General features: G+C 39.7%; 102 protein-coding genes, 1 tRNA gene and 1 other RNA gene. 33 read left to right on the forward strand and 71 right to left on the reverse strand.

The features are described 5' to 3' along the window. Positions 1-3,542 (reverse strand): family 16 glycosylhydrolase (locus QQK02_RS10405; protein WP_284207953.1); only part of this gene is annotated, 3,542 nt, incomplete at its 3' end. Positions 3,543-4,129: 587 nt separating this feature from the next. Between QQK02_RS10405 and QQK02_RS10410 the strand changes: the two genes are divergently transcribed. After that, positions 4,130-5,317, forward strand: a complete 1,188-nt coding sequence (locus tag QQK02_RS10410; protein WP_284207954.1) for a sensor histidine kinase — start codon at positions 4,130-4,132, stop codon at positions 5,315-5,317. Between the two features lie 2 nt (positions 5,318-5,319). Further along, positions 5,320-6,138: a LytR/AlgR family response regulator transcription factor gene (locus QQK02_RS10415; protein ID WP_284207955.1), complete on the forward strand. Its 819-nt coding sequence runs from the start codon at positions 5,320-5,322 to the stop codon at positions 6,136-6,138. Here QQK02_RS10415 and QQK02_RS10420 read toward each other — a convergent pair. From QQK02_RS10420 to rlmE, 9 genes are all read right to left on the reverse strand, one after another. Further along, positions 6,124-7,041, reverse strand: a complete 918-nt coding sequence (locus tag QQK02_RS10420; protein ID WP_284207956.1) for a carboxylesterase family protein — start codon at positions 7,039-7,041, stop codon at positions 6,124-6,126. The genes QQK02_RS10415 and QQK02_RS10420 overlap by 15 nt on opposite strands. Positions 7,042-7,315: 274 nt before the next feature. After that, complete coding sequence (locus tag QQK02_RS10425; RefSeq protein ID WP_284207957.1) at positions 7,316-7,489, reverse strand: hypothetical protein; 174 nt, start codon at positions 7,487-7,489, stop codon at positions 7,316-7,318. A gap of 225 nt (positions 7,490-7,714) precedes the next feature. Next, positions 7,715-7,799 (reverse strand) — tRNA-Leu (locus QQK02_RS10430). A 13-nt stretch (positions 7,800-7,812) separates the two neighbouring features. Next, positions 7,813-8,181: a preprotein translocase subunit SecG gene (secG, locus tag QQK02_RS10435; RefSeq protein ID WP_284208153.1), complete on the reverse strand. Its 369-nt coding sequence runs from the start codon at positions 8,179-8,181 to the stop codon at positions 7,813-7,815. Positions 8,182-8,192: 11 nt separating this feature from the next. Further along, entirely contained in the window at positions 8,193-8,945 is a 753-nt protein-coding gene (tpiA, locus tag QQK02_RS10440; protein WP_284207958.1) for a triose-phosphate isomerase, read from the reverse strand. A 113-nt stretch (positions 8,946-9,058) separates the two neighbouring features. Further along, positions 9,059-10,399, reverse strand: a complete 1,341-nt coding sequence (glmM, locus tag QQK02_RS10445; protein ID WP_284207959.1) for a phosphoglucosamine mutase — start codon at positions 10,397-10,399, stop codon at positions 9,059-9,061. Positions 10,400-10,412: 13 nt separating this feature from the next. Beyond that, positions 10,413-11,255, reverse strand: a complete 843-nt coding sequence (folP, locus tag QQK02_RS10450; RefSeq protein ID WP_284207960.1) for a dihydropteroate synthase — start codon at positions 11,253-11,255, stop codon at positions 10,413-10,415. A gap of 89 nt (positions 11,256-11,344) precedes the next feature. Continuing rightward, complete coding sequence (gene ftsH, locus QQK02_RS10455; protein ID WP_284207961.1) at positions 11,345-13,288, reverse strand: ATP-dependent zinc metalloprotease FtsH; 1,944 nt, start codon at positions 13,286-13,288, stop codon at positions 11,345-11,347. A gap of 62 nt (positions 13,289-13,350) precedes the next feature. After that, complete coding sequence (rlmE, locus tag QQK02_RS10460) at positions 13,351-13,980, reverse strand: 23S rRNA (uridine(2552)-2'-O)-methyltransferase RlmE (protein ID WP_284207962.1); 630 nt, start codon at positions 13,978-13,980, stop codon at positions 13,351-13,353. Positions 13,981-14,107: 127 nt separating this feature from the next. Between rlmE and yhbY the strand changes: the two genes are divergently transcribed. Continuing rightward, positions 14,108-14,407, forward strand: a complete 300-nt coding sequence (yhbY, locus tag QQK02_RS10465; RefSeq protein WP_284207963.1) for a ribosome assembly RNA-binding protein YhbY — start codon at positions 14,108-14,110, stop codon at positions 14,405-14,407. A 219-nt stretch (positions 14,408-14,626) separates the two neighbouring features. Here yhbY and QQK02_RS10470 read toward each other — a convergent pair whose 3' ends face one another. The 8 genes from QQK02_RS10470 to QQK02_RS10505 form a co-directional block, all read right to left on the reverse strand. Beyond that, positions 14,627-15,505 carry a hypothetical protein gene (locus tag QQK02_RS10470; RefSeq protein ID WP_284207965.1) on the reverse strand — a complete coding sequence of 293 codons (879 nt, stop codon included), beginning with the start codon at positions 15,503-15,505 and terminating at the stop codon, positions 14,627-14,629. 25 nt (positions 15,506-15,530) lie between these two features. After that, a complete protein-coding gene (locus QQK02_RS10475) occupies positions 15,531-16,187 on the reverse strand; it encodes a type II CAAX endopeptidase family protein (protein WP_284207966.1) in 657 nt (218 codons plus the stop codon). Positions 16,188-16,337: 150 nt separating this feature from the next. Next, positions 16,338-16,814, reverse strand: a complete 477-nt coding sequence (greA, locus tag QQK02_RS10480) for a transcription elongation factor GreA (RefSeq protein WP_284207967.1) — start codon at positions 16,812-16,814, stop codon at positions 16,338-16,340. 653 nt (positions 16,815-17,467) lie between these two features. Beyond that, positions 17,468-20,683, reverse strand: a complete 3,216-nt coding sequence (gene carB / locus QQK02_RS10485; RefSeq protein WP_284207968.1) for a carbamoyl-phosphate synthase large subunit — start codon at positions 20,681-20,683, stop codon at positions 17,468-17,470. A gap of 22 nt (positions 20,684-20,705) precedes the next feature. Beyond that, entirely contained in the window at positions 20,706-21,836 is a 1,131-nt protein-coding gene (gene carA, locus QQK02_RS10490) for a glutamine-hydrolyzing carbamoyl-phosphate synthase small subunit (RefSeq protein ID WP_284207969.1), read from the reverse strand. 258 nt (positions 21,837-22,094) lie between these two features. Beyond that, a complete protein-coding gene (dapB, locus tag QQK02_RS10495) occupies positions 22,095-22,901 on the reverse strand; it encodes a 4-hydroxy-tetrahydrodipicolinate reductase (protein WP_284207970.1) in 807 nt (268 codons plus the stop codon). 5 nt (positions 22,902-22,906) lie between these two features. Next, a complete protein-coding gene (locus QQK02_RS10500) occupies positions 22,907-23,341 on the reverse strand; it encodes a hypothetical protein (RefSeq protein WP_284207971.1) in 435 nt (144 codons plus the stop codon). Positions 23,342-23,404: 63 nt separating this feature from the next. Next, on the reverse strand, positions 23,405-24,025 hold the full coding sequence (locus QQK02_RS10505; protein WP_284207972.1) for an FKBP-type peptidyl-prolyl cis-trans isomerase: 621 nt from the start codon (positions 24,023-24,025) through the stop codon (positions 23,405-23,407). A gap of 254 nt (positions 24,026-24,279) precedes the next feature. Between QQK02_RS10505 and QQK02_RS10510 the strand changes: the two genes are divergently transcribed. Continuing rightward, entirely contained in the window at positions 24,280-25,590 is a 1,311-nt protein-coding gene (locus QQK02_RS10510; RefSeq protein ID WP_284207973.1) for a Na+/H+ antiporter NhaC family protein, read from the forward strand. An 82-nt stretch (positions 25,591-25,672) separates the two neighbouring features. On the opposite strand, the gene QQK02_RS10515 is transcribed toward QQK02_RS10510, so the two are convergent. The 6 genes from QQK02_RS10515 to QQK02_RS10540 all read right to left on the reverse strand — a co-directional run bounded on the left by QQK02_RS10515 (position 25,673) and on the right by QQK02_RS10540 (position 31,036). Beyond that, on the reverse strand, positions 25,673-26,479 hold the full coding sequence (locus tag QQK02_RS10515) for a M48 family metallopeptidase (protein WP_284207974.1): 807 nt from the start codon (positions 26,477-26,479) through the stop codon (positions 25,673-25,675). A 73-nt stretch (positions 26,480-26,552) separates the two neighbouring features. Then, positions 26,553-28,031 (reverse strand): sensor histidine kinase, encoded by a 1,479-nt coding sequence (locus QQK02_RS10520; RefSeq protein WP_284207975.1) that lies wholly within the window; start codon positions 28,029-28,031, stop codon positions 26,553-26,555. Beyond that, positions 28,028-28,744, reverse strand: coding sequence for a response regulator transcription factor (locus QQK02_RS10525; protein ID WP_284207976.1), 717 nt, complete (start codon positions 28,742-28,744; stop codon positions 28,028-28,030). Before QQK02_RS10525 ends, QQK02_RS10520 begins: the two co-directional genes overlap by 4 nt. Before the next feature lie 57 nt (positions 28,745-28,801). Then, positions 28,802-29,524 carry a spondin domain-containing protein gene (locus QQK02_RS10530; RefSeq protein WP_284207977.1) on the reverse strand — a complete coding sequence of 241 codons (723 nt, stop codon included), beginning with the start codon at positions 29,522-29,524 and terminating at the stop codon, positions 28,802-28,804. Positions 29,525-29,532: 8 nt separating this feature from the next. Beyond that, a complete protein-coding gene (locus tag QQK02_RS10535) occupies positions 29,533-30,228 on the reverse strand; it encodes a spondin domain-containing protein (RefSeq protein ID WP_284207978.1) in 696 nt (231 codons plus the stop codon). A 121-nt stretch (positions 30,229-30,349) separates the two neighbouring features. Continuing rightward, the gene (locus QQK02_RS10540) at positions 30,350-31,036 is read right to left on the reverse strand and encodes a hypothetical protein (protein ID WP_284207979.1); all 687 of its coding nucleotides are present in this window, start codon (positions 31,034-31,036) and stop codon (positions 30,350-30,352) included. An 87-nt stretch (positions 31,037-31,123) separates the two neighbouring features. On the opposite strand from QQK02_RS10540, the gene QQK02_RS10545 reads away from it, so the two are divergent. Both QQK02_RS10545 and QQK02_RS10550 read left to right on the forward strand, forming a co-directional pair. Beyond that, on the forward strand, positions 31,124-31,510 hold the full coding sequence (locus tag QQK02_RS10545; protein WP_284207980.1) for a hypothetical protein: 387 nt from the start codon (positions 31,124-31,126) through the stop codon (positions 31,508-31,510). Between the two features lie 8 nt (positions 31,511-31,518). Beyond that, positions 31,519-32,244, forward strand: a complete 726-nt coding sequence (locus tag QQK02_RS10550; RefSeq protein WP_284207981.1) for a Rossmann-fold NAD(P)-binding domain-containing protein — start codon at positions 31,519-31,521, stop codon at positions 32,242-32,244. On the opposite strand, the gene QQK02_RS10555 is transcribed toward QQK02_RS10550, so the two are convergent. The 4 genes from QQK02_RS10555 to smc are packed head-to-tail and all read right to left on the reverse strand — an operon-like array spanning position 32,241 to position 39,388. Next, the gene (locus tag QQK02_RS10555; RefSeq protein ID WP_284207982.1) at positions 32,241-32,576 is read right to left on the reverse strand and encodes a DUF3392 domain-containing protein; all 336 of its coding nucleotides are present in this window, start codon (positions 32,574-32,576) and stop codon (positions 32,241-32,243) included. The genes QQK02_RS10550 and QQK02_RS10555 overlap by 4 nt on opposite strands. Beyond that, positions 32,576-34,627 carry an NAD-dependent DNA ligase LigA gene (gene ligA, locus QQK02_RS10560; RefSeq protein ID WP_284207983.1) on the reverse strand — a complete coding sequence of 684 codons (2,052 nt, stop codon included), beginning with the start codon at positions 34,625-34,627 and terminating at the stop codon, positions 32,576-32,578. Before ligA ends, QQK02_RS10555 begins: the two co-directional genes overlap by 1 nt. A 53-nt stretch (positions 34,628-34,680) precedes the next feature. Beyond that, positions 34,681-35,865: a cell division protein ZipA gene (gene zipA, locus QQK02_RS10565; protein ID WP_284207984.1), complete on the reverse strand. Its 1,185-nt coding sequence runs from the start codon at positions 35,863-35,865 to the stop codon at positions 34,681-34,683. 13 nt (positions 35,866-35,878) lie between these two features. Further along, complete coding sequence (smc, locus tag QQK02_RS10570) at positions 35,879-39,388, reverse strand: chromosome segregation protein SMC (protein WP_284207985.1); 3,510 nt, start codon at positions 39,386-39,388, stop codon at positions 35,879-35,881. Positions 39,389-39,549: 161 nt separating this feature from the next. On the opposite strand from smc, the gene cysZ reads away from it, so the two are divergent. Both cysZ and QQK02_RS10580 read left to right on the forward strand, forming a co-directional pair. Beyond that, positions 39,550-40,311: a sulfate transporter CysZ gene (gene cysZ, locus QQK02_RS10575; RefSeq protein ID WP_284207986.1), complete on the forward strand. Its 762-nt coding sequence runs from the start codon at positions 39,550-39,552 to the stop codon at positions 40,309-40,311. A gap of 67 nt (positions 40,312-40,378) precedes the next feature. Next, entirely contained in the window at positions 40,379-40,708 is a 330-nt protein-coding gene (locus QQK02_RS10580; RefSeq protein WP_284207987.1) for a hypothetical protein, read from the forward strand. A 68-nt stretch (positions 40,709-40,776) separates the two neighbouring features. Here the strand turns inward: QQK02_RS10580 and efpL are convergent, their stop codons facing one another. Both efpL and miaE read right to left on the reverse strand, forming a co-directional pair. Further along, positions 40,777-41,349 (reverse strand): elongation factor P-like protein EfpL, encoded by a 573-nt coding sequence (gene efpL, locus QQK02_RS10585; RefSeq protein ID WP_284207988.1) that lies wholly within the window; start codon positions 41,347-41,349, stop codon positions 40,777-40,779. Between the two features lie 24 nt (positions 41,350-41,373). After that, complete coding sequence (gene miaE / locus QQK02_RS10590; protein ID WP_284207989.1) at positions 41,374-42,138, reverse strand: tRNA isopentenyl-2-thiomethyl-A-37 hydroxylase MiaE; 765 nt, start codon at positions 42,136-42,138, stop codon at positions 41,374-41,376. Between the two features lie 100 nt (positions 42,139-42,238). Between miaE and QQK02_RS10595 the strand changes: the two genes are divergently transcribed. Together QQK02_RS10595 and QQK02_RS10600 are read left to right on the forward strand one after the other, a co-directional pair. Next, positions 42,239-42,514 (forward strand): hypothetical protein, encoded by a 276-nt coding sequence (locus tag QQK02_RS10595; RefSeq protein ID WP_284207990.1) that lies wholly within the window; start codon positions 42,239-42,241, stop codon positions 42,512-42,514. Positions 42,515-42,697: 183 nt separating this feature from the next. Then, on the forward strand, positions 42,698-43,294 hold the full coding sequence (locus QQK02_RS10600; protein ID WP_284207991.1) for a Yip1 family protein: 597 nt from the start codon (positions 42,698-42,700) through the stop codon (positions 43,292-43,294). A 75-nt stretch (positions 43,295-43,369) separates the two neighbouring features. Here the strand turns inward: QQK02_RS10600 and purF are convergent, their stop codons facing one another. The 10 genes from purF to fabB all read right to left on the reverse strand — a co-directional run bounded on the left by purF (position 43,370) and on the right by fabB (position 56,483). Beyond that, on the reverse strand, positions 43,370-44,881 hold the full coding sequence (purF, locus tag QQK02_RS10605; RefSeq protein ID WP_284207992.1) for an amidophosphoribosyltransferase: 1,512 nt from the start codon (positions 44,879-44,881) through the stop codon (positions 43,370-43,372). A 24-nt stretch (positions 44,882-44,905) separates the two neighbouring features. Beyond that, positions 44,906-45,388, reverse strand: coding sequence for a CvpA family protein (locus tag QQK02_RS10610; RefSeq protein WP_284207993.1), 483 nt, complete (start codon positions 45,386-45,388; stop codon positions 44,906-44,908). A gap of 73 nt (positions 45,389-45,461) precedes the next feature. Beyond that, positions 45,462-46,100, reverse strand: a complete 639-nt coding sequence (locus QQK02_RS10615) for an SPOR domain-containing protein (protein ID WP_284207994.1) — start codon at positions 46,098-46,100, stop codon at positions 45,462-45,464. A 9-nt stretch (positions 46,101-46,109) separates the two neighbouring features. Beyond that, positions 46,110-47,369 (reverse strand): bifunctional tetrahydrofolate synthase/dihydrofolate synthase, encoded by a 1,260-nt coding sequence (gene folC, locus QQK02_RS10620; protein WP_284207995.1) that lies wholly within the window; start codon positions 47,367-47,369, stop codon positions 46,110-46,112. Beyond that, the gene (gene accD, locus QQK02_RS10625; RefSeq protein WP_284207996.1) at positions 47,370-48,230 is read right to left on the reverse strand and encodes an acetyl-CoA carboxylase, carboxyltransferase subunit beta; all 861 of its coding nucleotides are present in this window, start codon (positions 48,228-48,230) and stop codon (positions 47,370-47,372) included. Between the two features lie 205 nt (positions 48,231-48,435). Further along, positions 48,436-49,230 carry a tRNA pseudouridine(38-40) synthase TruA gene (truA, locus tag QQK02_RS10630; RefSeq protein WP_284207997.1) on the reverse strand — a complete coding sequence of 265 codons (795 nt, stop codon included), beginning with the start codon at positions 49,228-49,230 and terminating at the stop codon, positions 48,436-48,438. A gap of 70 nt (positions 49,231-49,300) precedes the next feature. Then, positions 49,301-52,834: a FimV/HubP family polar landmark protein gene (locus tag QQK02_RS10635; protein ID WP_284207998.1), complete on the reverse strand. Its 3,534-nt coding sequence runs from the start codon at positions 52,832-52,834 to the stop codon at positions 49,301-49,303. Positions 52,835-53,042: 208 nt separating this feature from the next. Beyond that, positions 53,043-54,062, reverse strand: coding sequence for an aspartate-semialdehyde dehydrogenase (locus QQK02_RS10640; RefSeq protein ID WP_284207999.1), 1,020 nt, complete (start codon positions 54,060-54,062; stop codon positions 53,043-53,045). Further along, the gene (locus QQK02_RS10645) at positions 54,062-55,198 is read right to left on the reverse strand and encodes a 4-phosphoerythronate dehydrogenase (protein ID WP_284208000.1); all 1,137 of its coding nucleotides are present in this window, start codon (positions 55,196-55,198) and stop codon (positions 54,062-54,064) included. Before QQK02_RS10645 ends, QQK02_RS10640 begins: the two co-directional genes overlap by 1 nt. Before the next feature lie 73 nt (positions 55,199-55,271). Further along, a complete protein-coding gene (fabB, locus tag QQK02_RS10650) occupies positions 55,272-56,483 on the reverse strand; it encodes a beta-ketoacyl-ACP synthase I (protein WP_284208001.1) in 1,212 nt (403 codons plus the stop codon). Positions 56,484-56,779: 296 nt separating this feature from the next. Between fabB and mnmC the strand changes: the two genes are divergently transcribed. Beyond that, on the forward strand, positions 56,780-58,834 hold the full coding sequence (gene mnmC / locus QQK02_RS10655) for a bifunctional tRNA (5-methylaminomethyl-2-thiouridine)(34)-methyltransferase MnmD/FAD-dependent 5-carboxymethylaminomethyl-2-thiouridine(34) oxidoreductase MnmC (RefSeq protein ID WP_284208002.1): 2,055 nt from the start codon (positions 56,780-56,782) through the stop codon (positions 58,832-58,834). Between the two features lie 5 nt (positions 58,835-58,839). On the opposite strand, the gene QQK02_RS10660 is transcribed toward mnmC, so the two are convergent. From QQK02_RS10660 to nhaA, 4 genes are all read right to left on the reverse strand, one after another. After that, positions 58,840-59,124 (reverse strand): YfcL family protein, encoded by a 285-nt coding sequence (locus tag QQK02_RS10660; RefSeq protein ID WP_284208003.1) that lies wholly within the window; start codon positions 59,122-59,124, stop codon positions 58,840-58,842. Positions 59,125-59,147: 23 nt separating this feature from the next. Then, positions 59,148-60,290, reverse strand: coding sequence for an ATP-NAD kinase family protein (locus QQK02_RS10665; protein ID WP_284208004.1), 1,143 nt, complete (start codon positions 60,288-60,290; stop codon positions 59,148-59,150). Next, complete coding sequence (locus QQK02_RS10670) at positions 60,277-60,873, reverse strand: elongation factor P hydroxylase (RefSeq protein WP_407705038.1); 597 nt, start codon at positions 60,871-60,873, stop codon at positions 60,277-60,279. Before QQK02_RS10670 ends, QQK02_RS10665 begins: the two co-directional genes overlap by 14 nt. Positions 60,874-60,965: 92 nt before the next feature. Continuing rightward, on the reverse strand, positions 60,966-62,153 hold the full coding sequence (nhaA, locus tag QQK02_RS10675; RefSeq protein WP_284208006.1) for a Na+/H+ antiporter NhaA: 1,188 nt from the start codon (positions 62,151-62,153) through the stop codon (positions 60,966-60,968). Between the two features lie 201 nt (positions 62,154-62,354). Here nhaA and QQK02_RS10680 point away from each other — a divergent pair, with 201 nt between their 5' ends. Then, complete coding sequence (locus tag QQK02_RS10680; RefSeq protein WP_284208007.1) at positions 62,355-62,825, forward strand: Lrp/AsnC family transcriptional regulator; 471 nt, start codon at positions 62,355-62,357, stop codon at positions 62,823-62,825. A gap of 173 nt (positions 62,826-62,998) precedes the next feature. Here the strand turns inward: QQK02_RS10680 and dnaJ are convergent, their stop codons facing one another. From dnaJ to grpE, 3 genes are all read right to left on the reverse strand, one after another. After that, the gene (gene dnaJ, locus QQK02_RS10685) at positions 62,999-64,141 is read right to left on the reverse strand and encodes a molecular chaperone DnaJ (RefSeq protein ID WP_284208008.1); all 1,143 of its coding nucleotides are present in this window, start codon (positions 64,139-64,141) and stop codon (positions 62,999-63,001) included. Positions 64,142-64,699: 558 nt separating this feature from the next. Beyond that, positions 64,700-66,628, reverse strand: coding sequence for a molecular chaperone DnaK (dnaK, locus tag QQK02_RS10690; RefSeq protein WP_284208009.1), 1,929 nt, complete (start codon positions 66,626-66,628; stop codon positions 64,700-64,702). A gap of 233 nt (positions 66,629-66,861) precedes the next feature. Continuing rightward, positions 66,862-67,491, reverse strand: coding sequence for a nucleotide exchange factor GrpE (gene grpE, locus QQK02_RS10695; protein WP_284208010.1), 630 nt, complete (start codon positions 67,489-67,491; stop codon positions 66,862-66,864). Between the two features lie 161 nt (positions 67,492-67,652). Between grpE and nadK the strand changes: the two genes are divergently transcribed. From nadK to QQK02_RS10710, 3 genes are all read left to right on the forward strand, one after another. Continuing rightward, on the forward strand, positions 67,653-68,534 hold the full coding sequence (gene nadK, locus QQK02_RS10700; RefSeq protein ID WP_284208013.1) for an NAD(+) kinase: 882 nt from the start codon (positions 67,653-67,655) through the stop codon (positions 68,532-68,534). Between the two features lie 120 nt (positions 68,535-68,654). Then, positions 68,655-70,319 (forward strand): DNA repair protein RecN, encoded by a 1,665-nt coding sequence (gene recN / locus QQK02_RS10705; RefSeq protein WP_284208014.1) that lies wholly within the window; start codon positions 68,655-68,657, stop codon positions 70,317-70,319. Positions 70,320-70,477: 158 nt separating this feature from the next. Continuing rightward, positions 70,478-70,831, forward strand: a complete 354-nt coding sequence (locus QQK02_RS10710) for an outer membrane protein assembly factor BamE (protein ID WP_284208015.1) — start codon at positions 70,478-70,480, stop codon at positions 70,829-70,831. Positions 70,832-70,913: 82 nt separating this feature from the next. Here the strand turns inward: QQK02_RS10710 and QQK02_RS10715 are convergent, their stop codons facing one another. Both QQK02_RS10715 and QQK02_RS10720 read right to left on the reverse strand, forming a co-directional pair. Beyond that, positions 70,914-71,267: an RnfH family protein gene (locus QQK02_RS10715; RefSeq protein ID WP_284208016.1), complete on the reverse strand. Its 354-nt coding sequence runs from the start codon at positions 71,265-71,267 to the stop codon at positions 70,914-70,916. A gap of 1 nt (position 71,268) precedes the next feature. Continuing rightward, on the reverse strand, positions 71,269-71,700 hold the full coding sequence (locus tag QQK02_RS10720) for a type II toxin-antitoxin system RatA family toxin (protein ID WP_284208017.1): 432 nt from the start codon (positions 71,698-71,700) through the stop codon (positions 71,269-71,271). A gap of 127 nt (positions 71,701-71,827) precedes the next feature. Here QQK02_RS10720 and smpB point away from each other — a divergent pair, with 127 nt between their 5' ends. Then, entirely contained in the window at positions 71,828-72,316 is a 489-nt protein-coding gene (gene smpB / locus QQK02_RS10725) for an SsrA-binding protein SmpB (RefSeq protein WP_284208018.1), read from the forward strand. A gap of 107 nt (positions 72,317-72,423) precedes the next feature. On the opposite strand, the gene QQK02_RS10730 is transcribed toward smpB, so the two are convergent. The 4 genes from QQK02_RS10730 to QQK02_RS10745 all read right to left on the reverse strand — a co-directional run bounded on the left by QQK02_RS10730 (position 72,424) and on the right by QQK02_RS10745 (position 76,594). Then, positions 72,424-73,077: a GntR family transcriptional regulator gene (locus tag QQK02_RS10730; protein ID WP_284208019.1), complete on the reverse strand. Its 654-nt coding sequence runs from the start codon at positions 73,075-73,077 to the stop codon at positions 72,424-72,426. 95 nt (positions 73,078-73,172) lie between these two features. After that, complete coding sequence (locus QQK02_RS10735; RefSeq protein ID WP_284208020.1) at positions 73,173-74,657, reverse strand: aldehyde dehydrogenase (NADP(+)); 1,485 nt, start codon at positions 74,655-74,657, stop codon at positions 73,173-73,175. A gap of 15 nt (positions 74,658-74,672) precedes the next feature. Beyond that, positions 74,673-75,674: a 4-hydroxyproline epimerase gene (locus QQK02_RS10740; protein WP_284208021.1), complete on the reverse strand. Its 1,002-nt coding sequence runs from the start codon at positions 75,672-75,674 to the stop codon at positions 74,673-74,675. 2 nt (positions 75,675-75,676) lie between these two features. Further along, positions 75,677-76,594: a dihydrodipicolinate synthase family protein gene (locus tag QQK02_RS10745; protein WP_284208022.1), complete on the reverse strand. Its 918-nt coding sequence runs from the start codon at positions 76,592-76,594 to the stop codon at positions 75,677-75,679. 169 nt (positions 76,595-76,763) lie between these two features. Here QQK02_RS10745 and QQK02_RS10750 point away from each other — a divergent pair, with 169 nt between their 5' ends. Beyond that, positions 76,764-78,005: an NAD(P)/FAD-dependent oxidoreductase gene (locus QQK02_RS10750; RefSeq protein ID WP_284208023.1), complete on the forward strand. Its 1,242-nt coding sequence runs from the start codon at positions 76,764-76,766 to the stop codon at positions 78,003-78,005. A gap of 11 nt (positions 78,006-78,016) precedes the next feature. Then, on the forward strand, positions 78,017-79,330 hold the full coding sequence (gene pepQ, locus QQK02_RS10755) for a Xaa-Pro dipeptidase (protein ID WP_284208024.1): 1,314 nt from the start codon (positions 78,017-78,019) through the stop codon (positions 79,328-79,330). Positions 79,331-79,499: 169 nt separating this feature from the next. Here pepQ and QQK02_RS10760 read toward each other — a convergent pair whose 3' ends face one another. After that, complete coding sequence (locus QQK02_RS10760; RefSeq protein ID WP_284208025.1) at positions 79,500-80,801, reverse strand: aminopeptidase P family protein; 1,302 nt, start codon at positions 80,799-80,801, stop codon at positions 79,500-79,502. Further along, positions 80,798-81,748 (reverse strand): bifunctional Delta(1)-pyrroline-2-carboxylate/Delta(1)-piperideine-2-carboxylate reductase, encoded by a 951-nt coding sequence (gene lhpI / locus QQK02_RS10765; RefSeq protein WP_284208026.1) that lies wholly within the window; start codon positions 81,746-81,748, stop codon positions 80,798-80,800. Before lhpI ends, QQK02_RS10760 begins: the two co-directional genes overlap by 4 nt. Positions 81,749-82,177: 429 nt before the next feature. Here lhpI and ssrA point away from each other — a divergent pair. Further along, positions 82,178-82,528: a transfer-messenger RNA gene (gene ssrA / locus QQK02_RS10770) on the forward strand. 229 nt (positions 82,529-82,757) lie between these two features. On the opposite strand, the gene QQK02_RS10775 is transcribed toward ssrA, so the two are convergent. The 4 genes from QQK02_RS10775 to QQK02_RS10790 all read right to left on the reverse strand — a co-directional run bounded on the left by QQK02_RS10775 (position 82,758) and on the right by QQK02_RS10790 (position 87,197). After that, positions 82,758-83,807 carry an amidohydrolase family protein gene (locus QQK02_RS10775; protein ID WP_284208027.1) on the reverse strand — a complete coding sequence of 350 codons (1,050 nt, stop codon included), beginning with the start codon at positions 83,805-83,807 and terminating at the stop codon, positions 82,758-82,760. Between the two features lie 63 nt (positions 83,808-83,870). Beyond that, positions 83,871-84,671, reverse strand: coding sequence for an enoyl-CoA hydratase-related protein (locus QQK02_RS10780; protein WP_284208028.1), 801 nt, complete (start codon positions 84,669-84,671; stop codon positions 83,871-83,873). 44 nt (positions 84,672-84,715) lie between these two features. Further along, positions 84,716-85,237, reverse strand: a complete 522-nt coding sequence (locus tag QQK02_RS10785) for a PepSY-associated TM helix domain-containing protein (RefSeq protein ID WP_284208029.1) — start codon at positions 85,235-85,237, stop codon at positions 84,716-84,718. 31 nt (positions 85,238-85,268) lie between these two features. Continuing rightward, positions 85,269-87,197 (reverse strand): TonB-dependent receptor plug domain-containing protein, encoded by a 1,929-nt coding sequence (locus QQK02_RS10790; RefSeq protein WP_284208030.1) that lies wholly within the window; start codon positions 87,195-87,197, stop codon positions 85,269-85,271. A gap of 185 nt (positions 87,198-87,382) precedes the next feature. Here QQK02_RS10790 and prsT point away from each other — a divergent pair, with 185 nt between their 5' ends. Further along, positions 87,383-90,241, forward strand: coding sequence for an XrtA/PEP-CTERM system TPR-repeat protein PrsT (gene prsT / locus QQK02_RS10795; RefSeq protein WP_284208031.1), 2,859 nt, complete (start codon positions 87,383-87,385; stop codon positions 90,239-90,241). An 84-nt stretch (positions 90,242-90,325) separates the two neighbouring features. Continuing rightward, positions 90,326-90,763, forward strand: a complete 438-nt coding sequence (locus QQK02_RS10800; protein ID WP_284208032.1) for a hypothetical protein — start codon at positions 90,326-90,328, stop codon at positions 90,761-90,763. A gap of 63 nt (positions 90,764-90,826) precedes the next feature. On the opposite strand, the gene QQK02_RS10805 is transcribed toward QQK02_RS10800, so the two are convergent. Then, positions 90,827-91,651 carry a PEP-CTERM sorting domain-containing protein gene (locus tag QQK02_RS10805; RefSeq protein WP_284208033.1) on the reverse strand — a complete coding sequence of 275 codons (825 nt, stop codon included), beginning with the start codon at positions 91,649-91,651 and terminating at the stop codon, positions 90,827-90,829. A gap of 242 nt (positions 91,652-91,893) precedes the next feature. Beyond that, on the reverse strand, positions 91,894-93,396 hold the full coding sequence (locus QQK02_RS10810) for a CoA-acylating methylmalonate-semialdehyde dehydrogenase (RefSeq protein WP_284208034.1): 1,503 nt from the start codon (positions 93,394-93,396) through the stop codon (positions 91,894-91,896). Positions 93,397-93,526: 130 nt separating this feature from the next. On the opposite strand from QQK02_RS10810, the gene QQK02_RS10815 reads away from it, so the two are divergent. Next, entirely contained in the window at positions 93,527-94,429 is a 903-nt protein-coding gene (locus QQK02_RS10815; protein WP_284208035.1) for a LysR family transcriptional regulator, read from the forward strand. On the opposite strand, the gene QQK02_RS10820 is transcribed toward QQK02_RS10815, so the two are convergent. From QQK02_RS10820 to QQK02_RS10830, 3 genes are all read right to left on the reverse strand, one after another. After that, positions 94,426-94,920, reverse strand: coding sequence for a GNAT family N-acetyltransferase (locus QQK02_RS10820; protein WP_284208036.1), 495 nt, complete (start codon positions 94,918-94,920; stop codon positions 94,426-94,428). The two genes, QQK02_RS10815 and QQK02_RS10820, sit on opposite strands and share 4 nt — an antisense overlap. 1 nt (position 94,921) lies before the next feature. Then, positions 94,922-95,677 (reverse strand): tRNA-uridine aminocarboxypropyltransferase, encoded by a 756-nt coding sequence (locus QQK02_RS10825; protein ID WP_284208037.1) that lies wholly within the window; start codon positions 95,675-95,677, stop codon positions 94,922-94,924. A gap of 118 nt (positions 95,678-95,795) precedes the next feature. After that, on the reverse strand, positions 95,796-96,590 hold the full coding sequence (locus tag QQK02_RS10830; protein WP_284208038.1) for a DUF2884 family protein: 795 nt from the start codon (positions 96,588-96,590) through the stop codon (positions 95,796-95,798). Between the two features lie 229 nt (positions 96,591-96,819). On the opposite strand from QQK02_RS10830, the gene QQK02_RS10835 reads away from it, so the two are divergent. Then, positions 96,820-97,413 (forward strand): hypothetical protein, encoded by a 594-nt coding sequence (locus QQK02_RS10835; RefSeq protein ID WP_284208039.1) that lies wholly within the window; start codon positions 96,820-96,822, stop codon positions 97,411-97,413. Here the strand turns inward: QQK02_RS10835 and QQK02_RS10840 are convergent. Next, a complete protein-coding gene (locus tag QQK02_RS10840) occupies positions 97,410-97,718 on the reverse strand; it encodes a hypothetical protein (protein WP_284208040.1) in 309 nt (102 codons plus the stop codon). The genes QQK02_RS10835 and QQK02_RS10840 overlap by 4 nt on opposite strands. A gap of 290 nt (positions 97,719-98,008) precedes the next feature. Here QQK02_RS10840 and QQK02_RS10845 point away from each other — a divergent pair, with 290 nt between their 5' ends. From QQK02_RS10845 to QQK02_RS10860, 4 genes are read left to right on the forward strand one after another with little or no spacing between them, the layout of a single operon-like run. Then, positions 98,009-99,217 (forward strand): EAL and HDOD domain-containing protein, encoded by a 1,209-nt coding sequence (locus QQK02_RS10845; RefSeq protein ID WP_284208041.1) that lies wholly within the window; start codon positions 98,009-98,011, stop codon positions 99,215-99,217. 21 nt (positions 99,218-99,238) lie between these two features. Then, complete coding sequence (locus QQK02_RS10850; protein ID WP_284208043.1) at positions 99,239-99,442, forward strand: hypothetical protein; 204 nt, start codon at positions 99,239-99,241, stop codon at positions 99,440-99,442. Positions 99,443-99,455: 13 nt separating this feature from the next. Then, a complete protein-coding gene (locus tag QQK02_RS10855; RefSeq protein WP_284208044.1) occupies positions 99,456-99,905 on the forward strand; it encodes a hypothetical protein in 450 nt (149 codons plus the stop codon). A gap of 38 nt (positions 99,906-99,943) precedes the next feature. Further along, positions 99,944-100,561 carry a sulfotransferase gene (locus QQK02_RS10860; protein ID WP_284208046.1) on the forward strand — a complete coding sequence of 206 codons (618 nt, stop codon included), beginning with the start codon at positions 99,944-99,946 and terminating at the stop codon, positions 100,559-100,561. A gap of 329 nt (positions 100,562-100,890) precedes the next feature. Here the strand turns inward: QQK02_RS10860 and QQK02_RS10865 are convergent, their stop codons facing one another. Continuing rightward, positions 100,891-101,301: an acyl-CoA thioesterase gene (locus QQK02_RS10865; RefSeq protein ID WP_284208047.1), complete on the reverse strand. Its 411-nt coding sequence runs from the start codon at positions 101,299-101,301 to the stop codon at positions 100,891-100,893. 149 nt (positions 101,302-101,450) lie between these two features. Between QQK02_RS10865 and QQK02_RS10870 the strand changes: the two genes are divergently transcribed. After that, positions 101,451-102,506: a GGDEF domain-containing protein gene (locus QQK02_RS10870; protein WP_284208048.1), complete on the forward strand. Its 1,056-nt coding sequence runs from the start codon at positions 101,451-101,453 to the stop codon at positions 102,504-102,506. A gap of 33 nt (positions 102,507-102,539) precedes the next feature. Here QQK02_RS10870 and QQK02_RS10875 read toward each other — a convergent pair whose 3' ends face one another. Together QQK02_RS10875 and QQK02_RS10880 are read right to left on the reverse strand one after the other, a co-directional pair. Beyond that, complete coding sequence (locus QQK02_RS10875; RefSeq protein WP_284208049.1) at positions 102,540-105,575, reverse strand: efflux RND transporter permease subunit; 3,036 nt, start codon at positions 105,573-105,575, stop codon at positions 102,540-102,542. Then, positions 105,575-106,627, reverse strand: a complete 1,053-nt coding sequence (locus QQK02_RS10880) for an efflux RND transporter periplasmic adaptor subunit (RefSeq protein WP_284208050.1) — start codon at positions 106,625-106,627, stop codon at positions 105,575-105,577. The genes QQK02_RS10875 and QQK02_RS10880 overlap by 1 nt, the downstream gene beginning before the upstream one ends. A 137-nt stretch (positions 106,628-106,764) precedes the next feature. Between QQK02_RS10880 and QQK02_RS10885 the strand changes: the two genes are divergently transcribed. Further along, on the forward strand, positions 106,765-107,334 hold the full coding sequence (locus QQK02_RS10885) for a TetR/AcrR family transcriptional regulator (RefSeq protein WP_284208051.1): 570 nt from the start codon (positions 106,765-106,767) through the stop codon (positions 107,332-107,334). On the opposite strand, the gene QQK02_RS10890 is transcribed toward QQK02_RS10885, so the two are convergent. Further along, entirely contained in the window at positions 107,335-107,574 is a 240-nt protein-coding gene (locus tag QQK02_RS10890; protein ID WP_284208052.1) for a hypothetical protein, read from the reverse strand. Positions 107,575-107,695: 121 nt separating this feature from the next. Between QQK02_RS10890 and QQK02_RS10895 the strand changes: the two genes are divergently transcribed. After that, positions 107,696-108,862 (forward strand): iron-containing alcohol dehydrogenase, encoded by a 1,167-nt coding sequence (locus QQK02_RS10895; protein WP_284208053.1) that lies wholly within the window; start codon positions 107,696-107,698, stop codon positions 108,860-108,862. A 262-nt stretch (positions 108,863-109,124) separates the two neighbouring features. Here the strand turns inward: QQK02_RS10895 and QQK02_RS10900 are convergent, their stop codons facing one another. Continuing rightward, entirely contained in the window at positions 109,125-109,739 is a 615-nt protein-coding gene (locus tag QQK02_RS10900; RefSeq protein ID WP_284208054.1) for a LysE/ArgO family amino acid transporter, read from the reverse strand. Positions 109,740-109,847: 108 nt separating this feature from the next. On the opposite strand from QQK02_RS10900, the gene QQK02_RS10905 reads away from it, so the two are divergent. Then, a complete protein-coding gene (locus QQK02_RS10905; protein WP_284208055.1) occupies positions 109,848-110,756 on the forward strand; it encodes a LysR family transcriptional regulator ArgP in 909 nt (302 codons plus the stop codon). Positions 110,757-110,910: 154 nt separating this feature from the next. Continuing rightward, the gene (locus QQK02_RS10910; RefSeq protein ID WP_284208056.1) at positions 110,911-112,086 is read left to right on the forward strand and encodes a hypothetical protein; all 1,176 of its coding nucleotides are present in this window, start codon (positions 110,911-110,913) and stop codon (positions 112,084-112,086) included. 43 nt (positions 112,087-112,129) lie between these two features. Here QQK02_RS10910 and QQK02_RS10915 read toward each other — a convergent pair whose 3' ends face one another. Further along, on the reverse strand, positions 112,130-113,680 hold the full coding sequence (locus tag QQK02_RS10915; protein ID WP_284208057.1) for a sigma 54-interacting transcriptional regulator: 1,551 nt from the start codon (positions 113,678-113,680) through the stop codon (positions 112,130-112,132). A gap of 383 nt (positions 113,681-114,063) precedes the next feature. Between QQK02_RS10915 and megL the strand changes: the two genes are divergently transcribed. Next, positions 114,064-115,287, forward strand: a complete 1,224-nt coding sequence (megL, locus tag QQK02_RS10920) for a methionine gamma-lyase (RefSeq protein ID WP_284208058.1) — start codon at positions 114,064-114,066, stop codon at positions 115,285-115,287. Positions 115,288-115,343: the final 56 nt, after the last annotated feature.

Raw genomic sequence — 115,343 nt, forward strand, 5'->3', positions numbered from 1 at the left:
TTTAAGCTCACATCCCATGGATTACCCGCTACAGCTACGTCTGCAGTGAATAAACCGTCAACGATGCTTTCAACCATGCCATCTGTGCCGCCCCAGCCTTCGCTGCTAGCAAAGTCAGAGTTAGTAAGTAATTCAACACCGGCTTCGCCGCCATCTGAACCATCGTCTCCGCCAGAACCGTCATCACCACCTGAACCATCAGTCACTAACACAACGCTTACGTTATCTAATTGAACGTGACCAGCTTCTGCCCCCATATCAAAGAATACACGGCTGTTACTGCTACCAAAGCCAGAGGTTGTCATAGTAAACGTATAGACAGTCCACTCAGTTGTTAGATTTACGGTTTCCGCTACATTAGTCCATGGTGCTTCATCTAAACCTAAACCAACGATAATTGAGCGACTATCGTCTGAACGTGCTTCAAAGCTTACTGTGTATGTAGAGTCTGTTAGTAACAGCATATTTTGCTTAAGACTAACGTCCCAAGGGTTACCCGCTACTGCAACATCAGCAGTAAATACGCCATTAACAATGCTGTCGGCCATACCGTCTGTACCGCCCCAACCTGCATTATTACTAAAGTCTGAATTTTGAAGAAGTTCTACGCCAGGTTCTTGCGTTTCATCACCTGAACCATCATCACCGCCTGAGCCGTCATCACCACCAGAACCATCATCGCCGCCTGAGCCACCGCCAGAACCGCCGCCAGTTTCACCGTCTTCATATGGAATATCATCACCTTCAGGAATACCGATAAACACATTATCAACACGATAAACAGCGCCTAAGCCTTTCGCCCATTCAGGGAACATCATAAACAGGTCAACTTCGGTTAGGTTAAGACCTGCTCCTGCTAACTCAGCAAGAGGGAAAGAGTAAGACTGCCATTCACCGAGTCTTGGCACTTCACCTTGTAAACTATCTGTTAAGCTAAGTTCAGCAAAGGTATTGCCCGTTGCATTTGAACTTTCAACTTTTAATAGCCAGTTTGTAGTTTCATCTTCCGGCATTGTCATGACTTTAAGATCAAAACGTAAAACACCATTGTTAGTAATAGGTGCTAGGTTTAATGTTTCACCAGAACTTCTTCCCCAGAAACCAACAACTGAACCACCATCTGAGCCTTCACCAATAGTGAACTCAACAGCCATGTCGTGCTCTTCGTCATCCATAACTTCTACTTGAGGTAAGAATGCACAACAGTCCCAAAGTGTCCAACCTGTGCGAACAGCATCATCGTATAACGTGAATAATTCTTGATAAACCGTATTATCTGGGCCTTTTTCTACACCACCGTCATCATCTTCAATCGTTGTAGAATGAATGATCATGTTGTCTACGCGAAATTTAGCACCGTCGCCTTGTCCCCACTGTGGGAAAATCAGTGCGATATCAATTGCTGATATGTCAAGCCCTGATTGCAACAGTGAATTCATCGATATTGAATAACGAGTCCATTCACCTTGCACTGGTGGAACCGTCAAACGATGGTCAACGGCAGTGCCGCCTAGGTTTGTACCACCGTTTGATTCTATTTTTAAATACCAAGGCGCATTAGGGTTTTCTGGTAAGTCGATTACCTTTAGGTCGAACTCAATAGCACCGGTGATAGCAAGCGAACTTGCGTCAAACGGATAGCCTGAGCCACCTTGGTCTTGACGGACGGTAAAACCAACAACTGAATTACCGTATATAAAGAATTCTGCTGCGTTGCCGTATTCAGGATCTTCGTCTAATACGACAACAGGTGCTATAGGGCTAATACCTTGAGATACTTGATCGTCCCACATCGGCCAGTTTGGGTTTTCTTCATCTGCGAAAAGTAACAATTCTGCACCTTCGAATGCTGCACCAATTGTTACGTTATCTACTTGATAAACTGCGCCTTCACCTTGGCCAACAGTAGGGAATATTTTAATAGAAACAATATTTTCGCTATCAAGGCCTAATTCGCGCAAGTCACCAAAACTAAACGTGTAGTGTTGCCATGCACCAACAGTTGGCAATACACCTTCTACGCTTGAATCAAGCAGTAGTTCAACAAAACCATATTCAACGTCACTATCTTCAGTGTTTTTCTGAATACCTGATTTGCTGCTACTGCCTTGAGAGGCTTCTTCTGTTACTTCATATTCAACTTTAAAGAACCACGATGCTTCAGAGGAGGTAGGCGTTGACAAAACTTTAATATCAAACTCGACATTTGCTTCATCAGGTAATAGGGTACCGTCGTATGCTGTACCAGAAAAACCAAGCTCACCGGAATCATTAGTTACAGTAAACTGAACCACTTCACCGTATTCTTCATCGCCAGAGTCCACTTCTTCAGCTTCATCTTCGCCAACCACATCCCATGAAGATTGATCTTCAGTAAAAATATCAACACCCACTGGAACAGGAACAATAGGAGGAATTGGCACGGGAGCGCCACCCGTAACATACGTGTCGTTGTAGTAATCTGAGCTAATGGTTGCACAACCTTTACCCGTTACGACATCTTTTGCACATTGATAAACGCGAACATAATCAACTTGAAAAGCGTTGCCATCAACGTAGGCACTGTTATCAACACCTTTTGCAATAGAGCCGTTATCATCGCCAACGTAATAATTAGCTGCTTGGTGTGTACGGCCTGCCCAGTTACCACCAACGGCGTTGTTTAAAATAATAAAGAAGTCTTGATCATACGGTGCTTTTTCGTAAACCGTTTCTTCTTCACCATCTTCGTTAATAATTTGCGTATACCAACCGGTTTCACTTAAACCTGAGGCGGCGCCATCTGATACGCGATAAGTGATCTCTGAGTCGCGTTGGTAAGCATAAAGTACATCGTCAACGTACCAACGAATTTCACCTTCTTCCCACTCAATCGCGTAAATATGAAAATCTTCTTCAGGAGCAGTATCAGGTAATGCATATTCTGTTCCCGTGAAACTATGGTTGCTCCCCTGCATTGGACCATAATGAAGTGTACCGTGTGCATGACGATCAATTTCACCGTCTGCTCTGACTTCACCTAGGTTAACCCACTCTACTAAATCTATTTCACCAGAAAGAGGCCATGTGCCATAAACTGAATCTGTTGGCATCATCCAAGCCGCAGCCCAAGACCCTTGACCACGAGGCGCTTTAGCTTTTACTTCTACACGACCATAAGTGAAATCACCTTGATTCTGGGTAACAATTCGTGAAGATGTATATGGTTTAGAAAGGCTTGAATCTGAAGGGGTTGGGCGAGCTACGATATTAAGAATACCGTCTTCAATAAAAAGGTTTTCAGGAGAATCAGTGTAACATTGCTCTTCTGCGTTACCGCCGCCATCACAATTGATTTCAAAAGTCCATTTACCTAAATCTAACGTGCTTGAATCAAATTCATCACTCCATACCAGTTGCCAATCTTGTGTTGGTGTTTTGGTATCTATTTCCGTTATGGTTGTTTCTGTCGCAACGTCGCCGCCACCACACCCAGCTATTATAGCTGTAGTTAACATCAATGTTGTAAATCGCATAGGCATTAATGCCCGCCCTTTAAACATAAGATTCTCCCGATGGTTTCATCTCTAACTATTAACTCAATACGCTTACTGCATACGTATGTATTACTAATGCAAAAAAAAGAAGTTTTATTATTTATGTAGTTTTTCTCACTTACTCTTTTAACACGTGATAAGCAATAAGGTATGTGTAATTCGCCAAGGCGGATTGACGAAAAGCCAAAACGGACTTTCTTAGGGACAACAGCATTTTAACTCGTCAGTTTTCCCTCCCCCTGATAAAAATCACCGCCTTAAATATAGATTAAACATTCAAAAAGACAGACACAAAAAAGGCTATCTTAAAATGATTCCGATATAAAATCAGTTATTTAAGCGGTATTCCCCTATCAAAACTTATGGTAGTGTGGTTACTGTCTAATAACTCATGATTAGTGCTTTCATTTTCTTCACCTAGACTGTATTTAGTTGCCGATAAAAAAGCACTAATATCGGCAACTACGTGCCAAATAGCATGGTCAAAATGAAGGATAAAGCGGTAAACGGGTCGGATAAAAAGCTAAAGCGGATTTGAAACAATAGGTATTTTGGGATTTTTATTTACAATGAATTAATACGCAGGTGAAAAGTTGAGACGTAATCAAGCAATGTTGAAAGTTGAGCAGAACGTAGCACTGTTAATAAGACAAACACTAGGCCAAGCACCGGAGAAAATGTTTTGGTATTGTCAGTTTGGTTTTTGGGTGTTCATCTGTTTAGTTTCATTCGGTACGCTTAACTTATGGTTTGAGCAATATCAGTTTTCCTATTTTCTGCACGTTATTCTTCAATCAGGTTTAGGCCTTTTATTATCGATATTTTTACAAAAGTCTTTCATTGCAATTTGGTACCAAAGTAACCGGTTTCGTTTATGGGTAGGTCTTGCCTTAATTTTCTTAGTCGCTCTTGTATGGACTATTGGTCGAATGATGTTATTCAATATACTGACGCAAGAAGAAGACATTTGGTGGAACTTTGGTGGCTGGTATTTCAGCGGTATTTTTATTTACCTGTGTTGGACGGCAATGTTTCATGGCTTAATGTACTATCAGCTTTTGCAGCGAGAGCATCAAATCTTGCTCGACTCGCAAGATAAAATACAAGAGGAATACGTTAAGCGAGTGGAAGCACAAGCGATGGCACGAGATGCCGAACTTAAAATGTTGCGCTATCAGCTTAGTCCGCACTTTCTCTCAAATGCATTAAACTCGGTGAACGCGTTAATTGAGATGGAACAAGGTGAAATGGCACAAAAAGCGGTTGTCAATTTAAGTAAGTTTCTGCGTTACTTACTCGACCATGACCCTGAGTCAAGAGTGACTGTTCAACAAGAAATCGCGGCGTTGATGTTATATCTCGACATTGAAAAAGTCAGATTTGGCGAACGATTAAAGATCGATTTAAAAGTGGATGAAGCAACTGAATTAGGTTTGATGCCAAGTTTGTTATTACAACCAATTATTGAAAACTCGATTAAACACGCTATTTCTAAAAGTGAAGATGGTGGCACACTTCACGTAATAGTAAACTTATCTGATAACCATTTAAAAATTGAACTATCAGATTCTGGTACTGATATATACGCTGACAACGACTCAAATAAAATTAAAAAAAATCGCAGTATAGGTATGGCTAATACGACCTCTCGATTAGAAGCGATCTATCCTAATTGTTATCGGTTAACTTATGATTTAACCGAAGGTCGCTTTAAAACCCATATTAAAATTCCATTTGAGCTTGCTCCTAACCCTGCATTTGATATGCCGAACGAGGGATAGTGATGACACAATTAAAAACAATCATTGTAGACGACGAACCATTAGCGTTAGGTTTAATGAAATCAAAGCTTAAAAAGTTTGATTCGATAAATATAATTGCCGAATGCAAGAATGGGCGTGAAGCTATAGCTGCGATATTAGAGTTAGAACCCGATCTTGTTTTTCTCGATATTGATATGCCTAAAATTAATGGCTTTGATGTTATCCATAAAACACAACCTGAATTAACACCCATGGTTGTGTTTGCTACGGCATATGAACAATATGCCCTCGATGCATTTAAAGTTAACGCTGTCGATTACATTCTAAAACCATTAGATGATGAGCTGGTCGCTAGAGCAATTCATCGCGCTGAGCAACGCCACCAACAGCACGATAAAGCACAAGAAAAGTCTAATTTGATCAGTGCTATCGAAGCGATTAGAAGCCATCGCGAGCATCCAAAATCACTAACGGCAAAAGATGATAAAAAAATCGTTGTTAAAGATGGCGATCAAATAACCGTTTTAAAGCAAGATGACTTAAAGTGGGTAGACGCAGCTGGTGATTATTGCTGTCTGCACGCTAACGGTGAAACACATATAAAACGCACGTCGTTAACTGAATTACTCGAAAAACTAGACCCAAACAATTTTAAGCGAGTACATCGCTCCACCATTATTAACCTTAATTTTATTAGTAAAGTTAAGTCGTTGCCTAAGGGGGAGTTTTTTGTGGAGCTGGGTGGGCAAGAACGCGTAAAAGTCAGCCGCACCTATAAAACAGCGATCAGAGAATTTCTTGAGCTTAACCCAGGCAAGAAAGACTTAACTAGCACCTAGTACCGACTTTTCGTATGTCAGTAGCCATTGATATAAATCTTGGCCACTGTAAACTCGCGTCCAAGTATCGTGCTCCATATCAGCATGAATGGTAAAGCGAATCTTGTGACCTAGCCTTTCTAGCTCGTTTACGCCTTGATAAAAATACTGTAACTGAACCGCACTATCACGACCACCAGCAAATTGCCAAATTGGTAGTTGATGTTTTGCGATGGGTGCCATCAAAGAAGGGTGTCCCCAGCCTACTACCGGTGCAATAGCGGCAAACTCTTTCGGGTATTTACTGGCCAAGTACCAAGTGCCGACACCACCGTAACTCAAACCAGTTAAATAAACTTTTTTCTGATCAACATTAAAAGTACTTTTAACACCCGCCAAAATTGTCATCACATCGTGCTCAACTTGTTCCCAACCTAATGGAAAAAGCGGTGGCACGTTTGTCATATCCGCTTGGCTTACACCGTTCATTTTCTCCTTACTAATAAAGTGCTCAGGCCTTGGTGGCGTGCCGTTGGCTAACCGCTTAGGTATTGAATCGTTAGTTCGATTATCAATGTAACCAATACCTCGTTTGTCAAAATCAAACATAGGTAATTGAGGTGCAACAATAATAAACGGTAAGTTACGCTTTTGAATCCAAGCTTCGTATAGCGGGCCATGTTTGAGCACATGACCAAGTTCACTTAAACCGTTTCCTCGCTCGCCATTACCATGAAGAAATAGCATAAGCGGCCACTTTTTTTCATCGCCCTCTTTATAACCATCAGGAAGGTAAACAAAATACTGCCTTTTGAGCTCAGTTGTTGTACTTATATAATCTTGCCTGAGCAGTTGTGGCTTGGACTCAGAGGCAACTGCTAAATTGGCTACCATTAATAAAGTTCCTACAATTATATTACGCATTTAAGCCTCTTGATTTGCAAGTAAAATAACATGTCGCTTCTTCACTGCGCTAAACTTGGTTTCGAATCACTGTTTTTGGGTATGATTTTCGCCATTTCAATGGCGTAGTATCTGCCCACTCTTTAAACGCTAGAACAAATGTACGAGAGCTTTGATAGTCTATTTCTCATCCGATATTAGATAGTAGCAGTTGTGTTTTAACAAGAGTTCAAACGCTTTATTTTGTCTTACGTTGCTAATATAGTCTTAAAGCTTATAAAAAATAATCGACTAACTAAAGTTTTGTTAAATTTGACGCAGGTGGATTAGGATAATCTTTTACCGTTACCTGATATTGAGCAACAATTTGGCTATACATTACTATCACCCAAGCATTACCACTGAACGCCGCATCTTGAATTTCACGAGGATCAGCTCCTATGTTATAGGTTCTTTCTGAATCGAGCATTTATTCAAACACACCTAAATAATATCCAAGCACAGGGGCAGTATTGGTTGTAGGATTTATCATTGTTAGGTAAAGAGGCCATTGTCGCCAACAAAAGGCTGCAACGCTATCGCCAAAAAAAGTAATTAATTGCTCCCTCACTGACTTACCCTAACAAGCCAATTTATTAAACACTAATTAATACCAAAAAAAGGCCCGTTTCATTACGAAACGAGCCTTTGTATTTGGTGCGGATGGAGGGACTTGAACCCTCACGCCCGAAAGCATATCCCCCTCAAGAATACGTGTCTACCAATTCCACCACATCCGCAAATTCTTGAATATTAGTCTGGTACGTCGTTGTCAGACTTGTCATCAGCTGCAGGAACGTCTGCATTGTTTACTGGTTCTGCTGATGGGTCAGCTGGAATCGATGACTCCACTGGTGCATCTAGGTTATTCCACTCGTCAGTCGCATTTACGCGTTTAACGGTTAAGTTACCCAACACTAAGCTAATCGCAAAAAACGCGATCGCTAAATATGTGGTTGTGCGAGTCATGAAGTTACCAGAACCGCTTGAACCAAAAATGGTTGCTGAAGAGCCTGCACCGAATGACGCGCCCATATCAGCCCCTTTACCTTGCTGGATTAAAATTAATCCGATTAAGCAAAGCGCTACAATCAAATAAACTATGATTAAAATTTCATACAACATTATATGCTTTATCCTTTTGCCTTAGAGCAAATGATTTTAAATTCATCAACTTTTAAACTTGCCCCGCCGATAAGACCACCGTCAATATCTGCTTGAGCAAACAATTCTTCACTATTAGCAGCGTTTACACTGCCACCATATAATAACGCAGTTTCATGCGCTACGTCAGCATTTAGATCACTTAAAAATGAACGAATAAATGCGTGAGTTTCTTGTGCCATTTCAGGCGACGCAGTTTTTCCTGTACCAATAGCCCATACTGGCTCATACGCTACTACAATATTCTTAAAAGCATCGATACCCACTTCATCTATCACCGGCTGTAATTGGCTAGCCAATACTGTTTCCGTTTGATTAGAAGCGCGCTCGTGCTCACTTTCACCTATACACAAAATAGGCGTTAAGCCTGCAGATAACGCTGTTGCTACTTTTTTAGCAACAAGGTGACTTGACTCGTGATAGATACTCCGTCTTTCCGAGTGCCCAAGAATAACGAACTCTACGCCAAACTCTTTTAGCATCTCTACCGATGTTTCACCAGTGAAGGCACCTTTAACTTGCTCACTCGCATTTTGCGCACCAACAGAAAAATTATCATTTTTCACTGTCGTTAATACACTTATATGCATCATTGAAGGACAAATAATAACTTGAACGTTATGCGCTAACTCTACTTCAGATAACGCTTTGCTCATATTTGAGACTAAAGCTAAATCACCATTAAGCTTCCAGTTAGCAGCAATAATTGTTGGTCTAGTCATAATTCTTTCCTAATTTGGAGCGGCGAGATATTAACTAACCTGAGCACAAGTTACAAGTTTTTGTGCTCAAGTAAAGTTTGTTTGATTATATTTCATTCACTTTAAAAAACGAACTATTGGCAAGCTAACTTAACGGCGTCTGCAATTTCATTAGCGTATTGAGTTACTTCGTCTTTTTCAGGCCCTTCAACCATTACACGAATTAATGGCTCAGTACCTGATTTTCTTAATAGTACGCGGCCACGCCCTGTTAATTTTTCATTGACTTGATGAACTGCCGTCGCAACGTTATCAGACGTTAGTGGGTCGCTATCACCTGAGAATCTTACGTTAACGAGCACTTGCGGTAACATCGTCATACCTTGACGTAATTCGTAAAGCGACTTGCCTGAATCACATACCGCCGTTAACACATTAAGTGCAGCAATAATGCCATCACCTGTTGATGTATGCTTCAAGTTAATGATGTGACCAGAATTCTCTGCACCTAATTGCCAGTCATTTTGTTGCAACAACTCCATAACATAGCGATCACCTACTTTAGAGCGCGCGAATGGAATGCCTAAATCAGCTAAGGCCAATTCTAAACCCATGTTACTCATCAGTGTGCCAACAACGCCACCTCGCATGGCACCTATAGCTAAATCGTGAGTAGCGATAACAAATACCGCTTCATCACCGTCAATTACATAGCCAGTATGGTCAACCATCATTAAACGGTCGCCGTCACCATCAAGCGCAATGCCTAGATCAGCACCATGCTCAACAACAGCTTTTGAAATCATGTCTGTAGATGTTGCACCGCAACCGTCATTAATATTAGTACCGTTAGGTTTTGATGCTAATTCAATAACCTCTGCGCCTAATTCGCGAAATACGTTAGGAGCAATGTGGTAGGTAGCGCCATTAGCACAGTCTACAACAATTTTAAGGTCTTTAAGAGATAACGCACTTGGGAAATTAGATTTACAAAACTCAATATAACGACCAGCGGCATCTTCAATACGATAAGCTTTGCCTAAGCTTGCAGATTCAACACAAGACATCTCTCTATCTAATTCAGCTTCTATAGCCAACTCAACATCATCTGGCAGTTTTTCACCATTGGCAGAGAAAAACTTAATACCATTATCGTAAAATGGATTATGTGAAGCACTAATCACTATTCCAGCTTCTGCGCGAAATGTTTTTGTTAAATACGCAATACCAGGTGTTGGCATTGGCCCTAGCAAACCAATATCGATACCTGCAGCCGAAAAGCCTGCTTCTAATGCAGATTCAAGCATGTAGCCTGAAATACGGGTATCTTTACCAATTAATACTTTTTTAGTCCCTTTGCCAGCTAATACTTTGCCGGCTGCATAGCCTAACTTCATAACAAATTCAGGCGTAATTGGATATTGGCCAACTAAGCCTCGAACACCATCAGTACCAAAATATCTTCTTTGTGACATTGATATACCCTTCTTATACTTTTTGCTGCGTTGCAGCTAATACTTTTAATGCATCCACTGTTTCTTGAACATCGTGAACACGAATAATTTTAGCGCCTTGCTGTGCAGCTAATACTGCTGTAGTAATGCTTCCAGCAAGACGTTCGTTAACTTCTCTTTTAAGTAAATTACCAATCATCGATTTACGTGACATGCCAACAAGTACTGGTAAGTTAAATACTTCAAACTCACTAAGTCGACCTAACAATTGATAGTTTTGTTCCAATGTTTTACCGAAGCCAAAGCCTGGATCTAGCACGACACGTGATGAGTCAATACCTGATTCATTCATCTCAGCCAATCGTTGTACGAAGAATAATTTGATATCGTCAACCACATCATCATAACGCGGACTATTTTGCATAGTGCGAGGTAAGCCCTGCATATGCATAATACAAACAGGTACTGTTGGATATTTTGCCATCACCGCGACACAACCTTCATTTTGCAGTGCCCTAACGTCATTAATGATATCTGCTCCAGCTAAAATACTTTGCTCCATAACCTGAGCTTTAGAGGTATCTACACTAACGATAACTTGGAAATGCTGCTTGATAGCTTTAACAACAGGAATAACACGGTTTAATTCATCTTCAACGCTAACGTCAGCCGCACCTGGGCGAGTGGATTCACCGCCAACATCGATAATCGTTGCGCCGCCCTCTATCATACCTTTGACTTGTGCTAACGCGTTTTCGGGGTCAAAAAATTTTCCGCCATCGGAAAAAGAATCAGGTGTAACGTTGAGGATCCCCATTACCTGAGGTTGAGAAAGGTCTAATCGTTGGTTTGGACAGTCAATAAATGATTTATTCATTTGTTATTATTGCCAAATTTGGCTTATTGTTTTGAATACTTTAATAAAATAAAGCCCCATGTAGGGGCTTTGTTAATTAAATAAGATATCTATTCGTTGATATCTTTAGGTGCTGATAGGTCAGGTTCAACTTTATCTTCAGGTTTAACCTTTTCTTCAACATCCGTTTTTGCTGCCGGTGGCTGATCTTTTGGTTCTGAATCATCAAATGAATGTCCATCCGCTGGTGGACGAACTTCTTTGCGTTCCATCAAGTCATCAATTTGATTAGCATCAATTGTTTCGTACTGCATTAACGCATCTTTCATCGCATGCAAGATATCCATATTATCTTTTAGAATTTGCTCCGCACGATCATAGTTACGACTACAGAATGCTTTAATTTCTAAATCAATCGCTTGAGCCGTTTCATCAGACATATGTAATGACTTAGATGATGTACGACCTAAGAATACTTCACCTTCTTCTTCAGCGTAAAGCATTGGTCCCATTTTTTCAGATAAGCCCCATTGCGTTACCATCTTACGAGCAAGGTTAGTTGCACGTTCGATATCGTTAGAAGCTCCTGTTGATACTTTATCTGGACCATAAATAATCTCTTCAGCAAGACGACCACCGTAAAGTGAAGAGATATTGCTTTCTAAATGTTGCTTAGAATGACTAAAACGATCTTTCTCAGGCAAATACATAGTTACACCTAATGCTCGGCCACGAGGAATAATACTGACTTTGTAAACCGGGTCATGCTCTGGTACTAAACGACCAACAATCGCGTGACCTGCTTCATGGTATGCAGTCATTTCTTTTTCTTCATCACTCATTACCATTGAACGACGTTCTGCACCCATTAAGATTTTATCTTTCGCTTTTTCAAACTCATCCATCGAAACTAAACGACGTGAAGAACGTGCAGCAAATAAAGCCGCTTCGTTTACTAAGTTTGCTAAGTCTGCGCCAGAAAAACCCGGTGTACCACGAGCAATAACTGATGCTCTTACATCATCACCAATTGGTACTTTGCGCATATGAACTTTTAAGATTTGCTCACGACCGCGAATGTCAGGTAAACCTACCGTCACTTGACGGTCAAAACGACCAGGACGAAGTAACGCTGGATCTAATACGTCAGGACGGTTAGTTGCTGCAATAACAATAACGCCTTCGTTACCTTCAAAGCCGTCCATTTCAACAAGCATTTGGTTCAGTGTTTGTTCACGTTCATCATGACCACCACCTAAACCAGCGCCACGCTGACGACCTACCGCATCGATTTCATCGATAAAGATAATACAAGGAGCTGATTTTTTCGCTTGGTCAAACATATCACGTACGCGTGATGCACCAACACCAACAAACATTTCAACAAAGTCTGAACCTGAGATTGAGAAAAACGGCACTTTCGCTTCACCTGCAATTGCTTTTGCAAGCAATGTTTTACCTGTACCAGGTTGACCAACCATTAAGATACCAGATGGGATTCTACCACCTAACTTTTGGAATTTACTTGGATCACGCAGGTAGTCTACAAGTTCTGCAACTTCTTCTTTTGCTTCATCACAACCAGCAACATCTGCAAATGTTGTTTTGATTTGGTCTTCGCTTAATAAGCGTGCTTTCGATTTACCAAAAGACATAGCGCCTTTACCGCCACCACCTTGCATTTGACGCATGAAGAATATCCATACACCAATAAGCAGTAACATTGGGAACCATGAAATAAAGATAGAAGTTAAGATACTTGGCTCTTCAGGTAACTCACCTGTAGCTCGAACACCTTGCTTAACAAGGTCGTTAATCAAATCGCGATCGTAACCACCCGGAATAACGGTAACAAATTCTTCACCGTTACGCTTCGTTCCTTGAATTACGCCATTACGATCAACCGTAGCGTCACGTACCTGCCCTTGTCGTACATCTTGTACAAAACGTGTGTAATCTAATTCCTGTTCATTGCTGTTACCTGGAGTGAAACTCTGGAAGACAGACATTAAGACAACTGCAATAACCAACCATAAAATAAGATTTTTAGCCATATCGCTCAACTTAACAACCTCTTGCTGTGTATAAAAAAATGCGATTCATTTCTATTAATTTACTACAATTTAAACCCAGTAGCTACAAGATATACCTCTCTAGATCGTGCTCTAGACGATTCTGGCTTTCTTGTCTTTACCACTTTAAATACATTACGGACTTCTTTCATGAATAGATCGAAGCCTTCCCCTTGAAAAACTTTAACAACAAATGCGCCATTTTTCTTTAACACTTGATGACACATATCTAACGCTAATTCAACAAGATACATACTTCTAGCTGAGTCTGCTGTATCGTTTCCTGTAAAATTAGCTGCCATATCGGACATCACCACATCAATATTTTTGCCATCAATTCTTTCTAGCAAAGCGTTCAATACGGTTTCTTCACGAAAATCGCCTTGTAAGAAATCAACACCAGGTATTGGGTCCATAGACAAAATATCACAGGCAACTACTTGACCACTATCGCCAACCGCTTTAACTGCATATTCTGACCAACCACCAGGTGCCGCGCCTAAATCGACAACTTTCATTCCCGATTTAATCAGCTTGTCTTTATTATTGATTTCTTCAATCTTAAAAACAGCGCGTGATCGCAAACCAAGTTTTTGCGCCTTTTTAACGTATTCATCTTCAAAATGTTCGTTTAGCCAACGTGTGGAGCTGGCACTGTGCTTCTTTTTACTCAACGATCTAACCTTTTGATCACAGTTTCGTTAATACAATTACATAATTGTATCTTGCTTAACGTAGTATTACTCACTAGATAAGGTTAAAATAGTCATAATTCAAGCAAACTTGTAACGAAAATTGTTAATGAACTTAAATAAAAAGAAAATTCAGTATTTAAAAGGCGAAGCGCATTCGCTTAAACCTGTTGTTTTACTTGGCAGTAACGGCCTTACTGAAGGTGTTATTGCAGAAATTGATTCTGCACTAGAACATCATGAATTAATCAAAGTAAAAATCCCAACGGATGACCGTGAAGTCAAAGGATTAATCGTTGAAGCGATTTGTCGTGAAACTAACGCGACAAAAATTCAGGTTATTGGTAAAACCTTAGTTATTTATCGTCAGTCTGAAGAAAAGAAAATTGCCATTCCTAAAGTTAAATAGCGAATAATGGTAAATTAAGGTTAAGGAGTTGGTTATCACAACATTATAGCCAACTTAATCTTAATTGAGCTTGCTACGAGATGTTCTTTCTAAGCGAAAAGCTAATAACAGTTCTATAGCCTACCGTTGCGCGTGTTCTAAACGTAGCACTCAGTAAAAACAGTTAAAAACAATCTAGCACCGAATCCTCGGTTACACTAATAGCCTGATACTTAGTGCTTAGTTTTGCGCATTCCCTATGCACGTTGCATTGAACTTCAAGTCGATTAATGCTCGCTGTGTTTCTTTAGACAATAATGGATTCTCTAACACAATAACCTCTCGATTGTGTAAATTTGCCTTCTCAATAGCCCCTTTGGTAATCTCATGTGAAGCAAAAAACTCATCAAAGCTACCATCGTGATGGGCCAATGTTAAACCGTGCTGTATTCGCTCAGCTATTCTTGGATAAGCTTTACTCACAAAGAAGAAAAAGGGCGAGTCATAATAAATAACAAAACGTTGTTCTATGGCTAATTCAGGAAACTGTTGAATTTCATTAAATGCCTCATGAATTGCGCGAGGAAAGTAATCGAATCGACCTTTTGCCAACATTTGATATAAAGAAGCGTGTTCTCTAGCTGTCGATACTTGAAAATTGTTATTATTTAAAATGACCGTATCAGGCCACATCGTTCCTTGACCTGCATTGAATTTTGCAAGCTCTGTTATGCTGGTAAGCTCATCAAATCTATGCTGCTCTCCCTTTCTAATTAAAGAGATGCGACACCCACCTAGCCCCTTCAATAATGGAAACCTAACGGGAATAAGCTTATCCTCTCTATCCCTCGACGTCATTGTCCAAACTAAGTTAACAAGACGGTTTTTGCTCGCTAAAGTAATCATGTGGTTTTGACTCATACCAGCATTAATCTTGTTGAGCTCATATTCACCGTATTTTGCTTTAGACTTTTCAAGCGCTAAGGTGAGCACATCAGTGTAGTATTTATCGTATTTAATTGATGTTCGGTGTGCGCCGTACCACGAATAATTAATAATATCCTTCGCCAAAACGGGCCAAGACACACTGAGCAAAAATAATAACAAAAATCCTTTCATGTACACCTCCTTGTCAACGGTAATTCTAAGAAGTCATTGATGATAAACTAAAATACGCACCAATGTTAAAAGCAAATAGACGCAGCCCCCATAATGTATGTTCGATAATAACAATTGCAGTATTGCCTGAGAGGAAATAACGATAACTAAATAATAACCCTGCAATAATCGACAACACGACAACCATTACGCTACCGTAAATCACATGACCGAAACCAAAACATAGACTGCTCACTAACATACGAGCTTTTTTACTAGGGAACAATAGCTTATAACGATGAAACAAGAATGTGCGAAAAATCAATTCTTGAGGGATGACAGAAAAAAGCGGATAAAAAATTAAGGTTAACAGCCAACTACTACTTATTAACAACGTCGTATTTAACACCAATTTTTCACTAAAAAACCATGCATAAACAGCTATACCCGAAGCACAAACCAAAAAGGTTAACAACACAGGTTTTATCTCTAACCAACTTATCGCCTTAGCTTTTTTCCACTGCTTCGTTAGTTTTCCTTCTCGATAGAGAAATAATGCACAACTTACACCAAGCATTGACAGTATCACTAACAAATATTGTGCAAAATACGCCTTGGTTTGCCATAGGCATAAGGGCAACACAACAAACAGGAAGATGAATTCGGTAACACGAATGCTAAAGAGGGAAAGCGGGATACGCATAACAAATTTAAATATTGAAGACCATTCTTATCAAACGAAGTTTCTGACGTATTATTAAGTGTAGTCAAATTTTAACGATGCGCTTTAAAACAAAAAAGGGACAAGGTAGTAATACCTTGTCCCTTTATTAACTTATTAGTTGTTTAGCCGTTACTTGTGTTCAACAGCAATAATTTCGTATTCAACTACACCACCTGGTGTTTTAATTTCAACTTCTGAGTCTACTTCTTTACCAATTAGACCACGAGCAATTGGTGAATTTACACTAATGCGGTTTTGCTTAATATCCGCTTCATCGTCTCCGACAATTTGGTAAGTCACTTCTTCTTCAGTATCAATGTTTAATAACGTGACTGTAACACCGAAAATTACTTTTCCATTATTTGAAATTTTAGTGATGTCGATAATTTGCGCATTACCTAATTTGCCTTCAATCTCTTGAATGCGGCCTTCACAAAAGCCCTGTTGTTCACGAGCAGCATGATATTCTGCATTTTCTTTCAAATCACCATGTTCACGCGCATCTGCGATCGCTTCAACAATCTCTGGGCGCTTAACCGTTTTTAAATGGTGTAATTCATCACGTAGCGCATCTGCACCGTGCGCCGTCATTGGAAATTGGTTCATAACTTTTCTACTTTTACCACATCAAAATAGGAGCTTAGCGTTTCTAATAAAACAGCTCTTAATGATAGTTTTTATTGATTTAAACGATAAGTTTATCGGTTAACGGATATAAATACAAAAGGGAATACACATTTATACCATAAACATATATTCCCTTTTTAAATAATTTAGATTCTGACCTTCGTCAGAATGACGATTATAGGTCAAAATAACAAGATTCTGACCTTCGTTAGAATGACAATTAAGAGTCAAGCAACTAGATTCTGACCTTCGTTAGAATGACAATTAAGAGTCAAACAACTAGATTCTGACCTTCGTCAGAATGACGATTATAGGTCAAAATAACTAGATTCCGACCTTCGTCAGAATGACGATTATAGGTCAAAATAACTAGATTCCGACCTTCGTTAGAATGACGATTATAGGTCAATTAACCAGATTCTGACCTTCGTCAGAATGACGGTTATGGGTCAAAATAACAAGATTCTGACCTTCGTTAGAATGACAATTAAGAGTCAAACAACCAGATTCTGATCTTCGTTAGAATGACAATTAAGAGTCAAACAACCAGATTCTGACCTTCGTCAGAGTGACGATTAATGGCTTGGCATTAATCGTCATTGCGGCGCTAGGCCGCAATCTCTACGCAATAATTAACAGCGTGCGTGTAACTCTTGAATAGACGTTACTTTGTCGCGGTCATCAGCAGCATGCGCTTGGCAAGAAGCAAAAGCAGCATTTAACGTAGTCGTGTACGCAATCTTATAACGAAGCGCACCACCGCGTAATACTTTAGAGTCTTCAATCGCTTTACGACCTTCTGTTGTATTAATGATGTAGTTGTACTCACCGTTCTTAATTCTATCAAGAATATGAGGACGACCTTCATGTACTTTATTTACAAGGCGAACAGGTACGTTTGCTTCACCTAAAATAACCGCTGTGCCGTGTGTCGCATCTAACGAGTAGCCAAGCTCAATCATTTGCCTTGCTAAATCAACAACACGTTCTTTATCAGAGTTACGTACTGAAATTAATGCACGACCTTCTTTTGGTACCGTAACACCAGCACCTAAGTTAGCTTTGGCATAAGCTTCTTCAAACGTATCGCCAACACCCATAACCTCACCTGTTGAGCGCATTTCTGGGCCAACTAATGGGTCTGAACCGTGGAATTTGTTGAACGGAATAACCACTTCTTTAACTGAGAAATACGGCGGAATCACCTCTTTCGTAACGCCCTGCTCTGCTAACGTTTTGCCGGCCATTACACGAGCACCAACTTTCGCAAGAGGAACACTTGTTGCTTTTGACACAAATGGTACGGTACGAGCAGCACGTGGGTTAACTTCAATTAAGTAAACCTTGCCATCTTTAACCGCCATTTGCGTGTTCATTAAGCCTTTAACGCCTAATTCAAATGCTAACTTGCTAACTTGGTCGCGCATAACATCTTGAACGTCTTGACTTAAGCTATATGCTGGTAATGAACATGCTGAGTCACCTGAGTGAACACCTGCTTGTTCAATGTGTTGCATAATACCGCCAACAACCACTTCTTTACCGTCACAAATCACATCAATATCTACTTCAATCGCATCATCTAAGAAGTGATCAAGTAATACAGGCGAGTCGTTTGATACGCTTACCGCTTCTGTCATGTAACGACGTAAATCATCTTCGTCGTAGACAATTTCCATTGCTCGTCCACCTAATACATATGAAGGGCGAACAACTAATGGGAAGCCAATTTCTTTAGACTTAGCAACCGCTTCATCTAATGAAGTTACTGTTGCGTTTTCTGGTTGTAATAAACCTAAACGTTCAACGGCTTGTTGGAAACGCTCACGGTCTTCAGCGCGGTCAATTGCATCTGGTGAGGTACCGATAATTGGCACACCAGCAGCCTCTAAAGCACGTGCTAATTTAAGTGGTGTTTGTCCACCGTATTGCACGATAACGCCTTTAGGCTTTTCTACGCGAACAATTTCTAATACATCTTCAAAGGTAATTGGTTCGAAGAATAAACGATCAGATGTGTCGTAGTCTGTAGAAACCGTTTCTGGGTTACAGTTAACCATAATGGTTTCGTAACCATCTTCACGTAACGCTAGTGCGGCATGTACACAACAGTAATCGAACTCAATACCTTGACCGATACGGTTTGGACCACCGCCTAAAATCATGATTTTGTCGTTATCTGTTGGGTTTGCTTCACACTCTTCATCGTATGTAGAGTACATGTAAGCGGTGTCTGAGCTAAATTCAGCTGCACAAGTATCAACACGTTTGTATACTGGGTGAATTTTAGCGGCGTGGCGAATACGGCGAATCTCAGATTCACTAACACCAATCACGTCAGCTAAACGTGCATCAGCAAAACCTTTACGTTTTAAACGGCTAACAACTTCTTCAGTAAGACCCGCCATGCCGCCTTCAGCAACAGACTTCTCTTCTAATACAATATCTTCAATTTGAACTAAGAACCAACGGTCAATCTTTGTTAAACGGAATACGTCATCTACAGTTAACCCTAAACGGAAGGCATCAGCGACGTACCAAATACGGTCTGCACCGGCTTCTTGGAGCTCGTGCATGATTTTCGTTTTAGCACCAGACTTAGTCACATCAACTTGTGGATCGAAACCGTGTGCACCAACTTCTAGGCCACGTAATGCTTTTTGCATCGATTCTTGTTGGTTACGGCCAATCGCCATTACCTCACCTACCGACTTCATTTGCGTCGTTAAGCGATCTTCAGAACCTGCGAACTTTTCAAAGTTAAAACGTGGGATCTTTGTTACTACGTAATCAATGGTTGGTTCAAATGATGCTGGTGTTGCGCCACCCGTAATGTCATTTGATAACTCATCTAGGGTATAACCTACTGCAAGTTTTGCGGCAATTTTAGCAATTGGGAAACCTGTTGCTTTTGAAGCAAGTGCAGATGATCGAGATACACGCGGGTTCATCTCGATAATAACCATACGGCCAGTATCAGGACATACACCAAACTGTACGTTTGAACCACCTGTTTCCACACCGATTTCACGTAATACCGCTAACGATGCATTACGCATGATTTGGTATTCTTTATCCGTAAGTGTTTGCGCTGGTGCAACAGTAATTGAGTCACCAGTATGAATACCCATAGGGTCGAAGTTTTCAATCGAACAAACAATGATACAGTTATCATTTTTGTCGCGAACCACTTCCATTTCATACTCTTTCCAACCGATTAATGATTCATCGATTAATAGTTCATTGGTCGGTGAAAGGTCTAAACCACGGGTACAGATTTCAACGTACTCTTCACGGTTATATGCGATACCACCACCAGTACCACCCATCGTAAATGATGGGCGAATAATACATGGGAAACCAATACGTGAAGACGTATCTAAGGCTTCATCCATTGAGTGAACAATTTCAGCACGTGGTGTTTCTAAACCAATTGCTTTCATTGCTTTGTCGAAACGGTTACGGTCTTCTGCTTTATCGATAGCGTCAGCCGTTGCACCAATCATCTCAACATTAAACTCTTCTAGAACGCCTTTTGATTCTAGTTCAAGCGCACAGTTAAGTGCTGTTTGACCACCCATAGTAGGTAGCACAGCATCTGGACGCTCTTTTTCAATAATTTTACGAACAACTTCCCAGTGAATTGGTTCGATGTAGGTTGCATCGGCCATTTCAGGATCTGTCATGATCGTTGCAGGGTTAGAGTTAACTAAAATAACTCGGTAACCTTCTTCTCGTAACGCTTTACAGGCTTGTGCGCCTGAGTAGTCAAACTCACACGCTTGACCAATTACAATTGGACCAGCACCTAAAATTAAGATACTTTTTATGTCAGTACGTTTTGGCATAGTTTTACGTCTCTCTTTTAGCTTAAGCGTTACGTTGCTTGATTAAATCAATAAAGTGATCAAATAAAGGTGCTGCATCGTGCGGACCTGGGCTAGCTTCTGGGTGACCTTGGAAACTAAATGCAGGCTTATCTGTGCGGTGAATACCTTGAATTGAACCATCAAATAACGACTTATGCGTTACTTTTAAGTTTGCTGGCATGTTATCTTCATCAACAGCAAAACCGTGGTTTTGTGAAGTAATCATCACAACGTCACGATCAAAATCTTTTACTGGGTGGTTAGCACCATGGTGACCAAACTTCATCTTAATTGTGCCAGCACCACTTGCTAGACCTAAGAGTTGATGGCCTAAACAAATACCAAAAACAGGAATGTCTGTTTCTAAGAAGGTTTTGATTGCGGCAATTGCGTAATCACATGGCTCAGGGTCTCCTGGACCATTGGATAGGAAAATACCGTCAGGGTTTAATGCTAAAACTTCTTCGGCTGACGTTTGAGCTGGCACAACAGTTAACTTACAACCACGGTCTACTAACATACGTAAGATGTTACGTTTTGCACCAAAGTCATATGCTACGACGTGAAAATCAAATTTTTCAGGAGTAATAAAGCCTTTACCTAATTGCCAGCTGCCTTCTGTCCATTGGTACGTTTCTTTTGTCGAAACTACTTTAGCTAAATCCATGCCTTTTAAGCCTGGGAAGCCTTTTGCTTGTGCCAGTGCTGATTCTTCATTTAAGTCTTCGCCAGCCAAGATGCAACCATTTTGCGCACCTTTTTCACGTAAGATTCGTGTTAACTTACGCGTATCAATATCAGCGATACCTAAAATGTTATGTCTAACAAGGTATTCACTTAACGTTTCTTGATTACGGAAGTTACTTGCCAGTAATGGTAAGTCACGAATGATTAGGCCTTTAGCAAATACACCGGTTGATTCTTCATCTTCTGAATTGGTACCTGTGTTACCAATATGAGGATAAGTCAGTGTTACAATTTGCTCTGCGTAAGATGGATCTGTAAGAATTTCTTGGTAACCAGTCATTGAAGTATTGAATACTACTTCACCTACTGACACGCCTTGCGCACCTATTGCGGTGCCTTTAAATACAGTGCCGTCTTCAAGCACTAAAATGGCAGATTTAGTCAATTTAACCTCCGAAAGAAGAATAGTAACTTAATAGTCGTCATCAAATGCGTACCATACTATTAAGCGCGAAAACTAGTTTGATCTAGCTCGTCTAACGCCACGAATTCGGTTAAAAATCGTGAAATTTTGACAAATTCCGCGCATTTTACGCACAAGGACTGCTGTCGTCTACAAAAAGTTTAAAAAAGATGATGTTTTTGTGATTTTTTGTTTTAAAACCTCAAAAGCATCACTTTATTTATCCAATTAGTCTATTTTTTAGCTCTTTAGCCCCAAAACATCCTGCATATCGTAAAAGCCATTTTTGGCAGTACTTAACCACAATGCAGCACGCATTGCGCCATGTGCAAATGTCATTCTAGATGTTGCTTTATGCGTTAACTCTATACGCTCACCCAAATCAGCAAATAAAGCTGTGTGTTCACCAATAATGTCGCCGGCTCTTACCGTTGCAAAACCAATGGTTTTCGGATCACGTTCTTCGGTGATCCCCTCTCGACCGTATACCGCACAATCGTTAAGATCGCGGTCAAGTGTGTTAGCTATTACCTGTCCAATCTTGACAGCTGTGCCTGAAGGCGCATCTTTTTTAAAGCGATGATGCGCTTCCATAATTTCAATATCTGTATCATCACCAATGGCTTTTGCTGCCATTTCTACTAACTTAAACAACAAGTTGACGCCGACACTCGTATTAGGCGCTAAAACAACAGGTATAGATTGTGCTATTTCTGCAATTTCAGCCACTTCATCATCATTAAAGCCTGTAGTACCAATAACTATCGCTTTATTATGTTCTTTACACCATTTTAAATGCTCAAACGTTGAAGAAATTGACGTAAAATCAATCAAAACATCTGCACCAACTAAAGAATTTAGGTCAGAACTCGCATTTTTTCCAATAGAACCTATTCCTGCTAATTCACCTAAATCAATACCATCGAAGCTCGAACCTTTGCGCACACTGCCTGCCGCGAGTGAAATGCTTTTATGCTGATTAGCAGCATCAATTAGGTTGCGCCCCATTCGGCCACTACAGCCTAAGATTGCTACATTAATTGTCATTCTTATTATTCTCTATGGATAGTTAAATCTTCTATAAGTGGAACATAGTGTGAAGCTTCATGTGATATCACATTCGTAATCTTCAATTCATCTTCACAAGTTAATACATGATATAGCGCTGTAAAATCGGTAAACATCGTTTGGTTTTGGTCGAAAAATTGCCAATGCACTGCGACCATAGCTAAATTTGAGTCAACAATTTGATAACTTGCTTTACTTGCAGCGACGTTTGCAAAGCCAAATCCTTTAAGCTGTGAAAAAATTGCCGAAAACTCATCAGTTAATGCCGCTGTTGACGAAAGAACCTTTAAGTCATCGGGTGTAGATAGACTGCAAGGCACCTTATAACAAGATAATGCTAATGATGCATCAAACCCTTCAAAGGCTTCAATGTATCGTTTAAATAAGACAACTAAAGACTGGCTAATATTATTGGTCACTTGTTCCGATCATCACACACTTTTATTAAACACATAAAAAAGCCGGGAAACCCGGCTTAATCATTATAAAATATCTAGTAACTCAACATCGAATACCAATGCAGAGTATGGAGGGATAGCTCCTTGTGAGCCTCTCTCGCCGTAAGCTAAGTTATAAGGAATGTATAAACGGTACTTAGCGCCTACAGGCATTAGCTGTAATGCTTCAGTCCAACCGGCGATTACACCACCTACTGGGAACTCAGCTGGCTGACCACGGTCGTATGAGCTATCAAAAACGTCACCGTTGATGAATGTGCCGTGGTAATGCGTACGAACAGTGCTAGCAGCAGTAGGCTTTTCACCTTCACCTGCAGCAAGTACTTCATACTGTAGACCAGACTCAGTGACAGTAACTTCATCACGCTTTGCATTTTCAGCTAAGAACGCTTCGCCTTCAGCAGCTTTTTCTTTAGCTACTTCTTGCTCTTGCTCTTGTAGTTTTTTAGAAACGATTGAGAAAGCTTCATTTAATGCTTCATCGTCTACTTGGCTTGCTGCGCCAGCAATAGCATCTGCTAAACCAGCTTGTACAGCAGTTACATCAAAATCTTTGAAAGGGTTGTTTCGTAATTGGTCACCTAATTGACGACCTACACCGTAACTTACACGTTGTTCGATTGATTCAAATTTAGTATCAGACATTATTTTTCTTCGCTTAAAAATTTCGGCGCAAATCATAGCATAATCCTTAGTATGAAAGTAGTGATTTACCGAGAAATATCCTACGCGTTTTTATACCAAGACATTATAAGATGTGTTCGATTAAAAACTACTTTAGCCATCTAAACATCTAGATTGACATATTCGTTGACCACTTTATAATATTGAACTTTTGTCAAAATCAGGCCAAAGTAAGGTCTTGTTTTTAAAAAGCTTACAATCTTATCGAGGTATTAATGCAATCAGCACCTACAGCCAATACAAGCTTGAAAAGCCTATTTCCATTCGTTGTTTTTCTTGTTTTGTTTTTAGGTACCGGCATCGCACTGACCCTTCAAGGTGTTGAATTCGCCTTTTATCAGCTGCCGGCAAGTATAGCGATTATTCCTGCTATATTCGTCGCGCTATATATCGGCAAAGAACCTCTTGAAGAGAAGATAGGTCAGTTTATTAGAGGTGCTGGCCATGAAAACATCGTCACTATGTGTATCATCTATTTGCTTGCTGGCGCCTTTGCCAGTGTTGCTAAAGCAACAGGCAGTGTCGACGCAAGTGTCCAGTTAGGGTTAGCACTCTTCCCTGATTTCCTTTTACTGCCAGGCTTATTCATTGTAGCCGCCTTTATTGCTACGGCAATGGGGACATCTATGGGGACAATAGCAGCTATTGCGCCGATTGCCTTAGGCTTTGTTGAAAGTGCAGACGTTAGTCCCGCACTGATAGCAGGTGTCATAATTTCAGGCGCTATTTTTGGTGATAACCTATCTATTATTTCTGACACCACCATTGCTGCAACTAGAAGCCAAGGTGCGCAAATGAAAGATAAGTTTAAAACAAACTTTAAATTTGCCGTCCCAGCAGCAATTATATGCTTGGTAATGTTTACGGTACTTGGCGACAGTATTACTTATCAATCAACAACAGATATCCAATTTGTTGGTTTGATCCCTTACCTACTTATTTTGGCATTGGCTCTAATGGGCGTTAACGTTTTTGTTGTACTTACCGTTGGTATTATTTCTGCGGCGATTATTGGTGCAATAACACAAAGCTATGGGCTTTTTACGTGGATAAGTGACATCAATAAAGGCTTTGCGAATATGCAAGATATCTTTATTTTGTCGTTATTTATTGGTGGATTAAGTGCTTTAGTAAAACATCAAGGTGGCTTAAGTGCTCTTACACATAAAATTGAGAACATTACCAGAAGAGTGAGTAAAGGAAATGATAAGAAGGCCGCGGGCATCGGCATTGGTATGCTTGCCTTTTTCACGAATTTTTTCACTGCCAACAACACAGTTTCAATTATCGTAACTGGCGATACAGCTAAAGAATTAGCAACGGATGCGCAATTATCACCGGCGCAATCTGCGAGCTTATTAGATATTTATGCGTGTATTAGCCAAGGACTTATCCCTTACGGTGCTCAAGCATTATTACTTGGCACAACAATGGGTATCTCACCTGTAGATGTTGTCATGTACTCTTTCTACCCAATGGTGTTATTTGTTGTTGTGTTATTGATGTTTAAGCGTGCGACAAAATAGCACGGCTAAATATAAAAAGGGGCAACATAATCAGATTATGTTGCCCCTTTTTCGTCTGTGATAAACGCGCTGTCAGATAGTGTTATTTAATTGGGTTCACACAATCTGGTGTCGTTTTCGCTTTGTTAAATATCGGTTCTGATTTGTCTAAATTTTCTCTTAACTGATTGATACGGCTTTCATTTGACGGGTGAGTCGACATGAACTCAGGTGGTTGGTTACCACCACTCGCTTTTGCCATATTTTGCCATAACTTGACTGATGCTTCGGGTTTAAAACCTGCTTTAGCCATCAACTCTTGACCAACAATGTCAGCTTCAGTCTCATGAGAACGCCCGTAAGGCATCAACGCTAAATATTGAGCACCGATACCCAGCGCGCCCATCGTCATCGCTTTAGTATCATTGTCCATATCGCCTAATAGTACACCGGTTGCCATTAAACCAATGCCTGCAACTTGTTCTGCAGAAATACGTTCATTCGCATGCTCTTCTATTACGTGAGCAACTTCATGTCCCATAATGGCAGCAAGTTGATCTTGCCCTTCCGCGACTTTTAAGATACCGGTATAAACACCAATTTTGCCGCCTGGTAGGGCAAAGGCGTTAATTTGCTCAGAATCAAAAACGACAACTTCCCATTCGCCATCGTGGGCACTTTTCGGGACATGGACAGTAATATAATTGGCTACACACTGCACATAAGCATTCGTTTTTTCGTCTTTGCTTATTTTTTCTTTTTTCTTCATTTCTTCAAAAGACTGTGCGCCCATCGCGTTAAGTTTATTTGAGTCCATAAAAGCGATTTTCGCTCGACCTGTTGAAGACGTGCTACAACCAGCTATTGTCATCGCCATGACAAGTGTAGAGGCAATAAGTTTGCTTTTCATTACAATCCCTTAAATATGATGGTTAGCTATATTCTATGAGATTACTTGGCGATTTAACAAGTGATTTACACCGTTAAGCAACGACTAATTCAAAACTAAAGTTACTGCCAACGCCTAATTCACTTTCTACTGCTATTTGGCTACCCATTAAGTTCAGAAGCTTTTGACTGATAGACAAGCCTAAACCAATATTTTTTTGGTGGCTCACCTTCATAGTATTGGTCGCTTGATAACGTGGGGTAAAGATTTGAGATAATTCTTGAGGGTTGATGCCAACACCACTATCTTTGATAGAAATTTGGCATCGACGCTCTGATGTTAACAATAATTCGAGTGCTATTTGCCCACCTGCTGGTGTATGTCTTAGCGCATTCTCAATGAGGTTTGTAATAACCCTTTCAAGTTTATTGATATCACTAACCACAATGATATCGTGACGTGTCGGGTCAAATATCAGTTTAATATCTTTTGCTTTAGTCGAAAGGTTAAACTTATCAACAATATCATAAAGTACCTCGACAACATTGAACTGCTCATTTTGGATGCTTACATGACCGCTTTCAATATGAGCCAACTCAAAAATCTGATCAATCAACAACTTAAGTTGACTCGCATTTTTTAATGACGTAGCCAGAAAAGCTTGTTTTTGCTTATCACTTAAATCATTTTGTTTAAGGCTCAATGTTTCTAAATAACCATGCAAAGAAGCAAGCGGTGTTCTCAAGTCATGAGATATTTCGGCTAATAACGTTTTACGTTGTAGATCAACGCGTTTTAGCTTTTCAAATTGACAATCGATGTGGCCCATCATTTCATGAAACATTACGCCCAATTGATGTACTTCATTTTTGCTGTGTTCATTCCATTGGTTAAGAGAAACGTCTTTTTGACTAAAACCTTGTTTCGTCACTAACGTCATCTCAATATTTAACAAACGAATTGGTGAGGTAATATTTCTAAATAGCCAAAGCATCAATATAAACAATGCAAGCAAACCAATCGCTAACATAACTAAAGATACTTCGACTTTGCTCTCTTTTTGTACTTGTGCATACGTATCAACATAACGTTCACCAGCAACAATGACATACAAGTAACCCATTAACGTTGAGCCATTAAAAATCGGTGTTGCTGAAAAAATTTTTTGTCTCGTTTGGTGTTTAGGATCGTCACCGTAGACGGGTAGAGGATGGCGGTACTGAATTAAGTTCTCGATAGGCTTTAAACTAATGTGATCTCGTTTCACTAAAGACCTGTCTGCCGAATAGGTGAGTATTTTGCCGCTCTGGTCAAGCAGATAAAATTCAAAAGCTGGGCCTAAAACCATCAAGGTATGAAAAAGGTTTTTTAATGCTTTATAGTCGTAAACGCCTTGTTGCAAAAGTGGATTATCACGAACAAGGCTAGGTGCTAACGACAGATGAAGCCGTTGTTGCGACTCAAACCGAGTTTGTTCTTCTAAGTGTTTTCCCCAATAAAAAAATACGCCAGCAATAAAGATAAAGAGCGCAGTTAGCGTAATGGCAAGCTTTTGATAAAGAGAAACATTCACGCACATACGCCTCTGCGATTAAACTTGTAACCTACTCCCCAAACGGTCTGCACGATCTCAGGCTTGGTAGCATTGCGCTCAAGCTTCGCTCTTAATCGATTAATATGTGAATTAACCGTATGTTCATAGCCACTATGATGGTATCCCCATACAGAGGAAAGTAGTTGTGAACGAGAAAATACTTGGTCGGGATGTTTTGCTAAGTGATGGAGTAACTCATATTCTGTTGCGGTTAATTCAATCACTTCACTCTTGTAAATCACTTGATGAGTTAAATGGTTTATTTGCAAATCGCCAAGTGAAATCGTTTGCTGCTCAGGATCTTGGTTTTTAAGTGCATCAAATAATGCAACCTTTCGCAGCTGAGCTCGGACACGCGCTTGTAACTCCCGAACACTATAGGGTTTAGCCATATAATCATCGGCGCCTAACTCTAGACCTAGCACCCTATCAGTTTCTGAATCTCGAGAGGTTAACATGATAACAGATAGCTCCGGTTGACTTGCTTTTAACTCTCTACAGACATCTAGGCCCGACATTCCTGGCAACATAATGTCTAACATGACTAGAGATAGTTCAGCTCCCCTTGCTAAAGCGATGGCCTGCTCACCCGAAGATGCATGAATGACATTAAGTTTTAATTCGCTCAAGTGCAGCGATATCAGTTTTGCTAAATCAGGATCGTCTTCTACAAGTAATACGTTTTGATTCATGGTCACTATCCGCTATTAAAATAGCAAATAGTGACCGTTGACGACGCACTTAATTGGTTATTGCGTACGTGTGATAACAACTCTCATTGTCGGGTTATCAAACTTATGGGCTTGAGTTAACACCGAACTAGTAAGGCCATCATCAACTGAAACAACACCTGAGTGCATGGTTACCATATCAAGCACATCATCTCGCTCAGCATTGTAGCCTTCACCACCATCTGCTTGGCCAGGTATTGTTCCCATCATTTCACTATTTGCTTCTGTTCCTGCATCATATGAACTGGTTAACAGGGAAATACTTTCACCAACAGCTAAATCAGCAATAGATCTAGCATTGACACCAGTGAATGCATCATTCGTATTAACAAGCATAGTGGCAAGTGAAATATTAGACGGCATCATATCTTCAATCATCACTTCAACCATAGTTGAGGTGCCCGGCATAAGTACATCCTCAGAAGACCCCGTAGCAAGCGCAACCGACAGGGCAAGTAACTCACTGTTGTCACCACCTTCGGCCATGATTTCTAATGCTTCGCTTGCTGTTTCTCCCAATGAAAATAAATTACCTTCATCATGTAATACCACAGCAATTGGTGATAGTGGTTGAGCATAGGTTAAATTTGTCACACTAACTTCAAAGCTGTAAATAACAGGCTCAGGTGTCGGTGGCGGTGTTACTTCAGGTAGATCATTATCACTATCTGAACAGGCTGACAGTATGAGCAACATTGAGCTCACCATGCCAAGCTTTATATATTTTGGAAACCTTTTCATAGCCCCTCCTACATCACAACAACAGTGACTTTAGCGACCGGGTTTAACCAACGATGAACAGTATTGTCTAAATCGCTTTTACCACCAGCAGGATCATCATCACCTAACGCACCACGGTGAACGTGCACCATTTCATTTGCTTCAGTAGACGTAACACCTGTTGCACCTGTGCCGCCGTCGCCTCCTGGAGCAACTGGAATACCCGGTGTACCTGAGGCACCACCGCCGTTAATGATTTCATCATTTGCTTCTGTACCGGCATCATAAGCATTTAAATAAACGGTGTAGGTACCCGCTTCAGTAGGAATTGGCCATGAGTTTAATGCAACAAAACCATCATTAGTTGGCAACATCATACCCGCCACCGATAAGTACATGTTGGCATCATCAGTATCTAACATTGCTGTTGTTGAGGCCGCTGGTGCTAATAAACCACCGGCAGGATTTTCAACAACATCGGCGCTAGCGTCACCTAAAACTGTAACAAGGCCTGAGATATCTCCACCTTCTGCCATTGCTTGTAATTCAGCTGATGCGGATTCGCCTAACGTAAATAAAGAAACAGCATCAGTATGCGCTGTAACAACAAGTGGAGTGTAGTGAATGCCGTTAGTGAGATTAGTAACGGTGACTTCTAATTGCTGAGCCATAGTTAATGGGCTAAGTGCCATTAACGCAGAGAGTGTAAGTAATTTGCCTTTCATTTTTTATCCTTGTTATCTAAATAGAGACAACTTGATTATGAAAGGCAAATATCAAGATAAAATCACAAAGTTATCACAATTTTATCACAGCATTAGTTTTTAACTTATTCAGTTAGTTAGCTTATTTAATTAGCGTTGAACGGTCTTTCTTTCGGTCATATACATCTGACTTATTGAAGCCTAGCGTAATATGAAAATCTTTTTTGCTCAGTTTGAGCTGTTGCCTAAAGTATTGACCATCACTTGAATTAACCACGACGTAATAAGCTGTATCTGTTTCGTTTGACACCGTGCCTACCCCTAAAAGCTCAACGGCTAACCCTTTATTTAAATCGACCTGCTGCTTATCAATATGTTGATACTCATACGGGTTTATCAAGGTAACGTGAAAAGTATGGTGATCTCTCGCCGCCTGGTTTTGACGAAAAGTTGCAAAATCGTCACCTATCGTTGTTTTCATTTTATTTAGATAAACATCAATTTGTGCTTTTGAAATACGCCCACCAAGATAGACAAGGCCACTATTATCTTTCAGCTCAACCGGCTTTATTGTTAGCCAATGACCAATTGCTTTATCTCCTGAAATTGACGTCACTTTTTCTTTATTACCTTTTAGTGCCCTTGCCAACGGCGAGCTTTCGTCGGCCGTTTTAATTGTATTAGCTACGGCAGCGTTAGTGGTTGTTTTATTTGCTTGGCTTTCTTGCTGAGCATAGACATTTCCAGCGCAGAACAAGCTAATAAACAAAAGACCAACCCTTGATACTTGTGCTAAATGGCGCTTAAAAGACGAGCTATCTTTCATCATTGATTCCTTTATAATGTGCATGCGTTTTACTATATCAGTTTGTTAGCTAAATCGCTTACCTAGGTTTAACTTTAAAACGAGTATTAGATGAAATTTTCCCTGTGGTTTTCTCCTGAACAATACCACCAACTAGCGACAAAATATTTTAACAAACGATGGATACTATTAATGTGGAGCTTTTTAAGCTTTGCACTTTTTACATTAATTGAAAGTAAAATATTCAACGTCACACCCAGTGCGCTGGTTGCTCTCGCACTATTTATTTTGTTTTTTGCCCTGCAAAGTTTAGTGTTAGCATCGTTTCTGTTCTTTTTTAAATCGCTGCCTTCAAATCAACACAAAGCAGACACTACGTCTGCGGTCTATCGCTTCTACCGAACAATTGAATGGCTAGAAACACTGCTTTTTAGCTTCTTACTACCTTTGCCGATGTTAGGCTTTATTTATGCCATACTAATGATTGTCAAACACTGAGAATAAAGATGAAAATACTGATATTTGGTAGCAGCGGCTTGACCGGACAAGCGTTGGTGAAACATTTAACCAACGAAGAGTGTCATGATGAAATCCATTTAGCTTTGCGTAAACCTCTACCCTCGATGACTCACCCGCACGTGCATCAACATATTATCGATTTCACCTGCGCTGAAGCAATTATTGAGCTAGTGAGCCAAGGTAACTTTGAACTTGCTTTTTGCGCACTTGGCACAACCATCAAAAAAGCAGGAAGCAAACAAGCGTTCAAACACATTGACGTCGATCTAATTTCAATGATTGGTGAATCAGTAACGAAAAGTCATTCAATAAACTGTTTTTGTTTTATTAGTGCTTTAGGTGCAAATGCTAATTCGTCGGTCTTTTACAATCGATGCAAAGGGCAAACTGAAAACAACATTATTGAACACTTCAACATTGCAAATGCTGAACGTGTAGCTAACAGTCAAACAACTCAAAAGTTGATTATTTGTCGCCCCAGTTTACTAACCGGCGATAGAGATAAATTTCGTTTAGGAGAAAAGATAGGTATTGTGCTTAGCCAATGCGCACCGTTCATATTTAGAGGGCCTTTAAAACAATATAAACCGATCGATGCCAGTTTATTAGCCTTAGCAATGATTCGAAAAAGCACCTGCGAGGGATTGAAAGAAAGTGATATCGACATCTGCGAAAACGACGAATTACACAAGATAGGGCAAGCCACAATTTAAATGTGGCGTTGCTTTTGAGCGTGTATTCCCATCGCGATAAAAATAACAAGGTGAACAGGTACTAAATAGGCAAGTGGTACTTTAGCCAATTGTTCGTTTAATACCGCAGTCAACCATACAGTTGCTAAACCATATCCAAAGGCACAAACCAACACAAAGGCGATTGTGCGTACAATAAAATGATAGCCCGCAAACATCTTCTTAATATGACTGTTAATTTGGTTGCCAAAAAGTACTAACAACGTTGCAACGATTGCCATGGCAGCTTGGTATTGATACGGTTTAAACCAAGCCCCTATATCCAACAAAAAATCTAATAGTACATCTGTCATTACTGTACCTGATGAGTTTTTAACAAACTCACCAATTCTTCTTCCGTTAACACCTTGACACCTAAAGACTGCGCTTTAGTGAGTTTAGAACCGGCTTTCTCACCTGCGACTAAATAGTCTGTTTTGGCAGAAACACTGCCAGAAACTTTCGCACCTAAACTTTGTAAATGCGCTTTTGCATCGTTACGGCCCATTTGGCTTAACGTCCCCGTTAACACATAAGTTAGATTGACTAATGGTTGCTGATCTTCAGACTTAACTTCAATTGCCGGCCAATTAATACCATATGATAACAAGGCATCAACAACTTCATTGTTATGGGGTTGAGCAAAAAAGCTAACAATGTTTCTTGCTACCACTTCACCAACATCGCTAACAGCTTGGAGCGCTTCTATATCAGCTACTCTTATCGCATCAAAAGTTAAGAAGTGACTAGCCAAATTACTCGCCGTTGTTTCACCTACTTCACGAATACCAAGTGCATAAATAAACTTTGCTAGCGTGGTTTTCTTACTTAACAGTAAACCGTTAATTAACTTTTCAGCTGACTTCTGACCCATACGCTCTAGGGTACTCACTTGAATATCTGATAAACCATAAAGATCAGAGGCATTTTTAATCAGTTTTTCATCAACCAGTTGCTCAACTAACTTATCCCCTAACCCATCAACATCCATCGCTTTACGAGAGGCAAAATGTTTGATCGCTTCTTTTTGTTGAGCGCCACAAAAAAGCCCACCAGTACAGCGCAATACCGCTTCATTTTCAGCGCGTTCAACAGCTGAATCACAAACAGGGCAACTTGTTGGAAATACAATATCTTTTGCGTTATCAGGACGTTTAGCGATAACCGTATTAACCACCTGCGGGATAACATCACCTGCGCGACGAATAGTTACCGTATCACCGACCTTAATACCTAAGCGACTAATTTCATCTTGGTTGTGTAGTGTTGCATTACTCACCGTAACACCACCAACATAGACCGGCTTTAATCGAGCGACAGGGGTAATAGCACCCGTGCGCCCCACTTGAAACTCAACATCCTCTAAAATCGTCAGCTCTTCTTGAGCTGGAAATTTATAAGCCATCGCCCAACGAGGTGCTTTAGCAACAAAGCCAAGTGTTTGTTGATGTTCAATACTGTTAACTTTAAGCACCGTCCCATCAATTTCATAAGGCAATGACTCTCGTGCCGTTAAAATCCCTTGATAAAAACGCTGGCATTCATCTTCAGAAGAAAGAAGCTCTACCTCTGGGCACATCGGTAAACCTAGGTCTCTTACAAAGGTTAATCTTTCGTAATGGCTAACAGGTAGCCACTGAGCTGACTCATCAGCCCCCGATAACGTACCAACAAATCCCAAGCTATAAGCGTAAAAGGCAAGGTTTCGCGACGCAGTAATTTTAGAATCTAATTGTCGCAAACTACCGGCAGCAGCATTTCTTGGGTTAGCAAATGCCTTCTCACCTTTTTTAGTTGCCTGAGCATTCAGTGCATCAAAGCTCGCTTTTGGCATAAACACTTCACCACGAACTTCGAGTACTTCAGGTAAATGTTCACCACGCAGCTTAAGCGGAATAGTTTTAATCGTTCGAATATTTTCCGTAATATTTTCACCAACACTTCCGTCACCACGTGTTGCCGCTTGAACAAGTAAACCGTGTTCATAACGTAAACTAACGGCTAAACCATCTAATTTAGGCTCGGCACAAAAGGCTATTTTATCTTCGGTGTTTAGGCGATCTTTTACGCGTTTAACAAACGCTTGCCATTCATCTTGATCGAACACATTATCAAGAGACAGCATAGGTATTTGATGAGTAACCTGAGTAAAGGCTTTTAACGCCTCACCACCAACTTTCTGGCTAGGAGAGTCTACTTTTTTTAATGAAGGGTTTGCTTTTTCTAATTCAATTAACTCTCGCATTAAGCGATCATATTCTGCGTCGGGTACCGTTGGCTCATCAAGCACGTAGTACTGATGGTTATAATCGTTTAACTCATTAGTCAGGGCGTCAATGCGATCAATAATTAGTTGTTCAGACATAGATTTCTCATGATTAGCGCCAAGCAATATTGTACTTAGCGCTATATAATAGGTTATTTACTGGCGATGCGGTGTTTGCGATCAAATTCTCTAATTTTAGTGATGTAATGTTGCTCTGTTTGTTGTGTCATAACACAGCGTTTATCATCTAAAATTTGTGCGTTAAATTCACTGGACAAATGGCGAGCTGCCGACATCATTTGATTAAACACCTCGAAAGGGTCACCTGCATTTGGCAACGTCATGAAAAGGCTTACACCTTGCGTTGCAAAGCTTTCCATAGCGTCTAAATCAAATGTCCCTGGGTTTAACATATTCGCTAAACTAAACGTGACTTTGCCATTGCCCGCATTATCTTGATGACGATGGAAGATATTCATTTCACCGTATTTTAAGCCGAGCGTTAATAGTGACGGTAATAAAGCAGCACCCGACATAAGATGGTTTTCAGGCATCACCACTGAGATAATCAAGACTTCTGGTTCTATTGCTACCTTAGGCTCTTTTGTTTCACTCACTGTCGGTTCATTGTTTGCTGATGTTACTTCAAAATCGTCACCCAGAGTCGGTTCTTGCTGTGACGATTCAAGTGCTTCAACATCGCCAAAATTAAAGCCCATTTGATTGCGCTTTAATGCTTCCTTTTCAGCTTTGGTAACACGAGGCTTACGCGTTGTTTTAACCTTTTCTGTTGCAGGCTGCGAAGTTTTTGGCTGTGTTACTGGTGTTTCATATAGAGGCTCGAGCGCAATTGTTTCTTCAATTTTTTGAGACACTTCTTCATTATGGCTGGCACCACTGTCTTCAAGCGTTTCTTCCTGCTCATGTTCTACCTGCATCACCGTTACATCATCAACACGCGGTGGCTGGTAATCTGTGGTATCAGTTTCTTGCTGATCAATAGCAATATGTGATTCTTTTGCATTGAGATCCTGTGGCAAAGGTTCATCATTGAAATGAGGCGCTGGTGCTGGCTCTTCAGGAATCTCTTCTTCTTTAGGTGGGTTTTTAATTTCCCCTGTTAACGCACTGTGCTCAACGACACGAGGTGCACTAACACCATATTGATCAAAACCACTTTTGTCGACAACGGGGTCTTCATTGCCAATTTGTTCGTCAGTTGTTTTAAGTTTATAAGGGTTTTTATTTTTTCGGATTGTCCATAAACCATGAACAAAAATAGCTCCGATGACAACAGCACTGATAATAATTAATGCGTTTCTGAAATTATCTTCCATCGTATCGCCTTCGTTATGATAATTCTGCCATTGCTACAGCTTCATCAATATCAACAGCAACCATGCGTGAAACACCTGGTTCATACATGGTAACACCGGTTAATTGTGAAGCCATTTCCATGGCTATTTTATTATGTGATATATAAATAAACTGAACGGTTTGAGACATTTCTCTTACCAAATTACAAAATCGGCCAACATTTGCATCGTCTAAAGGTGCATCTACCTCATCTAACATGCAAAATGGTGCTGGGTTCAGTCTAAAAATTGCAAAAACTAATGATAAAGCGGTTAGCGCTTTTTCTCCACCCGATAATAGGTGAATTGTACTATTTTTTTTGCCTGGTGGTCTTGCCATAATGGTAACACCTGTTTCGAGTAAATCATCGCCTGTTAATGCTAAATAAGCACTTCCTCCGCCAAAAACTTTTGGAAACAGTTGTTGCAGGTCGTGATTGACCTGTTCAAAGGTCATTTTAAATTTAGCGCGAGACTCTTTATCTATTTTGGCAATAGCACTTTCAAGCGTTTTTAATGCATCATTCAAATCTTCATCTTGTTGATCCAAATATTGTTTACGTGAAACTTGTGCGTCAAACTCCTCAATAGCGGCTAAATTGATTGCACCGAGCGCGTCAATATCTTTGGCTATTCGCGTTAAATTTGCTTGCCATAACGTTTCTTTTGCTTCAGCTGGCATTTGGGCGATAACTTGTTTAATAGATTGATATTCAGCGATAGCTTCTAGCGCAGTTTCTGCACGTAATTGGTAGTTCTGAAGATGAATATGATGCTTATTAAGTGTCGTTTTATGGCGTTCAACTTGATTAAAAATGCTTGTTTTTTGTTGTTCTAATTTATCAACCTGCTCAGTTTGGCCAGCTTGCGTTTTATGTAATTCGATCAATTCATTTTCTAATTCAAATAACGTATTTTGAGCAATTTCCAGTGCCTTTTGATCATCAATTATTGGTGATTTTAGGTTCTCCTCTTCAAAGCCTAGACTTTGTAATTGGCTTTCGAGGTGATGAATTTGCTCTTCTAAACGCGATTGGTGCAGTTGTGTCGACTGCTGGCTTGTTCGAGCAGTTTCAATCGCCAATGTTATTTGATGGCAAGCTTGCTGCTTATCGATAAGGGTTTGTTGTTTAGCAGCGAGACTATCATTTGATTGCTGAGCTTGTACTTCAAGTTGAGACATATCAAATTGCTCATTCGATGCTAACGCTTCAAATTGATGCAGTAATGATTCTAACGTTTCTTGCGCCTGAGATAAGGACTCATGCTGTTGCGCTATCTGAACTTGAGTTTGTTCAACTAATAATAGTTTGTGATTGTACGATTGCTCATTGAGTGCAAGTGCCTGCTCTGCCTGTTGCAGTTGCTGTTGAAGGTTTTGTTGCTTTAGTTGCTTTGCGGCGACTTGCTCTGAGGCTTGATTTAGCCGTTGCTCATCAGATTTACATTGCTCACTTAGCACAGCAAGATTTTGCTGACTCGTGATTATCATATGCTCGATAGAGGCAAGTTTTGCCTGTTTTACCAGCACATTGTTGGTATTTGACCAGCTACCGAACTGAAAAAAGCTATTGGAGAGCCAAAGCTTATTAGGGCAAATCACTGACTGTTCGTCGTTCAATTGACGTTTAATTTGCATTACTTGCTCAAATGAATCTGTAATCTTTATATTATTTAAATGCGCCAATAACGATGGATAATACGCAACTCCCTCGATAACGCTAGCAAGGCTATCTTCAACTACCGGTTGGGGCTTATTCGCTTTAACGATCAAATTGCAATGCTCAATACCCTCGGGCACTGTTAACAAATCTAATTTATCTGTCGTGACTTTAGCGTTAAGTACATTACCCAAGACCTTTTCGACGCTCTCACGCCACTTTTCTTCAACGATAATGTCTTGATAAAGCATGCGTTCAACAGTCACATTCATTGCTGTTAACCAGCTTTCTAATTCAACCTGTTCATCTTTTGAGTGATGACTTTGAGCAAGCTCTTGAGTTTGTCTTGCTCTTTGGTCAGACAAACTCTCAAGTTGCCACTTTTGCTCAGACAATGTTTGCTTGGTCTGTGAATAGTTTTGTTTTAGCTGAGCTAAGCTAGACGCCTGCTGTTCGGCATCGGCTACCAACGATTGTTTGCTCGCTTTTAGCTGTGCAATAAATTCAATTTCTTGCTCAATAAGTAACTTAAGTTGTATATGCTCTTTATTACTCGCTTGTTCAACTAACTTTTGGTGTTGTTCAGTTAACGTTTGAACAAGCTGTTTTTGGTGAGTTATTTTGCTCTCTAATCCAGTGCGCTCAATAAGTAAGGTTTGTGCCTGTTGGCTTTGTTTTTTTAGTTGTTGTTGTAATTGTCCATTAGACGCTTTAAGCGTATCAATTTCTTGCTGCAACACTAACAAAGCTTGCTCTTCTTGAGCTAATAAAGGTGACTTACTTTCAATGATTTGCTCATGCTGTTGCTGGCTAACATTGTCTTTCTTTAATTGTTCATTTAATTGCTGAAATTGATGTTTGAGCTTCTCTTGTTCTTGAGAGACCACCTGTAAACGCCCTTTGGCATGTTTAATATTTTGCTCTAAGCGAACACAATGAGAGGCGCTGTCGACTTTCTTGGCTTGCAACTTTTCAAGCTTATCGGTTTGCGTACTATTTGCCGTTTTAATTTGATGTATCTGATTTTCGCAGCTGATTTGTTCAACAACCAACAACTCAATTTTTTGTTTCAACTTGTCGATTGCGCTTTGTTCAGCATCGGCTTGTTGTTGATATTTTTGAGATTTTAGAACGGCTAACTCAGCTTTATATTTTCGCTCTTGTGCTTTTAAAGTACGAAAACGCTTTGCCGCTTGCGCTTGTTGATCAAGCTTTTCTATTTGTTGGCCAAGTTCAAAACGAATATCGCTTAATCGCTCAAGGTTTTCCCTGGTATGTTTAATACGATTTTCTGTATCGCGTCGACGTTCTTTATATTTAGATATACCTGCGGCTTCTTCAATAAATACTCTTAACTCTTGAGGTTTAGACTCAATAAGACGAGTTATTGTGCCTTGCTCAATAATGGCATAACTACGTGGACCTAACCCCGTACCTAAAAAGATATCGGTAATGTCTTTGCGACGACACTTACTACCATTTAAAAAATAGGTATTGGTACTTTCTCGATTGACGACACGACGAATAGATATTTCATTACGATCAGCTAAATGTTGAGATAAAGATGGGCTAATAGGATTATCTGAGTGTTCAAATATCAGCTCTACGCTCGCTTGACCAATCGGTTTACGCGATGCTGCACCATTAAAAATAACGTCTGTCATGGCATCGCCACGTAGGTTTTTAGCTGAACTTTCGCCTAATACCCAGCGCACCGCATCGATAATATTTGATTTTCCGCAACCATTTGGTCCGACAATAGCCGTCATCTGCTGAACAAAAGGTACTTTTGTTGGATCAACAAAGGATTTAAAACCAGCAAGTTTAATTTGCTTTAGACGCATTAAATGGGAAAACTCTTATTATTATTGTTATTGACTCTATCACGCTACTTTATCAAAGTTAGATGTACTTTGTAACAAGTCAACGCTGTTGCTTTATTTTTATTTTATTATAATGAGTTTCGCTAACTGATTGTTGTTAAAAATTAATTCAAGGAGTTGTTATGTCGTCAGCGCAGCTTAAAAAGCCAACAGCCACATCTGGAGCGGGTTATTTTTTTTCTGGCTTTTCCTTAATCCAATTAAAAGGGATCAAGCGCTTTGTTTTTATACCGCTTATGGTTAATTTGATCTTATTCTCAATTGCTTTTTATTTCGTTTTTCAACAATTAGATAGCTATATCGCACAGCTAACCGGTTGGCTGCCTGAAATGCTCGATTGGTTAAATTATTTAATATGGCCAATAGCGGTCATGACAGTATTAGTTGTCTTTTCCTTTTTATTTAGTGCAGTAGCTAACTGGATAGCTGCACCATTTAATGGCCTGTTAGCCGAAAAAATGGAGCTGATATTAACCAACCAACCTATCGGTGGTGGCGGCATGGCCGACATTATTAAGGATATTCCACGTACCTTGTCACGTGAGTGGCGCAAGCTTCTATACTATATTCCACGTGCTGTTGGCTTTTTAATTCTTTTGTGGGTACTCCCTGTTATTGGACAAGTACTATGGTTTTTATTTGTCTCGTGGATGATGGCAATTCAATATAAAGATTATGCATTTGATAACCATAAAATAGCCTTTGACGATATGAAAAGCACCTTAACTAACAATAAAGGTATTAGTTTTAGTTTTGGCGTGAGTGTTGCCGTTTTTTCTATGATCCCGATTATCAACTTGGTTGTAATGCCAGTAGCAATTTGTGGTGCAACGGCGCTTTGGGTTGATAATTACCGAGAAGAATATCTCGCCAAGCGTGATTAAATGATTGACGCTGAATTACATAAATCATACATTGACGCGATAAAGATGTAATTTTTAGGGATAAAAGATGAGAATTTTACCAATCACATTATTCATATATTCGGTATTGATAAGTCAAATTGCGGTTGCTGAAGAGCAAGCACTTGAGATGCCTGTTATGAAAGATGCCCGCGTCTTTTATCAAGACACAGAAAAACGCCCTTTCGTTACCAATTTTTATACACGTGCTACCAAACAAGCCGTGATAGATTTCTACCAACAACAACTGGGAGAAGTGTTAAGCCAAGAATTGAAACGTGGCCGTTTAACACTAAATTTCAGCAAAGATGAAACCAGTTATCGTGTCGTCATCTCAGAGCAAAACAACATGCGTCAGGTTGATATTATTGCTCAATAGAGCAACGTTATCTCATAAAAAAGCCAAGTCGATGACTTGGCTTTTTTCGTTCAATAGGCAACGGTGGCTTATTTCTCACCGCGTCCCATAAACTTAGTTTCCGCTGTATTTACTTTGATCATATCACCGGTAGAGATATGTTCTGGCACCTGAACAGTTAACCCAGTTGATAGGATTGCAGGTTTGGTTCTTGAGGTAGCAGAAGCGCCTTTAATTGAAGGGTCAGTTTCTACCACTTCTAGATCAACACTTGACGGCAGCTCTAACGCAACGGCATTGCCATCAATGATCACCACTTGAATACCCGGCGTTTCTTCATTGATAAACAACAGTTCATCTGCAATGGCTTCTTTATTTAGGTTGTATGGCGTGTAATCTTCGTTGTCCATAAACACATATTCATCACCATCAATATAAGAGAACATAACGGCGCGACGTGTTAAATCAGCTAGCTTTAGCATATCAACGTCTTTAAAGGTTTCGTCAACTTTGGCACCAGTAACGACATCATACATACGCATACGGTATAAACTGCCACCCGCACGACCTTGTGGCACCGAGCGACTAATGTCTTTAATCATAACGACTGAACCATTGTGTTCAATCGCGGTGTTCTTTTTGACTTCACTTGCCTTTGGCATTTTTTATCCTCTTACACTCAGTTGTTATTTGTTTGTTGGCTCGCCACTATGAAATTTGAAATCATCATCTGGAGATGAAATCAGTTCAGCTTCTAAATTGCCAAAATACGCTATTCGTTCAGAAATATCACCACCTGCGATTTGTTCTGCTAACGCCAAGTAATCTTGATAATGGCGAGCCTCACTGCGCAGTAATGAGATATAAAAATTATTAAGTTCTTCATCTAAATGAGGCGCCAGTTTAGCAAAGCGCTCACAAGATCTGGCTTCAATATAAGCGCCAATGATCAACTTATCAATTAAAGTATTTGGCTCATAGCTCGTTACATGACGAATCATCCCTTTAGCATATCTACTTGGTGTTATGCTGTAATACTCAATACCGCGATTGTGCATTATCTCAAGTACTTGATAGAAGTGATGTAACTCTTCTTTAATGAGTAACACCATTTTGTCTATTAAGTCTTGCCCGTAAGGCGAGTCGCTTTTAGGAACAATATTTTTTGATAGTTTATTGGCTTTTGCTAAATCAGCTAACGAACCCTGTTTTTTATAGATAAAGGTTTCATAGGGTGCTAACCACGCTAATAACGCATCACCGCTTTCTTTATCAACAGCGTACTTTCTAATCAAATACATAGCAGTTTGTGCCGCTTTAAGCTCACAAATCATGTGATCAATCAGTAACACTTCTAGGTTTTCTGGTTGTTTGGCCTTTTCAATCCAGCCATCTGGGCTTGGCGCGTTCAAAAATTGATGAATAGGCTTAAGTAGGTTTTGGTAAGACATAGCAACAAAACAATAAAATAAGATTGCGCTATTTTAAAAGGCAAATGCTGAGCTTTCTAGTGTAAAATAACATTTATCAGATCTACATCAGAAAATACTTATGAATAAAGACGTAAAGCAGCTTTTATCTCAACACCAACAACTCATTCATAGTGAGTTAAAAAAAGTAACTTCTCATGTGCAACGTGAAGATGGCGATTGGTTTCTCAACACTGTCATGCTTGAAGGAACAGATAGCCCATTTAAATTTAAACGCAAACAGCCTTATCAATCGTTAAAAGGTCAACGTGTAAATCTGACCTATTACCGCGAAACAGAAATGATCGCAGGTTTTGAAATGGAATATATGAAAGTCGTTAGAATAAAAACCTCATAAATTGTACGTTTTTTAAACATATTTTTGATTTAGCGCATCTTTTTTGATTATTTTGCACTCAACTCTTGACGAATTCTTCACCATACTTCATAAATTAAATATCGACGATAAAAAAAATAAATGTCGAATATAAGGTAAACGCTTAACGTTTGCCCGTTTTGGGGATTGTATGAGGAAGTTATTATGTTACTAAATCACATTTGGGGTTTATACGCCCATCCTAAAGAAGAATGGCACACCATAGAGAAGCGTCACGAGAGTTTGACCTATTCATTCACTCACATTTTAGTGGTTGCACTAATACCGTCTATTTGTGGTTACTATGCTGCTGCTCACATTGGTTGGTCAATTGGCGCCAATGAAATAATAAAATTAACCGAACAAAGTGCAACATTTATGGCTGTTGGCATGTACGCAGCCCTAATAGCAGGTGTATTTGCTTTAGCTTATCTCATCCACTGGATGGCCAAGACCTTTGATGCATCACCCGACTTTACACAGTCGCTAGAGTTAGCCGCTTATACTGCCACACCATTATTGATGGTCGGTATTGCTGCGCTTTACCCTGTACTGTGGTTTGTTGCCTGTGCTGGTTTAGTCGCCGTTTGTTACTCTGTTTACTTACTATACTCAGGTGTTCCAATCATGATGAACATACCTGAAGAAAAAGGCTTTATTTATTCAAGCTCAGTAGTAACCTGCGGTCTTGTGTTACTGGTTGGTATAATGGCAAGTACGGTAATTTTATGGAGTTTAGGCTTCGGGCCTATATTTACCTAAATTGAATATATAATAGATTTGTTTTGTTAAATAAAAAGGCGCTTAAAGCGCCTTTTTATATCTTGAGGATATCCATTAACCTTCGTTATGCATATCAATAACCGACTCTGCATTCTTGTCTGATTGCTCTTTCGATTCATCATTACGTGCTTCGTCTAGCTTCTCTAAGTATCCTTGGTCAATATCATTTGTAATATATTGGCCCGTAAATACTGACGCTTCAAAATGTTTCACTTCTGGATTAGCAAAACCTACCGCAGCGGTTAAATCTTCAATTGATTGGTAGATTAACTTATCAGCACCGATTAATTGACAAATGTCGTCTAATTCTCTGCCATGTGCGATTAATTCATTAGCACTTGGCATATCGATACCGTAAACGTTCGGGAAACGAACTTCTGGTGCTGCTGATGCAAAGTAAACTTTCTTCGCACCTGATTGGCGTGCCATTTCAATGATTTGCTCTGACGTTGTACCGCGTACAATGGAATCATCTACTAGCAGTACGTTCTTGCCTTTAAACTCAGAACTGATCGCATTAAGTTTACGACGCACTGACTTCTTGCGCTCTGCTTGCCCTGGCATAATAAACGTGCGGCCAATATAGCGGTTTTTAACAAAGCCTTGGCGATATGGGATATCTAAATGTTGTGCTATTTCTAACGCAATATCACATGACGTTTCAGGAATAGGGATAACAACATCAATGTCTAAATCGTCCCATTCGCGCGCGATTTTATCGCCCAATCGTTTACCCATTTCAATCCGTGATTGATAAACAGAGATTTTGTCGATTGTAGAATCTGGACGAGCAAAGTATACAAACTCAAATAAACATGGGCTATAAATTGGGTTTTGTGCACATTGCTTTGAATGAATCTGACCATCTTCGGTGAAGAAAATAGCTTCGCCAGGCGCTACGTCACGGACAAATTCAAAATCACAAGCATCTAATGCAACTGACTCTGAAGCGACCATGTACTCAACACCGGCTTCAGTTTCACGCTTACCAAAAACTAATGGACGAATACCCTGAGGATCACGAAAAGCGATCATGCCATGGCCGATAATCAACGCAACCGTTGCGTAGCCGCCACGAACACGAGTATGGACATTTTCAATTGCTGTAAAAATATCATCTGGTGTTAAAGACAGACCTTCTGTTTCCTGTAATTCATGGGCTAAAATATTTAATAGCAACTCTGAATCAGACGTTGTGTTTACATGACGTTTAGCTGAATTAAATAACCATTTTTTCAGTTCATTCGCATTGGTTAAGTTACCATTGTGTGCTAATGAAATACCAAATGGTGAATTTGCATAAAATGGCTGTGCTTCTGAAGAGCTTGAAGTACCTGCCGTTGGGTAACGAACATGGCCAACACCAATATTCCCCTGCAGGCGAAGCATATGACGTGTGTGAAACACATCTTTAACCAAGCCATTGGCTTTTCTTAGCCTAAACATGTTGTCGCTAATGGTAACTATACCTGCCGCGTCTTGGCCTCGGTGCTGTAACACCGTTAATCCATCATATAACGATTGACTTACTGGTGTTTGACCAACAATACCAACAATACCACACATGAAATTTCTCTCCGCCGAACCCTATTAGGATAAAAAACTTGATGACTCTTTTAAATACCCAAAAAACCACTCAATAACTAACGTAAACTCAGGGATCAATACTGAATCGCTCCACCAATGAGCATCGCTTGCCGGCGTAAATGAATCCATAAAAAACAACACTGCACTCGATATTAGAACACCGCGAAGCGCGCCAAAGACAATACCTAACATTCTATCTGTACCGGACAAACCTGTTTTAATAACAAGTTCACCAATCAAATAATTTATTAGAGCACCGAGAATAAGTGTGGTTATGAAAAGGATAGAAATAGCCGCCGCATTGCGCAACAAAGGATCTGAGATGTTAGTTAAGAGAGTTGCTAGATTTGAATAGAATTGACTGGCCACAAAAAAAGCCGACGCCCATATAATGAGAGATATAGCTTCTTTAACAAAGCCCCTCACTAAACTTATTAACGTTGATATGCCAATCACCGCTAAAATGGCATAATCTATCCAAACCATAAATTGAATAATCTCATAACTTTTGAGGCGCGCATTCTAACAGAACGTTTACCTTAATACCTAACTATTTTTATTATTTAGTTGGCGTATATTTAGCAATTTTTCCCGTCACTTTAGCTATTTTAGCTAATTCAGGAATCTGCTTTTCCAATGTCGATTTGTTGATATTGGGACCAACAAATACTTTCGTCAATGTTCTGTTTTTTGTTTTAACTGGTTTTGTAAAAACAACGTAGCCAGCACTCGACAACTTGCTCACTAAGTCATCTACATTCTTTTTCTTACTAAAACTGCCTAACTGAATCACCCATGCTTCACCTGTTACTGATGCAATTGGTGTTTTCTTGACGTCTTTTTTTGCATTATCAACGTTTGTTGTTGTGATTTCTTTGGGCTTATCTAATGCGTTAATGATAAGTGTATCAGTTGAGCTATCATTAGCTGGCGTGTCTTGTTCATTAGTTTTTGTTGCTATTTCATCATCAATAGCAACAATATCATCGGCGACCTCTGGCTTTTCAATTGCATTAAGTTTTTGCTCTGGAAACTCTTTAGGCGTTGTCACTTTTTCAACTTTAGGTGGCTGAGGGATTTGCTGAAATTGCTCTTGGTAGGTTTTCTTTTTGCCGTCTAACAAATCAGGTAAAAATATAATGGCCGCCGCCGCAACGATAACGGTACCGACAATACGATTTTGAAATGGTGTAGACAAAGAGAACTCCTAAAAATATAACTTCCGAACATCTGCTACGGTAAAGAATGATCCAAAAACTAAAATCAAATCATTATCTTCTGAGCGTTGTAATGCCATTTTATAGGCCTGCTCAACATTGTCAAAACAATTCACAACGCAACGATTACCGCTGACATGCTCAGATAAGACTTCAGCACTTGCTCCCCTGGGTACATCCAATGTTGCAAGATACCATGTATCAACAAGTTCATTGAATAAGGACAACGTACCTTTTATGTCTTTATCAGATAACATACCCGCCACACAGTGAAGTTTTTTGTATTTGTAACCAGACAGTGTTTTGACTAGATTGCGCGCTGCATGAGGGTTATGAGCAACATCAAGTAAGACATCAGGCTGCTGTTGAATGAGCTCTGTTCGTCCTGGAACTTTTGTTTGTTCAATAACGTCATTGATAAATTGGGTTGAAACGTCTAACGATAAACAGTTTAAAACAGTAATAGCTGTTGCCACATTATCAATTGGAATATTGGGTTTTATTAAAGCGGATAGACTCAGATCGTTACCCTGATAACTCCAATTGTCGGTATTTTCTTGTAAGCTAAAATCAACATTTCTATAAATTGCTCGAGTTTTGATATTTAACGCATGTTGCTTAATTGAATTAATGGTCGATGGTTCACCAACAACCGCGAATTTATCGCCACGCATGATACCGGCTTTCTCAAAGCCGATCAGTTCTTTGGTGTCACCTAAAAAGGCTTGATGATCGAGGTCGATACTTGTAATAACGGCAATGTCAGCATCAATAATATTGGTTGCATCGAGTCGGCCACCAAGGCCCACTTCTAAAATAATATAGTCAGGAGAAACTTCCTGACAGATCATTAACGCAGCAAGTGTTGTGTATTCATAGTAGGTTAATGATATGTCGCCTCTAGCCTGCTCTATCTGCTCAAAAGCGTCAATCAGTGGCTGATTTGTTACTTCGGCTTTATCGATGCGTAATCGCTCATTAAAGCGCTCTATATGCGGAGAAGAATAAACTGCCACAGATTGATGACGCTGCAAAAACGCATTTTCTAAAAAGGCACAGGTTGTACCTTTACCATTGGTGCCTGCGACCGTAATAACTTTAGAACCACTCAATGAAATAGATAGTCTTCTCGCGACCTCGGCAATTCTTGTTAAACCTAAATCAATCTCTTGGCTATGAATGGACTCTAAATAAGAAAGCCAATGATCAAGTGTTGCGTTTGATAATTGGCTTGGATGATGATTGGTCATTTATTCAGTAAACGGCGACGGTTGCCCAGTAAATTTAGCAATTAAACGCGTAAGAGAATCACGCATTTCACGACGATCAACGATTAAGTCGATTGCACCTTTTTCTAGTAAAAACTCACTGCGCTGAAAGCCCTCAGGTAGTTTTTCACGCACGGTTTGCTCGATAACACGCGGGCCAGCAAAGCCAATAAGTGCTTTAGGCTCGGCAACATTAATATCACCTAACATCGCTAAACTAGCAGAAACACCACCCATTGTAGGGTCAGTTAACACAGAAACGTAAGGTAAGCCCTTTTCACTCATTTTAGCCAATGCTGCACTTGTTTTAGCCATTTGCATCAAAGACATTAATGCTTCTTGCATTCGAGCACCACCACTAGCAGAAAAACAAATAAGTGGTAAGTTATGTTCTAAACAGCACTCAACCGCCGCAACAAAACGTGCGCCAACTACCGACGCCATTGAACCGCCTAAAAAAGAAAACTCAAAAGATGCTGCCACAACAGGCATACCATGCAACTCGCCACGCATAACAACGATGGCATCTTTTTCACCAGATACTTTCTGTGCAGAGCTAATGCGGTCTTTATATTTCTTTGAATCTTTAAATTTCAATATATCTTTAGGTTCAAATGCTTCACCAAGCTCTTGACGATTATTTGTATCTAAAAATGTTTCAAGGCGCTTGCGAGCACTAATACGCATATGGTGATCACATTTAGGGCATACACTCATTGCACGCTCTAACTCAACTTTGTATAACATCGCGTTACACGAGCCACATTTAGTCCAAACACCTTCTGGGATATTACTTTTCTGAGTAGTTTTCGCTTTTGGGAGAATTTTTTCAATCCAGCTCATAATTCTTTTCGGCCTATTGCAATAAAATATAATTGATGACGTATTTATTTTGTCTAATTAATCATCAATTTGTTGAAACTATACATATAACCGTGAATTAAAACACAATTACCTATTTACCAGTTACAAAAAACTGGTCTGTTTTGTTTCATCGGTATTATGAAAAGCGCTAATGTGAGCCTTCATTTTACCAAGCTTTGCTATATTAGCTGAATTCATCGGGTAAAAATAGCGGACCAAGCGGCTTCACTGGCAGGTCAAATGTTTCAGGGTATGTAACATCAACAAAGTACAAGCCACCAGCAGCGGCAGTCATACCTGCTAAACAACGATTTTTAGCTGTTAACACTTCCTGCATCCACGCTACGGTTTCTTGTTTTTTACCAACACGAATCAAACTGCCGGCAATATTACGAATCATATGATGTAAGAAAGCATTGCCTTTAACATCAATAATGACGTAATCCTGGATACGGTGGACGTTGATAAATTCCATGGTTCTGATCGGTGATGGCGCCTGACAATGAACCGTTCTAAATGAGGTGAAATCATGCGTACCAACAAGAGCTTGGGCCGCTTGATGCATTAGCGTTTCATCGAGTTTGTCATGAACAAAGCAAAGGCCACCATTTAAAATTGCCGGTCTTAGTGGTGTATTAAAAATAACGTAGCGATAACGTCTAGATGTCGCACTAAAGCGTGCATGAAACTCTTCAGGGACTTGTTTGACCCAAGTTGTAGCAATGTCAGAAGGTAAGTTAGTATTGACGCCTAAAGTCCACGCAACATCCTTACGGATTTTAGTGGTATCAAAATGAACAATTTGATTTGTTGCATTTACGCCTGTATCTGTGCGACCTGCACAAATAACTTCTATTGGCTCATCTGCAACTTTAGAAAGTGCTTTCTCAAGCGCCTCTTGGATGCTAGGTGAATGATTTTGTCGTTGCCAGCCACAGTATTTTTTACCGTCGTACTGAACCCCTAAGGCGTAACGCATATATAACTCCGTATGATTCGGAGGCGCATTATTACTAATTTTAATGCGCTTGCCAATGGCAATTATGTGACTAACTTAAATTACCAAGTAACTGCTGCGCTTCGAACTGCTGTTGTGCATCGCCAAGCTTAATTACATCTTGTAAAATCACTTCTGCATTTTCTTCATCACCGATCTCAATATAAACTTTTGCCAAGTCTAATTTTGCAGCGACTCCGTTAGTGTCTTCTTCATCAATATCGGTATCATCTCCTGCAAATTCAGGAAATTCATTAAGACCAACATCAATATTTTCACTTTTATACGGCTCAGATGCTTCAGGCTCTAAAGAGTCAGTTATAAGACTGTCTACAGAAACGAAATCAGCAGGTTCATTGTCATCTTCTTCAATTGCAACTAGGTCGTCACCAATATCAAGATCTTCAATAACATCTTCTACAATAGGCTCTTCTAGTGTGGACGGCGCATTTTCTTCTTCAATATTGGCTAATAGCTCGTCAAAGTCTAAATTATTTAACTCTTGAATGTCTTCAATTTCGCTAGCTTCAGCGGCCTCAGCTTTAGGCGTTACCTCACCATCACTGAGTAGGTCAGCCAATACGTTGGAATCGGTAAAATCAGGTGTTAGCTCTACCGGCTCGTCATGTGCAGGTGTATCAGTTTCATTTAATAAGTGAGACAGAGTTGATTCATCAAAAGGAGCTTCTACCTCTTCTGTTTGCTCATTAACACCGTCAAGTAAATCTTCTGTTGCTGTCGTACTTTCATCAGAAACGTCTGCTAAAAGTTGCTCTACATCCAACTCTTCGAGATCTATATTGTCACTATGTGCAGCTTCGTCAGCAACGGTATCATTAGCAACGATGTCATCTTCAATCGCATCACTTTGACCTAATATTGAATTTTCAGCGCTCGCTACTTCTTCAACTTGAATAGCATCTAGAATATCGTCAACATCCAATATTTCTTGCTCTTCGTCGTCATTTTCATCAAGCGTGATTGGCTCATCAATATCATCGTTATCGACTACTGTTTCTTGTCCAACACCACTGAAATCCATGGTTAAGAATTGGCCAACATGCTCTTCAGTAAAGTTATCAATATCTTGGGTATTTAACTCATCATGACTTTCAGAGTCACTAACATCTGAAACGTCATCTTCTATTAATTTAGCGTCATTTGATTCAGCCGGTGCGTCGTCAAAACTCGATAATAAGGCATCAATATCATCAGGATCAGTTAATTCGACTTTTGACGTTGGAATATCACTTTCATCATTGCCAGATATTTCATCAAGCAATGAGTCGATATCATCTGGGTCCGTAACATCTTCTTGTAGGCTAGATTCTTCCTCACTTACTTCATCATTTATTTCATCAAGTAATGAATCGATATCGTCTGGGTCGGTAACATCTTCTTGTAGGCTAGGTTCTTCCGCGCTTACTTCTTCATTTATTTCATCAAGCAGTGAATCGATATCGTCTGGGTCGGTAACATCTTCTTGTAGGCTAGGTTCTTCCGAACTTACTTCTTCATTTATTTCATCAAGTAATGAATCGATATCGTCTGGGTCGGTAACATCTTCTTGTAGGCTAGGTTCTTCCGCACTTACTTCTTCATTTATTTCATCAAGCAGTGAATCGATATCGTCTGGGTCGGTAACATCTTCTTGTAGGCTAGGTTCTTCCGAACTTACTTCTTCATTTATTTCATCAAGCAATGAATCAATATCGTCTGGATCGGTAACGTCTTCTTGTAGGCTAGGTTCTTCCGCGCCAATTTCATCAAGTAATGCATCAATATCGTCTGGTTCGGTAACCTCTTCCTGTGGGCTAGGCGTTTCAGCACTTACTTCAGCAAGTAAAGAGTCGATATCGTCTGGGTCGGTAACATCTTCTTGTAGGCTAGGTTCTTCCGCACTTACTTCTTCATTTATTTCATCAAGCAATGAATCAATATCGTCTGGATCGGTAACGTCTTCTTGTAGGCTAGGTTCTTCCGCACTTACTTCTTCATTTATTTCATCAAGTAATGAGTCAATATCGTCTGGGTCTTTCACGTCTTGTTGTGGGCTAGGTTCTTCCGCGCCAATCTCATCACTTACTTGATCAAGTAACGAGTCAATATCGTCTGGGTCTGAGACTGCATCCGCTGATGTGTCTTGTTCGTCAGTGACTTCATCAAGCAGCGCATCAATATCATCTTCGGTATTTGACGGAGCTTCTTCAGCGCTTTGTTCTAAAGCGCTATCATCACTGCCTTCTTCTGTTATTTCGAGACCGCTTAGCAAGTCATCTAGCATGTCTTGACCTAACTCACCGCCATCTAGCGTTTGATCTTCCTCTTCTTCTGGCGTTTGCTCTAACAAATCATCTATATCATCGTCGGCTAATTCGATCGAATCATCTAGTGGCTGCTCATCACCTAAATCATCAAGTGAAATATCCTCAAGGTCGTCCAAATCATCGTCTAAATGAATGACATCATCATCAAGTAATTCATCGTCTAAATCATCAAGATCATCTGAAAACAACTCGTCGCCACCTAACTCTGTTCCATCCAAGTCATCAAGAGATTCATCTTCAGTTAAGTCAATTGCCAGTTCATCATCAAGTGAAAGTTCACCATCTAATGCAAGCTCTTCAGCTTCTGGCGCAGCTTCTTTTTTTACTTCAGTTTCTTTTACCGGCGCTTTAGTTTCCACTTCGACAGGTTTATCGTCAGACTTTCTTCTCAATAGGAAAAACGCAATAAGTGAAACGATTAAGACAGCAGGCACAGTAGCAACCAAGAAAGTAAACCAAATACTCGAAGTAAAATTATCATCTTCAAGTGCCGCTTTTTGTTTTTCTATCATCAGCTCTTGCTCACGAGCATTAGCCTTATCAAGCAATTCTTGTTGCAGTTTGATCAGTGCATCCATTTGCACTTTCATTTCTTCACTTTTCGCAACTTCTTGCTGCATTTCACCAAGTTGACTATCAAAGTTTGATAAGCGACTTTTGAGTTTTTCGTTTTCTTGCAGTATTGCTTGTAAACCATCAATAGAATCTAAAACATCATTTTGAATGGTTTCTAATCGTTGCTCTTGGCTTTTACCGATATCTTGTAATTGTTCGTTAATCTCAGATTTAGCTTGTTCAAGATCTTTCTTTTGAACAACATTTGCCGGTGTCGCTTTTTTAGCTACAATTTTTGGCGCTGATTTAACTTTTTTCTCCCAAACATTATCATCAGCATCTGACTTAGCTTGGGCTTGTTGAGGGTCGATTGAGGCAATGTCATCGTAAGATGGAATTTTTAAATACTGACCATTGACTAGGTGATTTAGGTTATTTTCTTTAAATGCCTGAGGGTTATTAACGTAAAGTGCCTGCATCACTTGATACACAGAAAAGCGTGGATCAGGGCGCACCATAAGCGCTATTTTCCACAACGTATCAGCATTGTTTATTGGGCCATACTGCTTTATTGGAGAGGAATCTGTTGTTTTAGGGCCGCGAATTTGCACACCAGCATCTTGTGCAGCAACGGTTGAACATAAAACTGTAAACAAGCTGGCCAGTAGCAACGGCAATAATCGCAAACTCAGTGTTCGAGGCATTAAGGCTTTCCTAACTCTTATTATAATCGCCAAATAATTGGCTTTACTGGTAAAAATTTTAATCTAGCTGAAAACAAAGCAAGGGTTATACCACATTAGATTCAACTATATCTAAAAAAAAGAAACCTGTTAAGCACAGCCTAACAGGTTTCTTATTGTTTCTCATTGCCTTTTAACTGGAATGAGAGCGTTTAATCGCCTTGATTACTTACGATAAATACTCGCTTATTAGTAATTCTGCAATTTGAATACTGTTGGTTGCTGCACCTTTACGTACGTTATCGGCAACAATCCACATATTTAAACCATTATTATGACTTAAATCTTCACGGATACGTCCAACAAAGGTTGCATCTTCACCGCTAGCTTCACCAATTTGCGTTGGAAAATCTTCGTCTTTCTCGCATACAACAAGGCCTGGCGCTTCCTTTAACAAAGCTTTTACTTCATCAGCACTAATTGGAGACGTAGTTTCTAAATGAATGGCTTCACCATGGCCAAAAAATACAGGTACACGCACAGCAGTAGGATTAACAAGAACATTCTCATCACCCAAAATCTTCTTCGTTTCCCAAACCATTTTCATTTCTTCTTTCGTGTAACCATTTTCCATAAAAACGTCGATTTGCGGAATAACGTTAAATGCGATTTGACGAGAAAAGGCTTTTGGCTCAACAGGTTTACCCGTTAATAAATCAGCACATTGTTTAGCTAATTCATCCATTGCATCTTTACCAGCACCAGATACAGACTGATAGGTAGAAACATTTACGCGTTCAATACCTACAGCATCATAAATTGGTTTTAGTGCAACCATCATCTGAATTGTTGAGCAGTTTGGATTTGCAATGATATTACGGTTACGGTACTCCTCAAGTGCGTGAGGGTTTACTTCTGGCACTACTAGAGGAATGTCAGGTTCATAGCGATATTCAGAAGTATTGTCGATGACGATACAACCAGCATCAGCCGCCATTGGCGCGTATTGTTTTGACGTTGCACCACCTGCAGAGAAAAAGCCTATTTGCGCTAAGCTCCAGTCAAAGTTATCAGCATCTAGCACTTCAACACTTTCACCGTTAAATTCAATAAACTCACCAGCAGAACGAGCACTTGCTAACGGGTATAGCTTATTAATTGGAAAATCACGTTGTTGTAGTATTTCAATGATAGTTTTACCAACTAAGCCAGTTGCGCCCAATACGCAAACATCGAATTTCTGTGCCATTATTTTTCCTCTTGTTGCACGTTTTTACTAAAACCAAGTTGATACAGCGGCTCATACTTGGTGTCTAATGATGTGGTTAATAGCAACGAAGAAAACTCCCTGCGAGCCGGATATGTTTTTCTAATATGATCAAAACCACAAGAATTAATTTGTTGACGAAAAATAGCATCGTCTCGCCTAACATCGTAAACCATTTTTACTAATGGGTTTAGCAAAATTTCACTCATTGGGTGATTTATTTCTACGCTGTTAAACATAGGCTGTGGCAAGTAATCGTTAAGCGATTGCGTAATCGGTTTTGCCAACTGTTTACATAATGCCTGATACAACATTTCACTACCACGAGCTTTTCCTTCTAAGCTATAACCTGCTATATGCGCTGTCGCTATATCGGCATTGTCAATTAAAGGTAGTAAAATATTAGGCTCGTTTTCCCATACATCAAGCGCTAAACGAAAGCCTGCTCCAGCTTGTTTTATCGCTAAAAGAGCGTTGTTATCAATCACCTCTCCACGACAGGCATTAATAAGTATTTGTTCATTCGTTAATCGAGCTAAGCGTTCTTCATTTAACAAGTGAAAGGTTGCATGCTCTCCTGTTAATGTTTTTGGTACATGAAGTGAAACAACATCACAGGATAAAACGTCATCTAGCGAACTAAATTTGCGAGGATCACCTTGTGCTTCAAGCAATGGGTCACAAAGTTTATGAGCAACACCAAGCGCAGTTAGTTTTTCACTCAAACGACTTCCCGTATTGCCAGCGCCGACAATACCAACAGTTTTATCAACAAGGGAAAACTGATCTTTTTCAGCAAGTGTTACCAATGCACTTATTACATACTCGGCAACAGATACTGCATTGCACCCTGGTGCGGAAGTAAAATAAATACCGCGCGAACTCAGGTAATCTCGATCAATATGATCAAAACCAATAGTTGCAGAACCGACAAATTTTAGATTTTTATTTTGCTTAAGTAGTTGTTCGTTGACTTGGGTAATAGATCGAACGAGTAGAACATCAGCATCCGCTAATATTTCTGCACTAACGTCTCGACCAGAAAACGCTTGGGTCTCGCCAAACTCCGAAAAAAATTCTCGGGCAAATGGCATGTTTTCATCATAATAAATTTTCAAAACTAAAACTCATCGCAAAAAAAATGGGGTCAGAGTAAATTTTACTCTGACCCCATGTTATTTAAAACGCTTATTATTTATATTTTTGCATCACTAGCGTTGAGTTAGTACCGCCAAAGCCAAAACTGTTAGACATAACAGTGTTTAATTCAGCTTCACGTGGTTGAGTAACGATGTCTAAACCTTCAGCTTTTTCATCTAATGTTTCAACATTAATTGATGGCGCAATAAAGTTGTTTTCCATCATTAAAATAGAGTAAATCGCTTCATGGACACCAGCAGCACCAAGTGCATGACCAGACATTGCTTTTGTTGCACTGATAGCTGGAGATTTGCCCCCAAAAACTTCTTGAATTGCACCTAGTTCTTTAACGTCACCTACAGGTGTTGAAGTACCATGCGTGTTTAAGTAGTCAATAGGAGCATCGATATCTTGCATCGCTAACTTCATACAGCGCGCTGCGCCTTCACCTGATGGAGCTACCATATCGTAACCATCTGAAGTTGCACCATAGCCAACAATTTCAGCGTAAATATGTGCACCACGTGCTAAAGCATGTTCAAGCTCTTCAACAACAACCATGCCGCCGCCGCCAGAGATAACGAAACCGTCACGGTCTGCATCATAAGTACGAGATGCCTTTTCTGGTGTGTCATTATATTTAGTTGATAAAGCGCCCATGCCATCAAACATCATAGCAAGTGACCAATCGACTTCTTCACCACCACCAGCAAAAACAACATCTTGCTTGCCTAATTGAATTAACTCTGCAGCATGTCCAATACAATGTGCACTTGTTGCACAAGCTGAACTGATTGAGTAGTTAACGCCTAAAATTTTAAATGGTGTTGCTAAACATGCTGAAATCGTGCTCGACATTGTTTTAGGTACTGCATAAGGACCAACACGTTTAACACCTTTGGCACGCAATGTGTCGGCTGAAGCAATAACGTTAGCTGATGAAGCACCACCTGAACCAGCAACGATCCCCGTACGAAAGTTAGATACTTGCTCTGGTGCTAGTTTTGAATCTTTTATGGCTTGTTCCATGGCAACGTATGCGTAACCAGAAGCATCGCCCATAAAACGCATCGCTTTACGATCGATATGATCTTTAAGCTCAATATCAGGTTTACCCCAAACTTGGCTACGTAAGCCCTGTTCTTCAAAACTCTCTGAGCGAGAAATACCTGAGCGACCTTCTTTTAAAGACGCTAATACTTCGTCTGTATCGTTACCTAAACTAGAAACAATACCTAAACCTGTTATTACGACACGTTTCATTTATCTAAACCATCTAATTATTAAAATCGGCGATATGATAGCGAATTTCGCATAAAAACTGGTCTATCCAGTGTACACTTGTACACTGAACAACCGTCAATATCACCCTAAAAAAGTGAAAAAGTAAAATAACATACTTTTATACCAATAACTTAGCGATACATGAAAATTTAATGATATTTCCTCATTCCAAACATGAATTTTTGTCAATACGATAAATTTACGAATGTACGGCCAAATTAAGGTACAATCGATTGGCAAATTCCCTGTTCGCTTTTTACTGATATTTTGTATTTATGAACAACAAAAAAACATCTTCAATATCTGCATCGCTTAATAACGATAACGTTACCTTCCAACAAAACGGATCACCTTTTTCTCAGCAATTTGATGACATATATTTTGATACGCAATTTGGATATGGACAAAGCGAAGATGTATTTATCAAAGGCAATGATATCGCTGATCGCCTACTGACAAACGAACAAGCATTAGTGATTGGTGAAACAGGCTTTGGTACGGGGTTAAATTTCTTTTTAACATTGAACCACTTCATGAAAGCTAAAGCCATTCATCAACAGAGTATTAAACCATTAACCTATATCAGCGTTGAAAAGTACCCATTAAGTGGCGAGCAAATTGAGCAATCACTTTCGCTTTTTCCCGAGTTTTCGCCGATAGTTGCTGAGTTTATTGCACAATACAGGCAACGCAATATAGAAGCATCAACATTGGAGCTAAGTTTTTTTGATGGCTTAGTTCAGTTAGTGCTTATCTTTGATGATGCGACACAAGGATTTGAAAAACTTACCAGCAACGTAAAACAGGCGAAACATCAAAACAAACGTCTTACCTCTCCTATAAATGCGTGGTACTTAGATGGGTTTTCACCCGCTAAAAACCCAGAGATGTGGAACGATGACTTATTTAAACAGCTAGCTCGATTATCAAAAGACGATGCAACACTGGCTACTTTCACCGTAGCAGGGCTCGTTAAGCGAGGTCTGATTAACGTTGGTTTTAGATTGAGCCAGACAGAAGCAATAGGTAGAAAAAATAAAAGTATCTCTGCTAAATATCAGCAAAATAGAAACGCTGGGAAAGGTTATGTTTTGCGACCACATCATGTAAAACCAACACGAGTCGCAGTCATCGGCTCAGGTATAGCAGCTGCAAGCTTAGTTTATAAACTGACCAAAGAAAATATTCGGGTAAACCTGTACTGCCAAGATGAGCACTTAGCACAAGGTGGTTCAAGTAACGCTATCGGCGCAGTATACCCATTGCTGCATCAAGACAGAGATGACATTAGTGATTTCTATCATCAAGCGTTTGTTTGCGCATTAGGTTTTTATCAGTCACTAACTGATGAAGGCATAAACTACCCACATCAATGGTGTGGCGTTTTAGACTTGGCTTTTAAACCCGCGCTCGTTGAACGATTAAAAAGGTTTGATGATATTAACGCTTGGCCTAAGGATATAATTCATTCAATCGATGCTAAACAAGCAAGTGAAATAGCCGGTATACCTATTGAACATGACGGCTTGTATATGCCTAAAGCTGGCTGGGTAGCTCCACAAAAATTGGTTAAAGCAATCTTTCAAGCGGCTGACGATACCGGCTTTTTAAAGGTTAAAACGAGTTGTCACATAACTAAATTAACGCAAGTGGCCAATGGTCATTGGCGACTTCATCACAACAATAAAGTTGATAACGCCGAGCAGGTTATCATGTGCGGTGGTGCTCAATCGAACTTGATTGCCCCCTTTGATGAGCTGCCTTTGTATCCTGTTCGCGGGCAAATATCTTCAATGTACACCAACAATGATATTGGCAAATTATCAACCGTTATTTGCCACAAAGGATATTTAACACCAGAAAACGATGGTATTCATTGTATCGGCGCGACCTTCGATAAAGATGAAAGAAATATAGAAGTAAGAGAGCAAGATGATCTTTATAACCTAACAATGTATCAGCGTTCATTGCCTAACTTTCCAAAGTGGACGACAAACGATATTAAGGCCAGTAAAGCTAGATTACGTTGTATGACACCTGATCATATGCCAATTGCTGGCCCTATGCCAAAAACTGACGAGTACTATCAACATTATCAACATTTAGAAAAAGACAAAAACTGGTCAATAAACACGCCAGCCCCCTATTATGAAAACTTATTTGTCATGTCAGGCCTAGGAGCACGAGGGCTATGCTCTGCGCCATTACTTGCAGATATTATTGTTGCCGATATCTGCGGCACGCCCTATCCGGTTGACAGTAAAATGCGATTTAACTTAGCGCCAAATCGCTTCGCAATTAAAGATATCATTAAAGGTAAATTCAAATAGCCAATTTAAGCAACGAAAAGTGTTTGTAGCGACAACCAATAGTTATTGACGATCGTTTGATCTTGCGGCGTAAGTTCCGTTTTATTTTCGGTTAACGAAATACTGACTTTATCAGCAAGCGCCACTGATAATGTTTGGCTTTCATCACCAAAATTAACCGCTTCAAGTGCAATAAAGCCTTTGATATAGCTAGATGCGAACAGGGTATCTGCGTCAGCATCGTTAAAAACTAACTCATCAAAATACTGATAAAGTGAAGCGATTGTTTTAACGGACTCTAGTTTTGTCATGAGATTCTCTTTCTACTACTGTTCTAATTTGGGCTTGCGACCGGATAAAGGACCTGATCGTTATAACCTGTTGTGATTTTTATTAAGCCACTTAATGCTTGATCGAGCACCTGGTCACCCGTATCGGCAATCAAAGGGCGCTGATTTAATTGAGCAAGTTTTGTTTTGGTAGCAATCACAATGATATTGTCTTTGCCGATGCGTTGAATAATGCGCGGACTTAATTGTTGATTGCCACGACCAAAAATATGCCCTTGGCCACCAATTAAGGTAATGACAAGCTTTGCCGGTTGTTCACCTTGTTGGTCGTCATATTGTTCGAGCATTTGCCAAAGCTGTGGCTCAGTAATATCAGTTGCAATGAGATCTTGCTCCTGAATAACATCAACACCTAACAACGTATTTGCTAAGCCAAGTTCTTCCATTAAAAAAGCCGTTGTTGAGCCAGAGCCGATAATATATAACTGCTCTTCCATATGATTGATGACATCGGCGGCTATATCTTGCAAAACCAATTCATCAGATTCTTTACCACCTGACTTAACTGCTTGCACATATTGTAATTCGCTCGGTACGCTCATTTCGCCGTATCGCTTGGCCTTAACAACACCGTCACGAAATAAACTCTCATCAATGTCCATTACGTCAGCATCGGTAAGCGTAACAAGCTCATTAGTCACCATTTTTTCAATAACACGCCCAGCAGCTTTTGGGGTTACTGCATATACACCAGAATGAATTTTGCAACCAGCTGGGATGCCAAGCACAGGAAAACTATCGCCAACTTGGCTACACACATTTCTCGCCGTTCCATCGCCGCCAGCAAAAAGCAAAATATCGATACCTTCATCTATTAGGGCTTGTACTGCATTTTCTGTATCAATAGCAGATGTAGGTTCAGTCGCTTGATAAATAACTTGCGTATCAAATCCCAATGATTTTGCTGTTGTTTCACCCATATCAGCGCTTACAGTCAGTACTTGAATACGTTCTTGATAAGGAAGCAAGACCTCTAATGCTTGCTGCGCCCTATAGTTAGACTTAGCTGTCGCACCCAGTGCTAATGCTTGTTCTGCAATGCCGTCACCATCGCTGCCTTTTAAGGCTACACTGCCGCCAATTCCAGCGATAGGGTTAACTAAAAAACCTAACTTAAATGATTGCATGACTAACCTCTAGATTTTCAACATGCTGATGGTAAAACAGTTTATCTTGTTCAAAAGGTGTTAAGAATTGCTCAAGTGACAACGGTAGACTGACATCGTAAAATCGCGCCAGCGCGTCAATAAAGTCTTGTGCTCGTTGCGGAAACCCATTGGTCAAATAGTCCTCAACCTGCGAAAACACGCGCTTTTTAAAAGCGGTAATATCGGGCTCAGAGTCGCCATTTAAGTTATCAACAGACACCGTGAATTTTTTATTCGAGGCAACACAAAATGCCCATTCTATCGCTTGAGGCTTTAGCTCAACTAACTCAAACTTTTCTTGTTGCTCAGCGGTTCTACCATCGGGCTCGTACCAATAGCCAAAATCAATAAGCTCTCTTCTTTTACTGCCAGCAATGCACCAATGAGAAATTTCATGCAATGCACTGGCATAAAAACCATGGGCAAATACGATCTGATGATATGAACATTGATCATTGGCGGGCAGATAAATAGGCTCGTCACCACCCTTGATCAGGCGAGTATTGAAACTGCCATAGAAAGTGTCGTCAAATATCTCTATTAAATCTTGATACTTGTGCATCAACATATCGCCAATTGAAAAATTGGCGCTATATTAACGAAAAACGACGATGGATGCATCGTCGTTTTATCGTTTTAAAGACAATTAAATGTTTAGTTGTCGGAAGACTCAGGTAAAGACTTAACTGACGACTTAATGATGAAGTACCCTAGTAAGCCAGAAATTAAAGAACCAATAATAATACCTAAACGATCTTGGAAAATAAGGTTATCACCTGTAGTTTCAAACGCAAGCGAACCAATGAATAAACTCATCGTAAAGCCCACGCCACACAACAGTGAAGAACCGTAAAGTAGTCGCCAATTCATCGCTTCAGGTAGCTTGGCAACACCCAGCTTAATCATCACCCAACAAAAACCAAAGACACCAATTTGCTTACCGACAAATAGACCTAAAATAATCCCCATTGGCACAGGTGACAACACGTCATCTAGGCCCACACCGGTTAAGTTAATACCCGCATTAGCAAAGGCAAATATAGGTAAAATAATAAACGCGACCATTTCATGGAGGTTGTGCTCTAATGATTTTAATGGTGAAGGCTCATCTTCTTTACCTTTGATAGGAATAAAGAATGCTAATGCGACACCGGCTAACGTTGCATGAACGCCCGACTTCAACACTGCGACCCATAAAATAAGACCAAAAAATAAGTAAGGCGAGGTACTTGTAACACCGCGCTTATTCATGACAAATAGAGTAACCAGTACGACGGCGGCAATAACAAGAGAGGTTATTGATAATTGTTCGGTATAGAACAGTGCTATCACGATAATCGCGCCTAAATCGTCAAAGATAGCAAGAGACGTTAAAAAGACCTTTAGTTGAATAGGTACCTTTGAACCAATTAGAGATAAAATACCTAAGGCGAACGCGATATCCGTTGCGGTCGGTATTGCCCAGCCATTAATCGCTGCAGGATCTTGGTAATTTAAAGCAGCATAAATAGAGGCTGGTACTAACATACCGCCAACGGCACCAATAGCAGGTAAAGTGATTTGTCCTGGTTGAGATAAATCACCTTCCAAGAATTCTCGTTTGAGCTCTAAACCAACAAGTAAGAAAAATAATGCCATCAGGCCATCATTGATCCACAGTAATAATGGCTTCGCAATTTCAAAACTGCCAACAGCAACCTTAACAGGCACAGATAACAATAAATCGTAATAGATATTAAGCGGAGAATTAGCAATTACCATTGCTATAACAGCGGAGAACATCAATAAAATACCACTGGCGGCTTCTAACTTTAAAAAAGACTGCAAAGTTTTTAACGGCATTGTTTCCTTCCAATTTTTATTATAGACATATTATGTCATTCTAGACCAAGATGGATGTTAAATATATAGTTTACAAAGCAATTAAGTACAAAATATAAATCGGAAAACTCCACATTTAACGAAAATTATTCATTGAGCTATATCGGATTCACATCTATTCAGGTTATTATCAAGTGATAACAAGGAGAAATAATAAGTAACATGAAAAAGTTAGATGAAATAGATTTACGCATTTTGACCATTTTGTTTTCAGATGCCGACATTACCAATAAAGAATTAGCAGCGCAGATAGGCATTGCTCCTTCAACCTGCCTTGAACGCGTAAAGCGCATGAAGCAAAACGGTGTAATCAAAAATGCATTTGTCGATATTAACTTTAAAACACTAGGTGGCAATATCGAAGCGATTGCGGCGATTCGCTTACAGCCTTATTCAGAGCAAATTGTAAACTTGTTACGTGACGATTTGTTGAAACTGCCTGAAATAGTAAGTTTGTATCATATGGGAGGGAGTTATGACTACTTTATCCATATGTCCGTAAAAGACTCTGAACATTTGCGCCGCTTTGTTTTTGACGCAATCACCTCTCGTGAAGAGGTACAAACGGTTGAAACTTCACTTGTTTTTGAGCACAGTCGCAGTAGCGTATTACCAAACTTTAGTGAAGATTAACGATTTCACTTAGGAAAAAATGATAAAGGCAGTGTAAGTAAAAACACTGCCCTTTTTTTGTTTAAGTCATTCACGTTGCAATGGTAAATCTCAAATAATAAAAAACCTCGCCAAGAGCGAGGTTTACATTCGAGAAAGGTGAATATTTCTCAATAAACTGTCACGACTTCATGTTATGACTTAAGGTCATCAAAGAACTTTTTCACACCATCAAAGAAGCCAGTTTCACGTGGGCTGTGCTTTGCTGTGCTCTTACCCATCTTCTCATCTAATTGACGTAATAAGTCGGCTTGATCGCCAGATAAGTTAACAGGTGTTTCAACCACGACTTTACACATTAAGTCGCCAGTAATGTTTGAACGAACTGACTTCACACCTTTGCCACGTAAACGGAACATTTTGCCCGTCTGTGTTTCTTTAGGTATTTTCAGTTTTACTTTGCCTTCTAGTGTCGGTACTTCAATCTCTCCACCAAGCGCAGCGGTTGTAAAACTAATTGGCACTTCACAATAAAGGTGGTTTTCATCACGAACAAAAATAGGGTGATCTTTCACGTTCACTTGAACATATAAATCACCTGCTGGAGCACCATGTTCGCCAGCTTCACCTTCACCTGATAAACGAATTCTGTCGCCAGTATCAACACCTGCTGGCACTTTGGCGTTAAGTGTTTTAGTTTTCTGAACACGACCTTGGCCATGACATGAATTACAAGGATCAGAAATAACTTTACCTTGGCCATTACACGTAGGACATGTTTGCTGAACTGCAAATAAGCCTTGGCGCATTTGTACCTGACCGTGGCCATGACATGTTGAACATGTTTTCGCTGATGTACCTTTCTTAGCACCACTGCCATCACAAGGCTCACATGCTACATAAGTGGGTACTTTAATTTCTACAGACTTACCTTTAACCGCGTCTTCAAGGCTCATTTCTAAGTTATAACGTAAGTCACTACCACGGCGTGCGCGAGAACCACCGCCTCCGCCGCCACGGCGTCCGCCGCCGAAAATATCACCGAAAACGTCACCAAAAATATCACCAAAATCTTGACCGCCACCGAAGCCGCCACCGCCCATACCACCTTGTTCAAAGGCTGCATGACCGTATTGGTCGTACGCGGCACGTTTTTGCTCATCACCTAAAACTTCATAAGCTTCTTTCACTTGCTTAAAAGTTTCTTCTTTAGATTTATCACCTTGAGTACGGTCAGGGTGAAACTTCATTGCTAATCGTTTATAGGCTTTTTTGATTTCACGATCAGAGGCGTCTTTAGCAACTCCAAGCGTTTCGTAATAGTCTTTCTTTGACATAGATATTTCTTACTTCACTTAAAAATGATGGATATCAATTTGATTAGGTACTTATCTAAATAGCTAATTAAATTGAAGTCCGTTTGGTTACATAGATTCCGACCTGCGTCGGAATGACATTTACTTTTTTACTCTACTTCACAGATTCCGTATCAAGTACGGAATGACGTTTACTTTTCTACATAGATTCCGACCTGCGTCGGAATGACATTTACTTGTTTACCCTACTTCACAGATTCCGTATCAAGTACGGAATGACGTTTACTTGTTTACCCTACTTCACAGATTCCGTATCAAGTACAAAATGACGTTGATTGTGTCATTGCGGCGAAGGCCGTAATCTCATACTTACAGTCAAGTACAATGCAACAATGAGTATATTCCTGAACATAACAAAGCGCCGAAACCGACGCTTTATCATATTTAACTTAAACTTCAAGAAGTTAAAGCTTTAAGCTAGAGGGCTTAAGTTCAAGAAGGACACACGGAGCTTAGTTTACTAAGTGAGTATGTCCGACGCTGAAGTTATGCTCTCTAGCGACAAGGTTTAAGTTCGACTTATTTGTCGTCCTTAACCTCTTCAAACTCTGCATCTACAACATCGTCGCCAGCAGGAGCTGCATCAGCTTCTGGTGCTGCGCCTTCAGGAGCTGCGCCACCTTGAGCTTGTGCTTTAGCTTGAGCAATTTCCATTAACTTAGCTGAAGCTTCAATTAATGCTTGTTGCTTAGCGTCGATAGCTTCTTTATCGTCGCCTTTATTTGCTTCTTCTAACTCAGCAATTGCCGCTTCAATTTTCTCTTTGTCTTCAGCTGGTAGGTCATCACCTGCTTCTGTTACTTGAGTTTTTGTTGCGTGAACCATGCCGTCAGCTTGGTTACGAGCAGTCACTAACTCTTCAAACTTAGCATCAGCATCAGCATTCGCTTCTGCGTCACGTACCATTTGTTCTACTTCATCATCAGATAAACCAGAAGACGCTTTGATTGTGATCTTTTGCTCTTTACCTGTGTTCTTGTCTTTTGCAGACACATGTAAGATACCGTCAGCATCGATGTCAAAAGTTACTTCGATTTGCGGCATACCACGAGGAGCAGCATCAATACCTTCAAGGTTGAATTGACCTAAAGATTTGTTCGCTTGTGCTTGCTTACGCTCACCTTGTAATACGTGAACAGTTACCGCAGCTTGGTTATCTTCAGCTGTTGAGAACGTTTGAGACTGTTTTGTTGGGATTGTTGTGTTTTTGTCGATAACCTTAGTCATCACACCGCCCATTGTCTCAATACCAAGTGATAATGGTGTAACGTCTAATAATAGAACGTCAGTAACATCACCAGATAAAACACCTGCTTGTACAGCAGCACCTGAAGCTACAGCTTCATCAGGGTTAACATCTTTACGTGGTTCTTTGCCGAAGAAGTCAGTAACTACTTGCTGTACTAATGGCATACGTGTTTGACCACCAACTAAAATAACGTCGTTTACGTCAGATGTTGATAAGTCAGCATCAGCTAGTGCAGTTTTTAACGGCTCTAATGTTGCTTTTACCATGTCTTCAACTAACGCTTCTAGTTTTGCACGAGTAACTTTAATGTTCATGTGCTTAGGACCAGTAGCATCAGCAGTTACGTATGGTAAGTTGACGTCAGTTTGTTGTGCAGAAGAAAGCTCACATTTTGCTTTTTCAGCAGCTTCTTTAACACGTTGCATAGCAAGTGGATCGTTTTTAAGGTCAAGACCTTGTTCTTTCTTGAACTCATCCACTAGGTAGTTGATTAAACGGTTATCGAAATCTTCACCACCTAAGTGAGTGTCACCGTTTGTCGCTAATACTTCAAAGGTGTGCTCGCCGTCCATCTCATCAATTTCAATGATTGAGATATCGAATGTACCACCACCTAAGTCGTAAACAGCAACTACTTTGTCGCCCTTTTGCTTGTCCATGCCGTAAGCAAGAGCAGCAGCAGTTGGCTCGTTAATAATACGCTTAACTTCTAAGCCTGCGATACGGCCAGCATCTTTAGTTGCTTGACGTTGTGAGTCGTTAAAGTATGCAGGTACAGTAATAACCGCTTCAGTTACTTCTTCACCTAAGAAGTCTTCAGCCGTTTTCTTCATTTTCTTTAATACTTCAGCAGAAACTTGTGGTGGCGCAACTTTTTCGCCTTTTGCTTCTACCCATGCATCGCCATTATCAGCTTTCTTGATACCGAAAGGCATGATATCGATGTCACGTTGTACTTCTTTATCTTCAAAGCGACGACCGATTAAACGCTTAATTGCGAATAATGTATTTTGAGGGTTAGTTACCGCTTGGCGTTTTGCTGGTTGACCAACTAAAGTTTCGCCTTCATCTGTGTATGCAATGATAGAAGGAGTTGTACGATCGCCTTCTGCATTTTCAATTACTCGTACGTTTTCGCCGTCTAAAACAGCTACACATGAGTTAGTTGTCCCTAGGTCAATACCAATAATTTTGCCCATCTTGAGGATCTCCGAATTTCTGTAATAAAGTTTAATTGCTTAGTTGATTAACGATGTGGGGTCAGGCCAAATCCTTTTCAACGTCTTTTTTTAAAAAAATTGTAATTTTTAGTAAAAATCGTGGACTTATTTAATCAACAAAGCGTATGTATGTGGTTTACTCGTACTATTTACGATAAAAGTTACGAATAAAAAAGCCGAGCTTAGCTCGGCTCTAAACATATGTGTTTAATTTATGCTTGGGTATCAACCGCAGGTGCTTTTGAAACCATAACCATGGCTGGGCGAATTAAACGACCATTTAACTCGTAACCTTTTTGCATAACAGCAATGACAGTGTTTGGTGCTACACCAGGCACTTCTTGCATAGACATTGCTTGATGCAACTCAGGGTTAAAAGGTTGATCTTGCGGATCAACAGCAGTTACACCTGACTTTTCTAACGAAGATAATAAACCTTGATACGTTAACTCAATACCTTCAAGCATAACTTTTTGTGATTCATCTTCTTTATCGATGCTTTGTAGTGCACGCTCTAAGTTATCTACCGTTGTTAACATTTCTCCGGCAAATTTTTCTAACGCGAACTTACGGGCTTTTTCAACATCTTGTGCTGAACGACGACGAATGTTGTCTACTTCGGCTTTCGCGCGAATAACACTGTCTTTTTGATCGGCAACCGTGCCTTGCGCTGCCGCTAAAGCTAACTCAAGCTCATTGATTCGTTCTTGCTCAGGGCTTAATAACTCACCTTCAACTTCCACTTCAGGTGCTTGCTCCTCAACAACTTGTTCGGTTTCATTTACTACTTCTTCATTTGCAACGTCTTGTGCTGCATCATTTTGCGTTGACTCGTTAGTCATGGATAACTCCAAGAAAAATACTATTGCTGGTAATTATGGGGATAAGAAATTTGGTTTCAAGCATGATTATAAATAATTTTAATAAAAAAGTACGCTTTACAAGCGATTGAATTGGAGCGACACTTCACTCATTAGGCAACTACTTGATACTTTTGCAAAAGATGACAGCACTATATAAAACCATCGGCCTGATTGGTAAACCTCACCATGAAGGCGCAGAAAAAACGATTCACAGCTTATATGACTATTTAACTGAGTCAGGCTATCAAGTGCTGATTGAAGAAACAGTCGCCAATACAATTTCCATTGAAAATAGTGTTACTGCAACCTTGGTTGATATCGGTGAGCGAGCAGACCTAGCCATAGTTATCGGTGGTGACGGTTATATGCTAGGTGCTGCGCGTGTATTGTCATGCTATAACATTGGCGTTATCGGCGTAAACAGAGGCAACTTGGGTTTCTTGACTGACCTGTCACCTGATAATGTGATTGAGCCCTTAAAGAAAATTCTTGCTGGCGAATCATATTCTGAACAGCGCTTTCTTATAGAGGCTGAAGTATATCGCCATGGAAAGTTAAAAAGCTCAAATTCAGCAATGAATGAAGCCGTACTTCATGCTGGTAAAGTAGCGAATATGATTGAGTTTGAAGTCTACATTGATGACAAATTCATGTTTAGCCAACGCTCTGATGGATTAATTATTTCGACACCTACCGGTTCGACAGCATATTCAATGTCTGCTGGTGGCCCAATATTAACACCAAATCTTAATGCACTTTCTTTAGTGCCTATGTTCCCCCATACGCTAACTTCTCGGCCAATTGTTGTTGATGGAGACAGTGAATTAAAGCTGATTTTAGCCAACGAAAATTACGAGAATTTACAAGTCAGTTGTGATGGCCATGTTATCCTTGCCGTTATGCCAGGTGATGAAGTGTTAATTCGCAAAAGTCCAAACACGTTACGCTTAATTCACCCAATAGATCACGATTACTTAAAAGTATTACGTTCAAAATTAAGTTGGGGTAATAAGCTTTATTAACAAAAGCTTATATCACCATCTTTAAAAAACGATAAATATTTAAACAAATACTATTGCCAAAAAACAAAATACTGTATAAATTATCAGTATATTAATTCTTAGTGTTCGGTATTTGATCTTATGTTGACCCAATTAACTATCTCAAACTTTGCCATTGTTAAACAATTAGAGTTAGATTGGCGTAATGGTATGACAACGATTACTGGTGAAACAGGTGCGGGTAAATCAATAGCAATTGATGCGTTAGGTTTATGTCTTGGTGATCGAGCGGTAACAAACGTTGTTAGGCCTAACACCAAAAAAGCTGATTTAAGTGCAACCTTCGACATTAAGAAAAACAAACCTGCAAATACATGGCTTTCTCAACATGATTTAGAGGGCGACGATGAATGTATTTTGCGTCGTGTTATTTCAAGTGAAGGTCGTTCTAAAGCCTATATTAATGGCTCTCCAGTACCGTTAACGCAATTAAAAGAACTTGGCAGATTACTGATCAATATTCATGGCCAGCATGACCATCAACTTATTGTAAAAGCCTCGGAGCAAAGGCGACTACTAGACAATTATGCAAAGCATCAAAACCTAATAGACGACGTTAGCTATTACGCCAAAAAATGGGCTGAATTAACCAACGAATTAGAGCGTTTGCAAACTAGCCAAGCACAGCGAGAAGCTGAACAACAGTTGCTTCAATATCAAGTTAAAGAATTAGACGAGTTTTCAATTTGTGAAGGTGAATTTGAAACGCTGGAAAATGACTATAAAAAGTTTAGTAACTCGCAAAGTATATTAGAAGACACCTTAACAACACTTGAATTAGCATGTGACAACGAACAATTTAATATATTAGATAGCTTGCGCCAATGTGTTGATAGACTGATACAATACAGCGATATAGACGGTGACCTTGCAAATGTTTCAACCATTTATCAAGACGCGTTAATTCAGCTTGAAGACGCAAGTAATGATCTGAGACATTTTCATGAACGCCTTGAGCTAGATCCCCAACAATTTCAAGTTATAGAAGAGCGCTATTCAAATGCAATTAACCTCGCAAGAAAGCATCAAGTTTCGCCTGAAAGCTTGCATATAAAGCATCAGGAATTATTGCAAGCTTTGGCGAATATCTCAGGTGATGATTCTCGACAAGAACAAATATTTGTTGAACTTGATAAAACCAAAATAGACTACCTTGAAGCAGCGAAGCGTTTAAGCGATTCAAGAAGTAAAGCCGCGGGCGAAATTAGCCAATTAATTACGAGCAGCATTCAAGAACTAAATATGCCACATGGCCAATTTAAAGCCCACGTATCGACAAAAGAAGGTGAACAGTTAAGTAGTCATGGCTTAGACGACATTACTTTTTTAGTGAGCATCAACCCAGGGCAAGCATTAGAAGCAATGCATAAAGTCGCGTCAGGTGGTGAGTTATCAAGAATTAGTTTAGCCATGCAGGTTATTTTAGCTGACAAGGTTACTTCCCCTGCTCTTATTTTTGATGAAGTAGACGTGGGTATTAGTGGTCCTACAGCTTCAATGGTGGGTGATAAGCTCAAGCAACTTGCTAAAACAACACAAGTGATTTGTGTAACGCATTTACCGCAAGTTGCATGTAAAGGACATCAACAGTATTTCGTCGCAAAATTAACAGATGGCGAGCATACAGAAACAACGGTCACTGAACTAAGCGAGCAAGCTAGAGTCAAAGAAATTGCTCGACTGCTTGCAGGCGACAAAATTTCAGAGCACAGCTTGGCTAATGCAAGCGAGTTGCTCGCAAGTTAACTGAATTTTAATCAGATATTTCCTGCTGCACTTGTTAAGTATGTAATAAAAAACTCACTAGGTAAGCATCAGCATAGATTTACGTTAAAAAAAGTTTTGTATCAAACAGCGCGCTTGGGTATGATGCCAAGCTAAATAATAAAGGATAAGAAATATTCATGCTGTTACGAGTATCTATTATTGCACTTTCTCTTTCGTTAAGTGCCTGTTCAAATTGGATTTATCGAATTGACATCCCACAAGGTAACTATCTAGAGCAAAAAGCTATCGACCAATTACAAGTTGGAATGACAAAAGAACAAGTAAAATTTGTTCTGGGTAGCCCGGTAATTGTTGATACGTTTAAGCCTGATGTTTGGCATTATGTCTATGAATTTAATTCAGGAAAAGACAAAAAGTTAGATTTTAAAAAGAAGTTTATTGTCACGTTTGAAGACAATAAACTAAAAACAGCTGAAGGTGATTTCACCTTACCTGAATCCTTTTATACGCCTATGGAAAATGACGAATAGGTTTAGCTAAAGTTAACGTAATAAAAAACGACGCAATAGCGTCGTTTTTTTATTTATACGCGGGTAAAATCTCACGCTATAATTAGCTTTTATTGCCACCACGCAATGGATTTACACGGCCACCAGTTACCTTGTCAGCTCTGCCATCTGCCTTTGCTTGTTCGGCTCTGCGTTTACGCACTTCTTTTGGATCAGCTATCAAGGGACGATAGATTTCTATACGATCTAAATCGCTAACGATGTCATTGAGTTTAACGGCACGATTCCAGATACCTACTTTATTAATCTTCAAATCAATCTCAGGGAAAATCGATAAAATGCCAGATTGTGTAATCGCTTGCTCAACATCAATGCCATCATCTAATGTTACGGTTAGTAGCTCTTGTTTGTTAGGCGTACCATAAACAACTTCAACTTGTATTGTTTCTTGTTCCACGTTAGCTATAAACCTCTTTTGCACGTTCAGTGAATGACTTCACCATATTATTTGTTAATTGAGAAAATACTTTACCAAAAGCAAAATCCAACACTTTGCTAGAAAATTCATAGTCTATTTCAAAGTCAATTTTGCAAGCATCTTCAGATAGAGGCGTTAGGTGCCAAGCACCTTTCAAATATTTAAATGGACCATCAACAAGTTCTAAAGTCACTTTATTCGCTGTTTTATAAGTGTTTTGGGTAGTAAACCACTTCTTTACTCCGCCTTTGGAAACCAATAATGACGCAGTCATTGAGTGTTCGTCTTGCTGGATAATCTTGCTGTCCGCACAATCAGGCACAAACAATGGATAATTCAAGACGTCATTAATTAATGTAAACATTTGGTCGACACTGTGCATTACTAACGCACTGCGATTAATTGTTGGCATTTCTACTCCTATTAACAAGATTAATAATGATATCAAAGCCAAAACCAAAGCGCATTATGTGAAAAGTTATTTCTAAATCGTAATTAGTGATTTCATTGAAAAAATTTAACAGTATAATGGCGCCATTATGGCAAAGAAAAAATCAAAACAATCAAATAGCAATACTATTGCGCTCAATAAAAAAGCTCGCCACAACTATAACCTGACAGATAAATTTGAAGCAGGAATGAGTTTACAAGGCTGGGAAATTAAAAGTATTCGAGACGGCAAAGTTAACATCTCAGATTGCTACGTTCACATTAAAGATAGAGAAGCTTATTTAGTTGGTGCTGAAATTATGCCGTTAAATATGGCATCTACTCACGTCGTCTGTGATCCTACTCGCCCACGTAAGTTGTTACTTAATCGCCGAGAACTAGATCGTCTAGTGGGTGCTGTCGAACGAGAAGGCTATTCACTTATTGCTACAGCAATGTACTGGAAGCAATGCTGGGTCAAGCTTGAATTTTATTTGGGTAAAGGTAAGAAAACCCATGATAAGCGTGCTGATGAGAAAAACCGTGAATGGGCTATTGATAAAGGCCGAATCATGAAAAATAAGAATCTAGAAAAGTAAGTCGAACTCAGTTCGACTTACTTTTCTTTACGCTGTTATCAAATAGTATTTAATTTTTTTCACAACGAATATGAACCAGCACAACCAGTAGCGCTTGTTATACACGTTTAATAGTCATTGTCTCTAAGCAGCTTTTTAATATCATCTTTTGCATTAATAATATGACTTCGTAAAAACGCTAATGCTTCCTCACTCTTGTTAGCGATGCATAGTTGTAGCAACTTTTTATGCTCATCTTGCGCTGTACTTTCACCGCCTGCCAACAATAAATGCATGCGCACGTACCTTAACGAATTCTTAATCAAGGCATCAGCTAATTCAGCTGTGTGTGGACGATTTGCACGACAATACAAAATATTATGAAAACGGTAATTTAGCTCACCTTGTGAATTGCCCGCATGCCCTGAAGCTTCTTCCATTTGTTGTATTAACGCTTCGGCTTCAGCAATATCTTCTTTAGTCAACTTATCCATTGAGTACTTGAGAAGCTCACATTCAAGTAAAGCCCTTAATTCAAAGATTTCATCAACTTGATCGACAGATAACTCAGTCGTTGTTGCGCCTTTATGTGGTTCAAAGTTAACAAGACCTTCTGCCTCTAACTGCAACAAGGCTTCACGCACAGGAATACGCGAAACATTAAGCTCTTCAGCCAACGCGGCCTGCCTTAATGCTTCACCGGCGGCTATTTCACCGGATAGAATTTTATTTCTTAGTGCTTCAACAACGAGTTGAGTTCTCGTTTTGTGTACAATCGCCATTCATTTTCTCTATATTGCATTTTGTATACGATTATAAGCACTTCAGATTTGAGTTACCAATAAAGTTTGCGTCCCTGCACACTTTACCGGAGAAACTAGCTTTGATAGCAAATAGGCCTTAAGAAGCGTTGCTTTGCTTGAATACCAACAGAGGTTGAACGCACATCAGTCGATGAAGGGAATGGCCCGCCATGATTCATGGTTTCACAAACCTCTACACCTGTAGGCATTTGGTTGAAAATCAATCGTCCCACTTTGTAACTCAGCTGTTCCGTGAGTTCATGATTTGCATCTATTTCAGAGACAACACCATGAATTGACGCGGTTAGTTGTCCAGAAAACTGTTCAACCAACCAGACAAGTTCATCGATGTCATGATATTCAATCACGAGAGCGAAGGGCCCAAACACTTCCTCCTGTAAAATAGGCTCTTCAACAAAATGTTTGGCGGTTGTTGCTAATACTTGCGCTTGAGGGTGAAACGGCTCTAACGGTGCATTCTTAGCCACTAAACTTATGCCGTTTAGTTCACTAATTGTCTGAGTCGCTTTTTGGTAACTTGCTAAAATACCTGGCGTTAACAGCGGAGCACTTGCTTGCTCAGCAAGCACTTGCTCTACTTTTGCTAGAAATTGGTCGCTGCCTTTAGGGATTAGCCATACGCCCGGGCTTGTGCAAAACTGTCCTTGTCCCATCATTAATGAGTTAACAAAGTTTGTTGCTAAGGTTTGGCCGTCATTTTCCATTAACCTTGGTAAAATAACTTGTGGGTTTACACTGCCTAACTCTCCATACAAAGGAATAGCTTCAGCACGTTTAAAAATGCTTTGTTGTAATGCTTGAGCGACATTAAACGATCCTGTAAAACCAACGGCTTTAACTTCAGACTGCTGCACTAACGCATGACTTGTTTGCGGATGAGATGCTTGTATCAAGGAAAACACACCAAGAGGCATACCGGTTGACTTTATGGCTTTTAACATTGCTTGTGCCATCAACTCACTTGTTGCTGGGTGAGCTGGGTGGCCTTTAACAATCACACTGCAACCCGCAGCAAGAGCCGACGCCGTATCGCCACCTAATACAGAAAATGCATAAGGGAAATTCGACGCACCAAAAACTGCAACAGGTCCAACAGGGATTTGTGCTAGCTTCGTTGCTGGTTTAGGTAGCGGTTGGCGATCCGGTTGAGCTGCCTCTACTTTAACTTGAGGGGGAGTGTTGATTAAGTCATTAGCAAAGAAACGTAATTGATTCACCGTGCGCATGCGCTCACCTTGTAGGCGTTGCTCTGGCAGTCCTGTTTCTTGCATGGTCACATCAATTAACATATCACCCAACGCCAAAATTTGATCAGCAATAGCATTTAACAACGCTGCTCGCTGTTGTTCACTCGTTGTTCTGTATTTTTTAAAGGCCTGTTTTGCGACAAACGCAGACGCTTTTACGAGTTGCTCACTTGCTTCGTAAAACAGCGTATCTGCATACTTATTTTGCGCTGGAATAAAGGCCTGAAAGCTTTGCACGTCTTCATCTACCTGCCAAACACCATTAATTAAACTTTTACCTGTGATATTCATACTTTCACCTAAAAATTAGATAACCTGAAACCCTGCGTGATACGGATCATCTGTATCAACAGTTATACAATTACTGCCAAACACCTTGGCCCAACCTTTTATACTTGGCATGATTGCCGTGTACTCACCAAGTTGACAAACTTGCTCAACACAACCAACAAATTGGCTGCCAATAAAGCTTTCGTGAATAAACTCTTGACCAACCGTTAGCTGACCTTTGGCAAATAGCTGTGCCATACGGGCACTCGTGCCGGTGCCACAAGGCGAACGATCTATTGCCTTATCACCGTAAAATACTGCATTGGCAGCATCAGCCGATTTATCTTTTGGTGTACCTGTCCACAACAGGTGAGACGCGCCAGAAACAGAGCTATCTTCAGGGTGAATGCAATCAACTTGCTGATTAACGAGATCTCGAACAAGCGGGCTAAAACGCAAAACATCTTCTGCTTGCCAGTGCTCGATACCGGGAAAGTTATTTTGAGGCTCCACGATAATATAGAAATTTCCACCGTAGGCCACATCAACAAAAAGCTCGCCTAAACCCGGCACTTCAAGTCTAATATTTTGATGGGCCAGGTAAGACGCAATATTATAGATTTTGACCCATTCAACTTTTTTGTTAGCCATATGGTAATCAACAACAATATCACCGGCAGGCACTTCAATGTTAAGCTTACCTGGCGTTTTAGGTTGTATAAGCCCGGCTTCTAAACCTGCGGTAATTGTACCTATAGTGCCATGACCACACATTGGTAAGCAGCCTGATGTTTCAATAAATAATATTGCTGCATCATTTTCTATGTTAATCGGGGGATATAAAAAAGCACCCGACATCATATCGTGCCCACGAGGCTCAAACATTAGTGACTGTCTAATCCAGTCATGGTGGGTAAGAAAATCTTGCCGACGCTCACTCATGGTATTGCCAACTAGCGAAGGGTGACCACTGGTCACTAGTCTGACTGGGTTGCCACAAGTGTGAGCATCAATACAATAGAAGGTGCCTTTTTGCATAACTACTCCGTTAAATTAAACTTCGCCAAGTCAATACGGTTTGCCATTGCAGTATCAAATAACGATTTAACGTATTGCTTCTCATCTTCTGGCAAACTTAAGCGTGGCGCGCGAGTTAGCTCAGAACCACGGCCAGCTAAAAACTCTGAATACTTAATGCATTGTACTAATGTAGGAATGGTATCCAATCTTAATAGTGGTAAGAACCATCGCCAAATTTCTACCGCCTCTTGGTAACGACCCTGTTCAGCAAGTTTATAAATTGCCACTGATTCTCTTGGGAAAACATTAGTCAAACCTGATATCCACCCGGTTGCACCTAGCATTAAGCTTTCTAATGCAATGTCATCAACACCACCAAATACGGTATATCGGTCGCCAAACTCACTGAACAACTCTGAAATTCGACGGGTATCTTCGGTTGCTTCTTTAACTGCGACAATGTTTTGCTCTTCGGAAAGCGTTTTCATTCCTTCTATGGAGACATCGACACCGTAAGTGACTGGGTTGTTGTAAACCATAATCGGTAAGGCTGTATTGCGAGCAACTTGCTGATAGTGATGGATCGCTTCTCGCTCAGTTGAGCGGTAAACCATGCCAGGTAAAACCATTAGGCCATCAATGCCGAGTTTTTCTGTATCTTGACTATATTCAATAGCAAATTGGGTCGTTGTTTCAGCCACACCTGATAATACAGGCACCCGTCCAGCAACAACTTCTTTAGCTGCAGCCATCACTTTACGTTTTTCGTCATGACGCAAAGAGCAGTTTTCACCAACAGTACCGTTAACAATAATGCCATGAACACCTTCTTTTATTAGGTTATCAAGCATCTGTTGTGTGGTTTCGTAGTTTATCGAAAAGTCATCATTAAATTGTGTGGTAACGGCTGGGTATACACCTTTCCAGTTAATTGACATGTGGTCAACTCCATAATTAGTTATCATTTGCTTGCTATCATAGGTATATTGTATACAATATTCAACAATAAATTTAACAAGGCATTAATATATGAAATTTGAAACATTGCATGACACGTCATTATTAGTGCTTAAAGCTTTTTATAGCGACCAAGTTAAGTGAATCACTATGCCTAAGACACAAACTCAAGTAGGGATCATTGGTGGCGGGATCATTGGAGTGTGCACTGCATTGTATTTGCAACGTATTGGCTATGATGTCTCGATTATTGATGCCAAAGGCATTGCCAAAGAATGCTCCCAAGGCAACGCTGGCCATTTTGCGACGGAGCAAATATTTCCTTTAGCAGATAAAGCATTGCTCGCGAACTTGCCAAAAATGTTGCTCGATCCACTAGGGCCGTTTCGTATAAAGCCGAGTTACTTCCTTAAAGCGTTGCCATGGTTTTTACGGTTTGTTTGGCAAATGAGAAAGAGGCCATTTACTCATAGTAAGTTAAAGCTTAAAGAGTTAAACAAGCATGCACTCTGTGCCTTTGAAGAGTTATTAGCCCCGTTTGAACTAGACAATTTAATTACATTGCAAGGTAGTATTTTAACCTTTGAATCTACACCTGATGAGCAAATAGAAACATTACTCAATAAGTACTTAGATGAAGGCGTTGACGTTAGTTGGCTATCGAAAGAACAAATTTTAGCCATCGAACCCAATTTATCAGAAAACGTCACCTCGGCTTTTTTATTTAACCTAGGTGGACATACCGCCGATCCTGAGCAACTTTGCGTTAGCTTAGCAGAACAGTTTTTAGCCGGTGGAGGCCAGATAATTATTGATCAGATCGAGGATATCAATACCCAAGATGCGGTATTATTAACGGGTGAAATGCATTCTTATCATTTTGATAAAATTGTGGTTGCAACTGGCGCGTGGTCAAAGAAACTTGCACATCAGCTTGGCTACTTTGTACCACTAGATACCGAGCGAGGCTATCACCTTATGGTTGAACAAGCCGATATGATTACTCGCCCTATTGCGTCAGCAGAACGAAAATTTATCATGACTCCAATGAGTAATGGGTTGAGATTAGCAGGCACGGTAGAGTTTGCAGGCCTTGATGCGCCATTAAATAACCAACGTGCCGATATATTGTTACCGCATGCAAAAAGCACGTTAAGAAGTTTACCAGATGCGAAGATCAGTGAGCCATGGATGGGTTTTCGTCCATCTTTACCAGATTCACTGCCCGTTATTGGACAGGCACCTAGGCATTCATCGGTATTTTTTGCCTTTGGCCATCATCACTTGGGACTGACCCATGGGGCGATTACCGGCAAATTAATAGCTGAGCAAATGTCTGGACAGAGAACAACAATAGACTTGGCTCCTTTTTGTATTAGCCGATTTAATTAAGAGACAAACACATGACATTGTATAAAACACACCTTGATTCCTTATGCAGTATTTTCACACAAGCGCTTGCTCGTAGCGAAGCTAACAGTGTATTGATTTATTCAGGGGAGCAAAAATATCCATTTAAAGATGACAATGGTCAGCGATTTAATATCAATCCCTACTTTAAATATTGGTTACCGCTTACTGATCAGGTGAAAAGCTTTATCTTTTTTGAGCCGGGTTATAAGCCACATTTATTTCTATTTCAAGTGAGCGACTATTGGCATGCACAACCTAAAGTACCTGCAGGCGAGTGGCAAGAGCACTTTGAACTCTCGATAATTGCTGACGTCAACGACGTTAAAAAGTCACTTAGTAGTAAATTAGCATCTTGTGCGTTTATTGGTGAAGAGCATGAAACGGCTTTATCAATAGGAATAAACCAGTTAAACCCTAAACGATTGCTTGATTATGTAAACTACCAACGTGCATACAAATCAGATTATGAAATTCATAACATGCGTATTGCTAATGAATATGCAGCCAAAGCACACCTTGCAGCCAAACAAGCATTTTTCGCCGGGGCATCTGAACTTGAGATCCATCATGCATACTTAGCTGCCATCAACATTAGAGAAAGCCAACTCCCCTATAACAACATCATTGCACTCAACGAAAATGGTGCAATTTTGCATTATGATCATTACCAAACAACCGCTCCTGCCCAACATAAATCATTTCTTATTGATGCTGGTGCAAGTTACTTAGGCTACCACGCTGACATTAGTAGAACCTATGTTAGCAATAATTATAAGAGCCATGAGTTCAATGACATGTATAAAGCCTATCAGCACCAATATAGTGAACTGCTTAGTGAAATAGCGTTAGGTAAATCGTACCTTGAGTTTCACGACTCATCACATCAACGCATCGCGCACTTGTTGAGTGAGTTTGGTTTAGTTAACTGCTCAGCCGAAGATGCTTATCAAAAAGGGTACAGTAGAGTATTTTTCCCATGTGGTGTTGGTCATTATATCGGATTACAAGTTCATGATATTGGTGGGTACTTAGCTGAAGAAGGCGATGAAGAGCTAGCTAGGGATGAGCGTTATCCATTTTTGCGATTAAACCGCCCGATGGAAGATCGCATTGTATTTACCGTAGAGCCGGGCATTTACTTCATCGATATGTTACTTGCTCAACATCAAAGCAATCCAGATTTCAATTGGCAAAAAATCAATAAGCTCAAAGTTTTTGGTGGTTTTAGAATGGAAGACAGTATTGCCCTGCACAACGGCAAGATTGAAAACTTAAGCCAAAATGCTTTCGATAAATTAGGCTAAATCTTGGCGGCCAACAATCAAAACTTGTTGGCCGTTTCACTTTCAATAAATATTTTTACCCCCTATTGAACAACTAAAGTATCGAGCCAACGAGTTTCTTCATGGTATTTTCTTATTGCTATGAAAGAGCGCAACGTCCTTGTTCTGCTCACGGGAAGATCTTAGGTGCTTAGTCACGCATGAATTCTTCAACATCTGAAATTGTCCGAGGCAATTCAACTGATAAATTTTCATATCCAGTATCGGTAACTAAAATATCGTCTTCTAAACGAATGCCCATCCCTCTAAATTTTGGATCAACTAATTCACAATGGCTTGGGAAATATAAGCCTGGCTCTATAGTAAAAACCATATTGGGCACTAGGCGAATACCCTGACCATCACTTTGGTGATAACTGCCAACGTCATGAACGTCCATGCCTAACCAGTGCCCAGTTTTATGAAGTGAAAATTGTTGGTGAAGTTGTTTTTCAATTATTTCGTCAACACTGGCATTTAGAATTTTTAAATCGTGAAGGCCTATGGCTAATTCCTTCATGGCAGTCGGGTAAATGTCATGCCAGTTACCACCAGGCTTTACTGTTTCAATCGCGCTATCTAACGCGTTAAGCACCAATTGATATATGTCGCGTTGCGCGCCACTAAATTTACCACTAACAGGATATGTTCTCGTGATATCGGCGGTGTAATATTGATAGTCAGCCCCCGCATCGATCAACAGCATTTCCCCCGGTTTGAGTGTTGCGGTATTTTGTGAGTAATGCAGACAGCAAGCATTGTTCCCCGTTGCAACGATTGATGGGTAGCCAACATCCTGACAGCCAAATTTACTCGCATGCTGATTAAATATGGCCGCTAATTCATGCTCAGTGATCCCAGACTGAGTTGCTTTCATAACTTGTTGGTGAGCACTAACTGAAGCACCAACCGCTTGCTTAATTAGCGCTAATTCATGCGGGTCTTTAACTCTGCGTTTTTGATGGATAAAAGATAATACACTGTGTAACTGCTTGAATATTTTAATCTCGTCAAATTTAGCCCCCTTTCGTTGACCATCTAACCATTGGAAAACTTGGTTATGAAAACGCCCTAACTCATCTGATATATAAATATGCTTTCTATTGCCTAATAGTTGATGAATTTTTTCATTAAACAAAGCAATTTCAAATGCCTCGTCAGCATCGTATTGTTCAATTGCACCTTGCTGCCCTGTTCTAGCCGCAAACCATACTTCTTGGAAATCATCTTTCGGTTGGTTAAATATGACAAATGGCTTGTCACAATTAGGTCGCAAAATGGCAACGGCATCTGGTTCGGCATACCCAGTTAGGTAATAAAAATCATGGTCCTGTCGAAACGGGAAAAGAATATTCTTATTTCTCACCTTTTCAGTATTGCCAACTAAAATAACCACCGAGTCTTGCTCGATTGAGGAAAGTAAGTCATTACGACGTTGTTGATAAATACTCATGCAGACTCCCTTAATTTTTCGACGATCAATTGTGCTGCAGCAAGATCTTCAAGTGCATGGCCCACAGATTTAAAGAAAGTAATATCGCTATTATTGCGTTCAAAATGCTTTTGCTCGCGACATAATTCAAAAAGATCCGCTTCTATTTTTTCTTTTTTTATCACGTTATTTTTTAATGGGATAGCTAGATCACCGGTTTCTTTAAGAGCGCCTTGATAGTTATCAACAACTATTCTGCTTCTTAATAAACATTGGTCATCAGCTTCTCGCATATCAGGGCGATAAGCGCCAACCATATCAAGATGCTGCCCAGGTTTAAGCAACGATCCTTTGATCAACGGCGTAATACTCATGGTGGCGCAAGAGATAATATCAACCTTGCCAATGGCATCATCTAAGTTACTGACCGCCTCAACATTTACCGATAAATGAGCTGTTCTTTTTACGATTTGATGGGCTTTTTCGTGGTTACGTCCCCAAACATAAACTTGCTTAATAGGCCGAACAGCACAATGTGCTTCGATAAGCTCGCTCGATAAGGTGCCTGTACCAATCATTAACAATGACTTGCTATTAGGATCAGAGAGAAAGCGACTCGCGAGCGCCGACGCTGCAGCCGTTCGTTTTGCCGTTAATGAAGGCGCATCTAGCATAGCTTTAACTTGCCCGGTTTTAGCGTCAATTAATACATAGACACCTTTTATCGACGGTAATTTGTATTTATAACTTTCTGGCACAACACTGACGAGTTTTACACCGATGTCTTTTCCAACTTGCCAAGAAGGCATCATCAGTAATGTTGTTTCACGGCTGCTGTCTGGATTGGGGATATCATAATGCTGACGAAGTGGCGTCTCTATATCGCTTGCAAAGGCATTTTGTAATTTATCAATAAGCTGATGCGGTTTTGTTATCTGATTTATTTGTTCCGCAGTTATAAATGTCATTGTCATAATTTATTGTCACTTGCTTGTACTTAACACACGTCAATTAGTTTGAAAGCTAGTCGTTGTTGTCTGTGAAGCTACTATGAGACCAGCATTCACAAAGATGTTATTTGGTCTTGATCGCGTTGATTATTTGAATCGAAACGTATGCCAAAAATTATCTATTTCTTTTTAAAAATTAGATGAGCTATTTAAGAAAACAAAGTATTGTATACAATATACCAGGATGTCAATCAGTAATTTTAAGTCCGTACACCGATTTTTTCGTGATCGATTTTTGATAAAAAAGTGATCAAGGCACTGTAAGTAGCTCTTTAAGTTGGTTATTTATTGCTCTAGCGCGCTGTTTAATTAGATTTATCGCTTGCTGTAGGAGAGTATTAGGCATAGAATGCCGATCTGTACTAGTTATTTTACTAGTAGCTACTTGGGGCTGATTCAGGATTCGACGAGATTCACGAAACCCAAGGTGCATGCCCAGGGGCGGTTGGCCTGGTAAAAAGCCGCAAAACTATAATTGCAAACGACGAAACGTTCGCACTAGCAGCTTAATGCTAGCCATCGCCTTAAAGACTCGCCTATTGTCTTGAGAATCGATGGTCACCCCAAGTAGGCTAGCGAGGGAAGCACGCTTGAGGCTGAACCGCGAAATAGTATCAAGCTCACCATGACGAAGCCTGTCGGTTGGCGTCTAATTGGCTAGACAAATAATCGACTAAGCATGTAGGACCGAGGATGTAGGTTTTTCGGACGCGGGTTCAACTCCCGCCAGCTCCACCACCTTCATAATTAAAGACGCTTTTTAGCGTCTTTTTTATTTGTCGTTTAAAAACAACTCTTCGCCTTATTCTTTAACACGCAGATACTCACTACAAATAGTGTCTGCCTGTAATTTAACTTGCTGATAATCTTGGTTTATATGTAACCTTCTAATATGCATATAGTTACTAAAAATGAGGATTAGCACCTGTTACGGGAAGAAGACTTTTTAAGAAGCATTTCACATGTATTAATTACCGGTAATCCAAGAACATGTATTTGTCGACATCATTGCCTGTTGCTGCACTTGTGTGATTAAACCCTGACGTTGCATATCATCTAACAATACACCTGGGTAGCAGTTTTCAACCGTTTCCATTTCGCCTAATGGGTAGGGGTCATCCACCCCCCAAACGATCTGACTCGCCCCTACTCGTTTGATCATCATATCAAGCGTTAACGGATCATGAACTAGGCTATCAAAAAACACATTTTTTGCCTGCATCGTCTCATTTGGCTCAAAGGTATTGGGAAAAAGGTCTGGCCTGCCTTGTACGCCTTGATTCACCCTAGCGATGTTTGCTTGTGCCAACATTGCACCGTGTGCAAAACACGTTCGTACGTTAGGGTACTTAATTGCAAAGCCTTTAAGACTATACATTAAGAATGTATCGGCAGTTTGTGCCATCATCCAAACAAGATGATTTCGCCAAAACTGATCCTTTAGGTTGACCATTTTGCCAGCGTCATAGGGGTGAATTTCGATGGCCAAGCCATGCTCATTAGCAAGTTGCCAAATAGGCTCACACGACTCGTCTGCAACACTAACCCAATGCCCATCGTGCGTGAGATAATGCGTACTTAAACATAACAGCTTCATATTCAATTGCGTTACGCATCGTTCTATTTCTTTGAGCGCTTGATCAATATGGGCAGGTTGAACAACAAAACCTGTTGTAAATTTATCACCATGCTCTGTCTGAACTTGCCCATTAAAGTCGTTTTGAAAATGAAGAATAGATTGCGTATCGGCTTCATTTATCCCGTTGCAGTATAGTTGCGATAGGTTCAATATCACTTCATGCTCGATACCATGTTTCGCCATCCACTCAATTTTTTCACGTAAGAAAAAACTTTTATCGGTAATTGGCCTGCGCCAATCATTTTGATGCATAAACTTGCGTTGCTCATCAATCCAAAAGTACTTTTTCTTTTTCATGAACGCAGGTACTTGCTCAGGATATGGTAGCAAGTGACCATGGGCATTAATTTTGTTAAAACGGCTTGTTTTTGTAAGCATTAGGGTATTTTTATTATGATTATTAACGCAACTAAGATGGCAAACTCGCGAAAAATTAGCAAGTTACTTTGACATTTTAGCAAGCATTGCCTCAACCGCTTTCATATGATCTTCGTCGTGGTGACACATTCCTTGAAACGCAGCACACATTGATAAAAAATCAGGTAGCTCTGTTCTTTGCGCCATTTTCATTAAGCGTTTTGTCATTCTCATGGCAGCAATAGGATTGCTGGCGATTTGTTTTGCCAGATCGTAGCTTTCAGCCATGAGCTGGTCAGCCTCTACAACTTTTAGCACAACACCTAAAGTTAAGGCTTCTTGGGCGTCAATAACACGTCCTGTAAAGGTAAGTTCCGCCGCTTGTTGATAACCAATAATGCGTTGTAAAAACCAAGCTCCACCGTCACCTGGTATCAATCCTAAGCTAGAAAAGGTTTCTCCAAACTTTGCTTTCTCACTCGCTATACGAATGTCACACATATTGGCTAAATCAAAGCCAGCACCAATTGCAGGGCCATTAACAGCAGCAATAACTGGTACTTCAATACTTTGCATTGCTAAAGGAATTTTTTGAATGCCATGACGATATTTGTCCATTAAGGTTTTTACGTCACCACCAAAATCACCGGCCCGGTTTGCCATATCTTTGACATTACCGCCAGCAGAAAAGGCTGAGCCTGCACCAGTTATGACCAGCACTGCAATTGATTGGGTTTGATTGATCCAGTTAGCTGTTAAGCAAATATCCTCGATAAGCGCTGTACTGGTTAAGGCATTTCGCACGTCGTGACGGTTTAAGGTAAGCGTTGCCACATTGTCACTAAGTGACAGTTCTGCGTCGGTTAATTGTGGAAGCGTAATCATCGTATCGCCTTAAAAATAAAAACAGTATACGACGAGCCTACGACTTATTCACCTTTGTGTTTGCGTTTTTTCTTCGCTTTTTTAAGGTAAGGCTGGCAAAACAAATAGAGTCCCGTTAGCCAAAGAACCAGCAGCACAATGCCGCTAGGTAACATTAGCCAAAGGTTAGCGTTATTGAAGAAAAATGTACCATCATGCAAGCTTTCTAAGAAGTCTGAACGTCGATACGCTACTTGCAATATATCGCCGGATTCATTATCAATTTGAACTTCCCATTGGCTTTTGGTTCGTACTTTAGTGATGCCTTTGCTTGGTCGTACGTCAAGCCTATCAATATCTTGCCAACTATTAACTTCTGCCTTTTTGATAGATTTGACCTGTTCAAGCATCTGCTCAAAACTCACCGTTGGTGTCGTTGATACACCTTGTTGGCTTGGTGGTTGAAGGTAATCAAAGTCTTTTCTCACTAACAATAAAATTCCACTAATAAGTACGATGAGAATAGGCAGAGCAATGATAATACTGCCCCACTTGTGGATTTTTCTGTTAGTTTTGTTAAACGACATAAAATTAACTTATAAAAATGATTGATAATACTTAAGGTTGATAACTTACACTAAAGGCAATGCTTCTTTCAGACTGCCATGGCGCGTCTTCGTCGGCACTTGCTCTGTACAATTCGTTAGTTAAATTATTGAAAAATAGGCCAAGTTGCCAGTTTTTGTTAACTCGCCACTTAGCATTCACATGCCATAACAGCACACTTTCTAGCGCAATTTCCGACGGACCAACGGCGTTTTTATCAAATCGATAACTTAGCTGATTTGATAATTGCCAGTCAGACCAATAGCCTTGAATTCGCCAATTTATTTCATCTGGGTTTAAATCATCAAGTGCATTGCCATTACTCTTCTCACCACGATTATACTGATAACTTAAGCGATGATGAAAGTTTTCTGACACGTGCCATTCAAGGCTTGACTCAAAACCATAAATATCAGCTTGATCCACGTTGCGATAACTCAAGAGATCTTCACTCACGTTATAACGCTCAATATAATGCTCAACTTGATAGTAGTAACTACTCACATCAAGCTTTATATTACTGTCGGCCTCGTAATTGATTGTAAATTGCCCGCCAATACTTTCTTCAGGCAATAAGTTAGCATTACCTTGCGTACTACCACGAGGTGTTTCACCGTCAAAGAAGCGCTCGCTTAAGGTAGCAAATCGAAAACTATTACCAGCCTCAGCGTGAACGGATAAACGCTCAGAGAATGACCTGTTTACTGAAAAGCTCATGCTGGTATAGGTATCATCAACCCGAACTTTGGTATTTAGATGTTGGTGTTGCTCAATATAGTCAACTCGCGCGGCAAATGACCAATGCCAAGCCTGCCATTGACCATATTGATGTGCAAATAGAGCAAGATTACCTTGTTCACCATCAACAAGGGTTTGCTGATAAACAAGCGCTTCGCTTAACGTAAGTTCTTGCTCAGAGATATTAACGTTATTTCGTTTTACCCATTCAATGCCCAATTTACCACCAAAAGACTCGCTATGTTCATCTGGCAATTGAAAACCATACAAACCAGAAAAGTCGGTTTGCCATAATAAATTGAACGTTTGGGATTGATAATCTGTGATGTTTTGTCGATCGGCTAGGCGAGTAATATCTGATTGCCAATGCTGATCATGTAGCCCAAACAATAGTTGCCCAAAACGTTCATGCTCTATCGCCATATTGGCGATAACGTGATTATCAAAAGGGTAAACAGTGATACGATCATCTGGAAACTGAGCAGAACTTTTGCCAATGTCATCACCTTGGCTTATCAATAGACTGCCCGTTAATAAAACATCATCTACTTGGTAATTGGTATTAAGCATGCCACTGATGCTTTGGAAAGCATCGTTAAGTAACTCGCCATTTTCAGCACGCGACTGATCACCACTGCTATAACTTAATGCACCGCTAACTAGCTCATTTCCGTGAGCTACGATAATCGATTGCTGCTGATTACTTGGCTGAAACTTGGCAGAGAGATAAGGTGAATCAAAATGGCTTAACTGAGTACTGATGACTCCCCCCATTGCATCTGAGCCATAATATGATGCACTTGGGCCTTTTCTAATGTCGACAGTTTCGATGAATTCACTAGGTAGAAATGCAACCGAATTGCCAGCTCGACGGTCAGTTAACATTGGCACGCCATTCACTTCAGTTTTAATACGGGATTTACTAAAACCTCGAATACTATAGCTTTGAAATTGACCACCTTGCCCATTAAAAGTAACGCCAGGCGTTGACGACAACCAGTCAGCGAAAACCTCTGGTAAAACCGTGATTTGATCTGCCTGAACCTGTTCATTATCAACAGTTACTAACGCATGTTGATAGCGACTACCCTTGACTTCAATATGCTCAATCCCATCAGCATTCAATGCAAGTGAGTTGCTAGAAAGGGTATTTAAGGCTATCAAAGCGCAAAGTTTTAAATAGACGCCAAACGAGGTTTTCAATGGAGTTCCACAGTCATCAAATAAAGCGGCAACACTATAGCAGAAAACCACCATAATTATTTACGACTAAACGTAAAAACAACGCCATTAGTCTGCAAAATTAACGATATAACATGATTGCCACTAGCTATATAACTTTAAGCTGTAATACACTACTCGTACAGATCATGAACATATTATAAAAAATGGATTTAAAACGTCTTTTACCACAAAGTGTGGCGATTGCTATTTCAACCTTTTCTCTTGTATTAACGCCAACAAGTTATAGCCAATCTAGTGAATCTTCACAAATAGGCGGTTATGCAAACGCTTTATATGAAAAGGCGATGTCAGCATATGAGCAAGGCGATATCAATACAGCTGTCATTCACGTTAAAAATGCCTTGAAAGAAGATTCTAATAATTTGCCAGCTAGGTTACTCTTCGCCCAAATTCTTTTGGAATATGGCGAGCTAGCAGCTGCTGAAGACCAATATAGAGTAGCTTTGTCACTCAATGCTGATAAATCAATTGTTATAATTCCTTTCGCGCAATCACTGCTGTTACAAAGTAAACACTCAACAATATTAACGGACATAAATATTGGCCCATATTCACCTCAGGTGAATACCTTAGTATATGTTTATCGAGCAAAAGCCAATACCGGATTAAATAAGCTAGACGAAGCTAAATTTAACTATGAACAAGCGTTAACACTTGATGAAGGAAATATCGATGCACTATTAGGCTTGTCTACAATTGCTAAAAAGCAACTAGACCCGTTATTAGCAAGACAATATTTAATGCAAGCAAAGGCTATCGCCCCTAATGATCCTTATGTTGCTTTTTTTGAAGGAGAGCAATTTCGTCAATCGCTAAAACTTGATGACGCTATTTCTGCCTATAATGAAGCAATCATACTAAGAGAAGACTACCTTGACGCTCGACGTTCCAGAGCAGCTATTTATTTAGATCAAAACAAGTTACCAAAAGCTAAACTTGACATAGAGTTCTTGCTATCAAAGCAGCCCAATGACCCATTCGCACAACTTTTACACGGTATATACTTAGCAAAAACCAATAATAGTATCGAAGCAAAAAATGTTATTGCTCAAGCATCTGAAAAGTTTAGTCAAATTGAGCCAGAAACCATAGAGCAATTTGCACCATTAGCCTTAATATATGGTTTTTCTCAATACCTACAAGGTAACTTACAAAACGCAACAACCAGTTTAAATGGTTATTTGCAAAAGAATCCTAGCAGTAAGCAAGCACGTGAAATACTTGCTGAAATCGCGAGCCAACGAAAACAATATGATCTTGCAGCTGATTTACTTCAACCAGTTGCACATGATCAATTAACAACGCGTAGTGCACATATCATGTTGCGTTCGTTAATTGAAACACAACGCTATAGTCAGGCTATAGAGTTTATTAATAGCTTGCCTGGTAAAATTACCGATAAGCCAGAAATGAAGAACCTGCACGCTGTCGTGTTATTGAAGTCAGGTAAAGCAAAGCAAGCAATAGACTTGCTTAGTGAGCAAACCAGCAATGATAGTTTTACCGCTGACAACCAAGCGATGCTTATTCTGGGTTATAACTACTTAAATTTAGGTTTTACAAAGGAAGCACTTCAGTCAGCCAAACAATTAGAACAGCTTTTTGCAGAGAATGATCGTCAACTCTCAATTACTGACTTGAACTTTATCGGCTCTGCTTATTTGGTCAATGGTGATGACAACCAAGCTAAAGAATACTTCAAAAAAGCCCTTGTCATTGACAAAGAAGATGAGATCGTTAATCGAAATTTAGCGCAACTTTATTTAAAAAATGCAGAATACTCAAATGCACAAGCAATAATTGAAGGCACATTGGCTAAAAACCCAGACAACCTCAATATGTTGCCAATATACGGTGAGTTACTTATCGCGCAAAATGATAACAAAAGCGCCCTTGCTGTATATGAACAAATAAACGAACTATCGCCACAAAACTTAAAAAATAAATATCAACTAGCCAATTCTTATCTTGCTAATAATCAACCACAAAAAGCAATCGATACTGCTAATGATATTAACAGGTTAGAGTCTTTATCACCTTTTGCTCTTATTGTGAAAGCAAAAGCCAACATCCAATTAAGTGATCTATCGCAGGCAGCACGTTCACTTCGCATAGCCTTTGGACTATTTACGGAAGATCCTGAGAAGCTCGTTGAAATAGCTAAGTTACAGCTAAGTGCACAAGATTACCTATCCGTTGAAAAAAGTATTGCTACTATCAGTAAGCTAGACAGTAAACAGGCGCAATTACATACCCTACAAGTACAATTACTTGAAGCAACCGGTGAATTAGAAAATGCACTAAAACTTCTTAGGCAGCAAAAGAAAAAAGATGGTCTTTATTATCGATTAGAGGCCAATATTTTATTGAAATTATATCGAGATCAAGAAGCACTAAACTCTGCAAAAAAAGCTTATAAGTTAGAGCCTATTATTGATAACCATGAACTTGTTATACGCTGTTTATTAATCAATAAAAAATTACCGGAAAGTTACGTGCAGTTCAACGACTGGTTGACTAACCATCCTTATGATTGGCGCTCTTGGCGCAAGTTTGCCAATCTTTATGAACAACATGGTTTAAGTGATAAGGCGATTCAGGCATACCTAGCATCAATTAATATCAACAACAAAGATATATTTAGCCTTAATAATGTTGCTAACTTACTCGTTGATAACGGTAATTATACTGACGCGTTAACACATGCAAAATCAGCCTATCAGTATGCCCCACTTGAAGCCAAAGTTAATGATACCTATGGCTGGGTTCTCGTGCATAACAATCAAGCTAACACGGCAGTTAATTACTTTAGAGAGAGCCTTGCTAGAGACAATAACAATGCGACCACTCGCTTTCATTTAGGTGTAACACTCCAACAACTAAACAGAAACGACGAGGCACTTACTCAGCTTTATCAAGCATTAAGTGTAGCAAAATCAGACGCTTTAAAAGCTAAAATAAAACAAGCAATAGATGGTAAATTCACGTTAGATAATCAATAACGATTAAAGGGCAGTAACATTACTGCCCTTTTCTCAATTTGGTGTTAACGTATAAAAACGTTCTCGCAAATACCAAATCACATCATGTACAAACCACGAAAAATTGAACAGCAGGATAACTGGTTAGATGAAAGTGGTGTAAAAATATATACCATTACTTACCAAGCGAATATCCTCGACCAAGCCTTGTATAAAAAAGCACTGATAAGTATCAAACAATCTATCGGCATTCCTTGGAAAAATACCGCCGCATTTACCATATTCCATGAGGGCGAACTATACCCTTACTTGATTTTAGGTTATTGGCAAAATGGGAATGAGCTATTTGTTCGAGTATACGTTCATATCAATAAACATTGGATAGAAGATCCTGCGCAGTTTTCATTTTGTTTATACGATATGGAAGTTATGTGGAATGAGCGAAATATCTATATTAACACAATAGATAAAGACAGCCCTTCTTTAGATGCCTATCAAAACACTCGTTTGCCGCTAGAAAGCCAATCCGCTCTTATAGAGTAAAGCGTTAAATTACAGACATAAAAAAAGCTGGTGTATACCAGCTTTTCATCTTCAAAATTGCGTTTAAGCGTTTTGTTTCTGTCTGTAGATAAACAACATTGCTAAACCAAATAAAACGATTGTACTTGGCTCTGGCACTTTCGCAACAGTATCGAAAGAAAGGTTTTTGAAACCACCTGATCCTTGCATTCTGATCACTAAATAAGAAATCGTTTCAGATAACGAGAAGTTTTGCGTTGTATAACCACCGTTACCAGTCACTGTCATCATCTCAACATCATCAATCATGTTGCCAGCAGAACCGTAAAAACTAAATGAACCGCGTTGGTTTGCACCATCTTCAATATCAGCTAGTCCAATCGATTTCAGACTAACAGGCTCACTAAAGTCAATAAATACAAAACCACCGTGAGGATCGCTACCTGAATAACGGTCATCAGGATCTTTACATAACCCCTTACCGCCATTCCAGTTTAGGTTACACTGACCATTTCTTTCATGGATAACAGCCACATTACCTTGGTCTACTTTTAGGTCTTCATCCTGAGTAACCCAAGTTGCATCAGTATTGAACAAAGTTAGGAATAAATCAGAATTTGTCTTGTTAAATGCGTTGGCATCAGCTGAAACATCACTGCTCCCCCAATGTGCCCAACTAGATTGAGCCCAAAACGTAACATCTACGTCACCCAGAGAGCCAATATGCCCAGTAGATGTAAATTCTTCATCAATTATCTGACCTTTATTTTTACTATACTTCCATTTACAGGTAGCACAGTTGTTGCCGTCAGTTGGAGAACGTAAACCATTCTCATCAAATGAAATCGTGTAAGAATCGGCATTCGCACCTAACGCTGCTAAAAACAACATCGACGCAAAAGACTTCATTAATATCCTTTTAATCATTTGCAATACTCATCAATTAAAACTTCTAGACTACTCCACACGATGCAAATTACGCGCCAAACAATAAAAAACCTTTAAAAACAACAACTAAAGACATTTACTCTCTGTAACCATTTGAATTATGTAAAAAAAACCAACACCTCAGACCTGTTATGTATTTTTATTATTTTTTGATATAAAAAAGCCGGCATCAAGTGCCGGCATTTATAACACGATCTTTACATTTATTTCAAGCTGATCGTTGTATGTACAGCACTACCGTCTTGATGGTCAGGTTCGAACCAACGCGCAGTTACTGACTTGGTTTGTGTCCAGAAGCTAATTACTTGTTTACCATTTGGCCCTAAATCACCTAGTTTTGAGGCGCGTGAACCCGTAAAGCTAAAATAAGCGACAGGTACAGGAATTGGTACATTAATACCAATTTGACCTACATCAATGTCATTTTCGAACTTACGAGCAGCCCATCCACTTGATGTGAATAAAGATGTACCGTTGCCATTAGGGTTCGCGTTAATGATTTCAATCGCTTCTTCCAAGGTTTCAGCTTCTAGCACACATAATGCAGGGCCGAAAATTTCTTGTGTATAGATGTCCATATCAGGTTTAACATCAGAAAACATCGTTGGGCCAACAAAGTTGCCTTTCTCATAACCTTCAACAATGCAGTTGCGACCATCAACAAGTAATGTTGCACCTTGTTCTACACCACTATCTAAAATAGATAGAATACGAGCTTTAGCTTGAGGCGATACAACCGGACCTAAGTCAGCATCACGCTGTGTGCCTGGACCAACCTTCATTTGTTTTGCTCTTTCAGCAATCTCAGGCAACCAATTACGCGCTTCGCCAACTAAAATGGTCACAGGGTTAGCCATACAACGTTGACCTGCAGCACCGAACGCTGAACCCAATAAATCATTAATTGCACGATCTTTGTTTGCGTCAGGCATAATAACCATATGGTTTTTAGCACCCATCATTGCTTGTGCGCGTTTACCGTGTTTACTTGCATGGTTATATACATGCGTACCAACATTTGTAGAGCCAATGAATGAAACCGCTTTAACATCGTCGTGCTCACATAATTGATTTACAGCGTCTGGCCCACCATGAACAACGTTTAATACACCTGCAGGAATACCAGCTTCTAGCGCTAACTCTACAAATCGAATGGTTGCTGATGGATCTTGCTCTGATGGTTTTAAAACAAACGTATTACCACAAGCTACTGCAGGTGGAAACATGAATGCTGGCAACATCACAGGGAAGTTAAATGCAGTAATACCTACACCAACACCTAATGGTTTGTTTAGCGTATAGACATCAACACCTGTAGCGGCATTGTTCGCCATTTCACCAAGTTGTAAACGGGTAATTGAACAGGCGTTTTCTACAGCCTCTAACGCACGCCCTACTTCACCTTCGGCATCTGGTAATGTTTTACCATGCTCCTGAGTTATTAACTCAGCAATTTCGACAGTATGTTGACGAACAAGCTCTTGGAATTTCATCATAATTCGCATGCGATTAGTCAACGATACTTTTGACCAAGATTTAAACGCTTCATGGGCTGATGCAACCGCCGCGTCAACTTCTTCTTTTGTAGCCACAGGTACCTTCGCAACCACTTCTTGTGTTGCTGGGTTTAATACATCTAACCAAACGTCTGATTGAGAGCGAACTTTCTCGCCGTTGATAATTAGGGGAATTTCTTTAATGGTCATTACAAAACCTTGTTGCTTGTTATCATTTATCGAGCTAAAGGTATGCTTTTATCAGCCAGTAAGCAATATGCACAATTGCAATAAGCCTTGCATATATGCAAAGACAATATAAATCAGTATACTAGCGATTATGAACTGGGAAGATATTAAAATATTTTTAGAAGTTGCACGCGCAGAGAAGCTTTCTCAAGCCGCTATGCGCCTGAACAAAGACGCATCAACTGTCTCGAGGCGCATCCATAAACTTGAAGAGCAACTGGCTACCAAGCTTTTTGAGCGTAGTATTGATGGCCACGTACTCACACTTGACGGTGAACAACTATTGGCAAGTGCGAGTATGATGGAGCAACAAGCAACGAATGCATTTAATCACATAGCGCTTGAAAAAACCGATGAATCTGGCCTTGTGCGCATAGGCTTAACAGAAGCACTCGCCAGCTATTTCTTAACGCCAAACCTTTCGCTTTTTTACCAACAACATCCCAATATAGATATTGACCTATTGCACTCATCTCGTGATGTTAAAATTAGTCGCAATGAAGCTGATATTGCGATATCACTCGAAAAGCCAAATAACACCTCGATGATTGTTACCAAACTTTGTGATTATCAACTTAATTTATACGTGAATAAGTACAGTGAAGTAGGTAAAACGATTGACGACAATAACTTGCCTATTAATCAACTTCCTTGGGTAAGTTATGTTGACAGTTTATTATTCACCGAACAACTCGCCTACTTTAATGAGTTAACCGAAAACATAGTACCTGTGTTTCGGTCTAATAGTGTTATCAGTCAATATCAAGCGATTAAACACGGTTTAGGCGTTGGTATTCTGCCTTGCTTTCTTGCAGAACAAGACCCTGACTTGAAGCAAATATATTGTCGAGAAATTGAAATAGCCAGAACATTCTATTTAATCACGCACCCCGAATGTAAAAGGCTCGCTCGTGTTGCTTTTGTGTGGGACTTCCTAAAAGCACTGTGTCTGGATAAAGCAAACATACTTATACCGCAAAAACCAACCAACTAACTCGTGATAAATTGGTAAATATCGGCATCAGGATAACCTTTATGCCCCTCTTCCATTAACACAAAACCTAATGTTTTTAGTAGTTGCGACGAGGCTTCGTTGTCTTTACTCGTAATAGCAAGAATGTTTTGCATGTGCTGATTTTTATTTAACACCGCAAGACATGCTTCTTTCATGTAACCATTGCGATAGAATGCTTCATCTAACGCATAACCTAAATCTGGCTGTGGTAAATCTTCTCTTTGCAATAGCCCGCATACGCCGATCGGTGTGCCATCATGCAAACTGACGGTCATTAGTCCAACACCGTATGTTTTGTAGCTAAATTGTGGCCCATCTAAAATATAAGTGGTGGCTGCATCAATATCGTCTATCTGTTTATTGCCGATGAACTTGAGAAATAATGACTGGTTATATAGCTGATGAATAAACGTTGCGTCACTTAACGCCATAGGCCTAATAATAAGGCGCGATGTTTTTATCACTTTCATGCTATTTACCATCGTAATTCAGCCCTTTTTCACCTATAAATTGTTGATATTTCATCACAGCATTTTCATCCCCAACGGACGGCTGGCAAACACTTTTTTGATATTGCCAAGAAAACACGTCAAACCATAAATCGAGCAGTTCACCAGAAGAACTCTCTCCTTGCTGTTTTAATATCTTAGCCGCAATTTCTGCCGTTGCTAAGTGATTATTAACTTGAGCACTTCGTAAAGCGTATCGCGAATCAGACAATTGTGCTTGGTTGTTATCAGGTAAGGTAACAATTGGAAGCTTAGTTAAATAAGGACTCTTTCTAAACATACGCCTTGCTTCTCGCCAACTACCATCGAGTAAAACAAACAACGGTTGTTTATTATCAGGTATTGCTACTTTGTCGGTATACACGGTTTGCTCAGGAAGTGCGTACTGCTGAGGGAATACAAGCATAGGAAACCAACGAGGATCGTTCAATAAAGCAATTAACTCATCTTGAGGCTGAGTGCGCGACCATATAAACGGAAAGGTATTGGCGCAAACATCTTCTATTAGTCGACCAGTATTGCTTGGTTTAAGAATTTCACTGTCGTGCAATATGACTAAAAATGCAGCATTACAATGGTTAGTTACCTTCAAATGACATATACAGTTTTGTATCGCAACTTGGCAATTTCTACAGCGTTTAACCCCCTTTCCTCGAGCATTAAAGGGTTTAGTTGCACTATTTATTCGTGTTTGATGAAGATACTGAAATCGATTCATAGCTTGCCCAAATAATTAAGAAAAGCATTTGTACCAGTTAACCAAAAATTTGCAAGTAGAAATAAAAAAAGCGGGCTTTCGCCCGCGAAGTACATGGAGTGTATAACGTATCAGTGGTTTAAATATCGTTGTGTCTATGACCGTGGATATGCAAAACATCAATATCTTTTAATTGTGGAATTGCGTCTTGCATGTCATCTTCTAATTCATCAATTGTCACAAGTGCTTGGCAAAGTTCGTCAGCAGCTTGTTCAAGCGTTTCAGCACGGGCTTCCATTTGGCTTTCAATGTTTTGACCAAAGTCTTCCATGCGTGTTTCGAAAGCTTCCATATCGCCGCCAGAGAACATCATCTCACGACCTACCGCCATTAATAAGCTGCCCATTGATTTTTCAATAGCACTTTCTAACACTTGCTCAAAACGTTGCTCGAAGTCTTCACCTAAAATATCTTCTGCAACTTCTTCATTGCTTCCAATATAAATACCGGTTTCACTATCAAGTTTACGAGCTAACTGTTCTCGAATTTCAGTTAACTCATAGGTTAACTCTTCGCTCACATCATTACCTTCACCAAGTAGCCCGTTAAACGCTAGGTTTACACCTTCAATCGCGATGTTCACACCTTCGATTGCCACGGTACGAACTTGCGGAACACTGTCACGAATACCTGTTGCAAAAGCATCAACTGTCGCTCGTTGTGATGAAGATAAATCAACAACCTTACTATCAATAATTAATTCGTTATCGTCTGATATTTGATACAACTCATGATGATCGTTTGAAAAAACAATATGATTGTTTTTCAGGGAGAAGTTCGCATCAAGGTTAACATCACAATTATTATCAGCTAATGCTAAAGGTGCAGCTGAAGCTAAGGCAAGAGCGACTATAGTTGGTAAAGTTTTCATCATAATTCCTTGTTATTGATACTCAATTTCTGGCTTTGGCCATTTACCATATACATTACAAGACTGGTGCCAACTCATTATTAATACTATTTATCAAATAGTTAACACAAAATACCGGTTTAAACTGCCTAATGGTTTTCAATAAAGAATAGTGAAATAAACTAAATAATTGTGTATCTTGCCAATAAATAACCTCAAGGAATTTACAACATAAAGGAGTAAACAACTTTCCATGAATAATCGCTTATTAACCTTAGCTAGTGTTAGCTTACTCTCACTTAATACCGCAATTGCTGACGTAGACGTGCCAATCGCGGCCGCCCAGCAGTCTTTCTTCAACAACCTACAGCAATACTGTGGCAAAGCATTTTTAGGTAAAATTAAAACCGACACGCCGAAAAGTGATGGTTTTTCAGAAAAGCTAGTGATGCATGTGAGGTACTGTGACGAAAATCAAATTCAAATACCGTTTCACGTTGGTGATGATTCATCGCGCACATGGATAATAACCAAAACTCATGCAGGTTTAATGCTAAAACATGATCATCGTCATAAAGATGGTTCTGAAGATACATTGACCATGTACGGCGGATTAACAGAAGATGAAGGATTCGCACAAGTTCAGTCTTTCCCTGCGGACAGTTATACCAAGCAGCTTTTTGTTAAACAGGGAATCCCTCAATCAAACGATAATACTTGGCAGTTCTTTTTATACCCTGAACGCTTTAGCTATAGAATGATAAGGCTAGCTAGGGAATTTCAAGTGGATTTTGATTTATCTCAGCCGATTACAGCGCCTAAAGCGCCATGGGGTTACGAAGATTAAATAACAAAGTTAACTTTCGTCTGTTGGTTTGATTTACGTCTATCGGGTTGTTGACGTGACTCTATCCATCGTTGACGCTGAGCTTTACCTCCGGTCCGGCGTTCATCTCCTGAGCGCCTTTCTTCAAAATTTTGAACTTCAGATACCGCTTTTTCTTGATAGTGATCAGTTTTCTTTTTTTCGCTCTGTTTAGCTTTTTTAGGTTGTTGCTGCTTTTGCTGATCATTTTTTAAATTTTTAAAAGTCACAGCCGTAGACGATGTTTCCATAGCAACTGCTTGACCTAATGAATTTAATTGACGCACAACCTTCTCTCTTTTTTTCTCTCTTCAACTCTGTGCGTTTTATCGACAATAAATTAATAAACTTTAACCAGAAGAATAAAAATATTTGCGCATATTATGTAAAATCTGATTCAACAAATTATAAACGACTAACCACCCCATTAACTGACTGATTTTTAACAAGTTAACCAAGCACACTTCAACATAGCGAGTACAGTAACAACAAAATATCATGCTTTTTACTAGTAAAATGACGTTAAATTAGGGTATCTTAGGCTTAACAACTTATTAACCCTGTTTTTATTGATAAAATGTATAATACCTATATTGCTAGACAAGCCATTTTTGACGCTAAAAATAATACGATTGGCTATGAATTACTTTTCAGAGATAGCCCCGAAAATTCATTCCCTGCAATCGATAAAAACATTGCGACCGCAAAGCTCATTATTCAAAATCACATTCATGGTGATATAAAAGCAATCTGCATGGGTAAACGCGCATTTATCAACTTTACCGAGCACTGCTTGATTAATAAGTATCCCTTAATGTTTGATAAAGATAGTATCGTAATTGAAATCGTTGGCCATAAAACAGCCTCAGACCGATTGATAAAAATTGTTAAGTTCTACCACAACAAAGGCTATCGAATCGCCTTAAACGATTATGATTTAGCTGAAAAGTGGGATGTATTATTTCCTTATATTTCCGTATTGAAAATCGATGTAGAGCAGCAGAACCCAAAACAAGTCTTTAAAGCGCTATCTCGCATGCGACCTTTTAACATCAAGTTAGCAGCAGAAAAGGTTGAAACACGATTTCAGCGCCAATCGTTAGCAGAAGTTGGTTTTAATTATTTCCAAGGATACTTTTATCACATCCCTGAAATAATAGAAGGTCAAACTTTGGCACCTATGAAGGCGCAAATGTTGAACTTGATAAGCGAGACCTTTAAAGAACCGTTTAGCTTTAATGCTGTATCGACGATTATTGGTCACGACGTAAACCTGAGCGTTGGTTTACTAAAAATGGTGAATAACGTTGCCGTAGGCACTCGAGTTGAAATAACATCATTAAAACAAGCAGCAGCTTACCTTGGCGAAGATAGTTTAAAACAGTTTGTTTCAATCTTAGCTTTGTCAAAGCTAACTTCCGATAGTACCGATGAAATTGCCAAGCAATCTTTGATTGCAGGTAAGTTAATGTCATCAATTGCCGTTCACCAACAATTTAAAGAAGTTCGTGATTTTGCTTTTATTACCGGCTTACTAAGCTCAATGGAAGTCCTGTTGAGTATGCCAATGGCCGACATCATGGCAACTATGCCGTTAGCCGACCCGATAAAGGATGCATTGGTTGGGCAACAAGGTCAGCTTGGCGAACTACTTAAGTTAGCAACAAGCTTTATTGAAGGTGCCAATGATGCTGATGACCTAATCGTAAAACTGGCATTAGATAAAGAGGCATTATCTCAAGAATTTGTTAAGGCGAGTAAGTGGTGTGCCAACCTTGATATCTAGCACCTAGTATTTGAGCGTTTTATGAAATTAATCATGAGAACTGAGTTTGATGATTTGCGCCTAAACCCTGCTCATCAATACGAAACCGACAAAAATGGTGATAAGCAAGTTGTAAAAATATACCGAGACAACGTGCTTATTGCCAAAAAAGTCACTCATAAAAAATCCATTAGATATTTCGGTGTGAAAAACTATCGACAATACCTAATAAACGACGAAAATTAAAAAACTAACGCATATGCCTACAGAGCAATCAACTAAAGATAAAAGTCAATTATTAGTCACCAAAATTGAGCTCGCCTTTAATACCATTAATCAACCAAGAGTGACCTCAGATCTTGAGTGGGAGTGGGATGCAAAGCACCAAGTTATTTTGACGCATTTTGCTCGAAACTTTGCGCAAGACATATTAACCGTCGTTGAACGAAATGTACCGGATACATGGCACAGTAAAAACATTAAGAAAGCACCTAATTCGCTTCGAGAACAATTCACACCTTACGGTAAGTTATCAACAGAGCAAAAAATTTTCACCATGTCGGCAACTAAAGAATCACCAGGGCTTATACTTATTTGGTGGCCATGGGGGCATGGTAATACTTATTCATTGCGCATCGGTCTCCTTGACACACAGTACGATTTAGCAAATCATGCGCCTCAACCTTGGTGGCAACGATTATTTAGTTAGTTTGGCCACTATCGTCAATCATACTAAAAAGTAGAATCATGCCTACACAAGAAAAAATTTTTATTACTGGACTGCCACGCACGGGCACCACAAGTATTTGTTCGGCGATGCTCCAACTCGGTTATAAAGTTGCACATACATCCTATACCAACGCTGCCTTTGAGCAGGCACAGGTAATCGCCGACGCACCTATATTTTGTGACTTTGAGATGCTTGCCAACACTTACACAAACGCTAAATTTATTCACCTTACCCGTGATTTAGAGTTGTGGTTACCTTCGATAAAGCAATTACTTAATCGCATGCATCGCAATGTAACCCGAACAGATGGAGGTTTTAACCCAACACTAAAGCGTTGCTATCAAAATGTCTTTAATCCATTAACCCAAGAAAATATAAATAGTGATGAGTTTCTTACCAACATTTATGTGAATCATCAGCAACGCGTAGAGCACTGCTTTAATGACAACCATCAACGTTTACTTACCATAAATATTGCAAAAGAAGAGAGTTATAATCGCTTATTAGACTTTTTAAACATACCAAGTAAAGGTTCAATTGGCTTCGAAAGAGTAAATGTGGGCGGCAAGATCACTTACTGGAATTCAATTAAGCACCCAAACAAAGTCGATGCAAATTTAAAAGTTAAATCCTAATACAAATTTAAACAATCCATGCTCAATTCACTACAGCTTAACCTAGCTTCGTTATTTCAAAGAGTAGCGAAAGTAGTTTTATGCTATGTGTGCAATGAAAGAGGTCATACTAGTTATAATTGGCTTTTCTTTAATTGCTTTATCAAGTGGCGCTATTAACGCAAAAACCTTAGCTATTGGTTTAATGGCCACCTTAATATTAATTGCTGTTTCTTTGTTTTTAGACATACGACAAGCAAAGGCTGCGTAGAAGCGTTTAAAGCAAAAAAAAATTGAAGAAAATAATTAATCAATATCAAAAAAACCTTAATATTCAGGCCTTTTTGTTATTACATATTTAACGTTTTAATTTCATCTAGCGTTTGCTGTTTAAGCTGCTCAAGCGTTTTTCCATGCGGCACAGGTAAACGCGTGTCAGGATCAACTTTTACGAATACAATATCGTCGGCTAAACAGATGGTTTTCTTCGTTACTTTGTTTCTTACCATACAAGTTACCGTGATAGATGATTTACCAACACTTTTTGTTTTTAAACCAAACTCTACAACATCTCCTTGCAGCGCCGCTGATTCAAAACTAATTTCGCCGATATGCTTGGTTACTAAACAGTTTGTTTCGAGTTGACAAATTGCGTATATCGCCGCTTCTTCATCAATCCACTCTAATGCTCTGCCACCAAACAATGAGTTAGCGTAATTTAAGTCGTTAGGCATCACTAAACGACGAGATAAGAATCTCATAGAACTTCCAATAATAAATAAAAATACGTGCATTATTATAACTGCTATCGGATTTTTGCGTAAGAGGTAAGACCAGAGATAATAAACAAACTGTACATAATGATAATATTCACTAAGATTTGATTATGAGATTATGAATAGGCAAGTCTATGGATTGGTGGCAAAAATTCATTAGTTTAAAATCAACAGAAGAAGTTGAGTTAAAACGCAAAAAACTCGTTTTTTACATGCTGAGCTACTTATGTAGTTTAATCATTTTATATTTTGCGAATCAGCAAAGTGGTGACAATAGTGCGGTTAAAGTCACGCTCAATGTGCTTGGCATATTTTTTATCATTAATGCGGTGTTATCTCACTTTCATCAACGCTTTAAGGTGTCAGTCATTTTATGCTCGATTGGCATCAGTATCTTAGTATTATACTTAGCTTACTCAGGAGGAAATCAAAATACCGGTTTATATTGGATACTCCCCTTCCCTATCGTTTACTTTGTGTTCTTTGGTTATTTTAATGGCTTGATAGGCAACATTTTAGTGTATTTTGCCTTAATGGCGCTGTTATTTAATCCAGGTATACTTGAAGCGACATACCGCAGTGTAGAAATTTCACGCTTCTTGGCATCATACTTAGTGGCTATGATACTTTGCTTAATTGCTGAGTACTTTCGTTTTCAGAGCTACGTAGAGCTCACCATGCTAAATTTCAACAAGCAAAAACAAGCCAACACCGACGCGTTAACTAAACTGCCCAACAGACGCTTCATTGATAACATTTTGCTTGAATCTGCAACCATAAATCCAGAGAAATACTTTCCGATGACGGTCGTAATTACTGATATCGACCACTTCAAAAAAGTAAACGATACCTACGGACACGATACAGGTGATTTAGCCTTAGTACATATTGCCAATCTCCTAAAAGAAAATTGTCGAGGTAGCGATATTGTATCTCGTATTGGAGGAGAAGAATTCTTACTGATATTCCCACAAACAGGTATCAGTATTGGATTGAGCATATGCGAAAAGCTACGCCAGTTGATAGAACAAAATACAATAACCCGTGAAAACCAACCTATTACATTAACGGCGAGTTTTGGCGTAAGCCAAGCGTTAACCCTATTCGACTTTGAGCAGGCTAAAAAACAAGCAGACATCTTGATGTATGATGCAAAAAAAGCTGGCCGAAACCAGATTTGTGGTGGTTAAAAGCCCAACCTATTATTGGGCTTTACCTGTAAATTAGTTTACTTTTATCTTAAAAAACAGGCTATACAACACAGGGACGGCAATCAAGGTTAATAACGTAGCAAACGTCAATCCCCCCATGATGGTGACCGCCATATCAGCAAAAAATGCATCAAATAGTAACGGAGCCATACCTAAGATTGTTGTAATTGCAGCTAAAGATACCGGACGTAAACGGCTTACACTCGCTTCAACAATAGCCATATTTGGTGGGCTACCTTCGGCAATTTGTAGATCAATTTCTTCAATTAATACAATCGCATTTTTAATTAACATACCAAATAAGCTCAAAAAACCGAGCAAAGACATAAAACCAAATGGCATGTCAGCCAATAACAAGCCACTGACAACACCAACAACCGCCATTGGTACGACAAGCCAAATAATCAATGGTTGCTTTAACTTGCCAAACAGTAATACAGAAACTAAAAACATCACTAAGAAGCCGGCAGGTAGTCCACTAGCTAGCGCTTTTTGTGCATCTTTTGCCGACTCATACTCACCACCCCAAGCTAATGAATAGCCCGCCGGTAATTTAATAGACTCAATATCACCTTTTACACGCAAAAGGGCTTTATTCGCGGTTTCCCCAAAAGCAGGATCTGCAAATATGGTGATTGTTCTAAGCCGATCTCTTCGCTGTATTAATACTTCTTCACTGACCAAACTCACGCCAGATGATAGCTGTTTAAACGGGATGTATTGGCGCTGTTGCTGGCTCCAAACTTGATTATTTTCAATCGCATCAATCACTGAATCTTGTGAGGATGACATTTTTGCACGAATGGGATACGCATAGTTTCCGTCTTGCAAAATGCCCAGGTCAACACCTGTAGATGCGTATTGTACTGCACGTGTAAAGTCTGTCCGTGAAACGCCTGCAATACCCGCATTATATTCATCAAAATGCGTATTCAATGCCAGACCTTGTTGACGCCAATCCTGACGAATATCTCTAATACCGCCATCAGCACGCATAATAGCCATCGCTTGATCAGCTAACTCTCTTAACACTTGACTATCTGGTCCTGAAAAACGAGCGGCTAATTTAGCACCGCCACCTGGGCCAAACTGTAAACGCTCTAAATAGAAATCAGCATCCAGGCTGTGTTGTTTGGCAGTTGCTAATATTTCCTGCGCATAGTTATTAATATCATCAGTATTATCCATTCTAACCAATAACAAACCGTAACTTTCATTCGGTGCTTGTGGGCTATAGGTTAAGGTATAACGATCAGCACCTCGGCCAACAAAACTTGTTATTGTCGCTACTTTTTCGTGTTTAAGTAACGCTCGCTCTACTGCTGAAATAGCCTGAGTCGTTTGACGAATATCATTATCTTGGTTCCCCCAATAATGGACAAAAAACAGTGGCGTATTAGACGGCGGGAAAAAACCTTGTTTGACACTACCAAAGCTAGCGTAGGCAGTAATCGTGACAGCAATAAGAAGGCCTACGGTTATTCCTCGATTGCGCAGTGCAACATTAAGTAAACCTAAATAGCCCTTCAAAAAGCCACCTACTTTTTTATATTGCTCAGTACTTGTCTCAACTTTGTAAAAGTAAGAACCAAACAAAGGGGTCACGCTAACAGCCAAAACCCAACTTAATAGTAATGAAATCAGCACGACAGCAAATAATGAAAAAAGAAACTCACCTGTTGAATCGTTTGATAAGCCAATACCTGAAAAGGCAGCAATACCAATAACGGTAGCACCAAGTAATGGCCATTGTGTTCGTTTTACAATGAAACTGGCGGCTTGTTTAGCTGATTTCCCCTGCTTCATTCTAAGCATCATGCCTTCTGCAACAACAATCGCATTATCAACAAGCATGCCCATGGCAATAACCATTGCACCTAACGAAATACGCTGTAATTGCAAATTAAGTAGCCACATGATTAACACAGTCCCCATTACCGTGATCAACAAAACAGAGCCCACGACCACGCCAGAGCGCCACCCCATAAATAAACATAACGTCGCGGTTACTACAACCACCGATAAAACAAGGTTTTCGATAAAGCCAACAACCGCTTCATCGACAATTTTTGCTTGGTTATAAATTGGCGTGAGTTCAAGACCTGCCGGTAGCTTTGCTAAGACATCGGCTATTTTTTTATCAATATGTTCACCCACATTAACAATATTAACGTCGTTGATTGCTGAGATAGCTAACGTAACAGCAGGCTTACCATGATGGTGAACAAGAAAATCTTGAACATCAGTTTCTTCTAACCTTAGTTCAGCTAAATCACGAATTTTAATCGATGAGCTTGAACCAGGCAGTACGAGTGTTAAGTTACTTAAACTTTCAATACGCGAGTCTGCGTCTTCCACCAGCAACCGCAGCTTCTTACCATCAACTTCAATACGACCACTGTCAAAAGGTTGCAAGTTATCATTAAAGAGCGCAATAACATCTGGAAATGACAAACCAAGACCAGCGATGCGATAAGGATCCATATAGGCAACAATTTGTTGAGATTTAAGTCCATTGACCTCAACCTTTGCAACACCTTGAGTCGTAAGTAATTCACGACGAATAATACGAGAGAACTCTCTAATCTCATTAAGGGTGAAGTCTGGTGCCGTTAGTGCATAATACAAACCGTATACATCACCAAAATCATCAAGAACTACGGGCTCGGATGCACCAATCGGTAAACTAGCTCGAACATCACGTAAACGCTTTCTCAGTTCATCCCATATCTGGGGCAATGTTGAAGAGTTATAGGTATCATTAATTTCAACGGTTACTTCAGATATACCAGGTTTTGAAATTGACGTAACACGTTTTAGTTGAGGCATTTGTTGTATAGCCACTTCAACCCGTTCTGTAATTTCTTGCTCTACTTTTATGGCACTAGCGCCTGGAAAGTATGTCATCACCCGAGCTTTTTTAATGGTAAATGCTGGATCTTCTAAACGGCCGATATTAGACAAACCAATCACACCACCAACAATACAGATCAGGACAAGTAGCCATACATTTACCGGATTTTTAATTGAATAACGTGCGATATCCATTAATCAAACTCCGCCTGATAAGGCTGAACGACTATTCCTGAATACATTTTGCTTGCGCCAGCGGTAACAATTTGATCTGTGGGTGTTAAGTCAGATTCAATAACGACGACATTTTCTAAAAAGCGTAAAACCTTAACCGGTGCTTTTTCAACTGACTGACTTCCTTCATCAAAACGCCATGTATAAAAACCTGTTTTTTTATCACCTAGCACAGCTGACAATGGCACAACGTGCACTTGCTGATTTGTACCTTGTTCAATCACAACTTCAAGCATGGCACGTGCACCAGGAATGAGGCTAACACCAGCAATGGGATCCATTGCAAAAACCGCTCTATATGTTTGAGTAACAGGATCTGGTGTTGTTGAATGTTCTAAATAAGTAACAGGAAAAGATTGCTTCAAACTACCAATAGTCGCCTTTGCCTGCTTAATTTTCTTGCCGGTGTTTGCCGTAATAACACGCTCAGGAACATTAATCGTAAAATAGATTTTAGACATATCTTGAATACGCGCGATAGTGTGCCCTGCTTGAACAAAACTATTGTTATCGACTAAACGCTCAGAAATTTGCGCGTCAAATGGCGCAAGTAATTGCGTGTAGCTTAATTGTTGCTGACTATTACTTAATTCAATTTCAGCTAGCTCAAATGTTGTTTGGGCATTATCAAAAGCGCGTTGAGAAACGAGACCTTTCTCAAGCATTGATTTGATTCGGGTTAGTTCTCGTTCAGCTTGTTGCTTTTTAGATGTTTGTTCTTTTACTTGACGTATAAACGGCTTTTGATCAATTGTCGCCAATAAGTGCCCTTCGCTTACTTGCTGCCCTGTGACAATATCTTGTTGCACTAAACGACCTGAAACCTCAAAACTTACATCGACAGTTTTCACGGCGCCAACTTCTGCAGGAAATGTAAAACTAGCATTCTCATTCACTAATTTCACATGGTCTAATTTAACCATAACTGGCTGGTTTTGTTGCTTTTGTTGTGACACTTCTGAACAAGAAACAATAAGCATAATACTCATCAGCGCAATCAAAAATTTATTCATTAAATACTCTCTAACGTGTTAACTGAACACAAATAATGAATCACAGATTAACAGATTATCTAATTTTGTAAACTTTGTAATTCTAATAAAAAACAATTAAACTCCCTCTAAGTTCTAATTTTGCCTACGGATATCTTGTGCTTAACAGTACGATTAAAATTTTAAATGCTGCAAAACAATGCTTTTATCGGCATGGCTTTAGCGCTACCACTATCTCAATGATAAGCAAGTATGCCGATGTTTCTCGCGTCACTATACATAAGCAGTTTTGTTCAAAAGAGCAGATCTTTCGAAAAGTTATCGTCCATTACAATCAAGAATTGATAGAACAAACAGCTAGTATTATAGCTTGTAAACAACCATGCTGGACGAAAGTCGACTCGTTGCTAACCCAATGGGGCGATGAAATATTCAAAGAAATTAATGATGAGATTGTGCGTAATGATCTTATTTATAGTGCTAAGCAGTATTGCAGGGAAGAAATACTTAGCATGCGCGAGGTTAAGTGTAATCTTATAGAGCAAATCCTCCAGCAAGGTATCAAAAACAACGAGATTTGTTTAGATAAATTGGCAATGACAGCATATGACGTTGCTGATTTAATCGAGATAACATTTAGTGGTTTAGTCAATACAGGAAGGCTGGAAAATAGAGAAAAACACATTACCTCACTGCTTAAAATTTATCAGGTAGCCGCACATACCTAGTCATTTATGTTTAGCGCGTTTTTCATTTTCACGCTTTACTAGTAAAAAGGTGAGGTACATTTTTGTTGGTAACGACAAGATTAACCCGATGGCAATGCAGCCAGCACTAATAATCATGCCCGCGACTCCCAACCTTTGAGGTAAGTTCGCATAACTGATGAAATAGTGGCCAAGTAACAATAAACACAAGCCAGATATGATAACGATTTTTAGTAGTTTAATGAGTGCGCTTTCTGACATTGATTCCTCATCGTTAAAGTCGTGTTTATCGTTTAACAGTAACAATAATTAATTAAGTTGTATTGATTTACATCATGTTAACCCGGTAAATATCAATACTCATAACAAATGGACACTACCTATGTTTAACTTTAGCTATAGCAATAAAACACAAATCCACTTTGGCGAACAGCAAATAGCTCAAATATCAAAAGAAATCCCTAAATCAGCAAAGGTACTTGTTACTTATGGTGGCGGTAGCATTAAAAGTAATGGTATTTATCAGCAAGTACAATCAGCATTGTCAGAACATACTTGGTTTGAATTTTCAGGCATAGAGCCAAACCCAAGTTTAGAAACGCTTTCAAAAGCACTGACCATCGTTGAGCAAGAGCAAATAGACTATATTCTTGCCGTTGGTGGTGGCTCTGTAGCTGATGGCAGCAAGTTTATTGCCGCTGCTGCCCATTTTGATGGGGAACCATGGGACATTCTGTCAAAAACTGCGCCAGTAAAAAGTGCCATCCCACTTGGCGTTATCCTGACCTTACCTGCAACTGGCTCTGAGTCAAATAGCTTTGCCGTCGTATCAAAAAAAGAAACCAACGAAAAATTAGCCTTTGGCAGTGAACATGTACATCCGCGCTTCGCTATTTTAGATCCGTCGGTGATGTCATCTTTACCCGAAAGACAATTAACCAATGGTATTGTTGATGCTTTTGTTCACGTCATGGAGCAATACTTAACCTACCCTGTAAACGCTAAAATACAAGACAGGTTTTCAGAAGGTATTTTGATGACTTTACTTGAAGACGGCGTTACATTGACCAAGGATCGCAATGATAAAGGTGCGCGAGCAAACATCATGTGGAGTGCAACGCAAGCATTGAACGGCTTAATCGGCTCTGGCGTGCCTCAAGATTGGTCAACTCACGGTATTGGTCACCAAATTACAGCCCTATATGGTTTAGATCACGCGCAAACACTTGCCATTGTATTACCACGAATGATGTCGATAATGCGTGCTGAAAAACAAGCTAAGTTACTGCAATATGGTGAGCGCGTATTAGCTATAGAGCCTAGCCAGTTTAATGGTGATATTGATAAAACGATTGATGCTATCATTGAAAAAACAGAAAACTTCTTCCAACAAGTTAATATGAAAACTCGCTTTAGTGAGTACCAACTCACTAGCGACGTCATTGACCCTATTATAGAAAGTTTAACAAACTTGAAGATGACTAAAATGGGTGAAAACCAATCGGTAACGATTGATAAAGTCAGAGAAATCCTGACTAACAGCTTATAGGGAGCTCAAGCAACTCAATGCTAACAAGGTTTTGAAGCAAGTTATCTGTCGTTTATTAGCGCGAACGCTATAGCCCAATTAAGGGATAAAGCGCTCGACGCTTTGACGATATTAACAGATAAATTCAAAGCCTTGTTGGCGTGTATTATAAAACCAATCTTCAGTTTATTATTCCCCACCAATGACATTAACTACTGATGTTTGCTGTTCATAGCCGACGGTTCTGTTCCATCAACGCAAACCAAAAATTATAAACGCTAGGTTAACTCAGTGTCATCGCCAAACTTATTGCAATAGCCCACATAATCATTGCAACAACTAAATTTATTATGCGCTGAACATGGGGTTTCGATAACCAAGGCGACATCTTAGCGGCGCCAAGTGATAACGCATAAAACCACGATAAAGATGCCAACAAGGTACCAAATAGAAAGAATAAACGCTCTTCTACTGCAAACTGCCCACTAATACTGCCGATGAGTACCACGGTATCTAAATAGACATGTGGATTTAATAAAGTGACAGCAAGAGTAGTAAAAATCACTGTCTTTTTGGTCGCTAGTGACATCTCTTTTGCCATTTCATCGTTATTTGCAACATAGAAACTTTTGAAGAAAAGTGCACCATAAAAAGTTAAAAAGGCGATACCTAAAATAGTTACCGTGTATGAGATAACTGGATGAGAGTTTAGCAATGCGCCACCACCAAACACACCAAGTGACATTAAAATAAAATCACATATGATACAGATAGTTGCGGCTAGAATATGATAATTTCTCTTTATACCTTGGCTTAAAACATAAGCATTTTGTGCACCAATTGGAATAATTAAACCCGCACCAATAACGAAACCTTTAAACATAGTAATTAACATCATACTCTCCCTTAACAAACAATAGCGTAAGCTTAGAGTGCGAAGAGAATTAAGTAAAATTAATAAATTTAATTTATTATTAGCTTTACTTATATCGTTTTAGGTTTGAAGATGGATATTGAAAAGCTTGACTATAAACTGGTTGCCGCACTTGATAGTATTATTACTGAGCAAAGTTTTGAAGGTGCAGCAACTAAGCTTCATATCACCCAGTCGGCGGTGTCACAGCGTATAAAACAACTTGAGCAATGGTTAGCCCAGCCGGTATTGATCAGAAGTAGCCCTATTGAAGCAACCACCATAGGGCAAAAACTGCTTTCTCATTATCAAAAAATTAAGCAACTAGAAAACTCATTGCTTAGTGAGCTAAGACCAGAGCTCACTAGCAAGACAACACAAATTGCCATTGCGTTAAATGCCGACACCCTTGCAAGCTGGTTTATTCCAGCTATCAGTCCACTGCTTAAACAGCATAATATCGCCCTTGATCTAAAAGTAAGTAATGAAGAAATAAGCCACGAACGATTGAAAAAAGGTGAAGTATTTGGCGCAATAAGCAGCCAGCCAACGAGTTTTTCTGGCGGCAAAGCACGCCATATCGGCGAATTAGATTATGTATTGTGCGCCAATGATGAATTTATTAAACGTTACTTTAAAGACGGAGTAAATCAAAAGTCTTTGATACATGCCCCTGCCATCAGTTTTGATAGCTCGGATAAAATGCATATCGACTTTATTAAAAATCATTTTAGCCTAAACGGTTACGATTACCCTCGCCATCAAGTAAGAAGTTCAGAAGCTTTTGTCAGTATGTGTACTGCAGGAGTTGCATATGGTTTGTTGCCGACAACGCAAGTTCAAAGATTACTTGAACAAGGAACACTCGTTGATCTAGCCCCAGAATTACGAATTAAACAACAATTGTATTGGCACAGTTGGCATTTGGAACGCGGTATCCATAAATTAGTTTCAGATACCATTGTAAGTTACGGTCAAAACTTACTTAAAAACGACGCGTAATTCTAGATTATGTGGCGATAAATCTATCAATTTGACGACTAATTAGGCAGTTACTCGCTAGACCACGCAATTCACCGTATTAAGACTTGAACCATCGGCCTATTTCAGTATCATGCGCGCCTATTTTGAATACCTGAAAGCTAAGACTTACTTAATGAAAAAACTACTCACCTCGCCTGTACAAATGAACTTAACAGATACGCAAAATCAATACTATCAACAAGTATTGAAGTATGTTGCTGAATTAAGCTTAAACTTTATGGCGGTGAAGGTAGTTACTTACCCTGAAAATTTCTTAGATTGGTGTCAAGAATTTCATAGAATATGCCAAGAAGACTTAAACCTAGCACTGTTAGATGATCATCAGTTTAAACCATTAAAAAAGCTAGAAGATACTCTGGTACAAGCTATTAGTGTCATTCAGATAAAATTGAGCCGTGTTATGCCATGGCCTATATTCAATGCTTTTATCGAACAAAATGCGACCCGACATGCGTTACAAGAGCGCCTTGGGCTTCTCGCTTACCTGAAAAGAAAACTTGAAACACCTTATAGTGAATGGATAGAAGAAGATCGTCTAGCATTTATCGGTAAACATACAGCCAAGCATGATCCGAGTGTTTATACTTTTGATGTTGAATGGTTTGGCGCTACAAAAGGGGCAAAGTCATTTGTTAAACTCTTCAATGAACAATCTCATGATGTTTGCCAACTTTTAGAACTGATACCAAATAATGGCCCGGTCAGTGAGAATCAATATTTTGCATTTGTTGAAGCCTACAAAGCCCTTTTTACGCAACATTTACCTGATGAGAAAATTCCTTTTATGCCAGCAACGCGATTGTTAGGCATGCTAAGACCTGATCAGTTCGTTGTTTTAACAAATGCAAAATTAGATAGCATTTGCCAAGGCTTAGGTGTTACCAAAATCAGCCAGCAAGTAGACAGAGCATTCGCCGAATACTGGCATGAAATGATAGCAACAATACGACAAAACACCTGGTGGCAACAAGCTCGACCGGAAAATGAAACAGAAATCATACTTTGGGAAAACAGAGCAATTCTGCTTGATATGTTTTGTTACGCTGATGAAAATATCGCAAGCCAATCAAATTATCTCAAGTTACTCAATAAACCTACGAAAACAACATCCCGTTCGACAACAACGAAAAGAACGAAAGCCTCTGCAGAGCAGCTCGTCGATCAAGCACTTGAAAATGACGACACACCAGATTTCGTCAAAGGTATGCGTGACTCAATAATCAAAAGTGTGCAAGCGGGTAAATCAGTAACAGATGCTATTAACTTAATGAAAGCAATTTTCAGTTAACTAAAGATGAGTTCGGCAGTGCAAATGCACTGTCGAATTTAGGTTAATTAAGGTCATGTTTTCTTAACTTCATGGCAATTTTATTGTGAGATACACCCAAACGTTTTGCTAGTGATCTAGTTGTTGGAAATTCAGGTAATAATTGTTCAAGTAACAACTGTTCGAATTTGTTTTGCGCTGCTTGCCAGTTTTCACAATCACGATATTCAACCTTGCTGACTTCAAGTTGATTAACATTCGCGCCTTGAGCGTTTGACTGACCAAACTCTTTTAGCACCTGCTTTATATCTGTTTCAGTTAACACATTGCTATTGGCGAGAGCTACAAGGCGAAATAAACTATTTTGTAATTGGCGAATATTACCTGGCCATGGATATGCTGCAAGCTCTTGATAACCGCTGTGGGTAATAGTAGGAACCGGCAAATTGACTTGCTTAGCCGCCAACTCGAGAAAATGTGGGATCAATATAGCTAAATCATCTATACGCTCTCTCAATGCGGGAATACTGATAGAGAGTACATTTAAACGATAGTATAAATCTTCACGAAATTGTTGTTCAACAATGTTTCGTTCTAAATCTTGATGAGTAGCCGATATGATTCTTACGTTGGCATTAAGCTCTTGCGTACCACCTACACGCCTAAACTGGTAATTTTCCAAAAAGCGCAACAGTTTTGCTTGTAAATAGACCGACATTTCAGCGATTTCATCTAAGAATACCGTTCCGCCTTCAGCTAGTTCCAAAAGACCAGGTTTACCACCTTTACTTGCACCAGTAAAAGCGCCAGCTTGATAACCAAAGAGTTCACTTTCTAGTAAATGTTCCGGTAACGTTGCACAATTTATCGCTAAAAACGGCTGTTGTGAACGATTGGAACCTTGATGAATCGCGCGAGCAAGTAGCTCCTTACCTGTTCCTGTTTCACCTCGCAATAACACAGGTAGGTCAAGTTGAGCAAAACGTGAAGCTTGGTCTTTAATAGCAGACATTGCCGTTGACTGACTCAAGATCGACTCGATACCGTCTTCTACTGGTTTAGCATTTTGTAACGCTGCCAATTGCCTACCTAGCGCCTTAGTTTCTCGCAACATGATCAATGCGCCCTGATAGTCTCCTTCATTATAAACAGGGCTTACGTCTGCAATATAAGATTGATGATTAACGTTAACCGATATACTGCAACCGGACTTTCGTTGATACTCTTGTTGGGTAATGTTTATTAAGCTTTTAAGACGATTACCTACAACTTTTTGAGAGCCGAATAGTTTCAACGTTGACTCATTTGCGGAGATAACAATACCGGTTTTATCGATATCTAAAATAGGCTCAGCGATGCGAGCAAGTAACGCTTGTAGGTGGGTTTCTTTCAATGTACTCGGCATTGCATCAATTTCATCACAACCTAGGAATTCATTAATTGTTGTTAATGCGTGTGAAATTTGTGACAAGGTTTGCTTGACACCTTCTAGGTGCATATAAATAATGCCCGTTTCAACTTCCATGGAAACTAAGTTCCAACCATTACTCGCGATAACGGTTAGCACTTTTTGAGAAACCCCTATTTGGTCTTCTAATCGTATTGCTACTTTCATTTGTCACATATTAATTACACCAAGTAATCAAATTATGACACTTATTAAATAATAAGCAAGCATGCTACAAAGCCTCTAAAGCAGGATATAAATACCTTTAGATTTATATATAACGCTCAATAGATTCATCTACTGCTTGATATCTCCCCACATTGTAATAAAAAAATTACAAAATACTAATATACGCTTACATAGCCACCACAAAAACAACTTAACCACCTGAAAATATTAAATAAAAATATAATGGCTACATTCTTGCTGTATCAACAATACGCTACATGGAAACCAATAAAAATAACGTTAACCATTAGCAAACCATTACAACAAGCCTTGTGAGCAATAAAACAAAAACTATCACAAGGGTTAACAACAGGAACATATCAATGTCAAAGCACCAAGAACATTTTCAAATTGAAACGAAAGCAATTCATGGAGGCTCAATTAAAGACGAACAATTTGGCTCGTTAGCAACCCCCTTATACCAAACATCAACATTTACCTTTGAAAACGCCCAACAAGGCGCTAAGCGGTTTGCAGGAGAAGAACAAGGGTATATATACTCACGTTTAGGTAACCCAACAACGACACAGTTAGAACAAACCGTTGCAGCCTTAGAAGGCACAGAATCAGCTGCCGCAACCGCAACTGGCATGGGTGCGGTCTCTGCAGCGTTGCTTGCAAATTTAAGTGCTGGCGATCATTTAATCTCTTCAAAAGCAGTTTATGGTTGCTCATTTGCATTGATGAGCCACATGCTGACTAAGTTTGGTATTGAAGTTAGCTTTGTTGACATGACAGAACCAGAAAACATTACACGTGCTATTCAGCCAAATACGAAAGTTATTTTTCTTGAAACGCCAATTAACCCAAACCTTGTCGTTCTCGATTTGGCGGCAATAGGCAAGATAGCTAATCAGCACCAATTGATAAGTATTGTCGATAACACCTTTTTAACGCCTTACCTGCAAAAACCAGCTCAGTTTGGCTTCGATCTTATTATTCACAGTGCGACAAAGTATTTAAATGGTCATGGTGATGTGGTCGCTGGAATCATTTGTGGTAGTGAAGAAATGATCACCGAAATCAAAATGACATCATTAAAAGATATCGGTGCGACCATGAGTCCACACGATGCGTGGTTAATTATTCGCGGATTAAAAACTTTACCTATTCGTATGGATAGGCATTGTCAAAATGCACAACAAATTGCTGAATACCTAGAAAGTCATCCAAGTATTAAACAGGTTTATTACCCAGGTTTGAAATCGCACCCAGGTCACAAGTTTATAGGCAACCAAATGAAAGCGGCTGGTGGCGTGATTGCTTTTGAGCTTGACGGTAGTCTAGAAGATGGCGCATTTTTTATTGACCAAATGGCGCTTTTATCAATAGCCGTAAGCTTGGGCGATGCGGAATCTTTAATTCAACATCCCGCCTCAATGACCCATTCACCTTATACGCCTGAGGAAAGAGAGGCGGCAGGTATTAGCGATACACTTATTAGAATCTCGGTTGGTTTAGAGCATGTAAACGATATTACTGCAGATTTAAATCAGGCTTTTGAGAAGTTGATTAAGCACCAAGGTATGCCTAAGCAAGTTGCTTAACATAATACCGCTAACACACTAAGTTCAAAACAATGAGTTTAAACCAATGAGTTAAC

The sequence above is a fragment of the Thalassotalea eurytherma genome (genome assembly GCF_030161415.1).
Lineage (GTDB): Bacteria > Pseudomonadota > Gammaproteobacteria > Enterobacterales > Alteromonadaceae > Thalassotalea_G > Thalassotalea_G eurytherma.

Coding starts and splice junctions, on each gene's coding strand:
- QQK02_RS10415 (WP_284207955.1), top strand. CDS start 5,320: ATGACACAATTAAAAACAATCATTGTAGACGACGAACCATTAGCGTTA.
- QQK02_RS10420 (WP_284207956.1), bottom strand. CDS start 7,041: ATGCGTAATATAATTGTAGGAACTTTATTAATGGTAGCCAATTTAGCA.
- QQK02_RS10425 (WP_284207957.1), bottom strand. CDS start 7,489: ATGCTCGATTCAGAAAGAACCTATAACATAGGAGCTGATCCTCGTGAA.
- tpiA (WP_284207958.1), bottom strand. CDS start 8,945: ATGACTAGACCAACAATTATTGCTGCTAACTGGAAGCTTAATGGTGAT.
- glmM (WP_284207959.1), bottom strand. CDS start 10,399: ATGTCACAAAGAAGATATTTTGGTACTGATGGTGTTCGAGGCTTAGTT.
- folP (WP_284207960.1), bottom strand. CDS start 11,255: ATGAATAAATCATTTATTGACTGTCCAAACCAACGATTAGACCTTTCT.
- ftsH (WP_284207961.1), bottom strand. CDS start 13,288: ATGGCTAAAAATCTTATTTTATGGTTGGTTATTGCAGTTGTCTTAATG.
- yhbY (WP_284207963.1), top strand. CDS start 14,108: ATGAACTTAAATAAAAAGAAAATTCAGTATTTAAAAGGCGAAGCGCAT.
- QQK02_RS10470 (WP_284207965.1), bottom strand. CDS start 15,505: ATGAAAGGATTTTTGTTATTATTTTTGCTCAGTGTGTCTTGGCCCGTT.
- QQK02_RS10475 (WP_284207966.1), bottom strand. CDS start 16,187: ATGCGTATCCCGCTTTCCCTCTTTAGCATTCGTGTTACCGAATTCATC.
- greA (WP_284207967.1), bottom strand. CDS start 16,814: ATGAACCAATTTCCAATGACGGCGCACGGTGCAGATGCGCTACGTGAT.
- carB (WP_284207968.1), bottom strand. CDS start 20,683: ATGCCAAAACGTACTGACATAAAAAGTATCTTAATTTTAGGTGCTGGT.
- dapB (WP_284207970.1), bottom strand. CDS start 22,901: ATGACAATTAATGTAGCAATCTTAGGCTGTAGTGGCCGAATGGGGCGC.
- QQK02_RS10505 (WP_284207972.1), bottom strand. CDS start 24,025: ATGTCTGATACTAAATTTGAATCAATCGAACAACGTGTAAGTTACGGT.
- QQK02_RS10510 (WP_284207973.1), top strand. CDS start 24,280: ATGCAATCAGCACCTACAGCCAATACAAGCTTGAAAAGCCTATTTCCA.
- QQK02_RS10515 (WP_284207974.1), bottom strand. CDS start 26,479: ATGAAAAGCAAACTTATTGCCTCTACACTTGTCATGGCGATGACAATA.
- QQK02_RS10525 (WP_284207976.1), bottom strand. CDS start 28,744: ATGAATCAAAACGTATTACTTGTAGAAGACGATCCTGATTTAGCAAAA.
- QQK02_RS10530 (WP_284207977.1), bottom strand. CDS start 29,524: ATGAAAAGGTTTCCAAAATATATAAAGCTTGGCATGGTGAGCTCAATG.
- QQK02_RS10535 (WP_284207978.1), bottom strand. CDS start 30,228: ATGAAAGGCAAATTACTTACACTCTCTGCGTTAATGGCACTTAGCCCA.
- QQK02_RS10540 (WP_284207979.1), bottom strand. CDS start 31,036: ATGATGAAAGATAGCTCGTCTTTTAAGCGCCATTTAGCACAAGTATCA.
- QQK02_RS10545 (WP_284207980.1), top strand. CDS start 31,124: ATGAAATTTTCCCTGTGGTTTTCTCCTGAACAATACCACCAACTAGCG.
- QQK02_RS10550 (WP_284207981.1), top strand. CDS start 31,519: ATGAAAATACTGATATTTGGTAGCAGCGGCTTGACCGGACAAGCGTTG.
- QQK02_RS10555 (WP_284207982.1), bottom strand. CDS start 32,576: ATGACAGATGTACTATTAGATTTTTTGTTGGATATAGGGGCTTGGTTT.
- ligA (WP_284207983.1), bottom strand. CDS start 34,627: ATGTCTGAACAACTAATTATTGATCGCATTGACGCCCTGACTAATGAG.
- zipA (WP_284207984.1), bottom strand. CDS start 35,865: ATGGAAGATAATTTCAGAAACGCATTAATTATTATCAGTGCTGTTGTC.
- smc (WP_284207985.1), bottom strand. CDS start 39,388: ATGCGTCTAAAGCAAATTAAACTTGCTGGTTTTAAATCCTTTGTTGAT.
- cysZ (WP_284207986.1), top strand. CDS start 39,550: ATGTCGTCAGCGCAGCTTAAAAAGCCAACAGCCACATCTGGAGCGGGT.
- QQK02_RS10580 (WP_284207987.1), top strand. CDS start 40,379: ATGAGAATTTTACCAATCACATTATTCATATATTCGGTATTGATAAGT.
- efpL (WP_284207988.1), bottom strand. CDS start 41,349: ATGCCAAAGGCAAGTGAAGTCAAAAAGAACACCGCGATTGAACACAAT.
- miaE (WP_284207989.1), bottom strand. CDS start 42,138: ATGTCTTACCAAAACCTACTTAAGCCTATTCATCAATTTTTGAACGCG.
- QQK02_RS10595 (WP_284207990.1), top strand. CDS start 42,239: ATGAATAAAGACGTAAAGCAGCTTTTATCTCAACACCAACAACTCATT.
- QQK02_RS10600 (WP_284207991.1), top strand. CDS start 42,698: ATGTTACTAAATCACATTTGGGGTTTATACGCCCATCCTAAAGAAGAA.
- purF (WP_284207992.1), bottom strand. CDS start 44,881: ATGTGTGGTATTGTTGGTATTGTTGGTCAAACACCAGTAAGTCAATCG.
- QQK02_RS10610 (WP_284207993.1), bottom strand. CDS start 45,388: ATGGTTTGGATAGATTATGCCATTTTAGCGGTGATTGGCATATCAACG.
- folC (WP_284207995.1), bottom strand. CDS start 47,369: ATGACCAATCATCATCCAAGCCAATTATCAAACGCAACACTTGATCAT.
- accD (WP_284207996.1), bottom strand. CDS start 48,230: ATGAGCTGGATTGAAAAAATTCTCCCAAAAGCGAAAACTACTCAGAAA.
- truA (WP_284207997.1), bottom strand. CDS start 49,230: ATGCGTTACGCCTTAGGGGTTCAGTACGACGGTAAAAAATACTGTGGC.
- QQK02_RS10635 (WP_284207998.1), bottom strand. CDS start 52,834: ATGCCTCGAACACTGAGTTTGCGATTATTGCCGTTGCTACTGGCCAGC.
- QQK02_RS10640 (WP_284207999.1), bottom strand. CDS start 54,062: ATGGCACAGAAATTCGATGTTTGCGTATTGGGCGCAACTGGCTTAGTT.
- fabB (WP_284208001.1), bottom strand. CDS start 56,483: ATGAAACGTGTCGTAATAACAGGTTTAGGTATTGTTTCTAGTTTAGGT.
- mnmC (WP_284208002.1), top strand. CDS start 56,780: ATGAACAACAAAAAAACATCTTCAATATCTGCATCGCTTAATAACGAT.
- QQK02_RS10660 (WP_284208003.1), bottom strand. CDS start 59,124: ATGACAAAACTAGAGTCCGTTAAAACAATCGCTTCACTTTATCAGTAT.
- QQK02_RS10665 (WP_284208004.1), bottom strand. CDS start 60,290: ATGCAATCATTTAAGTTAGGTTTTTTAGTTAACCCTATCGCTGGAATT.
- QQK02_RS10670 (WP_407705038.1), bottom strand. CDS start 60,873: ATGCACAAGTATCAAGATTTAATAGAGATATTTGACGACACTTTCTAT.
- nhaA (WP_284208006.1), bottom strand. CDS start 62,153: ATGCCGTTAAAAACTTTGCAGTCTTTTTTAAAGTTAGAAGCCGCCAGT.
- QQK02_RS10680 (WP_284208007.1), top strand. CDS start 62,355: ATGAAAAAGTTAGATGAAATAGATTTACGCATTTTGACCATTTTGTTT.
- dnaJ (WP_284208008.1), bottom strand. CDS start 64,141: ATGTCAAAGAAAGACTATTACGAAACGCTTGGAGTTGCTAAAGACGCC.
- dnaK (WP_284208009.1), bottom strand. CDS start 66,628: ATGGGCAAAATTATTGGTATTGACCTAGGGACAACTAACTCATGTGTA.
- grpE (WP_284208010.1), bottom strand. CDS start 67,491: ATGACTAACGAGTCAACGCAAAATGATGCAGCACAAGACGTTGCAAAT.
- nadK (WP_284208013.1), top strand. CDS start 67,653: ATGACAGCACTATATAAAACCATCGGCCTGATTGGTAAACCTCACCAT.
- recN (WP_284208014.1), top strand. CDS start 68,655: ATGTTGACCCAATTAACTATCTCAAACTTTGCCATTGTTAAACAATTA.
- QQK02_RS10710 (WP_284208015.1), top strand. CDS start 70,478: ATGCTGTTACGAGTATCTATTATTGCACTTTCTCTTTCGTTAAGTGCC.
- QQK02_RS10720 (WP_284208017.1), bottom strand. CDS start 71,700: ATGCCAACAATTAATCGCAGTGCGTTAGTAATGCACAGTGTCGACCAA.
- smpB (WP_284208018.1), top strand. CDS start 71,828: ATGGCAAAGAAAAAATCAAAACAATCAAATAGCAATACTATTGCGCTC.
- QQK02_RS10730 (WP_284208019.1), bottom strand. CDS start 73,077: ATGGCGATTGTACACAAAACGAGAACTCAACTCGTTGTTGAAGCACTA.
- QQK02_RS10735 (WP_284208020.1), bottom strand. CDS start 74,657: ATGAATATCACAGGTAAAAGTTTAATTAATGGTGTTTGGCAGGTAGAT.
- QQK02_RS10740 (WP_284208021.1), bottom strand. CDS start 75,674: ATGCAAAAAGGCACCTTCTATTGTATTGATGCTCACACTTGTGGCAAC.
- QQK02_RS10745 (WP_284208022.1), bottom strand. CDS start 76,594: ATGTCAATTAACTGGAAAGGTGTATACCCAGCCGTTACCACACAATTT.
- QQK02_RS10750 (WP_284208023.1), top strand. CDS start 76,764: ATGCCTAAGACACAAACTCAAGTAGGGATCATTGGTGGCGGGATCATT.
- pepQ (WP_284208024.1), top strand. CDS start 78,017: ATGACATTGTATAAAACACACCTTGATTCCTTATGCAGTATTTTCACA.
- QQK02_RS10760 (WP_284208025.1), bottom strand. CDS start 80,801: ATGAGTATTTATCAACAACGTCGTAATGACTTACTTTCCTCAATCGAG.
- lhpI (WP_284208026.1), bottom strand. CDS start 81,748: ATGACATTTATAACTGCGGAACAAATAAATCAGATAACAAAACCGCAT.
- QQK02_RS10775 (WP_284208027.1), bottom strand. CDS start 83,807: ATGCTTACAAAAACAAGCCGTTTTAACAAAATTAATGCCCATGGTCAC.
- QQK02_RS10780 (WP_284208028.1), bottom strand. CDS start 84,671: ATGATTACGCTTCCACAATTAACCGACGCAGAACTGTCACTTAGTGAC.
- QQK02_RS10785 (WP_284208029.1), bottom strand. CDS start 85,237: ATGTCGTTTAACAAAACTAACAGAAAAATCCACAAGTGGGGCAGTATT.
- prsT (WP_284208031.1), top strand. CDS start 87,383: ATGGATTTAAAACGTCTTTTACCACAAAGTGTGGCGATTGCTATTTCA.
- QQK02_RS10800 (WP_284208032.1), top strand. CDS start 90,326: ATGTACAAACCACGAAAAATTGAACAGCAGGATAACTGGTTAGATGAA.
- QQK02_RS10805 (WP_284208033.1), bottom strand. CDS start 91,651: ATGAAGTCTTTTGCGTCGATGTTGTTTTTAGCAGCGTTAGGTGCGAAT.
- QQK02_RS10810 (WP_284208034.1), bottom strand. CDS start 93,396: ATGACCATTAAAGAAATTCCCCTAATTATCAACGGCGAGAAAGTTCGC.
- QQK02_RS10815 (WP_284208035.1), top strand. CDS start 93,527: ATGAACTGGGAAGATATTAAAATATTTTTAGAAGTTGCACGCGCAGAG.
- QQK02_RS10820 (WP_284208036.1), bottom strand. CDS start 94,920: ATGAAAGTGATAAAAACATCGCGCCTTATTATTAGGCCTATGGCGTTA.
- QQK02_RS10825 (WP_284208037.1), bottom strand. CDS start 95,677: ATGAATCGATTTCAGTATCTTCATCAAACACGAATAAATAGTGCAACT.
- QQK02_RS10830 (WP_284208038.1), bottom strand. CDS start 96,590: ATGATGAAAACTTTACCAACTATAGTCGCTCTTGCCTTAGCTTCAGCT.
- QQK02_RS10835 (WP_284208039.1), top strand. CDS start 96,820: ATGAATAATCGCTTATTAACCTTAGCTAGTGTTAGCTTACTCTCACTT.
- QQK02_RS10845 (WP_284208041.1), top strand. CDS start 98,009: ATGTATAATACCTATATTGCTAGACAAGCCATTTTTGACGCTAAAAAT.
- QQK02_RS10850 (WP_284208043.1), top strand. CDS start 99,239: ATGAAATTAATCATGAGAACTGAGTTTGATGATTTGCGCCTAAACCCT.
- QQK02_RS10855 (WP_284208044.1), top strand. CDS start 99,456: ATGCCTACAGAGCAATCAACTAAAGATAAAAGTCAATTATTAGTCACC.
- QQK02_RS10860 (WP_284208046.1), top strand. CDS start 99,944: ATGCCTACACAAGAAAAAATTTTTATTACTGGACTGCCACGCACGGGC.
- QQK02_RS10865 (WP_284208047.1), bottom strand. CDS start 101,301: ATGAGATTCTTATCTCGTCGTTTAGTGATGCCTAACGACTTAAATTAC.
- QQK02_RS10870 (WP_284208048.1), top strand. CDS start 101,451: ATGGATTGGTGGCAAAAATTCATTAGTTTAAAATCAACAGAAGAAGTT.
- QQK02_RS10875 (WP_284208049.1), bottom strand. CDS start 105,575: ATGGATATCGCACGTTATTCAATTAAAAATCCGGTAAATGTATGGCTA.
- QQK02_RS10880 (WP_284208050.1), bottom strand. CDS start 106,627: ATGAATAAATTTTTGATTGCGCTGATGAGTATTATGCTTATTGTTTCT.
- QQK02_RS10890 (WP_284208052.1), bottom strand. CDS start 107,574: ATGTCAGAAAGCGCACTCATTAAACTACTAAAAATCGTTATCATATCT.
- QQK02_RS10895 (WP_284208053.1), top strand. CDS start 107,696: ATGTTTAACTTTAGCTATAGCAATAAAACACAAATCCACTTTGGCGAA.
- QQK02_RS10900 (WP_284208054.1), bottom strand. CDS start 109,739: ATGATGTTAATTACTATGTTTAAAGGTTTCGTTATTGGTGCGGGTTTA.
- QQK02_RS10905 (WP_284208055.1), top strand. CDS start 109,848: ATGGATATTGAAAAGCTTGACTATAAACTGGTTGCCGCACTTGATAGT.
- QQK02_RS10910 (WP_284208056.1), top strand. CDS start 110,911: ATGAAAAAACTACTCACCTCGCCTGTACAAATGAACTTAACAGATACG.
- QQK02_RS10915 (WP_284208057.1), bottom strand. CDS start 113,680: ATGAAAGTAGCAATACGATTAGAAGACCAAATAGGGGTTTCTCAAAAA.
- megL (WP_284208058.1), top strand. CDS start 114,064: ATGTCAAAGCACCAAGAACATTTTCAAATTGAAACGAAAGCAATTCAT.